Here is a 115,343-nt window from a genome sequence, read left to right as displayed (position 1 = left end):
CAAATGCTATCTTCTGTGGGTATGAGAATAAATTATACTTATTTGATTTAGTAAAAATTTAATCTCTATAGTATTTTGATCGTTTATTAAGATAAATGGCTATGGATTAGCTTTAGAGAGTTAGAAATATAAATATATTTTTATGTGTTTCGTTGGTTTATGTATATTACTTGACTTATTTGCCAATATTTTATTAGCTTGAAAAATTACTAAATTTATTAATTGTAGACTTGCAAGATTTTAAGATTCTAGGATTTTGAACTTTGAGATTTTAAGCCCTCGAAAATCTCTGCTAATGAAAATATCCAGTTCGAGAACAAGAAAAGCGCAGTTGGTAACACTACGATTAGTAGTGGGAAAGCTTTCTCTTGTTCTTTTAAGTAACCCCTTTGCAGTCAAATCTAATTTTTCAAGCACTTGTTACTTACTCATTCGTAACAATTTAAGAATGAACGCATGTTTTGAACTACTGAGAATCTGGGCAGATTTGAGTAATTTTTACGAAACCCTAGCTGCAGGCCAAGCACTGTGGATGCACTTTTATGCTGTTTCACATACACAAATTAGCAGATTAGTATCCACAAAAACGTAATGAAAACACCATTTCTTGTAGTTTACCTAACTAACTTAGATTTATTAATTTATTAACTAACAAATTTAATTAATAAATCAAAGATAAAACGATGACAAACAAATTATTCGCAATTACTGCTGTAAGTTTATTGAGCTTAGCTTCCCTAAGTCTTTCAATAATGCCCTCTGAAGCTAACACAACGACTGCTCAATTGAAAAATAAAAGGTTTAATCTAACAAAAAAGTGTCGTGCAGCAATCACTACTGCGACAAATCGATTGGAGAAAAACCCTTCACTTAAGGTTGTCCAATCCCCAACAGATAGAGTTCCTTACGATTACTATCCCCAAGGTCGTCCTCACAGACAATCATTTTACCTGCAAGGAGCAGGAGTAAAACCAATAATGAATTCTTCTGTATTAATGGCTTCTATTGCTAAACCAGTTATCAATAATTGTAATTCCGTCAGTTTAGTTAGTTTTGGCACCTTTGGAACTGATTGGATCGAAGATTTTGGTTTAATGTCCAACGGGAAAGTACAACAGTTCAATTGTCCATCTGGTTTTGCACCCCCATTCTATCCAAGACCTCTTCGATGGGGAGAATCCTGCAATCCGTGACAAGCTTAAATTGTCATGAATGGTTACTTACTAGACCTATCGGATATGTCTACTTTACTTCCTGCTATACTTTGCTAAGATTTAATCTCTAAAAAGTAAAAATCAGTTTTTTAAGTTACAAAGCAGAAAAAAATACTTTTTGTTTAAGGGTTAGCAAATAAAAGGTTAAAGATTGACCTGAATACATCAGAAGAGCGTGAATATAACTATAAACTTACTAGTACAAAGCACTGGTGTGATAGGAGTACAAATAAATGTTAAGTCGCGAACAAGGTAATGACGTTGGTTCTCATCAAAATTGCGACACTTATGCCTGGTTTTCTCAACGCGCTTGGGTAGAAATCGATTTAGAAGCACTGTCTCATAACGTACAACAATTACGCCAATTAATTTCCGAACATACCGACCTAATGGCGGTAGTTAAAGCCGATGCTTACGGACATGGAGCAGTTACAGTTGCTCAAACAGCATTAAAGTCTGGAGCTAATTGGTTGGGAGTAGCAACTGTCCCTGAAGGTATTGAATTACGGGAAGCAGGAATTAATGCACCAATTCTAATTTTGGGAGCGACCCACACTCTCGAACAAATTCACGCGATCGCCCATTGGAAACTTCAGCCAACAATTTGTTCCCCAAAACAGGCTTTAGTATTTTCAGAAACCCTGGGTTCGATAGATTATTCTTCCTCTATCCCCGTACATATTAAGTTAGATACGGGAATGTCTCGGTTAGGAACCAACTGCGAGTTAGCAGGAAATTTTGTTCAGCTAGTACAAAGTTTACCCCATTTAGAAATTGCTAGTGTTTATTCCCATTTGGCGACTGCAGATAGTGCAGATCCTACAGTCATGCACCTACAACATCAGAGATACGAAAGAGCGATCGCTCAAATAAAAGAAATAGGAATAGAACCATCCTACTTGCACTTAGCTAATTCAGCTGGTACCCTGCGCGATCAAAATTTGCACTATGATATGGTTCGCGTGGGTATAGCAATCTATGGGCTTTATCCTGCTACTTATTTACGGGAGAAAATCGACCTGCGACCGGTTTTACAAGTAAAAGCTAGGGTGACACAAGTTAAAACCATTTCTGAAGGAACTGGAGTTAGTTACGGTTATCAGTTCATTGCGCCAAGAGAATTGCGCATAGCAGTAGTTGGTATTGGTTATGCAGATGGCGTTCCGCGCAATCTAAGCAACAAAATGCAAGTATTAGTACGTGGTAAACGCGTGGAGCAAATTGGTGCAATTACCATGGATCAGTTAATTCTTGATATTACTGATGTTCCCCACATACAAGAAGGAGAAATTGTCACCTTACTAGGACAACAGGGGAAAGAAAAAATTTCTGCTGATGAATGGGCGAATCAACTGAACACTATCTCTTGGGAAATTGTTTGTGGCTTTAAGCATCGTTTACCAAGGGTTGCTGTAATGTGATTGAACCCTGGAAAAAGTTTGCAATAAAAAAACTTTCAATTAAAAATGAAAAATATGCACTTTTTTATCAGTTTAGTGTTATCATGCTCTAGACACAAACTTATGCGGATGTGGCGGAATTGGCAGACGCGCTAGATTTAGGTTCTAGTGCCGCAAGGCGTGAAGGTTCAAGTCCTTTCATCCGCATTTATGTTCGATAGTGAACAACTTCAAATTTAATAATATTTTTTTACTAGAAATCTGTAACCTAAAGATTATCTAGTATTTTTTGTATGTTGCAAGCACACAGTATTGCAGGCTTGTAAAACATTTATAGTAGCAAGTAATTCTCTTAAGATTCGCTTAATAAGCGTAACTAGTTACTTAGTGGTTTTTACTTGACCCCTAAAAATAATCTTTAGGAACAATAATTTAACAACCTGCTATTCTGAATTTTGGAATGGCGCGTTACGCAATAACTAGAGCCTTCGGCGTCGGCGGATTCGTTTGGAACGTAGCGCAGCGATAGGTAACGTCTCCGGATCCGTAGGTAACGCAGCGATAGGTAGTGAACTATAGTTATAGCCTCTAGCCTCTAGCTGCCCTACCTAATCTGTTACGCTTAGAACGCGGCAAAGCTGTATGACTAAAGTCACGCTGTCGCTAATATCGTAGGTGCTTCTAACGCTAACCCCTAACCTCTAGCTAGCGACGCTAACAGCACCCGACCTTTCCAGTTTATTTAATCCATATTACTTAGGAAATCGAGTACTTGCAGAATAAAGACTCTATTTCAATCGCAATATAAATATGATTCTTGCAATCGCCACCACCATAGACTAAAAATCAAATTCTTTCCCCTTTAACCAAGAAAAATAATTTCTCCACAAATAATCTAAAGTAAACTAATAGAATCGAAAAAGTTTTTTGAATACAAAATTATCTTTATAAAGACTCAGCCCGAAGATAGCTTTAGTAGAAATTTTCCGGAAGAGCATTGGGTCTTAGCGGATAGAGTCGTAATTATTGCACCACGGGAAATTCTAAACACTCATATTTTCGGCGAAAATAGCATAAATTATAGAAATCAAAAATGTAATCAGCTTTTTAGAGGTGTGTTATAAGCTACAAATGCTTCAATGTAAGTATAATTTATGTACGGTGTATTAAAAGGAAATTACTAATATTTACCTCTAAAGCATAGGAAAAATAAACATTAATCTTTTTACTTGTTTACTCTACCAAAACCTATCAATAGCAGAAATATAATCATACCTGTCATCAAATAAAAATCTTAAAATTGTTAATACTAATTGAAATCATAAGTAAAAATCTATTGTTGTGAATAAATATTTATTTATGTGTTTTAGTCAAATAATTAAATCACATAAATTTATATATGTAATTTATTATTTCTCGAGCCAAAAATATCTTATCAATATTGAATACAAGTTAAAATTTCTCATAGTTGAAATTTTATGTCACTAACAACAAATCATATAGTCATTGAATAAAAATGTATAAAAAGAATAGTCTTTTTTTTAACTGATACTTGACTGTAATAGATTTATTATCCATAATCATCTATCAAAAGAATACAAGCTACAATCATTGATTATTCGTTAATAAAATAAATTCTTCCACAGTTTAAACTTGTTTTGCTCTAGACATTTACATTGCAGAATATGTCAGTATTATCACCATGAAGACTTTTATTTAATTTTAGAAAATATGGTAAAAATACTGTATGAATTAAATGTACTTTGCTATAAAGTTAGCTGCTTAATGTAGTTTTTACATTTTTTTTACTCCTTATCCAAAAATGTCTGGTAATCTCAATACAAGTAAGCAAAATCACCGCGACTTACAATCTAATTGAGATTTGATTGTCCTAAAATAAGGCTAGCAAGCTCAAGTTTACGTTCAAAGAATATATAAAAATTCGTATTACAAACTACATTTCATCTACTTTTAGGAAGAAATGGTAGTTGATGCCAAAGCAAAATAAGAGCTTGCTCGTATTAAAGTAGTCAGCATAAAAAGTAAAATGAGCACAACTCCTACAGGTGGCTACAAGTTTTTCCAGAAACTACACCCGCTATCTCTGCTGGCACAACTTACTAGCAGAAGAGTTACAGGCTGCTTAAGTGTTTTCACGCAAAATGATTTTTGGTCAATTTATTTAGAAGAGGGCAAGTTAACTTATGCATCCTGTTCCAATAAGTTGTTTGATAGACTCGACACACACTTACAACATTTGAGCCAAAATATTCCCAGCCTTCACAGCACCACAAGGACGCAAGTGAGGTTAATGTTTGAATCAAAACAAGAAAAAAAAGGTGCAATCACAGATTATGAGGCTATCTGCTGGTTAGTCGACAGGAGGTGCATTGCTCCTAGCCAAGCAGCAATGCTGATTGAAGAGCTAGCAAAAGAAGTAATGCAATCTTTTCTGAGTCTTAAAGAAGGAGGATATGAATTCAGTACTCAAACACCTTTGGATGAATTACCAAAGTTTTGTTATTTAGATTTGCGGCTGATAGTTGAGCATTGTCAAAAGGAACTGCGAAGTCAGAAAAGTATTGCGGTTTCATCAAATTCTCAACAAAAATCTTTGCCAGATTCCCAACAAAAATCTTTGCCAAAAACCTCCAGTGAAACGCAAATACCAACACAATTAATACAGCAAAGGGTGCAACCAAGGACAGAAATTGCACCAACACCAACAAATAATCATATTCAGGAAAGTGTTAACTCTGAAGAGCAAAATATTAATGGCAACAATCATCCAAAGCTGCTGCAAAAAAACCTGTACACAATTGCTTGTATTGACGACAGCGTAACTGTCTTAAATTCCATTAAACACTTTCTGGATAAAAACACATTTTCAGTTGTCACAATTAACGATCCGGTAAAAGCCTTGATGTTGATTCTGCGTAGCAAGCCAGATCTGATTTTGCTTGATGTTGAAATGCCTAATTTAGATGGCTATGAGCTATGTTCATTGCTGCGAAAACATTCAAGTTTTAAAGAATTACCAATTGTGATGGTAACGGGAAGGACTGGATTTATTGATAGAGCAAAAGCAAAAATGGTTCGTGCATCTGGGTATTTGACCAAACCTTTTACCCAATCAGACCTACTAAAAGCAATTTTCAAGCATATTAGTTAGTCAGAATTACGAAACGGGTTTAAAAATGTTTGACGTAATTGATTTATAAATTCAGGAGTTAAAGGAGTGAATGCTACTTCAGTGGGGACAATTTTAGTTGTTGAGGATTCTCCAAGTGAGTTGGAACTAATGAGCCATTATCTTCAAGAAAGTGGCTACAAAGTTCTCAAAGCTACCGGAGCGAAAGAAGCAATTGAAAAAATTAAAGTGGAAGAGCCAACTGTAATTATTACAGACCTGGTCATGCCGGATATGAGTGGTTTTGAATTGTGTCGTTACTTAAAGAAAAATCCCGATACCCAGGAAGTCCCAATAGTAGTCTGCAGCTCTAAAAATAAAGAAATTGACCGTTTATGGGCAATGAGACAGGGTGCAAAAGCCTATGTAACAAAGCCCTATACACGGGATCAACTTCTTCGTGCTATTAAGTCAGTAACAAATTAATAAATCCGCTCAAAACATGAATAGTTCCAAAATAACCGTTGCCAACGAACAGATACAAAACCATTCTGGCGACGGATATCTTAAGTTTAAGCTTAACCGTCAAACATTGGGTATTTTGTCCATGAAATATACCCAGGAAGCCATTGTTATTCCTGTGGAATCAATCACCTCAATGCCAAACATGCCTCCATGTATTCTGGGTTTAATGAATTGGAGAAGTCGGATAATTTGGTCTATAGATTTGCCAGAGATGTTAAATCTAGAATCCTTAGATACCAGATTGCACCAATACAATGCGATAATTATTCGCGTCGAATCAGTATTATTGGGTTTAATAGTCCAAGAAATTATTGGTACGGTTAGATTTATGCCCGATCTAATTCGTTCTCCAGTAGGACAAGTTGCATCTAGTTTAGTTCCTTATTTACGTGGATGCGTCATGCAAGAAAAAGAAATCTTACTATTGCTAGATGCGCGGGCAATTGTTCAGTCTTCTATTCTTCACAATGACTAGGGTGTATTGCTAAAAAGTAATTTTTTAGTATCTTGATTCATCAGTGCAGGGAAATACTGTTTATGTTTAATAAAGCTGACGATCTTAAGAATGGCAATACAGGTCGGGAAGTGTCATCTACTTCATCCGGAAAACTGACGAAGGCTCAAGCAAAATTGAACGCCATATCTTCCAATAGTAATGTTGAGAATAGATCTTCCTTAAATCGCCCAGGAAAAATTTTTCAGGGAATAAGCTGGGGACGCAAAGCAACTATATTAGCAGTTGCTTTTGGTACTTTGCCAATCTTAGGTATGGGAGTTTTTGCCTATAAACTTACAGACAAAGGAATTAGAGATAAAATTCATAAAATTCAAGAAACAAAAGCAACTGGATTAGCGGATAAAGTTAATCTTTTTATGTCAGAACGAGTTCGAGAAGTTCAACTTTGGTCAACTCTGCCAACTTTTAGAAATCCAAACAACGCCAGTAGTTTACTAAATAAATTTGGGGAAAACAGTCGTTTTTATAGTAATATCGCTATTTTCAATCTCAAAGGAAATGTAATTGCCCAATCTCAAAAAAATAAATTAAGCAACGAAAGTAATTTTGAATATTTTAAATACATTACTAAAACTGGCAAAACCCAGATATCTCAACCAGAAAAATCTAAAGATAATAGCACTTACAATATCTACATTGGCGCACCAATCAAAGATGCAGCTACAGGAAAAGTTCTCTATATTATCCGTGCTCAAATGCCCGTTGCATCTATTGATGACGAAATCGTTAAAGATTATGCCGGTCAAGGGCAGGAATATAATTTAGTAGATAGCTCTCAAACTATTTTCTTAAGTGCAGAGAAACAATATATTGGAAAAAAACTGATAACAGAATATAAAGAAATACCATCACTACTAAATCCTGATAGGGTTGAAACCTTCATCACTGATAGAGCAAGCAACAATCGCAAAGAACTTGTTAGCTATATACCATCAAGTAAACTATCGGGTTTAGAATGGAGCATATTGCTATCTCGGGATAAGGAAGCAGCATTTGAACCCCAAAGAAGTCTATGGTTGCAAATGCTCCTCGGGACCATACTCATGTCAACAGCTGTAATGATTCTATCCACTTTGTTGGTTAAGCGTGCTACCCGACCAATTGTCAGTGCAGCAGCAGCAGTAGCAAAACTCGGGGAAGGCAAACTCGATACTCGCTTGGAAGTAAGTGGAGAAGATGAAATAGGAGTACTGGGTGCCAATATTAATTTAATGGCAAAACAATTGCAGACACTAATTCAAGAAAAAGAACTTGACAGTACGACAGCTAAGTTACTAGCAGATATAGTCCTACAAACTCGTAAAAGTCTTACAACCGAAGATATTTTAAAAACAATAGTTGAAGAAACTCGTCAAGCATTAAAGACAGATCGGGTAGTTGTTTATATTTTCAATCCGGAAACTTGGGATGGAACCGTAGCCTCTGAGTCAGTGAATCCGAAATTTGTGCCGATCGCCGGACAAAAAATTGATGACCCCTGTTTTCGGGAACGCCAAATCAAAAACTATCAACAAGGTCGAGTCAGAGCAATTGAAGATATTTATGAAGATCCCGCTCTGAAGAAAGCAGATTGTTACGTGCAAACCTTGGAAAGATTTGCTGTTCGAGCAAATTTAGTTGCTCCTATCATTACCGAAAGTAAATTGTTAGGATTATTAATTGCTCACCATTGTCAAAGCCCGCGCCCTTGGGAAAAATCAGAAATTGATTTGTTTGAGCAAATTGCAGTTCAAACCGGTTATGCTCTCGAACAAGCAAAACTACTAGAAAAATTAGAAAGAAGCCAAATCAGTGCTGAGTCACAGTCCCACGAAGAACGGCGACAGAAAGAAAAACTGGAATTACAATTAGTAGAATTACTCAGCGAAGTTGAAGGTGCTGCTAGTGGAGATTTGACAGTACGTGCAGACGTGACCCCTGGAGACATTGGTACGGTTGCTGACTTCTTCAACTCAATTGTGGAAAGTTTGCGAGAAATTGTTACCCAAGTCAAAGATACTGCAACCCAAGTAAATACAGCTATTGGTTCCAATGAAGGTGCTATTCGAGAATTAGCAGAGGAAGCACTTTCCCAAACAACAGAGATTAACAACACTCTAGACGCTGTGGATAACATGAATCAATCCATGCAACAGGTCGCTCAGAGTGCCCAAGAAGCCGCATCGGTGGCAAAAAATGCTTCCCAAACAGCGACACAAAGTGGCGAAGCAATGGACTTAACAGTACAAAGCATAGTACATTTGCGCCAAACTGTTGGCGATACAGCAAAAAAAGTCAAGCGTTTGGGTGAATCAATGCAACAAATTACCCGCGTGGTAGCATTGATTAACCAAATTTCTATGCAAACTAATTTACTTGCAATCAATGCCGGAATCGAAGCCGCAAGAGCCGGAGAGGAAGGTCAAGGATTTGCAGTTGTCGCGGAGGAAGTAGGTGAACTTGCTGCTAGAAGCGCCGGTGCCACCAAAGAAATAGAGCAAATTGTCGAAAATATCCAACGCGAGACTAGTGATCTAGCAGAAGCAATGGAATTAGGGACTGCCCAAGTAGTAGAAGGTACCCGCGTGGTTGAACATGCAAAATACAGCTTAAATCAGATTTTGACAGTATCCCAACAAATTGACTCTTTAGTAAACTCCATTTCTCAAGCAACTACATCACAGGTAGAAATTTCTCAAACTGTGAGTCAGTTGATGAAACAAATTGCTAGTGTTTCAGAACGCACTAGTACTTCTTCAAATCAAGTAAGGCAATCTTTACAGCAAACTGTGAAAATTTCCCAAAAATTACAAAAAACTGTTGGTACGTTCAAGGTCAATTAAATTGCTGTCTTGCTGCATGCTCCCAGTCCGTTGTCTCGATGTATGTCTACAGTCAATGTTGAATTAATGCTTGACTAATGACTGATGACTACCAATTAATAAATAATGACTAAGGACAACAACGATGTCACAGGATAAAGAACTCGAAATCCAGATGCAATTTCTGGAGGAAGCTACCGATTATCTTAATACTCTGGAGGCTGTATTACTTGAAATAGACCCCAGTAGTAACATTCCTCTAGAAAAAATTAACGCTGCGCTGCGTGCTGCTCACTCTATTAAGGGTGGTGCAGCAATGATGGGATTCCGCGCTTTGAGCGATTTGGCTCATCGTCTTGAAGATTGTTTCAAAGTATTAAAAACACGGAAGAGTTCCCTAGATATAGATACTGAGTTGCAAAGTCTACTTATATCTGGCGTTGATTGGTTGCGTCAAATCGTAGATTTACACTCGGAAGGTCATGCGATTGAGGAGCAGTGGTTGGCAAATTTTTGCTATCCAGTATTTGAAGAACTCCACGAACGTTTGGGCGACCCAGCACCGGAAGATGTTTCAACCATGCTGTCGCCTGAAGAAGGGCAAAATATCATACCTTTGCTATTTCAAACTGAAGTTGAGGGTAGCTTGGAACGTCTGGAATCAATTGTGAGTCAAGACCAGCAAGCCGGCTTAAAAGAAGAACTAACAGTAATGGCTGCTGAATTAGGCGGTTTGGGAGAAATGCTGGAACTAACAGCTTTTACCCAACTATGTCAATCAATTGCTAATCGGGTTCAAATAACTGATCGAGATGGAGAGTTAAGCAAGTTAGCTAGAGCAGCATTGGAAGTATGGCGGCGATCGCAAGCCTTAGTTTTAACAAATCAAATTGATAATTTGCCAGTCGATATTGATTTAGAAGGTATTAGTTCTGAGAGTATTAGTTCTGAGGGCGTCAATTATGATGTTATTAGCCCAGAGAATATTGATTCAGCTGTTGAAACACCTCCAGTTGATAGCTCAGTATCGACAAACGATAATAAATTAGATAACACAGCAATAGATCTTAATATTGAAGACTTATTAACAAATTCTGAAGCAGAAACACAGGAAGAAGAAAATTTTGTTGTCAATTCATCAAGTCAACAAGCAGACGCTACATGGCTAGAAGATGAGGTTATTTCTACTGATTTTGAAGCACTAGAAGCAGCTTTTGCTCGGGAAGCTGCAGAAGAAGTGGTGGAAGAAACACAATCAGCAGCTGCGAATCGTGAAGAAATTTCCACTACAGACTATAAACTGATCGAACATAAAGCAGAAAATAATTTTGCTGGAAATAAAAGTGATACTCCAGAAAACACTGTTCGCGTTCCTAGCAAGCAATTAGAACAAATAAATGATTTATTTGGGGAACTCGTCATTCAACGTAATGGGCTTAATTTGCAATTAGAAAGATTGCGTAAGCTAATTCGCAGTTTGAATAAACGAGTCCAAACTTTGGATCGGGAGAATCACCAATTACGTACTGCATATGACAAAATAGCAACCGGGTCTTCTACATCTTTGGGTGTTTCACCACTAACTTTACCTGGTAGTAAAGCACCTGATAATAGTCATTCATCTGATGATGAAGTTACTCACAATGGTAATGGAGAGGATAATAAGCTTGACTTAGGTGATGATGCGATCGCCCAAAGCATTAACAGCAGTTTTGATGCTTTAGAAATGGATCGTTACAACGAACTAAATTTCCTTTCCCAGGAAGTAATGGAAACTATTGTTCAGGTGCAGGAAGTTGCTACTGACATTGAGCTAAGTATTGAAGATACCGATCAAATTTCCCGCAAACTAAATAAAACTTCCAAACAGCTACAAAGAAAATTAACTCAAATCAGAATGCGTCCCTTGGGAGATGTTGTTGATCGCTTCCCCAGAGCGGTGCGCGATATGAGTGTAGAACATGGCAAAAATGTTCAACTGAAAGTTGAAGGTGCAAATACTTTAATTGAACGTAGCATTTTAGAATCCTTGGGCGAACCACTAATGCATTTGATGCGAAATGCTTTCGACCATGGAATTGAAGATCCGGTTACCCGTACTGCACATAATAAGCCAGAGTCAGGCTTAATTGAAATCAAAGCTTGTCATCGCCGCAATCGTACAGTCATTACCATGCGAGATGATGGACGTGGCATTGACTTGGGTAAAATTCGCCAAAAAGCCCTAGAAATGGGTTTAGACAAATCTTTATTAGACCAAGCTACAGAAGAAGAACTTCTATCACTAATATTTGAACCAGGATTTAGTACCAGTGAAAAAGTCACCTCACTATCTGGTCGGGGTGTTGGTATGGATGTTGTTCGGAACAACCTCAAACAAATCCGCGGAGATATTACCGTTAATACTGAACCCGGACAGGGTACAACTTTCACTCTTTCTGTACCATTTACCCTTTCTGTTGCAAGGGTACTATTGGTGGAAAGTAATCGCATGTTGTTAGCGTTCCCAACAGACATAGTCGAAGAAATCTTCTTGTTGGAAGACAAACAAGTTAATGTGATCGGTACGAATGAATTCTTAAATTGGCAAGATAAAGATTTAACATTGATTCGTTTAAGTAAATATTTGCGATTTAACTGCGTACGCTACGATAATCCAGACTTAGAAGCCCCAGCAGCAATCAACGCTAGCAGCGTGTTAATCGTTAAAGGTGGAAATCAACAACTTGCAATGCAAGTGGATCGCACATGGGGAGAAATGGAAGTTGCTGTTCGTCAAGTGGAAGGAGATATTCACTTACCAGAGGGCTTTAGTAACTGTACAATTCTTGGTGATGGTCGAGTAGTGCCATTAGTTAATATCAATGAACTGCTTTATGGAGTTGTTAATAAAGATCGCAGTTCTAGGAGTAACAAATTACCTTCAGCCAAGCTAAAAACAGCATTTCTACTTTCTGGTGAAAGTAAACCGCCTGAATCATCTCGAAACCGTAAGGGTAAAATTTTGATTGTTGATGACTCTATTAATGTTCGCCGGTTTTTAGCTCTGACACTAGAAAAAGCTGGGTACAGTGTAGAGCAGGCTAAAGACGGTCAAGATGGTTTAGAAAAGTTGGATTCTGGATTGGAAGTGCAAGCTGTAATTTGTGATATTGAAATGCCAAGAATTGATGGTTATGGCTTTCTAGGACGAATTAAGGCTAATGCTAAAACAAGAGATATCCCAGTCGCAATGCTCACTTCTCGTAGTAGCAACAAACATAAACTTCTTGCAATGCAACTTGGTGCAGTGGCTTATTTTTCCAAGCCTTACAACGAACAAGATTTACTCAAGACATTAGAAGAAATAATTTATCCTGTCGCAGGCACAACTGCAAAGTAATGAATAATGAATAAATTAGTTAGGAAGTAGGGAAAAGAGGGAATTGTTTTCTCTTTTTCCTTTTATCTTAATTTTTAAGTTTATTTATTATTAAGCTTTACTGTTTAGATTTTATAGTTTTGCTTTTTTATAATTATACTGCTTCGTAAATCTGGCTTTTATTCGTTGTTAAGCAATATTTCACTTTAAAAATTGAACTTTCAAATTTTGATTTAATATCTGAAATTTTGATTTGATGCTTGGATTCTTACTGTATTTAATTTGGATATTTCGTACTCAATTGATATCAATCAGTTACCAGTATAGCACGCCATTGGTAAGTATTTCTATATTTTTCTGCTGAATTTTATTACAAAAAATTATCTAACTAACTAATTATAAATCGGCTACGAAAAAAAAGACTTTGTGAGTAAGTTTCAGCTTTATTTATTATTTTCAAGCCAGGGAAATATGCCGAGTCAATTAATAACTATAGTTAGTTGATATACATATATTTCTGCAGAATTATTGTAAATTTATAGAGCAACGTATAATCTTTTATTTTTCACTAATCATCATTACATGCTTAGAAATACTTTCAGGCTTTGAAACTTTCAGGCTTTGAAACTTAGATACAGCAACATCTAACAAAGTTTATATCGAAAATTTGCTTGGAGTCATTTCAGAATCACAGTAATCATTGATTCTATGTGCAGTGATTATTTAGTGCTCTTAATTTTTAGTTTGATTGACTGCCTGCTTGTATTTTTTTACCTTGTCATGATAAACATACAAAAAACAAAAACAAAATATTTTAATAAATTGATTTTTTTTTACGAAATATCTCTAATATACTTTCCCGAAGGTGAGATGTATTGATTACTCTAAATATATAAAATATATAAAAATATAATTATTTTTCATTCTTAAATCGACAACTTTGAGTTGGAAAATTTGAATAATATTTAGTTTTATTTTAAGAGAAATAATGGGGGAATATATATTAACTGTGATGTAAAAGTAGTAATTTTTATTAGTTAATGAAGAAGTAATTAATTACTGTCAAGTAGTTTTGCATAATGGGAATAATGTAATCCCATCGCTTTCGATAGACTGCATATATTGATAATATCAAAAAACACTAGAAATTTTGTTTAGTTTTAATAACAATAAAAATCAAAGGCTTAAGATAACTTGAGCTTTAATTAGTCAAAAATCATTGTGCAACATCATACATCTAATTTTAGTGGTCAAAAAATGTCAATTTTACAGCGATTTTATAACCTCTCAATTGGTCGCAAACAACTAGTTGCATTAGTTGCTTCAGAATTAGTTTCTGTTATTGGTATTGGTGTTGTCGGAACTTCGATTATTAGTAATAGTTTAAGGAATCAACTTTCCGAGCAAGCAAAGTCAGAAATTACCGTCACCGATACTAATTACAATATTAAAATTAACCAAATGGGTTTTGGATTTCGGGGACAGTCAGATAATGCAGCAATTATTAATGCAGCATCAATACATGAATCAGGAAGGAGTATCACTGGTGGTTTAAGAGCGCAAGTAAAACAAATTCTTCGTAATGAGATCAAAGCCAGAGAAATAGAATATGCAACTTTGGTTGGTAGAGATTTAAGAATAGTTCTTAATGCAAATAGTGAACGTAGTGGGGAGAAATTTAACCCAGATAATTTAGTTAGTGATGCTATCAAAACCGGCCAACAAATTAAAGCTACTGGTATTGTGAGCTTATCTGAGTTAACTAAAGAATCACCACCTTCTCTCAAGGCAGTAAAAGATTATTTTAATGAAGGTAAAGCCTTGATTAGATATACTGCAACACCAGTAAAAAATAGAGCTACAAGGGCAATTATTGGTGTTCTAATTTCTGGAGATGTTGTTAATGGGAAAGAGAATATTGTTAAGAAAACTTTAGAAGCAACTGGGGGAGGCTATAGTGCTATTTATCAACTCCAACCGACAGGAGAATTTGTTTTAGCTTCCTCTTTAAATCAAGGCAAATCGGAAAATATCAATCGAGCCATAGCTAATTTAAAATTATCCTCAAAAGGTGAATCTTTATTAATAAAAGCTGCACAAAATCCTAATGGTGAAACTGTCACCGACCGCATCAAACTAGGGGACCAAACCTACACAATGGCAGCCACTGCTATTCCTAATAGAATCATCCAAGGAGCTAGTAGACCGCAGAAAAGTTTTGGAGTAGAACCACCAGTAGGTATTTTAGTCAGGGGAACCCCAGAAAATGCTCTGAATCAGGCAATTGGTAAAGCAGTAATAATAGAATTATTAACAGTTCTTTTTGCTTTAACTCTAATTGCTATTTGGGCAATTATTTTACGGCGGTCAATTGTTACACCGATCAGAAATCTACAGGAAACTGCAAAGAAATATGCAAATGGCGATCGCACTTCTCGTGCTCAGGTATTTGCAACTGATGAAGTAGGAGAATTAGCTGTTAACTTTAATAGAATGGCTGATAAAATCACCCGACAAGTTATTCATCAGGAAAAAGAAACAAAATTAGCACTTCAACTAAATAATGTTGCTGCGAATATTCGCGAAACTTTGAATGTTGACCAAATTTTAAAAGCAACGGTATCTAATACTAGAGAAGCATTGCAATTAGATAGAGTGATTTTCTATCATTGCGACAACTATAATATTCCTCAATTAATTGCGGAGTCTGTAAGTTACGAATGGGAAGCAGCTTCGGAAAGTCAATTTACTCAAATTCAAGTTACAGCAGAAGCTAAAGTTGGTAGCGTACAAGTAGTCGAGAACATTGAATCCAGCGACTTTTCTCCAGAGTATCTCCAGCAACTGCACAAACTGAATGTCAAATCCCATTTAATTGCACCAATATTTGTTAATAAACAACTTTATGGATGGTTAGCAGCTCACCAATGCTCTGATTATCGTCAGTGGGAAGAAATTGAAATTAATTTATTTTCCCAAGTCGCAATTCAAGTTGGTTACGCGTTGGAACAAGCAGAATTACTCCAACAGATAGAACAAGGGATGAAAAATGCTGAGATAACTTCTGAAGAAGAACGCAAGCAGAAAGAAGCCTTGCAAATGCAATTATTAGAACTTCTTGACAATATTGAAGGTGCAGCAGGTGGTGATTTAACCGTGCGAGCAGATGTTGGTGATGGAGAAATTGGAACTGTTGCTGACTTCTTTAACTCCATTGTGGAAAGTCTACGCTCAATTGTGACTCAGGTTAAAACATCAGCAAGTCAAGTAAATACAGCTATTGGTTCTAATGAAAATGCTATTCGTCAACTAGCAGAAGAAGCACTGACCCAAGCAACAGAAATCAGCCATACTCTCGATGCAGTTGACAGCATGAGTCAATCAATGCAAAAAATTGCCATCAGTGCTCGAGAAGCAGCTTCAGTGGCTGGAAATGCTAAGACTACTGCAACGGAAAGTAGTAAAGCAATGGATTTAACCGTACAGAATATCTTGCGTTTGCGCACAACCGTAGCTGAAACAGCCAAAAAAGTAAAACGTTTAGGGGAATCTACTCAGGAAATTAATCGTGCGGTAGCACTAATTAATCAAATTTCTATGCAAACCAATTTACTAGCGATAAATGCTGGGATTGAAGCATCCCGTGCTGGTGGAGAAGGTCAAGGTTTTGCTGTCGTTGCTGAAGAAGTAGGCGAACTTGCTGCTAAAAGTGCAAATGCAACTAAAGAAATTGAAAAAATAGTTGAAAATATCCAACGCGAAACTAGCGAACTTGCACAAGCAATGGAACTGGGTACAGCACAGGTTGTAGAAGGAACAAAAATTGTTGAAGGTGCCAAATACAGTTTGACTCAAATTCTAACAGTTTCTCAACAAATTGATTCTTTAGTGCGGTCAATCTCTGGTGCTACAACTTCCCAAGCAGAAACATCACAAAATGTCAGTGAATTAATGAAACAAATTGCCGGCGTTTCAGAACGTACTAGTACATCTTCTCGCCAGGTAAGTAAATCGCTACAAGAAACTGTAGAAATTTCCCAGGAATTACAGGAAATTGTAGAAACCTTTAAAGTTAGTTGAGGGATTAGGGATAGCACTGCGTCCCACCTTGCAGCATAGAGCCTGCGGCGTCGGCAGATCTGTTCGGAACGGAACCTAGCGCACCGATAGGTAACGGCTCCGGATCCGTAGGTAGCGCAGCTATAGTTATAGCCTCTGGCGACTGGGGATTGGGGTTAGCAAAATGTGGCGTGATAACCTCATATGGCGATTGGTATTAGCTGTTATTCGTGAGACTTTAAGTCCTAGTTCTATAAATTTCCACACACTTCTCATCCTCCCACACCTCCCACACCTTGGAAATCATCCCCACAATCTTCTACCCTCTTTGCCTTTCAAGCGGTTGTGACTATCTTCCAATAATTTAGGAATATCTAATTTTTCTGGACACCGGGGTAAACAATCTCCACATTCGGTGCAACGATTTGCTTTCATTCCGGGAAACCAATGACCGGCATTTTCAAACATACGATAGCGATATTTCCCATATTCAGCCATATCATAAGCTATTGCCAAATTACGAAGTCGTAAGACCTCAGGAATATTAATATTTTCCGGACAGGGTAAACAGTCATAACACTGACTGCACTTCTCAGTACCTAAAACTGAATCTCTGTGATTTTCTAAACTATTAAATATAGTGATTTCTTCTATAGTTAACTTTTCGGTACGATCGGCAAAATTTAATGGTTCTTCCAACTCTTTGGGAATTGCTGGTCCGACGCTCAAAGTGCTAATTCTAGGGTCACTAAGTAAAAATCTATAATTTAATTCTAAAGGTGAAAAGGGCTGGCAAAGACTCTTTAATGCTGGGGGTGGTGTATAAAGGCGTCCTCCTTTGTCCGCAGGAGAAATAATGAATATCCCCATACCCTTAAGTGAAGCTAGCTTGATCGCTGGATAATTCCTTTGGAAAAAGTAATAATAATGCAAATTTACAAATTCAAATAAACCTGTATTTATTGTCGCAATAATTACTTCTAGGGAGCCATGGCTAGAGAAACCAATATGTTTTACACGACCATCAGCCATGGCTTCTTCCACAGCTTGCATACACCCATTTTTCTGCTTGATAAAATCAAAATGTTCCCAGGTATTCAACCCATGAATCCCAAGGCAATCTATATAATCTAATTTGAGGCGTTTGAGAGACTCATCAATCCACCAACGCATTTTATCAGCATCCGCAGTCGGTGGTATTTTTGTTGTGATATGGATTTGGGAGCGGGATACGGGAAGCTCTGAGTTAATAATTTCACCAAGATACTCCTCACTTTTACCATAGCTAGAGGCAGTTTCTATGTGATTAATCCCTAATTCTACTGCTTGTATTAGGGTCTGCCGTACATTTTTCGGCGAACTTAAACAGCGCATTGTTCCCAAGGAAAACACTGAAAAATTTAAATTGGTTTTCCCAAAACGTCGATATTGCATTTACTCTTAAAGTTATAAGTTAAATAGCCAGGAGTTATTGATAAGAGTACTCACGTCACGATTTTTATGATTCATGATTTTTATGATTCATGATTTTTATGACTCATGATTTTTGTGATTCATAATTTTTGTGATTCATAATTTTTGTGACTTATGATTTTCTTATTTCATAATTTTTTTCGTTCGCAGTCAATAACCGTGTTCTATAGCGCGTAGCAGAGCGCGCTATAGCTACACATTCTCCTTTTCGGCTAGTGCAAAGCATTGATCGCTCCGCGCATGCACTGAGCTGCACCTGCAGTGTTTGTTGACGCGGCTTAGCCGTTTGTTGACGCGCTATGCGAACGCCGGAAGGCGCGTACTAACACGGAGTGCGTCCAAACGTGCTTATCGCAACTAGAAAATTTTCCAGTCCGCTCGTCATTGTCCTCAGCAAACTTATAACTTTTTAGAATCTATCAAGATTCATTTTTTCCAAAACGCTTAATCAAATCCTCCGGACGTAGTTCAGATACAAACTCACGGAAAGCTTCTTGTTCGGCTTCATCTGCGTCTCTATCCACAGGTATGGAAGCATCAGCAATCACTTCTTCCATTACCCAGATTGGGGAATTGGTACGCAGTGCAATTGCGATCGCATCACTAGGACGAGCGTCAATCTCTTTTTTGGTTTCTCCTTGTTGCAAAATTAAAGATGCATAAAAAGTATCATTTTGCAAAGAGTGGATGATTATCCGTTCTAAGGTGAGGTCAAAAGCTTTGAGAATACCCACCATTAAATCGTGAGTTAAAGGTCTAGGCGGTTTATGGTCTTCTAATGGACCCATAATAGCCCTTGCTTGCTCCTGACCAATAAAAATTGGTAAGGCACGGCGTTCGGATGCATCTTTTAGTAGCACTATAGGGCTACGAGTAATGGCATCCAATGCTATACCAGCGACTTTCATTTCAATCATTGGCTAAGCCTCTAAGATCTTTTGAGCATTAACAGAAAAGTAATAAATGATACGTATAACCTGGAAATTTTCGTAAAACTGTAAACATAGGTCATTAATAGGTGATGATTTTTTATAATTGCTTCTATTAAACTCCCAAATTGTTGCGAATACCAGAGTAAATTACATTCATCTGTTTTAATAATTATCTCCTTAACCAAGTATGCCTTGATTTGAGAGTAAATGTGTTGACGTCTTCATATAATCAGAAGTTAAAAATTATACTTTTGTTTGCAAAATTTTAAAATAAATATCAGCTATTTCAGTCAAAATTAAGAGATAAATAAACTTAGTGTTGCAATTTAGCCGTGTTCACTGGATTGATTCAAGCATTGGGAACCATAAGACCTCTAGAAGGAAATTATTGGCAAATTAATTGTATTGATGGTGCCTCTGCTCCCATTATGCAAGATTTAGCTTTTGGCGATAGTGTAGCAGTCAATGGAGTTTGTTTGAGTGTAGAAACAATTTTGCCGGATGGTTTTATCGTTACAGCTTCACCAGAAACCTTGCAACGCACAACCCTAGGTAAAGAAGAAACATTACAAATTTCCGTGAATTTAGAAACTTCTTTGCGTGTTGGTAGCAAGATTGGCGGACATTTCGTCATGGGACATGTAGATGGTATTGGTCGATTAGTCCAAGCTTCGAAAACAGCAACTTCGTGGGAAATGACCTTTAGTGTTCCCCATGCGATCGCACATTATCTGGTTCCGAAAGGTAGTATTGCTATAAATGGGATAAGTCTCACAGTTGCCCAATACCAACCTGATGATGCACTGTTGAAAGTCGCAGTTATTCCTATCACCTATGTTGAAACAAATCTGTGCCATTTGGTCCCCGGAAGCTGGGTAAATTTGGAAGGGGATATTCTAGGCAAATATGTGGAGAAATTTATTACCAACGGGAAAGTGGATTATCCCACGACTTCTGACTCTGAAGAAAAACAAATAACACCAGTGTTTCTCGCAGAGCATGGGTATTTATAGCATGTATAAATTAGTTGATTTTAAGAGGAGACGGTCGCCGACTGACTACTTTATTGGTAATTGGTGTTAGCGGTTAGCAAGCTTACTATGGAAGTTTTTCCCGTAAGACATATTACTCAAACATAAGGAAGAATATTCTCCAGAGCAGTTTAGACCTAAATGGCAGGGCAAAATTTGACAAAAGCTCTGCCGTTTAGGCTCAACTTAGGCGCTTGCACCCATTACCAAAATTCACAAATATTATTCTACGGAAATGACAGGTGTTTAGACTTGTATCAGATTGGTCTCAAATAGTCGGTAATTGAACTATTTTTCTGGTTGATATACTTGGGCTGTTTGTAAGCTCCGAGTTAGCTGTGCGAGGGAAGAATTTAACTCCATACCAGGATCCACAGCAACCCAACCAGAACTGGTTAGCTGGCGAACCTCGAAATGTAGGTGAGGACCAGTAGAGTTACCAGTACTACCAACTCTTCCAATTACAGCTCCTTTTTCTACCACTTGACCAGGTTGAACCAATATCTCAGACATGTGACCGTAAAGGGTTTTTTGGCGATCATTGTGCTTCAATACAGCAGTTAAACCATAACCACCAAGCCAGTTAGCAGTTTCTACCCGACCGGATTCTACTGCAATAATTGGCGTACCCATAGCTGCAGCTAGGTCAATCCCCGAGTGGAAGCGTTGAACGCCTGCAATTGGATGCTGTCGCCAACCAAACATGGAAGAAATTCGTGCCGGAATTGTTAAAGGAAATGCCATTCCATTACCGCCATAAGCAATTGCAGGGCGATAACCAATTCGTGGTAGTACGGAAGCCAGAGGAATGTTGTAAGCAAGTGTTGTTGCTCGGGGTACCTGCTTTAATGCTGTTAATGGTGATGGTAAAGCTCCACCAGAAGGTGCAATGGGACTGGAACTTACAATTGTATTCTGCCCACTTGGTAGAAAATTGTTAGGGCTGGGAATAAAACGATTTGGGTTGAGAATATTTTTTGTGGTGCTGCTAACCCGTCTAGCATTCAAATTGACTCCAGCTAATCGTTGAGAAAATCGGCGACTTGCTGACGATCTATTTTTTCTCAAACCTTTCCCAGAACGTCGAATGGATGAAATATTTGCTAAATTTAGGGTTTGACCTTTTTTCATCCAGCTTGGAACAGGTTTGCGCGGATTCTTACTTTTAGAATTCCCAGCTATTCTGACTAATTGCTGACAGTAATTACTTGCAAGCTTTTTACTTCTTGACAATACTGCTTCACAACCAGTTCGGCGTTCTTTAAGAACTACGGAGCTAGGTGCTTTATACTTAGAGGTTATTTGAGAATTGTAATCTGTCGGATCGATATAGGCGTTGTTGTAATCCCTTGCTTTGGGAACAGAGTTTCTTACAGTATTGTTAGCTGCGGCGGAATTAGTAAGTTTTTTGATTGTTTTAGGAGCAACAGAAGAGTTTAAGTTGGTTGCTTTAGGTTTTTTCTGACTGGCAGAAATTTGAGGTTGAGATTTTTGATTTTTGGATTCTCGAGTTTTAATTATGACGGGATTATTAGTGCTGTTGTTAGCCGTCACTTTTACTTTTGGTTTTGCTTGACGCGCACCTAAAGCTGATGCACCCGATTTTTTCTGTGATTGAATTTTACTTGCAGGTTTTGCATTACTAGCTTTTGCTTTTCTGAGCCGTTCTCTGAGCGAAGCTCGCTGCTGTGATAACCCAACCTGTAGCTGAGATTTTGTTTTTTGAGATGTGGGTTGGGAAGATGCGACTGTAGGTACTATGTTGTCAATAGAAGACTCAGTCTGTGCAAATACCAAACCACTACTAAGAAGACTAAAGCTTCCCAACCAACATAAACCACGAGCAGGTAGTGTTGTTACCAAACGTTTCATATTACCGTTTTGGTTGACGTTTTGGCTTTCCTGGGATGGTTTATGTAATTTTTCATCGGCAGAGTTATGGCGCTGCGTCATATTTTTCACTGTAATTGTCTGAAGGTTTACTTAATCAGATGTTCTCGGTTTATTCTCTAATCAAAATTTTAAAATTTTTGATTAACAATCTTGAATTAAAAATTTTGAATTAGAGGATTCAATTAATAAGAATAATTAAGAGGTTTTACGGTAGCCCAAACTGATTGTACCGGGCTGAAGGTCAATATAGGGTGTTGTTACTGATTCAGAATTAGAAGATTCCATGCGAACATGAAGGCTGCCAGATGGATTTACACCAATAATTGTTCCAGGATTATTATTTACATATACTTTCTCACCTATATTTACCAGTAGCCGAACATAGCGAGACAATAATATATCTACTCCTTCTTGTTCAAGGCAACGTATGCCGAATTCTATCCCCTGGATAATTTTCGCGGCTAATTCTTCCAGGCTGACAAAACTTGAATTATTTAAACTTGAGTTGTTTTGATTTGTCTGCCAAGTTTTGAGATTAATTCCAGTTTCAGGAGTTGGATTTTCCCAGTTAATCCCAACCCCGATTACCGCTTGAGTTATTAATGCTTTTTTTACTTTAGTTTCAGTTAGGATCCCACCGAGCTTATATCCATCTAAAACTAAATCATTAGGCCACTTAATCTCCACAAAAATGCCACAATCTTGTAGCTCTTGGGCGATCCCCCAAGCACTAGCAAGGGTCAATTGATAGCCATGATTAACTTCTAAATGGGAATTTAAAGCTGCTGAAAGATACAACCCACCTTTCGGGGAATTCCATTGACGTCCCCATTGTCCTCGCCCGCTAGTTTGAGTTGTAGCGATAACTGCAAATCCTGGTTTTATACCTTGTTTGAGTAATTCCCAGGCAGTGGTATTAGTAGAAGATACGGTATCAAAAATATGTATAGAAGAAAATATATTAGTATAATTTCGCCTTTCTTCCAGGGCTAATTCTAGCTTTTGCCGATTAAATTCCACAGCAATTTACCCAAAATAACTTGTTCGAGTTAGCATAAATTGGCTATTTTTATTTTTCTTTAGGTTTGGTTAAAATGCACACTTGGCACTGGCGCGATTGGGAAGGGTTGCCTTATTTGACTTGTAGTTTGCTCGAGCCCATAGCAGCACATGGCTTTTTGACTCAACATTTTTGGTCTCGCCCGCTATCGGAAATGACAAAGGCACTAACGCCAGGTACATCAGTCTATCGCTTAAAACAGGTACATGGCAATACTGTTTTGTCGCCAACAGAAATCGAACATCGCTTGAAAACTGGCAAAGAAATTGATGAGCAAGCAAATACAGTCTTAGCAATGGGAGATGGACTCCTTAGTGACAACTCTCAACAGGCACTTTGGGTAGCCTCAGCTGATTGTACCCCTGTACTGATAGCAGACCAAAAGACCGGTCAAGTGGCTGCTGCTCATGCCGGATGGCGCGGTACTGCACAAAAAATTGTTCCCCAAGCAATCGCCCGCATGCAAGAAAAGGGTAGTAAGATTTCCGACCTACGAATTGCAATGGGACCAGCGATCGCAGGTGAGGTTTATCAAGTTTCCCTGGATGTTGCAGCGCGAGTGGGAGCCAGTATAGCACCCCTATCTTTAGAATCCCAAGTTTCAGGATCGCAAAAAATATTATCCCAAGAACAAGAAAGTGCGATCGTTCGTGCTGTGCAAAAAATCCCAAATTCTCCCTTACTTCCCGATCCAGAAGCAGGTAAAATTCGATTAGATGTGCGCCGAGTTAACGCACTACAGATGGAACAATTGGGCATAGGTACGGAACAAATCGCCATTGCACCGTACTGTACTTATCAAACCCCCAAGCATTTCTTTTCCTATCGTCGAGCTAAAGAAAAAAAAGTTCAGTGGTCGGGAATTATTAGTCCTTGAGAATTAGTGCATAATTATTAATATATGACTTTTATTGGTTGACGGTTAACTGTATCAATGTTGGCTGCCAACCATGATTTTGTCTGACAATAAATAATTTATTTCTACGATTTTTTGATTATTTTGTAGTTTGTAATTTAATATCAGTTTTTGAGTGTGGAAAAATTGCCCCAATTAAGTTCTGAAACAATTGACCGTATTATTGAAATGGCGTGGGAAGACAGAACCCCATTTGAAGCTATTGAAACCCAGTACGGTTTAAAAGAAAAAGATGTAATTAGCATTATGCGTCGTGAGATGAAAGCATCTAGTTTTCGGATGTGGCGCAAGCGGGTTAGTGGACGTAAAACAAAACATTTAGACAAGCGCGGTTTTATAGAAGGTAGATTTAAGTCTGATAATCAAAAGACATAAGTGGTAACTGGAAACTGGTAATTATTAATTTGTAAATATTAACTGATAACTGTAGCCGTTAAGAGTGTGGTGTTAACCACAAACTAAATTGTTAGTAAAAAATGTTATTCCACATCGCACCGCAAAATGAAGTTACATTACTCTTTTGGTTGTAAAGATTGACCATAAATAATTTATTATTCGCGATTTTACCTGTTTTCAAAGCTTCTAAAGCAACCTCTGCAGATGGCGTTCGCCTTTTTAAATTAGTTTCAGTCATCCATTGCAACCAATTAACTAAGCCAGAACTAAGTTTAACGAAATGCTCAAATTCTATTCGCATTTTTTGCCGAGGTAATTTAGTTGGTTGAATACCTGTGGATAATGTAATTAATGTTGCTCCTAAACTGTAAAGGTCAGAAGCTGTGGTTGCTGCACCATTTAATTGTTCTGGAGACATATAACCACAAGTTCCTACTATCGGAAGTATATCGTCGTATCTAGTTTGCAGGGTCTGGGCGCAACCAAAATCAATTAGGTACGGACGGTCTGCCAAAATAATGTTACTGGGTTTTATATCTCGGTGAATTATAGATGGCAGTTGTTCATGTAGATAAATTAGTATTTCTAATAATGATTTGGCGATTATTTTAATTTCTTTTTCTGTAAATTTTCCTTTCCATTGTAAATATTCTGCTAGCGACCTACCTGGCATGTAGCTTTGAACTAGGGCATAGCCTTTCCCGTCATCATAAGAAAATTCAAAACGATCAATATAATGAGGAATTCCTGGATGTTTGAGTTCTTTCAAGACTTGAACTTCGCTTTCAAATAATCTTAAATCTTCACCAATAAACTCATCATTCAATGTTAATAACTTAATAACTACTAGCTTTCTTATTTTTATATCGTAGGCTAGTAATGTCTTTCTTTGAGGTTTCCTACCCAATACCTGTAAAATCTCGTAGCGTTTTTGCAGAATTTCTCGATAAAAGTTGTTATGATATACGTCGATCATGATTCTAGCCCTGTCATGTTTCTTTTTTAGTTGCTACAAGCTTTTTTTTGACAATAACTACACATTTTCAAACTGAATCCAATACAGATCGAACTGGTGACGTATCTAATTCCTAGGTTCTTGTTTTGCTTTTGGTAGCTATCACCTCAGATATTTTTCCCGTTTCGAAATACGATCCTTTTATGGAAAGATGTGTCACCAGACTTGAAAAACTGCTCTTATTGTTGCGAGTTTTCCCAAAAGCAAAGAATACAGAATTGTGTGTAAGTAGTATTTTTAGATAGCTACAAGGATATAAATACTGATTCAGCAAAATTGAAACTTATATTGACATATGCCTTTAGATTGATTATTACCTGATACACTCCAGTGTTTGACTCAAGATATTAAGTTATCGACTTGTGACATACTCACAGTTGTAACGACTACGCTTTATCCTTCTTAAAGAGAGAGAACTATGGATTTATCGAATTCCAATACTGTCAAAAATTTAGAGGAAGCTTTTGGTGGTGAGTCGATGGCAAACCGGAAGTATTTATTTTTTGCCGAAGTCACCCGTAAGTTAGGAATGAAGGAACTTTCCAAGCTATTTAAGGAAACAGCTAATCAAGAAACAGAGCATGCCTTCGCTCACTTTCGTTTGATGCACCCAGAATTAGTAGTAGATAATTTGGATTCGTTAAGTGAAGAAGACAAGAAAAAAATTGCAGCTCGCTGTCTAGAATTGGCGATCGAAGGTGAAACCTACGAATATGCAACTATGTACCCAGGTTTTACCGAACAGGCTCGTAGCGATCGCGATGCTGGAGCTGTGGAAGAATTTAAAGCACAAGAAGCTGAGTCGAAAGAGCACGCTCAAATATTCAGTAAAGCAGTACATAACTTTGGTCTATTAACGCACATTGAAAATCATCATGCCCGTCAATACACGGAAGCACTTAATACACTTAATGGTGAGTCGCCAGTAGAGAAAAAAGCTGATGAAGATCCAGCAACTCAAAAATGGATTTGTCGTCAGTGTTCGATGATATATAACCCTGTTGAGGGCGATCCAGATTCAGGAATTGCACTAGGAACACCCTTTGAGGATATTCCGGAGGATTGGCATTGTCCTATTTGTGGCGCACAAAAGAAAATGTTTGTGCCTTATGAAGAAGCAGCTGCAGCGTCCGCAGCATAAGGCGATCGAGCATATTAGCGTGACTTGAGGTTACGCTAATTAGTTTGATTGAAATTAGCTTGATTGAAATCGGAGGATTTTTAAAGATTTAATTTAATTAGTATTAAAATTTTTCTCAAAATCAAGGGGCTCTGGTGCATAGTAGGGACAAAATCTATCCTCTGGACCTTTAGCGAGAACGAGACAAAAAGAAAAAGGGTTGCCTGTATAGAACCGACAACGATTACATTGTGGTAGTTTGCGTCTAACTCTTGGTTTGATCATGGGAGTATTCTCCACTTTAGGCGCATGAGGGAACGCTAGCATCTTTATTTTAAATACTCAACAGATTAAGCTGTCCAGAGAAAGTACTAGATTTTTATTAAAACTAACAATAATTAACAGTTTACTTAATGCTTGATTTACTTGGTACTTAATTATACGTACTTCGTTCGACTAGATTCATCTTACTGTTGTATATGGCGTACTTAGCTTTTCCTTCTCTTTTTGCCTGATACATGGCAATATCAGCATCTCGCAATAAATTTTCTGGTTGTTGGTAGTGGCTGCTACTAATTGCAATTCCAATGCTAGCTGTTGCAATTACTGTGCGTCCATTCAAATAAAGTGGTGTTTTTAAGGTTTTTTGGATGCGCTGAGTAATATTAGTTGCATCGCTAATGTCTTTTATCTCTTCTAGTAGCACTACGAACTCGTCACCTCCCAATCGTGCTACTGTATCTCCACTACGCAAGCATGATTCTAAACGACGAGCGATCGCAATTAGAAAAGTATCTCCCATCGCATGTCCAAAATCATCGTTAATATCTTTAAAACCATCTAAGTCTAAAAATAAAATTGCAAAGAAGTAGTCATTATGACGCTTGCTACGTTCAAATGCTTGACTGAGTCTGTCGGAAAATAATACTCGATTAGGTAATCCTGTAAGTGAGTCATAAAAAGCATTGCGGGTAAGTTGCGCTTCAGTATCTTTGCGCTCAGTAATGTCTTGAAAAGCTAAAACTGTTCCCGTAATCTTTCCCTTATCTTCACTCTTAGACGATATATTCTGAAGATAAATCGGTGAAATACTATCAGCTACAAATATCTTTTTCCCATCTTTGGCGATCAAAGTACAGTTTTCAGGTAAGTTGACGACTTCGCCTTCAGATACTACTTGTGCGACCAGATTTGTAATAATTTTTTCGTTATCTTCATTTACTAAATTTAAAACTTTTCCTATATATTCACCTACTACTTCTTCGATTTTATAACCACTTAGCTTTTGTGCTAATGGGTTCATAATTTGAATACAGCCATTAATATCTGTAACTACTACAGCAGAATTTATACTATTAATAATTGCTGTCAACCATTGCTTTTCTTGTTCTAATTTCTGTTCAAATTGATGCTTGTATAGTGCCATTTCTACAGCAATGTGTAGGTCTTTATCTGCAAAAGGCTTGGTAATGTAAGTGAAAGGTTCTTTCAATTTGCTCTCATTTGGTAATATGTATTCGGAATAATCTGTTAAATATAAAACTGGTGTTTGGTAATTTTCCTGAATAATTCCTGCTGTTTTTAATGCATCGATATTTTCCTTCCAGCAGATATCAATTAATACTAAGTTCGGATTAATTTCTGCTACTTTTCTGATTGCTTTTTCTCCCGAATCATTAATCCCATGCACTATATATCCTAGCTTTTGCAAACTTTCTCTAATGCCAATAGATAGAACTTTTTTGTCCTCAACAATGAGAATTTTGGGGGATTTCATGCTAAGAATATTGATTTGATAAGGTTCAGATCTTACTATTATTACTAAGTAGATACTTGAATGAGTAATTAGACACTTGTCAATCTCAACATCACCCTGATAAGTTAGTTGATTTTTCAACTATTCAAATCATATCATTAGACATATAGTATTAATTTTATTTCATTTTTGCTTTGCAATTTATTTTTTGAGCAAGGTCGTTATCAGGTTACTCAATTCAAAAAAATAATAGTTAGAATGACTTTCTTGTGTAAGATTTTTCTTAGTTTGTTATTAATATTCTGAAAATCAGCATTATATTCTTGGTGATTTAATATAGAACTCAACAGGTATAAATTAATAAATACTTCAGCTAATATAAAGTTAAGATTATTGATATCCAATACTTAGGAAATATTTACTCAAAAGTCATTGTGCAATTAGCAATGAATAAATATTTCTTATGAAAAAGATGCTGAAAACCCTGTGTTTTTAAACCAGGGATGTTCACGTTCGCTGCTAAGCGCGGCTCAGTGAGTGGTTAGACTAAAGCTGATTGCAGGATTTATCCTGCCATGAAATGATATAATTACTTAAACAGGAACGGTAATCAACCTGTATAAAAACCCAACTGCCTAACGGCAATCTGTACCTTGACAATTGAAGATATGGGGTTCTATTCCATAGTTCTAGTTTCTGTCCAGGAATAGGTAAAATCTTCATGGAATCTAGACGACACAGAATTTAAGTAAAACAAATTTTTGGAGTAATCCAACTACCGAGGGGCACTCGGAAAGCAGCCCTTTCAACGCGAACAAATGAACTGTTAGTTATTTTTGATAGGTCAAGCTGGGAATCACGAAAAAAATTTGTTTTTTAGCGATTTTTTTCTGTGTAAAATGTTGAGATTTGCGGATATATTTAGCATATCCATCAAGAGAAGGTTCACCTCATGAAAAAATGGTAATGAATAAGCTAAAAGTGTGATATTTATCAAAAAATGAACATGAGATTAAAAGCTATTTCAGTGATTAATAAATAGCCAGCTTGCTGCTTAATATATATTGTGGTTTATCACTCAAATTATTGTTTATTTTTATGATAATTATTTAAAAGGCGCGCGGTTGAAACATGGCGATGTTTACTGTCAACAATTAAAGGTGGTCGCGGTTTCTTTGGTCCTCTTTTTGCCTTTAGAAAACGTTTGAGTTTAACACTATAGGCTAGTTGTTGTAGAAGTTGTGCTATTTGTTCAAGAGAAAATGTTACAAGTGGCTCCCACTCGGTCGATGGAATCGCAATCATCATCCCCCGATATGTACCTTGAATTTCATCAACTAAGGGAGAACCAAATAATAAAATCTCCAACCGTATTAAAGGTATGTTGGGTAAAACCAATGACTGCTGCGCCTTTCTCCATTCGGAGAAAGGCGACGGTTGGAGATTTTATTTATTGGAAGGCCCTAAGTAGAAATCTGATAAACCAGCTTCTATTTTATCAACTCCATGTACACTTCCTAAGGCTCCTCTTAAAGTTGCAAGTATATTATATGTAACTAAGGCCATTGAAAACGAAAATAAAGCAGCTTTTGGGTATGCTAAAGTCTGGATTTCACCATTAAAATTTTCAGTTACTGTTTGAAAAAGATTTTCTAAACTCCAGCGATTGCGATATATTTGAGTAATTTTATTTGCTGGTACAGCATATGGTAAGTTAGTCAAAATAGCTATTTCCCACTCTTTATCCCGCGTTGCTACAAATAACTTTAGAACTACTCGTCTAACTTCTATAGTTTTCCCATCATAGGAAAATTCTACTTTCTGTTCAAATAGCTCTCCCGTTTGTGTTGACCCCAAATGCTTTAATTCGCTTAGTTCTCGAAATCCTAAGCCTCCATGTTGCCTTATAACAAAAAATGCTTTTTTCTCCTTGATTGTAAATAAAAACTTGGCTGTACAAAAATTCCTGTCTCCACACCATAAATCTTGTGATTTAACTTGCTCAAGCACCGAGTCAAACAATGAACGTTCTTGGGAATGACCATCTTCAATGGGAAAAATATCTGTTACTAATTTTGAACATTGTTCTAGCACTACTATTGCTTTACCTGGTAGTGCTGACGCTGCAAAATTTCTAATTGCATTTAATCGATGGTCAGTACCTGCAAGACATGTACCATCCACTATTTTTAATCGATAACCTGGCAATAAACTTGCTTGTTCTCCACCCATTAATTGAACTAACTCAATTAAATCTCTAGCTGTTTCTCTCAATAATCCTTGACTTACACCTAACTCAATACCACAAAGCTTTTTATATAATGCTGTTGTACTTACACTTAAGTCCACAGCTTTTGCCTTGTAAGCTGAATGAACTGATTTTTGAATTCCACATACAACTAAACTCATTAAATCTACTTGACTTGAAAATAATAAGTCTTGTTGATATTGAACTGTTGCATATTTTGTAAATAAGCTATCTATTCGTTCTGGAGCAAATATACGTGACATTAAAACTTGTGCCATCACGGTTACAGGACTTTCTTTGCCAAACTGCTCAAAAACGGAGGATAGCATTTTTAACCACCTTGATCTTGATATTGTCAAGGATACATTCAATTAGTCACCAATAACCTATACTGGGAGCAGTTTTCAACATCTGATTTATTGGTTCATTTGTTCGCGTTGAAAGGGCTGGCACTCGGAAAGTTAACGCTTGAGGAGAGAACCACCTCTGGCTTGGATACCGCAAGGGGTCTAATCTAAGTGGACTCGTTGAATCGAGAATCTCCGTGTCTTTAGACCGGGTGCGACCCGTTCGCCAGAAATGAGCAATAATACTCAAGAATTGGTGGCAATTCGTACACAAGGAATGTTTTACATTCCATCTGTACCTTGACAACTTGTTATTCATGTAGGTGTAATTCCTACCTCTTGTGGTGACAAGATAACAGTGTATCCCCCATCTGAGCGACTGATTATCAAACGGATGAAGCGGGGATAAATGACGGTAACTGGAAGTCTCGTCCAGAACTCCATCTAACAAAGTTGGTCACGGATAGCGCAAGCAAAGTCACATCAATCCGTCGTAAAAGACAACTGGCTAAATGAGACTGATAAGCCAGACCAAAATGGTAGAGATTATCCGAGGTTGCCTATAACGGTCGTAACAACATTCACCCTCATCGCATAATCCGGTGGATAGTGGCATCCTAACATCAACGTCAAATGAATAACAGGAACGGGATAACCCTCTACTTTGCTCTCAAAACAACGGTCGATTATTTTGAGTAGGTATCAACCGGATGCAATTAGAGGAAAGGATTGATTAAGAAGCAAATGCCTTGAGTAATTTCAAGGATAAGCCGACGTAATCACTGCAAGTTGAAAGATAGAGTCAATGATTAGAGCTAAATGTCATGTGCCAATCGCTAACGATTAGGTATGAATGGAAGAATTTACCCTGGAAGAAAATTCAGGTTAAAGTATTCAAACTCCAAAAAAGAATCTATCAAGCTTCACTGAGTGGAAATATTAAAAAAGTCCACCGCTTGCAAAGACTTCTGGCGAAATCCTGGTATGCAAAGTGTCTTGCGGTTAGGCGAGTGACTCAAGAAAACCAAGGGAAGAAGACAGCCGGAGTAGATGGAGTGAAATCACTCACTGCCAAGAAACGGTTAAAAATGGTTAAAGAACTGGAAATCAAATCCAGTGGTTTTCCCACCAGACGGGTTTGGATACCTAAACCCGGCAAAGAGGAAAAACGTCCCTTAGGAATTCCAGTCATGAAAGATAGGGCAACTCAAACGCTCCTAAAACTGGCTTTAGAACCAGAATGGGAAGCTAAGTTTGAACCCCGTTCTTTTGGCTTTCGCCCCGGTCGTTCTTGTCAAGATGCTATCGAAGCAATTTTTACAGCAATCTGTAAAAAAGCCAAATATGTTTTAGACGCAGATATTGCAAAATGTTTTGATAAAATCAATCACCAAAAGTTACTTGAGAAGCTAAACACATTTCCCACATTTGAACGAGTTATTCGTAACTGGCTTAAATCTGGAGTAGTAGACCAAGGAAATCTCTTTCCTACAGAAGAGGGAACGCCGCAAGGCGGATGTATTTCGCCTTTATTGGCGAATATTGCACTTCATGGTTTAGAAACCACAATATCTAATGCATTTCCTGCCAAGATGAAAATCGACGGCAAATGGCATCTGTGGAAACCCCAAGTCATAAGGTATGCCGACGATTTTGTGATTTTGCACCCCAATAAACAAGCCTTAGAAAGATGTAAGGAAATAGCTTCCCAATGGCTAGCACAGTTAGACCTAGAATTAAAACCTAGCAAGACCCGAATCACTCACACTCTCAACAAAACTGAAAGTAACTGTGAACCAGGATTTGACTTCCTCGGATTCAACATTCGTTCTTACCCAGTTGGAAAAAACAATTGTGGAAGAAACAATGGAGTCAAAACAGGTTTTAAAACCATCGTCAGACCATCCAAAGATAAAGTGAAAATTCATTATCGCAATTTGGCAAAGAAAATTACTCAATGCCGCAGTGCTACTCAAGATGAATTAATTTCACAACTTATTCCAATAATAACTGGCTGGTGTAATTACTACTCCCGTGTATGTAGTAAGGAAATATTCTCACAGCTAGACCATAAATTATTTTGGAAATTATTTCTAGGATGGGCAAAGTTCAGACATCCCAAAAAATCGGGTAAATGGATTGCCAGAAAATATTGGCACATCCAAAAACACAATAATTGGACTTTTGGTAATGAACTTATTCTACCCAAACACTCCAACACAAAAATTACTCGACACATTAAAGTCAAAGGTGAAGCATCACCCTTTGATGGAAACTGGACTTATTGGAGCAAGCGTAAAGGTGAATACCCCGGAATTTCTAAAAAGGTGACCATAACCATTAAGAAACTTCATGGGAAATGCGCCGAATGTGGACTACATTTTCATCCGGAAGACCTAATAGAAATCCATCACTTGAATGGTAATCACAGGGACAACCGATTGAAAAATCTAACAGCTGTTCACCTACATTGTCACGACCAGATACATGGTGGTACAGGAAATCTTTCTACTAAGCTTAGTACTCATGGCAAGGGTCAACTTGGAGAGGAGCCGGATGATGCGAAAGTATCAAGTCCGGTTTTGAAGCCGAGTCGGAAGGGTGACCTTCCGGCTTAGGTTAACAGAGTGTCAAAAACATACTTCTTGAATTGTGGCGAGATTGGCTAAAGTTTTATCTACTGCTTTTAATTCCTCTGTTTCAATAACAGAATCGCGCTCGCAACGGTGAGCGTACTGACATTTTTCGCAAACTTTACGTTGTCCTTCTGAAACCTGGGGAAATGCTTCGCCTTGCTGATATTTTTCCAGCCATTTGCTCAAGCGCGATAGTAATCTAGTTAATTTTTTTGTAGTTTGTTGGTGCCGAACTGTGTTGTAATCAATCCTGATACTTCGCAGCTTACCTTCTCCTTGGAAAAACCAGTAAGTCATAGATATATTTTCTGGGAGATAATCGCTGGTTTCTGCCAGGATATACAAGTAAAGTCTGGTTTGCCAGTTTGATTGCAGACTACGCTTATTAGGTGGTTTACGATAGGTTTTCCAGTCAATAATTTGTGCTTGTTGCTCGTCTGCAATTAATAAATCGTAAATTGCTGTAAGTACATAATTTTGAACTTGCAAACTACGATAATGTTCGCTATCTCGGAAAAATCGACTATTAGTGTTAGTTAAAATCTCTGGTGCATCCTTTGCAAAAGCATTCATCCAAGCTTCTAGTTGGCTATCTGCTTTGACAAATTTATCTATCGGTAAACCGATTTCTCGCTGTTGCATCAGTAAGTGAAAGCGACTTCCCAAAGTTTGTCTTGCTTCAGTGTCCGGATCTGCTGGCGAAAAAAGTTGTTCTAAATAAGTATGTTGAAACTGTCGAGGACAACGCTCTAAGACATTTAGTTGTCCCTGGGAAAGTCTAATTAACTGAGTTGAAGATGACAACATTTTTTATTTGTCATTGATGATTTGTGTGACTCTATCTGAGCAGGGTTTGTTTCCTTGATTGCAGAATTACTGACAAGGACGATAAATATTTGCACTTAATAACAAAATAGGTTGTTTTATTTCCGTTTATATACTCACTCTAATTTCTAGATTAGCCCAAAATCAGCGGATAAATTAAGATTTACGCCTTTTAATTGTTTATTTAGCGTTGAATAAACATAGAAAATAAAGACCAATAAGAATATGCTTCTTTGATTAATTTTGGGCTTATTGTTATTTTTAGTCACATTTACACTCAACCCTAAATATGAAACTCCACAAATGAAAATCCCCGACTAAATAGCCGGGGGACATTGAGGAATCCAAATGTCGATGGGAGATACCGATGCCAAAATCTAATTTTTTGTTGTTAACTGTCACTGACATACATAGCTCATAGTTTCCTGAAAAGAATCTTAGAGCATTTGTTATTTTGCCATGACCTTGTTAACTTATGTAAATAATCATAAGTCAAATATTACAATTAGTCAACATATATTGACTACTAAGTCTTTTTGGTATAAAAATTGATGACTTCAATAAGGTAATTACATACCTAGTTCTTAAAATTTTTGGATTAAGTTGTCACAGCGAAGGAAGAGGGAAGAGGGAAGAAGGAAGAAGGTTTTATGTTGCCGAAGTTGCTTGTACTCCTCCCTTAGCGGATCCGTAGGTAGCGAAGCTATAGCGTGACGTTAGTCAGAGGCTTCGCCGACGCCGTAGGCTCTAACCTTCTGGGTCCTGGAAGGACGGGGCTTGCATCCTTTCGGGGTCGGTTAGCGTAGCGTTGCGTCAGCAATGCTTGATGGAAGATTTTTTGGCTACGCCAGCACTGCGTTTATGGAAAACGCGCTTATTGACATCTTCCCTCTTCCGTCTTCCTTCTTCCTTCCGACGAAGTCGGTCATTGTTTCTCAACAAAATTCTTGATAATTCCCTTTGCATCCGATGGGATTTCTGTAATTAATCGAAAAGGAAAAGCTTTAGTTGAAGCAAAATGGGCGTAGTCGGAAGTCAGGAAAAGTTTGTATTGTTCAGCTTCTGGGGTAAGTTGGAAAGCAAAAGCTAAAGCGATCGCTTGAAAATACTTGCGAATATCCTTAGCTTGTTCCCCGACTACTTCTCCACCGGATAAAGCAGTAATCGGTTTTCGATTTTGGTCCATCGTAGTACTGGGATCTTTCAGACTTAAATGGGTACCTCCAATAATTCCAACTAACCACTTTGGAGTCGGGATTTCAGTAAAACTAGCAATTTGCTCTGTTAAAGCAGGAGTTGTTTTATCTGCAGAAGCTGCTAATACTAAAGTTGGGACTTTAATTTTTGACAAACCAGTACCACCAAAAATTAGAGAACTTATAGGATTGAGAGCAATTACACTTTTTACTCGTTCGTCGTGCAGTTGATAGCGGTTTTTGGGTAGTTCTTGAGCTACACATTGAATTCCTTCACCCAAACTTAATGTAGTCAATTTCTCTTGACAGCGTTCCTTAAGTTTTTCTAACTGTAACTCTCCCCCGGCGATCGCTAATGCTGTTCCACCACCAAAGGAATATCCCAGTACCATTACTTTATTCGTTGCAAATCGACCTTGGAATGGGTTTTGATTTACAGTTTGGTTTAATTGCTTATTTATTAGTTGTTGATTTACCGGTCGTTTATTTAACTTGGTTAACTCATCAAGCACAAAACTAATATCTCGGGGACGTTCCAGAAATTCTTTGGGTTGAATGATGCGGTTTTGACCTTGAATTGCTGAGTTAGTATTCGCTTCGTTGCTACCGGGATGTTCTAATGCTGCGACTACATAACCATGAGATGCTAAATGTTTTGCTAAGTAAGTTAACTCTGTTCGAACTGAACCCAAACCATGGCTAAATACTATTAAAGGTTTTTCAGTATTTACCCTTGTCCCCTGGTAGATATCAACTGGGATGTTGCGATTTCGCTTTTGGTCTGTAAGCTTTAACTCCAAGATTTGAACTTGATCGTTACCTTTTTGAGAAGGGTCAAAGGGAAAAGAAAGTCGTGGATTTTTAGCTTTGAGTCGAGGAGAAATTGCAATCATAAACTCCTGAGTGCGCCAAAATGCCAAATTCAGCTTTTGAGTAAACTTAAAAGCTTGTAGCAAATCAATTTCTAAGCGCTTGCTCGGATAAGCTGCAATAAAGTTCAGTATGGAAAATCCTTCTGGTGCTGTAGCTCCTAATACCGCACCAGCTCTAATTGCTTGGACTCCTGCTTTATCTTTACGACGAATAACTGCATTGAGATCTTTGAGGATTGTTGTACCAATGCGTGTATTCAGTAATTTACTAGCAGCAACTACATTTATTGGTATTTTGGTTTTTAAAGCTTCAACAAATAAACGACCTTCTTCTGATGACAACTTTTTGGTATAAATTTTAAAATTTTTAGGTACTTCTCCCTGATTTGCAATACTTTGTAGTTCAATCAAAGAGATAGATTCTGTAAAAGGTCCAAAACGTAACACGACCTTTTCCGCTGCTCTTACGGGAGTAACTTTGAGTTGTGAAATAGATAATATACTCAATAAGCTAACAGCAATTTTCCAAAGTCTTGCCATAATTATTTTGCTACTTTTATTTAGTGTAGTTAGTTAAAAACACGTAGCCGATGGCAAGAAATTATATAGCTGATGTCAATTCAACGTCCAGTGAGATAAGTATCAAGTCACAAAATATAAATACCTATATAAGTATTTAGTTAATATGTTTTCGAGGTGAAAAGGATATTTTATGGGCGTCTATCATTTTTATGGAGACTTACTCGCAAAGCATTTCTGTGGTGAAGTCGCATCTAATACATATCTAGCATCACGGGAAGATATGTTTAAAAAAGTAATGGTTCTATTTTTGCTTGCACTTCCTCAAGCAAATCTTCTGGTACAGATTCAATAAACTGAGCATTGCGAGTTTTCCAATCCAAGCACTTAATTTGGTCTGTAAGAATAACTCCGTAGGTCTTTAAATCAGAAGGTAAAAGTACTTCAAAAGGATATCCTTTTTGCTGCTTTGTAATGGGCATAAATAAAGCCAGGGAGGTCTTCTGATTATAAACAGAAGGGGAAATTACAAAAGCAGGTCTACGACATTTTTGCTCGTGTCCTTTTGTTGGATCGAAGTCTAAATAAACAATATCTCCCCGGCTAGGAATATAAAAATTTGCTTGTGCTACCAAACTTCGTTCCCCACTTCAACTCCAGTATCAACTTCTGAATGAAGATTTTCTGGGGTAATTCCTTTAATCATTTCATCAAGCGAATATCGCTTACGAATTTTAGGCTTCACCACCAAACTTCCATCTACCACGGTAATGTTTACTTCGGAGCCTTCAGATATATCAATTTCTGTGTTCTCCGTAATCTCTCAAAGTTTGAGTTGACATTTAAGTAAATGCTTAAATATATTAGAGATAGTTAAGCATTTACTTAATTATTTGTTCTACACCTGAAAAATACTCACCTGCTCAGAAGGTGATTGAAATATTCTTGCACTGTGGAGTGTTGATTCTATCGATAACAAGGAAAATAACAACTAATGACAAGCAACAAATGATAACTGACCAAACTTGATATGAGTAGACCATGCGCCAGTGCAGATATATTTCAAGTTATTGCCGATCCAACGCGTAGAGCATTATTAGATCGGTTGCGTACTGGGGAACAAGCAGTAAAACAATTAGCCGAACCTTTTGCGATGAGTCTACCAGCAATTTCTCAACACCTACAGATTCTGTGTGAAGCAGGCTTAGTGCAAATGCGAAAATCGGGACGAAAACGCTTGTATCGACTCAACCCAGAACCCTTGAAACAAGTATCTGATTGGATTTCCTGTTACGAACAATTTTGGCAAAACAAACTTGATGCTCTTGGTAATTATTTGGAGGAGGATTGATGCTCAAAACTTTAAATTTAGATGTTGTTTATCCCCATCAGCCACAACGGGTTTGGGAAGTGCTTACAGATAGTCGTGCTTTAGCTGCATGGTTAATGGAAAATAACTTCGAGCCAAAGGTTGGACATAGATTCCAATTTAAGCACACTACATTACCGGGAACTAATGTAACTATTGACTGTGAAGTGATTGAGCTTGATGAACCCAAGCGAATTTCTTACACCTGGAAAGATAGTTTAATGTGTCAGCCTTCTATTGTTACTTGGACTTTAGAGCCAGTTGAAGATGGTACTCGCTTGCGTTTACAACATAAAAGTTTAGGAACAGTTTCCTTTGAAGTGCAGCAACCAAGATATTCTCAGCCATTGCAGAATCACTTTATGTATGATTCACAGCAGATTACTCAGACTTTAACGCCAGTGACTTATAATATCTCATTGCAGTCAACTCCCGTTCGCAAATACGAAAGATTAAACTATCTCGTTCTCAATTTCTTTCTTAATGGTGAGTGGGACTACAAACTAAATAAAAAGTTACCACAAGTCTTAGTTAGTTATGTAGAAGAATCGTAGAGACGGGACATGTCGCGTCTCCTAAGGAATGTGGATTAAATAAAGTACAAAAGGTTCTGTGAGCATCGCGTAATGCACCATTCCAAATTTCAAAATTACAAGTTATTAAATTCTCATTCCTAAGTCTCCTAAGAAATTTTTTATTAATAAATAAAACATAATTGCAAAATGAATGAAGCCAATAAAATACGGCTTGCTTTAGCGCATCAAAATGCAACTTCATACATGGTGATTCCCCAGGTTAAAGCAATTGGAATTGCTGGTTCTGTCGCTCGTGGAGAAGCTGATACTTACTCAGATATTGATATGAGTATTTATTGCGAGGAACTACCAACAGAGGAGGAACTGAAACTAGCTTATAAACAAAATCAAGGGACGGATTACAGAGTTTACGCTGATGAACATGAAGACGGAGCATTAGTTGAACAATATTTTGTTCAGCGCATTAAATGCGATTTTGGTCATGTTACGATTGAGCGTTTTGAGGATGACATAAAAAAGCTGCTCGAAGAATATGACCCCGATAATATCATGCTAAAAGTACTTGAGGGCATTGTTGATATGGTGCCATTATATGGCGATCAACTAATTGAAGAATGGAAAGCAAAGATAGCAAACTATCCTGATATATTAGCCCAAGCAATGGTGAGAAAAAATCTGCAATTTTGTCCTTTATCGGTGCTTAATAACTATGGTGTAAAGCGAGGTGATGTATTGTTTTTAACGGATGAATTGCAGCAAGCAGTCAAGAAAATTATTGGGGTTCTATTGGGTTTAAATCGCTCCTATCATCCTGTTAATTCTGCGCCATTTAAGGGGATAGATAATCTAATTAACAAGATGACAATTGTCCCACCCAATCTTTCATTCCGTTTGAAGCAGGTTTTGCGAGAAGAACCCCAAACAGGGGTAAATCAACTGGGCGAATTGATTGAAGAGATATTCGCCTTAGTAGAAAAACATATGTCACAAGTAGACACGACGGAAGCTAGGGATAAGTACCAGCTTTGGTCAGACAAGTTTCGATATTGAGTAATTATTATGAGTCTTTTTTGTTTAGTCCATGGTGCTTGTTTGGGTGCTTGGGGTTGGAAATATCTAATTGATGAATTAGAAGCACGAGGAAGTCAAGCAATTGCTATGGATTTACCAATTGAAAACCCCGAAACGAATTTATCTGCATTCGCACAAGCTGTACTCGATCCACTCCAAGAGAGTGAAGAAGATATAGTATTGGTCGGTCATTCGATGGCTGGTACTGTAATTCCCATAGTTGCTAGTCAACGTCCTATTCGTCGTTTAGTATTTCTTAGTGCACTTATCCCATACCCTGGAATGAGTACACTCGAACAGTGCGAATTTCAAGCTACTTCAAATCTTTTTAAAGCAGAAGAATACAATCCAGTAAAAAGTAAATTCGAGCATTTGCGCTACGAACCCCATATGTTGAATTCTGCTTTACGAGGAAAAGACCCCGTACAAGACCGAGCAATAGCAATGGAATTTCACTTCCACGACTGTCAACCGGATATAGCCGATTGGGCTATTTCTAACCTACGAACTCATCGATCGCCAGCACATTTAACTGAAGTTTTTACCCTCCAAACATTACCCGATGTAGAGTACAGCTATATCGTCAGTAGTGAAGACAGAATACTTTATCCTGCATGGTCGCGATATGCTGCACGCAAACGTTTGGGAATCGATCCGATAGAAATAACAGGGGGACACTATCTACAATTATCTCGTCCCGCTCAACTCGCTGATGTTCTGGTAAATATGCTATGAATTCACCAACTAAAGCAAATATTCCGTATGTAATTCAGCCTTCTGCTCAAGGCGATCGCATCCTAGATATTTATTCTCGGTTACTAGCACAGAGAATTATTTTTTTTCAAGGAGAAGTAACTGATGAAACTGCAAATTTAATAGTTGCACAAATGTTATTTCTCGATGCTGACGACTCAGAAAAAGATATTACCCTCTACATCAACAGTCCTGGAGGTTCAGTAACTGCAGGAATGGCTATTTACGACACAATGAATCAAATTCGCACTGATGTATCTACAGTTTGCGCCGGAATTGCTGCATCGATGGGTGCATTTTTGTTATCTTCTGGAACTCCAGGAAAAAGATATGCTCTTCCTAACGCCCGAATTATGATTCATCAACCTTCGGGAGGTGCACAAGGAAAAGCCAGTGATATTGAAATTGCAGCCAAAGAAATTTTGTATTTCAGAGAAAGAATAAATCAAATACTTGCAGCGAATACAGGGAAATCTCAAGCACAAATAGAAACTGACTCGGAACGGGATTTCTTTATGAGTGCTGAAGAAGCGAAAACCTATGGTTTGATTGATTCCATTGTTAGAAAGTGAAAAAGTAAAAAGTTTTGATTCGTAAATATTTTCAATGAAGCTTCAGTAAACAAATACCAAGAGAACTTTACTATGAATATTCTCATAATTGGTGGGACTAACTTTATCGGTCCACCTGTAATTCGTCATCTCATAAATATGGGTCATGAAGTAACTGTTTTCCATCGTGGAAAAACTCAGACAGAATTACCCGAACAAGTACATCATCTATTAGGCGATCGCAGAGATTTAAATGATTTCAAAAGCACATTTGAACAGCTTGCTCCTGAAGTTGTTCTGGATATGTTCGCTTATACCAAAGATGATGCTCAAATATTAATGAAAAGCTTTAGAGGTATAGCTCGACGTGTAGTTGTTATTAGTAGCATCGATGTTTATCGTGTTTATGATGTTTTATGGGGTAGAGAATCAAATATTATCCCAGTACCACTAACAGAAGATTCGCCTTTACGTTCTTCGCTTTACCCATTTCGAGAAATACCATATCGTCCCTTAAATGCTCCTGCTGATTACGAGAAAATTTTAGTCGAACAGGTGGTAATGTCAGATCCCGAACTACCTGGGACAATTGTGAGATTACCAATGGTTTATGGTACTAACGATCCTCTGCGTCGTCTATTCCCATACCTACAAAGAATCAAGGAACAACGTCCCGTCATAGTTTTGGAAGAGAGCATTGCTAGTTGGCGCGGTTCCTATGGATATGTAGAAAATGTTGCGTTTGCGATCGCATTAGCTGTTACAAATGAAAAAGCCAAAAATCGTGTTTATCATGTTGCAGAAAAAGAGGCGCTTTCTGAAAGCGAACGTATAGCTAAAATTGGAGATTTAGCAGGATGGAAAGGTAAAATTTCTACTTTATCAAAAGAGAAAATGCCCAGTGACTGGAAATTAGTGTTAAATACCAAACAAGACTGGTTAGTAGACTCCAGTCGAATCAGAGAGGAACTGGGATATCAAGAAATTATTCCAATGAACAAAGCTTTAAAATCGACTCTTGAATGGGAAAGAAATTGTCCACCTGAAAAACCAGAAAATTTTGTAACGCCTTGGTTGCTAGATTATGTAACAGAAGATAAGCTTGCAACAAAAAGTCTAGATTAATCAAATTAGGATTTGTAATAGAAGAGCAATTTTCTCTGTAGAAACGTAAAATAATCACCTTACGACCGCTTTTGCTCGTACGTTTCTACACACATATGCTGAGTTTATAAGAAGTTTGTTAATCACAAATATCAAATAAAATTGAAATATTTTGCACTCCCAGTTTTATAAATTTATCTTACAGTAATTTAGTGAACTGAAATTACACTTTATATTTTACAGATGAATGTATTTGAATAAACACAATTAACCAAAACTTAAATTACGTAATTTTATATTTTAAAATAGATATTTTATTATAAAATTACATCAAATATAGCCTCTTCAGTAATTGAGTAAAGTTGAGAATTTTAATTTAGTAAATATTAAAATAGTCATCCGAAACTTACATGTTTCAGACTGTAATTAAAATTAGCAACAAAACACGAAAAACTTATTCTAAAAGAGGTGTTTTGATGGAAATATTTGCACTGTTAATTATTGTTACCTTACTTGCTATTCTATTTCCAGCAGAAGATAAATCAGATAAACAGCCAGATGAAGAATATGAAGTTAAAATTTATAAGAAGAAAAAGAAAGGTTGAATAGATAAGTTAAAACGCTAATTTGATATCTACAATCAACTTATGGGTAAAGAATACTGAAAATTTAAGTTCGTTAGTTTTTCTTTTTCTTAACACTCAAGTTTTGTACTTAAATTCAATTTATTTAAAGTCTCTACCACTTCAATAATAATTGAATTGTATGTCGTAATCATCTGATGTCTTTTTGTATTCTAATATATAGCGCTACGCGTAAGTAAAAAGTAAAAAGCTTAATACATATGGCTTAGGCGGGTTAATATCAGGACTTACGCAACGTTAGCACAGCGTGTCCGTAGGACATAGATTTGTCATTGCGACCGGAACGCAGTGTAGGGTTAGCGTAGCGTCTCCGTTTAGGAGATAGCAATCTTAGAGTTTTTGGCGATTGATTACTGAGAACGCGCTTTGCGAACGCTGTCGCTCGTAATGACGGAAATACGTTCATTTTGCGTAAGTCCTAAATATATGTCCTAACGTAGCTTCGTAGTACTATATCTGAGAATTATATATACATTAGAAGACTTTAACACCATCTGCTGAAATACTCAGCAAATGGAGAAGGGTTAAAGTCTTTTTTATTTTATTAGATTCGAAAAATCCCCAATCTTTTATCCCTAATTCCTAACAGCCATCAAAATTGGACAGTTATTTGTGAAACTCGAATATTTAAATTTTTCCAATTAGGGTTAGCTGAGGAAAGTATTTGATCGCCAATAACTTGTTGATATTGTTTAGGAAATTTATTATAAGCATTCTCAGCAGCATCAACGTTAATAGAAAGTTTACCCTGATACTTTGATAACTTGGTATTTTCTAGTTTCACATAACCAGCATTGTCCCATTGCAGACCAGTCAGTTTAAATTCTCCAAGTATCTGTTGCAATTCTTCAAATGAAGTTCCGACATTAATCCCTTCCGGTGTTTTCCATTCGGGACCTAAGTTGTTGATATATTTGATTTTCTGACGATTTTCATCCCAATTCACAGTAAACGAGCGTCCCTTTCCTAAATTAACTTTAGTGATGGGAATTTTTCCTATACCTTCTGGTCCAGAAATCGTTTTATCACTCAACTGCGATTCTCCGAAAATTTTCACTAAATCGTCACGAGTGGTTTGTTGTGTTACTGAACCAACTCGTTCTCCAGGAATAATTAAAGTGTCTTTGAGCGAACTATTTTCAGTTTCTGCTTTAGATGTTGTTGTGACAATTTCTTCAGGAATTGATTTTTTTGTTGAGTCTATCTCTGATGCTGAATTACTGTTAGAGCAACCTACAAATAAGCTCAAAAGTAGGACTAAGACTAATTTTCTGCCAATAAACATCAATTTTACTCATAGATAAAAATTCTTTTTTGATTCTATAGTACTTAAATATACAAAAATGTCATCGTGTTTCAAATTCTCGAAAACGCGATCTAGAAACCCAGCATGCTATTCGTATGCACACCGATTAATTAAAATCCAACTAGAGTTAATAAAGCGTTCATAAGTACATAAAAATCAAATCCCAATATTTGCGTTGTTGCGTACAACCTAAATAATGAGAGCATGTCCTAAAATTATTATTTGTATTCAGAACCCATTCCTAGAAATTGATTTATGGATTCAAATTCAGAAGTCTCAAATTCAAAACTATCAAATTCAGAATTGCTAGCAGAAATTACTAACCGCATTACAACAAACCCCCGTAACCGAATTACTTTTGCTGAATATATGGACTTAGTGCTGTATCATCCCCAGCATGGTTATTACTCCCAAAAAGCAGAGAACTTAGGTAAAAAAGGTGATTTCTTCACCTCCGTGCACCTTGGTTCCGACTTTGGTGAGATGCTAGCGGTACAATTTACACAAATGTGGGAAATCTTAGGAAAACCCAAACCCTTTTCCCTTGTAGAATTGGGAGCGGGACAAGGATACCTAGCAGCAGATATTCTTAAGTACCTCCAACAACACCACCCAGATTTTTTTGCTGTATTAGAGTATTCAATAGTTGAAAAATCGCCAGGATTAAGACAAAATCAACAGCAACGCTTGCAGGAATTTGCTGTACGGTGGTGTCAATTAGAAGATTTACTCCCTAATACAATTACTGGCTGCTTTTTTTCTAATGAATTATTTGATGCTCTACCCGTCCATCAATTTACAGTCAGTGAGGGCGAAATCAAAGAGATCTACGTTACCACCGCAGTGCCAGAAAGTTACAATCGATCGCAAAATCAATTAGACAACCAATTTAATAATCCACTCCAAGAAATAACAGATACACTTTCTACCCCTCAAATCAAAGAATATTTTCAAATGCTGGATGTAGATATGACAACTTATCCAGATGAATATCGCAGTGAAGTCAACTTGAATGCTTTACATGTATTAAGTGCGATCGCAGATAAATTACATCGAGGATATTTGCTAACAATTGATTACGGTTATCCAGAAAATCGTTATTACAACCCCAGGCGATCGCAGGGAACCCTACAATGTTATTGGCAACATCAGCGCCATAATAACCCTTACATAAATATTGGCAAACAAGATATTACCGCCCATATTGACTTTACAGCCTTAGAAATTTGGGGCGATCGCTGTGGATTAAACAAAACTGGCTTCACTCAACAAGGTCTATTCCTCATGGCTTTGGGTTTGGGAAAACGGATCTCAGAACTTTCTTACACGTACAAATCTGTACCGGAACTAATTAAAAGACGGGATTCATTACAGCAACTTTTAGATCCTTTAGGATTAGGTGGTTTCGGCGTTCTGATTCAAAATAAAGGACTCTCAGAAACAGAAAAAAACCAACCTCTTCAAGGATTTTATGAACCCCAACTAGCTTAAACCTTATATTTTCACTCTAACAAAATTAAAAATCTATTTAACCAATCCTATGTTTAAAAAGATTGGTTTAAGATAAGCAATGATTCGAGAAAATATCTAGAAGTAGGTAATTATTATGAGTAGTCATGAATTGTTGATGTTAGCTGTATTACTTGTTCCCGGAATTTTACTTTCGGTTGCAATTATGGTTAGTTTTGCCGCAGGTGGTTAGAAACAATAAATATTTTTCCTGGGAGAGTGCTTAAAGTATTCCCCAGGGTTAATTAACATAACCAAAGTCCTTACAAACTTAGAAAAAATCCGTAAGCTTAGCAATAACCGATTTATTTTCTCCACCGCCATACAATCGATTTGATTGCTTATTGCTATGCCGAAGGAAGAAAAAGTATGAAGGTGGCATTTCTGGGGACTGGGTTAATGGGACTGCCGATGGCAACCCGATTATTGGAAAATAATATTGATTTAATAGCCTACAATCGCACCCCAGAAAAATTAAAACCACTTAAATTTGCAGGCGCACAAGTGACAACCGAACCACGGGAAGCAATTCTTGCGGCAGATTGTATCATTCTGATGCTGACTAATGCAGCTGCAATTTATAGTGTTTTACTTTCGGATATGTGTTGGCGCACCTTAAGCGAACGTACAGTAATTCAAATGGGAACTATTACTCCTACTGAAAGTAAACAAATTAGAGATACTGTAATTTCAGCTGGTGGAGAGTATTTAGAAGCACCTGTACTTGGTAGTGTTAGAGAAGCCGAAACAGGGGAATTAATTGCTATGGTTGGCTCCCAAAGACAAGAGTTTCAACGTCATTTAAAATTACTTAAAAATTTTAGTTCTGAACCAGTGCATATTGGTCCTGTTGGTACTGCTGCAGCTTTGAAGCTAGCATTAAATCAACTTACTGCTTCACTTACTAGTGCTTTTGCCTTAAGTCTAAGTTTTGTCAAAAGCTACGATGTGGACGTAGAAGTGCTAATGCAAATTCTCCGTGCAAGTCCTCTCTACGCCCCAATATTTGATCGAAAACTATCAAGAATGGAAAATCAGAATTTTGGCAATCCGAATTTCCGGACCAAACATCTCCTAAAAGATACTGATTTGTTCATTGATGAAGCTAAAAATATTGGTTTAAATGTTAGTAGCGTAGAAGGAGTAAGAAAAATTATAGAAAAAGCAATAAAAATATCCTTTGCGAATGCAGATTATTCATCATTATTTGCTGCTATTAATTCCATTAGTGAAGTGCAATAAAGTTTATTATTATTTGTGCTTTAAATTTTTAAACGTATAAAAAGTTTCTAAGAAAGATTAGTAGGGCTCTATCTGCTTTTGCGAAAAGTCATCAGGCGTAAATGAATATTTAAATATCAAACTTGACATCTCTTACATTGGAGAGATATGATTTATGTAAGAGATGTCAAGTTGTAGCTGCTAACCTTATTTAGATAAAGCCCCGATCGAGGTTCCACCATGACCGCATTCGCAATCCCAGAACGACGAAATCACAAAAAAAGTAACAGAAAATCGCCCAAACAAGTTTTAAGCTTAATTGCATCTTGTGATGATTCTTCTGCTAAACCAATAGAAACTAAAATTACTCTTCCAGGACAACCATTAACCCAAAAAACGCTGAAAGATATTGGGAAAATACTAAAAATTCTGGCTTGGTTAGATCCTAAAGAAATTAAAGATTTAGCGTATGGCTTAAAGTCAGACTCTACAAGTACGGATGAAAAAGATAATTTACATCCTCTTGCAGCAAAATTAGGAGCGGGTCGAATCAGCAGCGAAGAGAATTACAGTTTAGAAAAAACTGCACTATTCAACTTTTTCAAATGGAGACAGGAGTTACTTCAAGATTCTTTGAGTGCTCCAGAAGTTGCTGTGCTATTGAATACAAGCCGTCAAACACCTCACGATCGCTTGAAAAAAAATACTTTAATTGCAGTTCAGGATGAAGGGAAATGGAAGTTTCCTAAATGGCAATTTGACCACTTAGGACCTGATGGAGTAATTGATGGATTACCCGATGTACTAAAAGCTCTCAACGTTCCAGGTTTATCAAAAATAAGTTGGTTGACTAAAACAAATCAAGAATTGGGAGGGATAACTCCGATTGCTGCTTTGCAAAAAGGTGAAAAATATCGGGTTATTGCTGAAGCTAAATGTGTGGGAATGATCTAAATCTACATTAATATTATAAGTATTTTTTATATTTTTCCCACTACCATTACTTCTTATTTTTTTCTTGGAGCTAATTGATTGACTGAAATAAGTATGGAAGATAACTTCGTCGCCGGATGTGAAATTCCGGAATTAACTTGATATTTAAAGTATATATCTTTGTAGTCTTGTCATATCTCAAACTCAAGACTAAAAGCTATGAATACTGAATTGATAATCCAAGTTAATTCTTACCAGCTTTTTCAGTCAATCAGTTGAGAAATTTTGAAGATGGTAAAAATAGCATCTCCCTCGCCTGAAAATTTGTTTCGAGCTAAACCACTGCATTATACTCTTAGCCAAGGTGAAAGTATTTGCAGAATTTTTCGTCCCCACCCAGAATACTATCCAAAACCTCTAACATTTCGTTACTGGGGACCTTGCGGAAGATTTGATCACCACTGTGGTGGTTTATGTTTTCCTTGTCACAAAGAGTTGGAAATCAAACAGGATTACGATCCACATAGAGGTATACTATACGCTGCACTTAAATTTTCATGTTGTTTGGTAGAAGTATTCAGTCAAACATTACCTTTGATAGAAATAACTGACCACCAGGTTGTTTTATTGACTGCTAAGCGCGATTTAATGCTTCTAGATATTAGAGACCAAGGTGCAATGCGGGCTGGAGCAAATGAAGCTAGTCTAGCAAAAACAGATAGAAGAAATATCACTCAGGCTTGGTCGCGATGCTTTTACCAAGAGAAAGCGATATATTCAGAAATTGATGGCATTATTTACAGAAGTGCCCACAATAATGAAGACTCTATCGTATTTTACGAGCGTGCAAAAGATTACCTTACTTACGATCCAAATACAGATGTCTTATCTTTACAAGATAAGCAGTTGAGAGGATTAATATATAAGGCTGCAGAAGAAAATAATCTGATAGTAAAGTTTACAACTAATGAGCGACTGCAAATAAGTAATTAAAAAGGAATGACTATAAAAAACGGCTAACGATTAGCATCCATAGATTATTAATTATTCAGAACTAAAATTTCCCGTAATTAATATCTGTAAAAGTATAGTTATCCTAATTTTTCACTCTAATTTTATATATAAAAATAATATTGGCTTAGCATCACTACTAGGATTTAATATTGAGTGCGGTCGGTAGTTATTCAACTAGTATCAAGTATCAAATTACTAAATTATATCCTTTGAATTTATTGAATAAATCCATAGGATAAATCTATTTTTCTATTGATTAGAACCTGTTTAATGAAATAACGGGTCTGGAATAATGAACAGTAAAGTTAAAGACAGAATTATTAATAATCAGATTTCAAAAGAAGCAGTAGAGTGGTTGTTACGTCAAATCATTGTTCTGCCAAAAAGCTGGTTAATTATCAATCTGATTTTTATTATTTTGAGTACGATTGAGATTAGTTGGGGTAAAGATTTTTCTTACAAGTTTGCAATCAAAAATACAACTGCTATTTTCCTAACCCTAATGTGGTTACCTGCAGTACTAAAAATTTTTGCTTTGAGTGGTGGAGTTCTAAAAACACCTGCAGGAGAGTTTGATAGCTCGGGAATGATAAATATGTTGCAATCCCTGAGTGCAGATTCTCTGGGATTCTTAATTGAGCAAACAAAATTAGCAGAAGAAGTTGCTCCACCAGAACAACAGCAGGAAATGCGGCAAATCCGTCAGGAATGGCAAAGATATTATTCTTCAAAGATTCCTGTATCTGATGCTAAGCAATTGTTAGAAGGTTTAGCCCAACGCTACAAAGATATTAGAAAATCTATGCCTTCTGGCGCACAGAGGACATTCGAGATGGAATCGATTGCTGGTAGAATGCGCGCTCTTGCAGAAATAGTCAATTTTCCTGTATCGGAAGTCGATAAATTTTTGCAATCAGAAGACCAAGGTCACAGACTATTAGGACTCTCCATTGCTGAGTGGTCTGGTAAAGCGATCTATTTTGATTTAGTACTGGACCTAATTAGTAATTCAAAAAGTGCATTTGAGCAGACAGTTGGGTTAAGAGCAATGGAAAGTATGCTTTATCGGTTAGAACTCCAACAAAAAAGTAAGTTAAAATCAGTTTTAATCGAACAGCGTGACTTCAACGAAAAAGAAAAACGTTGGATTAAAAAAGATTCAAACCGTTGGTTAATTAGCGAACGGTTGTTATCAGCGATGAAAATATAAGTGAACTGTGAGTAATAAACTTCTGACTCCTGATTTCTGATTTCTGACTTCTGACTTCTGATTTCTGACTTCTGACTTCTGATTTCTGATTTCTGACTTCTGATTTCTGATTTCTGACTCCTGACTCCTGATTTCTGACTTCTGATTTCTGATTTCTGACTTCTGACTTCTGATTTCTGATTTCTGACTCCTGACTCCTGATTTCTGATTTCTGACTTCTGATTTCTGATTTCTGACTTCTGATTTCTGATTTCTGACTTCTGACTCCTGATTTCTGACTTCTGACTTCTGAATTCTAAAAATCAAAGCCTAGGTAATATTTCTGGCAATAATTGACCTGGAACTTTTGATAAAGCTAAATTTTGTCCTTGTAAGCCCAATTCATTGTGGAATGCACGAATTGTTTTAACTACATAAGCTAGAGTTGTTTGATAAGCGTCGGGTTGTTTGTTTAATCCATTCAAAGCTTTCAAATGATTCTCCAATGAAGTTTCTAGATGCTCAGAACGAATATTTTTATTCCCCTTGAAATAAGAATCTGTCACTAGTTGATAGTGAGCTAATCCCAAATTATTGTGAGTTGCATAAACATCAAAACTTAGAGGTGCACCTTTAATTGAATGAGCCAAAGCAAGACATTCTTTATATGCATTGATACACAAATTCAAAAATTTTGTTCGGAACTCTTTTGGTGTTTGTGTTTGATTTGCTAAATGCCAATAAGCAGTTCCAAGATTATTTTGAGTTGCAGCACAAGCGACCGGAAGGTTTGCAGAAGTTCGATATTTCAAAGCCTCTTGGTAAGCATCAATTGCAAACTGTAAATTTTGCGTTGGTTGCTCGTATTGTGCCAAATTCCAGAAAGCTGTACCAATGTTATTTTGAATCATGCCATATTTGAGCGGTTCCTCCTCTGGTGTATAGTGTTCCAGGGCTAACTGATAAGAATTAATCGCCTTTTTCAAATGTTCTACAGGTTGGTTATACTGTGCTAAATGCCAATAAGCAGTACCTAAATTATTTTGACAAGCAGCATATTTCAATGGCTCCATTTCTGCAGTGCGGAAATATAGCGCTTCACAATAAGCAGAAACGGCTTGTTGCCAATTTTCCGATGGGTTAGTAAACCGTGCTAAATCACCGTAAGCAGTTCCTAAATTGTTTTGAATGCGAGCATAGGTTTCTTGATGAGTTTGTGGCGAAATCATTTTTAACGCCAACTGATAAAACTCAATTCCTTGTTCGATATAAGCTTGACCTTCTTCTGAATTAGGTGGAGTGCGATAAAGCATCCAATAAAGCGTACCCAAATCATTTAAGATATCTGGCACGTGAGGCGAGTTATCATCATAGGTAATCGACTCTTGATAAGCAAGAATCGCCACCATCAAACTTTCTAAATTTGAATCTCCTTGTTCGATTCGCTGACGATACAAGTTTCCCAAACGGTGATAGGCGAGAGCTAAAGTTGTTTTTTCTGCTTCTTTTGAGTGTAATTCCTCAATTTCTGCTAAAATCTGCTGCGGTTGCCATTTTTCTTCTGATTCAAGATCAATTTTGCTGTTAATTGTTGCTACTACTAACTCGCTTAATTCTTTACTTATATGGGACAAAGCCAGAGAAGAAGATGCTTGATTCGTCTCACGAATACTCAAATGACTTTCCTCCTGTGGAGGATTGGGTATAAATAATTCTGATTTGGAAAGAGAACTATCTTGTAATCGGCTGCTACTCTTTATAGGTGCTTCAATCTGAAAATCAAAATCTTCTTTTGCTAGCCCAACCGATTCTTCCAATATAGATTTTTCTAGATGATCTACATTCATATTCCGAGAACTAGAAAGACGTTCTGGGGAAGCTTGATTTTTAGCTGTTGGCGTAGGTTCGCCAGAAAAAGTAAATACACCTGTTCGAGAGCGCCAAAATTGAGGTGCAGACTGCTGAACTGCATATAACCAAGGGCGTGACAACCACATTAGTAAACTCGACTCTTGGCCAGATAGTTGTTGTTCAATTAATCTGAGGTTATGCAAAAATAGGCGCTGCGTTGCTACCGGTTGTCTCGTAAGTTGTTCAATTCCCACAATCTGAAACGCCGGTATTGGTAATGCTTTACCCGGACTATCTTTTGAACCTCCTACCACAGGTGGTGGATAATTGTTTAACCATTGGTCGATCTGCACTATCGGATTTGGTTGGACTAAATCTAATCTCAATGTAACCAGCCTTGGATAAGCTGGGGTGCTAGTTTCTTGGGAATTAGATAAAACTTGTCCGACTGGATACGCTAAGTTAGAGTGTAAGCGCGCTGCAACCTGATTTCTCAGGTTTAAATCATCGCATACCGCTATAAAAATTTGACGTCGCAAACCGAGACCAAGGGCTAGTTTGAGACGTTGGTATACTTGTCGATTCCAAGCAGTGTTATCGGAATGTGGTGTTTCGTTTGCACTCATGGCTGCTGGGAGCAGTATTATAGCAATTATAAAGATTTACGTTTATTAACGGTGCTTTAGTAATTGACTCTATGGGATTCATGGTAGACCCAAAGGACATTTACCAATCAAGGGGTTTCACAAGACAGTGACTTACTCAGAAAAGCATCTGCCTGAGAACATTGTTTATTTTTTTCTAATTACTTTGCGAAATTAATTTCTTTTATAAGAAATTATGTGGCGAAAGAAACAAGATGACCCACTAAAAATTAAGGGCTTTTACAGGTATCTTTCTCTTCAAAAATTGATAAAACTAGTTTTAAATACTAATTATGAATATGATTTTCCCCTACCCGGGAGTCTTTTCAGGATAAATCAAATTTCCAATAAATCAATTTAAACAAAGTAACTCATTATACTAATTGTTTTAATGTCTTTAAAAAAACATAAATCAGGTCCCGAAAAAAAATATCCGGAACCTTAAATAATGTGAATTTATTTTAAGTTAGGTTAATTAACTATGTTTTTGAATTAACTAAGGTTGGATATGGAGAAGGTGAGAAAAATCAAGCCAGCGACCAACATTAAACCGGAGACTCCAAAAATGATATAATTGCGTTTCTGCTTAGATGATGGGGGTTCTGCTTGATAAACTTGTGGTTCACGAGCAAAATTATTTAAGCGACCGCCTTCTTCGGTGGTGTAAGGCATAGAATAACTCCCTTCTTCTTTTAGAGAACTTTACACACAGAGTATATATACTCTCACCATTATATAAGAATCTTTACATTGGCGCTGGTCAATCTAGCATAAGAACACTATTGAGTGAGATTGTAAATAATTTTTGCCCGCAGTAAATTTGTAATGCCAGTACTAAGCAATTACCTGATTTGCTATTATTCGTTAATCCTTCCGCTTACAGGCGATGATGCAATAGCATGGCTTTGAATTGGCATTCTCCCTGCTAGATATGCAATTCGACCAGAATTTGCAGCTAATTTCATCGCTTGTGCCATCGCAGGAGAATTTTGGGCTAAAGCGATCGCACTATTAATCAATAATGCATCGGCTCCCAATTCCATCGCTTGGGCAGCTTCAGATGGTAAACCGATCCCAGCATCAACCACAATCGGGACTTGAGCATTTTCAATAATAATTTTGATATTGGCAATTGTTTGCAATCCTTGTCCAGAACCGATGGGTGCAGCTAAAGGCATAACTGTGGCACAGCCGGCTTCTTCTAAATGCTTGGCTAGCATTGGGTCAGCATTAATGTAAGGTAAAACAGCAAAACCTTCCTTAACTAATTGTTCTGCAGCTTGAAGAGTACCGATTGGGTCGGGAAGTAAATATTTAGGATCGGGAATTACTTCTAATTTGACGAAATTATTATCTTCTTGTCCGAGTAATTTAGCCATTTCTCGTCCTAAGCGTGCCACGCGTACCGCTTCTTCTGCTGTCTTACAGCCTGCAGTATTGGGCAACATCCAGATTTTACCCCAGTCCAAAGCTTCGGCTAAACCTTCATGTCCGGGAGCATTGGTTTGTACTCTGCGCACCGCCACGGTGACGATTTCACAACCGCTAGCAATAACGCTTTGTTGCATTTCTTCTATACTGCGATACTTACCCGTTCCAGTCATTAAGCGAGATTGAAATGTTTTTCCGGCAATTTTGAGGAGTGAGTCCTCCAAATATTGGATATTTTGCCGATCTGCGACCGCTGAATTGGGGGAAAAGTTAGCCGGATGAGTAAGCATGGGAATATTAGTAGATGACCTTTCAAGAAAACGAGAAAAGTGAAAATCACTTAGGAGGGGGTCAGATTTTTCCTCCCAGATGGAATCAGCGATCAATTTTGCCGTTATTGGCGCAAGTAAAATACCATTGCGATGATGACCTGTAGCTAAAGTTAGGTTTTTACAGGGACTGCTACCCAAAATTGGGAGTTCATCGGGGGTGGTAGGACGAAATCCCCACCATAATTCTTGAATGGGATAATCTTTTAATTCAGGATAAAGTCGAATTGCTTGTTGTAATAAGTTTTGAATTCCAACAGGAGTGTTTCCAGGAGTAAAACCTACATCTTCGCTGGTTGCTCCCAAGATAATTCGTCTGTCCCGTCGGGGAACAATATAAATATTTTCACCAAATAGAACTCTGTTTAAAGGTAATTCTGTTATGGATTCCGGTACTCGCAGGCTTAACATTTGACCTTTGCGCGGATTTACTGGTAAGGGAAGTATTTGATTCGACCAAGCACCTGCAGCTAAAACATAATGTTCGGCGGACAAAGTACCAATATTTGTCTGAACCCCAATAACTTCACCTTGGCGTTGCTGAATGCCTTCTACTATGACACCTTCTTTAATATCTATTCCCAATGAGTGGGAATAAGTTAATAGTGCTTTTGCTAAAGCACGATTATCTACCTGTCCATCTTCTGGATACCACCAACCACCTATTACTTCTGTACTTAATCCAGGCTGATATTGGTGAATTGCTTCTTTATTTAACCAGTAACCGGAATCATCACTTTGCTTCCCAGCCTCTAAAGTTTGAGACGTACCGCGGTACGTCTCTACAAATTTAGTATTTTGTTTACTATTTTCTAATTCTTTAAAAACAGGTGCTAAGATGCCACAACACCAATAGCCAGAATTTTCTCCAGTTGATTCTTCTATTTTACGCGTCCATTCGGGATACAAATAGAGTGAACGCCGACACAAATCTTGCATTGAACCGGCAGGAATTTGTTCGGCACCGGGTGCTAACATACCTGCAGCAGCATTTGTGGCAGCACCGTTAATATCACGACCTACCAATGTGACTTGGGCACCGCGTAACTGTAGTTCTACCGCGATCGCTAAACCGATTACGCCGCTACCGAGAATTAAAATTTTGCTGCTCATGAGTCATTAATAATTAATTATTAGCCATGAGCTATTAGTACGTTTGTAAAATAACTCATAACTAATTCATAATTAATAACTTATAACTAATAAGCGGTAACTACCACAAGGCACGAATTGGTTCGCTATTATCGCTACCATCAGTTACTTCACCATTTCCTTCGCTGCTACCACCATCAGTTCCCTGACCACTTCCTTGAGCAGTTCCATCTTGAATAGTTCTTTGATTGCTCTCTTGGTTTTGTTGGGTACCAGAATTATTATTCTGGCTTACTTCAACAGAAGGATCTGTACTAGAGGGCTTTTGAGCTACAGTACTACCACCGTTAGTATTTGCAGGTGATTGCTTTGCCGTTGTGCTATTAACATTAATATTAGCTGGGAGAACGCTGGATTCTTTATCAGACGTTTTCGGACCTTGAGCGTTACGTCCATCCATTGGAAAACTTATTCCCAATAGGGTTCCGAGTAAAATTGCTAATCCTCCAGCCATTAAAACCAGTGGTGTCCATCTACCCATTTTCTGTTTTTCCTTTTCTAGCCAAAGATTGTACAAACATTCTTTTGGGAACCTCGTCCCCAGAATTTATCAATTTGTGTTGCAATTAATTGAATTAATTTTCGCCTTAGTTTGAAATACACAAACACAAGTCTGATTCAGGAGAATGGGGAGGTGGGAAAATCCGCCTGTGGCACTTCACCTGTTGGTTTTACTATACGGGTTCCGCAGATAATAGCATACTCATAGTTTATTACTTTAGCGTTTTTATTGTAAAGTTCAATGCTGTTTTGCACCAAAATTTTACGGAGAGTATCTACAATTGTATGCCACCAGCTAAAATCCTTCGAAGTACCCCATTCGATATGCTGTTCCTGAGTTATTACAGGTAGCATTTGGGAGTTTTGAAAAAGTTTTTTGTTGTATTGCTTTTTATGTACCTACACATTCCTTTTTAACTTTTGTTATCATCCATCCTTGACTTTACCCATATTTTTACTCTTCACCCATCTTTTAACTTATGAGTGCAAATTCCGAGCGCCAAATTTGGATCTATGACACCACCCTTCGGGATGGTATGCAGTGTGAAGGTCTATCAGTTTCCATAGAAGATAAATTACGTATTGCTCGCTGCCTAGACCGTTTAGGGGTTCCTTTCATTGAAGGCGGTTGGCCTGGAGCAAATCCTAAAGATGTACAGTTTTTTTGGGAGTTACAAGAAGAACCGCTCGAACAGGCAGAAATTGTTCCTTTCTGCTTTACTCGGCGTCCCAATATCACTGCTGCCAAAGATCCAATGTTACAAGCAATTATTGCTGCTGGTACTCGTTGGGTGACAATTGTCGGTAAGTCTTGGGACTTACATGTCAAAGAAGGTCTTAAGACTACTTTAGCAGAAAACCTAGGGATGGTAGATGATACAATAAAATACTTAATTTCTCAAAGACGTCGTGTAATATACGATGCGGAGCATTGGTTTGATGGCTACAAGCATAATCGAGATTATGCACTCCAGACTTTAACAGCAGCTCTTAATGCCGGAGCAGAATGGCTAGTATTATGCGACACAAATGGTGGAACATTGCCAAATGAAATAACTCAAATAGTTACGGATGTTATTAAATCCCTTCCTACTGGAATTCAGCTTGGCATTCATACCCACAATGATTCTGATACTGCGGTAGCTAATGCTTTGGCTGCGGTGATGGCAGGAGCAAGCATGGTACAGGGTACTATTAATGGTTATGGCGAACGCTGCGGTAATGCTAATCTTTGCTCTGTGATTCCCAACTTACAAGTTAAATTAGGATACAACTGTATAGAAAATACCCAGCTCTCCAAGCTAACGGAAACCAGTAGATTTGTAAGTGAAGTTGTAAACCTGGCTCCTAATGTACATGCTCCTTTTGTTGGTAATTCAGCTTTTGCCCATAAAGGGGGAATGCATGTTAGCGCAGTGGAACGCAATCCCCTTACTTACGAACATATTGAACCCGAACAAATTGGTAATTCTCGTCGGATTGTAGTTTCCGAGCAATCAGGAGCAAGTAATATTTTGGCAAAAGCTCGTAGCTTCGGGATTAAGTTGGAAAAAGATAATCCTGCGACCAAGCAAATCTTGAATAATCTCAAGCAACTCGAACATGAAGGTTATCAATTTGAGGCTGCTGAGGCAAGTTTTGAACTGCTCGTACGCGGTGCTTTGGGAGAACGGCAACAATTTTTTCAGATCAAAGGCTTTAAAGTTCATTGTGACCTAGTTCAACACCTAGAAAGTAATTTAGGAAATGGGGATGCATTAGCAACTGTCAAAATCACTGTGAACGGTCAAGATATTTTAGAAGCAGCGGAAGGTATAGGACCAGTAGCAGCTCTCGACGCTGCTCTACGCAAAGCTTTGACAAACTTCTATCCCCAAATCGCAATGTTCGAATTGACGGATTATAAAGTCAGAATCCTCAATGGACATACGGGAACTGCAGCGAAAACCCGGGTATTAGTCGGATCCGGTAATGGTCGTCAGCGTTGGACAACTGTTGGAGTTTCAAGCAATATTTTATCTGCTTCCTACCAAGCAGTGGTTGATGGATTGGAATACGGTTTAATGCTCCATTCTCAAGCTCAAACAGAAATAAGCACATCCAGTTAATTATCAAGCTTAAAAGTGAGTATTAAGTACAGACTTGAAACAAGTGCTCTAAGCGTGTAATTAATTTTCTGTTCGTTTCCAGTTCAAAATCAAACCTAATTCAAAATCAAACCTAATTCAACACTTTGTTAACGCCATAGGCGCGGTCTGTTATCTCCAACGGACATGCGCTTAGCCTGCGGCGTCGGCACTTGGCGCTTACGATGAACGGCTACGCCGCGTACAAACACCACAGGTGTGGCTCAGCCTTTAGCTGCGCTACCTACGGTTCGGATCTGCTAATGACTTTTGATTTGTCAAACATACTTGTTTGGTAAATTTATCTACGCGTCAGACAAATTGCCAATCCCAGACAGATTAACTTTTCTCACTCCCACACCCAAACAGGTGATCGGCAATCTGTTTTTACTGACAGTTGATAGTCACTTGAAACGTTTATAACGCTTTCACATTAATCAAAAGGGCTCAATTTAGTTTTACATTAAGCAAAGCTTTGTTTTTATTTAAGCAAAGCTGTCCCATGCTTGTGTAACTACTTGACTTAACCAGCGTCTTTGTTGCTTGCTCAGTAAAGGGTCATCGGCGAGCACTTGAGCCGTTAATTCATCTAAGGATTGACCTTGGGAACTGACGATTTTGATGACTCCTGCAATTGCAGCAGCAACCATTTCTTCGTCAACTACTGGCTTTTGTTGCCAATTCATTATTTCTTGCGTACTGTCTGGGATGGGATAATTCATGGCGCGAGTTTACAAAAACACCTGATGAATAATTTAGTGAATGATAGATTTGATGAAATCTTAATATTTGTTTACTAAATCTTTATTCTACTAATAGGGCGGAGTGTAGCGTAATTCATAGCTGGGTAAAATCTGCCTTAATGAGTATCTTGAGAGAACAAAACAAAAATGAAAGAAATACTTTATTTGGAGATTCCAACACCAGATATAAATGCAGTGTGTGCTTGGCTACAAGCAGATTTCCAACCAAAAATTGGCAAGAAAGTTATCACTGCCCAAGGCTTTTGCCTTAAAGTAAATGACACTACAGCGGAAACAGTAAGTGTTCCGGAAAATTTGCCAGCTGAACTCTCAATTTTTATTTGGTCGTTACAACGGACTACATATTTAAAAGTATTTCGTTGGTCAGAAAAAGCTGTTCCTAAAGAACATAAATTCCTCAAACATTTAACGGTTAGTATCAGGAAACGCTTTCCCCACAATTACCCAGAACCACCTGCTATTGACCTATCAAAACAGTCAATTTTTACCGCCTTAGAGCAAGATTATCCTCTGACTGTAAAATATTTTCAAAAAATGCCTAATGGTGAGTACGATTTGAAACGAGTCTACTGGTGGGAGAAGCGTTGGCGTGAAGGGGTGCGCAATCCGCAACAACCGAAGCAAGTAGTGTTTTCTCACACAAAATCCAGTAATGAATTTAATCTCGATGTAGAAGAAAAAAAATCTTTTTACGATTTAATTTATGTTGGTGGCGCTCTGGGTGTAATTCATGCTGCGGCAATGGCAAAACTGGGTTATAAAGTATTACTAATTGAAAGATTGCCCTTTGGAAGAATGAACAGAGAATGGAATATTTCTCGCGATGAAATCCAAAGTTTAATTAATATTGGTTTGATTACTCCTGCAGAGTTAGAAACAATTATTGCCAGTGAATATAAAGATGGCTTCAATAAGTTTTTCGATGGGAATAATTCACCCGGCTTAAAAGCTGACATACTACATACACCCACGGTATTAAATATAGCTTTAGATTCTGAAAAATGGCTGCAAATGTGCGGAGAGAAATTATTAGCAGCTGGAGGAGAAATTTTTGATGAAACAGAATTTGTTCGTGCCGATATTTTTCCAAAATATGGCGAAAAACAAAATGGACAGAAGCTTATTGTAACACTGCAAGACTTAAAAACGCAAGTTGAAAAACAAGTTAGCGGTAGACTATTAGTAGATGCGATGGGAACAGCATCACCGATCGCGTGGCAGTTAAACGGCGGTCGTACCTTTGATAGTGTTTGTCCTACGGTTGGAGCAGTAGTGGAGAGTGGTTTTGAACCGGGAGTCTGGGATTCCCAATATGGAGATGTACTCAATTCCCATGGCGATATCTCTCGAGGAAGACAGTTAATTTGGGAATTATTTCCTGGAGCAGATGAAGAGTTGACTATTTACTTATTTCACTATCACCAGGTTAATAGTAAAAATCCGGGTTCTTTATTAGAAATGTATGAAGATTTCTTTACTATTTTGCCAGAATATCGCCGTTGTGACCTAGACAAATTGGTGTGGAAAAAACCAACATTCGGTTATATTCCGGGACATTTTAGTGTGAATAGTCGCGATCGCACTGTAGCTTATGACCGAATTATTGCGATCGGTGATGCTGCATCACTCCAGTCTCCTTTAGTGTTTACTGGTTTTGGCTCCCTAGTTCGGAATTTAGAACGCCTAACAACTTTATTAGATACAGCTCTAAAATATGACTTGCTTTCTTGGCAACATCTTAACCAAATTCGTGCATTTCAAAGTAACATTGCTGTGACTTGGATGTTTTCCAAGGGAATGATGGTTCCCACCGGTAAATTTATTCCTCCGGAAAGAATTAATGCAATGCTCAATACTTTCTTCGGATTATTAGCTGCAGAACCCCAAGAAGTAGCAGATAACTTTATTAAAGACAGATTTGATTGGTTGACCTTCAATCGGTTAGCCCTGAAAGCAGCTCGTAAAAACCCCGCATTACTACCCTGGATTTGGGAATTAGCTGGCTCCAAAGATTTAATTAGATGGGTGGGTAATTACATAAACTTTTCTCGCCATGCACTCACAGTTGCTTTACTTAACTGGTGGTTACCTCAATCTCTCCACCTGATTCAACCTTGGTTAGAAAAGCATCATCCAGGTTTGTGGCTGCGCTTGTTATCTCTTGCCTATGCTTTAACCGCAGGTACAATACGAAAGCAAAACCTTACTTATCAGTTAAAAATTAAACGTAGTGAAATGAAAGTTACTGGGTGATTGGTGTTAGCGTAAGCATGACGCATTAGCAAAGCAGGATGCAAGCACAGACACCAAATGTCTACAGCATTATAGGTACTTGGTAATTGGTAATTAGATTTGATATCTACAAACCTAATTCCAACACCCAATACCTGACATTTATTATTCTGAGGTTGAATGGGAACGGAAATCTGGTAATTCCACAGAAGCTAAAGACTTCTTTGGATTTCGACGACGTTCTGGGTAAACTACTGGTGACGGAGAATTGTCATTATTGTAGTGGGTAAATTGTTCTGAATTAAGATCGCTTTCAAAACTACCCTCAGACCAGGTTGAACCATCTGAAAAAATATCTCCTGAAAAGGTATCTGTTAAAGAAGTATCTCCTGAAGAATCTTTTCGATTCCCAAATTCATCATCAGGGTGTTTGCTGTCATGTGATTTGACAACAGGCTCCGAAACAGTTTTTTGAGGATTATGAGCATCATCTACATCTGCAGATTGAGATGCTTGAGATATTCCTTGACTGCGGAAAAACGTCTCAATTACGCTATCCAATTTTTCTTTTAAATCAGATTCTTTAAGCTCAGATTCTTTGAATTCAGATTCTTTGGATTTGTCTTCTTCTACGTCAGATTTTTCTAAATCATATTCGTCATCATATTCGTCCAAATCGGAAGATTCGTGGTAAGAAATAGTTTCTGGCGTAATTTTTCGATCTATAGTTTCTTTTGCAATATCTTCATTTATAAATTCTTGCTCTATACTTTCTGAAGAGAAATTAGTTGTTGTTTGTTGTGGGGAAATATCTTCCTCACTTGCTTCAACATCCCAAATAGATACTTCACTGTCAGCTTCGTGGGGAACTGAAAAATTCGAACTTTCCTCCGTGCTCGTATCCCAAATGTAAGCTTGTGCTGAATCATCACAATCTATTTTTTCAGATTGAGAATGACCGATAAAAGATCCGTTCCCAGTAAATATATTTTCTTTAACTGTAGAGTCCCAACCAGAAAACTCATTAATGCTTTCTTGCCACATTCGAGTTTGAGGTTCACCAAAATCTTCTTCTTGAGCGTATGCTACTTCGTCATCATTAAATGTATCTGCTTGTTGTTCAGACCAGGGTCGAATTGGTTGGGCATTAGTTAGAAATGACCGAAGCTTACTATTAATAGTAGATGATTGCCGAGTAAAGTTCCTAGCCCTACTAATTGTTTCATTATCCTCTAGATCCCCCGGGACTGGTGTATCTAAACATTTACTCAAAGCAGCTTTAAACTGTAAATTCTGCCGCTGCTGACGCATTAACCTTGTACGTAATTCTCGAGAAGCATTTTCCAATTGCGATAATTTATAGGATTGTTCGTTATATCTACTGTGTAATTTGGTACATTCACGCTCTAGTTGAGCCAATCTTTGCTGACTACTTTCCAAATGAGATTTGTAACTTTCTATTAGACTTTCTTGACGCTTAATCGTTTGTGTCGAATTTTCTAACTCTTGGAATAGTGATTCAATCTTTTCTCTGTCTGCGATACTTTCCTGGGTTTGCTGACAAAGCATCGACTCTGCAATACTTGAGTGGTTCTTTTGTTTTTGTAGAGCTTTCTGGTTATCTGCAAGAGCCGATGTAAGTTCTTCTACTTGTTGATACAAGTCCTCATTAGCTGAACGCAACTCTTGATTTAGCTCCAACAGTTGCTGAAACTCTGAATTAACAGCAGCTTGTTTTTCGCTTTCGGGTTCTGCGACCCAATCTTTTTGGGAGTTACTTGTTAATTCATCCTCTGAAAGATCTAAATCAGGAATACTTTCCCACTGGGCGCGATTTAATTCCAAAATTCCATTCGATGATTCTGAATCAATGTTTGTTTGTTCTTCGTCATCAATGTTAGTAGTTGATTCTGGGGAAGATATTTCGTTTTCCCAATCACTACTTTCCCATTCTTGATCGTTGGAAATTGCTGAAATCGAAGAATTTGCCGGTGGTAACTTTGGAATTACTAAATTTTTATTAGAAACAATTTCACGATCTTCATTAGGTAAAAGCGAGTAAAAAGGACAATTTTCTTTTTCTAGTTGTTGGGAGTTTTCAAGATTACAGGATCCGGTCAAATTTTCGTTTTCTGGGATGTCAGCTTCATTCATTACTCTTCACCAAGCAGCGATAAATTGCAAATAGCCAACGAAAGCCTCACCTATGGCAAGTTGTTGCCAGATATATTCTTGTAAGTTATATTCTCGTCAGATATAAATTTACTCTGGAGAACAAGAATAACTTGTTTATCCATAAGTTTACAAACATTTCTGTAATATTCCGGTGATGGATTGCATTTGCAGCTAATCCGAAATAGTTCCTTTGTATAAACTTCCAGTATTTAGCTTTTTCCAGGTTCAGATAGTTTTCTATGATTCACAAATATATTTTTGCAATCCTATTGAAGTTATAACATTTGAATTTTGGATCGTGTATATGGAGAGAGTAATCTCCATATACTCAAAATCAGCATATTAGACAGGCCCAAAAGTACAAATACAAACTTTATTTTGTTATTTTCTAACAGACTTATTGCAAAATTATTGCTTTAAAAACAGTTAAATCTAGGCTTTTTATACATTTAGGTTATAAATTTGCAGTTAAGTGTTATACAAAATAACTGTTAGTTGCCTAACAAAGTATACTTTACTAATGCTTAGAACTTTTGTCACTACCCTTAAGGGTATAATTTTTGTAATACAAGTAGCTTAAGTTACTCAGTATCAGCAATGCTATTAAACAAAGTATTTGTTTGCTCTGAATTTATGCTAATAATTATTGATTTATCATTACTAAATATATTTAATAGTTTTACGCAGCAAAAATTGGATATATGTATATTAATGAGTGAAGTATTGTGCACTCACTTATAGTCAATATTAGGTGTGAATTTATATATTTAAAATAAGTAAAAAGTATAGTAAGAAAATTGCCAATATTGTTTGTGTAAAACTCAAAAAATACTAACCTATAATTATTCTATTTATATTAATCCAGTTAGCGCCTATCGTTTTAAACGTTAACTAATATACCTTCGCAGTAATTTAGAATAATGGAATAAGTTTAGAATTAAGTTCTCGCCAATACAAGTGAGTAAATTTTCCTTATCTTTCATTTTTAAATATATATATTAAATGTAGGTGGAAAATTTTATTAAACTGAAATTTTGATTGTTGAATCTCTAAAAAAATATGTTTTATATTCACAATATAGTACTGAAAATAAAATTTTATTTTTAAATTACTATCTTATTACTGTGTAAACTACAAACATGAACTTACTTACTACCCGTGAATGATTTATTGTAATTTAGTTTGTTTTTCGCTGTTTATTTATATACTAAAACTTATAAGCTTTTTTATACATGCAAATAAGTGTTTTACAGCAAATAATTCGCTGGTGCAAATACTTAATTTTGAACTTGCTATGCAATTTTATTTTAGTGTAATCACTGAAGCTATAATTAGTTTAACAAGCGCAATATAATATACATCACCTGAGATAATGAATAGACTTATTGATGGGTAATATTAGGACCTGCAAATACTTAAATATGCATTTATAAAATGACTTAAATATGTAAATAGTCTGGTAATATAACACTGATATAAATTTCAAAAGTGCTAATATTGCTGAGCAACAAAATAAAGTCGACTTGTGATCGTAACTGTATTTAATTAGTTATTAAATATTAAGATATATGTATTACTTGTCATTTACTTAAATTTTGTAGAAATGCATGTCACATTTGAAACTGAGATAATATTGATTATCATTTGATTCAAGTTGAACTTGTAAATCAAATGATTTTTCTCGAGGGCAGAATAACTGTGATTCAAATATTTAGCAAGTTTCTAGAAAATTTATTTAATCAGGAACAGATTGAAAAAGCACATGTGTTTGGTTGCTTTGTAGATAAGCCATCTAACCAAGATCATTTAACTTTAAGTTTTGCTCCATCTGCAATTCCGCTTCAAAAACGCTGGCGGAATAATGGTTTATCAGCTGACTTTGTTGCTAATTACTTGTGTACTTTTTTCCCAAATAATGACGACATTAGTACCTCTGAGAATCATCATTTGGAAGTTAAAAGTGCTGTAAGTTATGTTGCCAATGAATTATTTGAGAATGCGATGAAGTATTGTGATGAAAAAGCTTCTTATCCCATTACTTTTCACGTCCGGTTAGAGACTGACAAAATCCTTCTTTTTATAGATAATAGTGTGATTCCTGCACAGGCTGAAAAATTTAAGGAATTTATCAGAGAACTCTTAGATTCCGATCCAAATGAATTATACATTGAGCAGTTGGAAAAAAATGCTGAGCAGGATGATAATACTAGTTCTGGATTAGGTTTTATTACTATGATGACTGATTATTCTGCTAAATTAGCTTGGAAATTCCAAACTATTGAGCAAGCTTCACCGGTAATGGCAGTAACTACTATGGTGGAATTACCAGTTTGAAATAGCAGTAAATACGTTAATGAAACTAACTTGACAAAGGAGAATTTGAAATATGGAAATCAAAGGCGAAAACTACAATGTATCTTATGATGAAAATACCTGTAGTGTAAGATTTTCAGGTGCTCTAAGATTAACAGGTTTAAAAGATTATGGGCATATTTTAAATTTGCTCAATGACATTGCTGATAGAGAACCTTCAAAAATCATCTTGAATCTTCAAGAACTTGATTTTCTTAATAGTTCGGGAATTAGCATGCTTTCGAAGTTTGTTATTGGTATGAGAAAAAGAAAATCTATTGAAGTGGTGGTACTTGGTTCTAGACAAATACCTTGGCAAGGTAAATCACTGAAGAATTTACAGCGATTAATGCCTGGTTTAAGGCTGGATTTACAGTAGGTAAGTTGGGAATTATAACATCAGAATCAAAGGAATAATGCACCATGCAAACTGAAGAATTGTCAAAACAAGAACTATTGTCAGAAATTAAAAATTTAAGGCTAGATATAGAGGAACTCAAAGAAGAAAAATCTGATTTAGAAATAATGCTGGAATCGATTGCTGAACATTCTAGTGAAGTTAATAATCAGTTACATGACAAAAACCAGGAAATGGTTGTTTATATTCAGAATGTGCAGCGACTCGCTGCTGCAATCTCAGAAATAGAGAATAATTCTTTTGAGTTAGATAGTATTAAAGAATTTGTAAATAGAGAAGATGAATTAGGGAAGATGGCAAGATTTTTTATCAAAATATCATCTTCCCAATAGCACCGTAAATCTGTCTATTGTTTTTTAAATTTAATGGTAATAATGGAAGAAAATAAATAAAATTATGATGGTGAATCATATTTATTTACCTTGGATATTTTGGTAAATAAGTTTATCATAGTATCCTCAAAATATATTATTTGAACTAGGTAGCAAACTAATATTAACGGAATATTGAGTAAAGTATAAGTGGTTAATAAATATATTTTAAATGTAACCTGTTTACCTATCTTTTAGTTGTCCTTTGCTTGATAATTCCCTAAACAATGTATTAGTTTGCTATCTATTTTTTTATTATCAAATTTTACTTCTTAAAAAACTCAAAATTCTGTTTTTCATGAAAATCAATAAGAATCCTTTAAAAAAAATACTTGTCGAAAAAAAATATCGGCCAATATTGATATCAATCTTTTTTTTCTTGCTCTTTGATATTGGTATTTTAATCCCAAACTTTTTGTTTTCTACGTCATTGAAGAAAGATGCTATCAGTATTAACTTAGCAGGAAGACAAAGAACTTTGTCACAAAGAATAACAAAAGCTTTACTACAATTAAAAAATGCTAATGAAAATGGTTATAGTCTTGACAAATATAAAACAGATTTGCTCATATCATCTCAACTATTTGATGAAACTTTAAATGCTTTTCAAAAAGGAGGATATGTAAAAAATAATGATGGTGAATCTATATATTTGAAAGCTGTAGAAACGAAGAAAGCTGAAAAAATACTGAAAAAAACTTTTGTTATCTGGAATCCCTATAAAGAACAAATTCAGAATATTTTAGCAGCAAAAAAAAATATTCCATACAAACAACTGAGAAATACAGTTGGCTATGGTAATGAGAATAATTTCAAACTTTTGAGATTAATGGGTGATTTGACAAATGAACAAGAAGGAATTGCTGAACAAAAAGCTGAGTACCTACAAATAATTCAGTTAGTTGGTATGGCTTTAGCTCTAGGTAACTTCTTTGTTATTTTATTTAATATTTTGACGCGTCTACAAAAAGCAGACAAAGATATTCAAGTAGCACATGACAAGATTTCTGAATTAAACGAGCAGCTTAAAGCAGAAAATGTCCGTATGAGTAGCGAATTGGATATTACCAGACGCTTACAGCAAATGATTCTCCCAAAATCTTGGGAACTACAATCTGTAGATGGTTTGGATATCGCTGGTTTTATGGAAGCAGCAGATGAAGTAGGAGGGGATTATTACGACGTTCTAAATATAGATGGAAATGTAAAAATTGGGATTGGTGATGTAACCGGACATGGGTTAGAAAGTGGAATGCTCATGTTAATGGTACAGACTGCGGTAAGAACTCTTCAAGAAGTTGAAGAAACAGATCCGGTCAAATTCATGGATGCGCTAAATCGTACGATTTATAAAAATATCCAGCGCATGAACTCAGGAAAGAATCTTACTCTTTCATTAATTGATTATCAGCAAGGACAATTGTGTCTTACTGGACAACATGAAGAAATGATTGTGGTGCGTTCTTCTGGAAAAGTGGAATTAGTTGATACCTCAGACCTTGGTTTCCCTATCGGACTTGATGAAGAAATTGCTGATTTTGTTGACCAGCAAAGAGTTAGCTTGAATGCTGGTGACATCGCTGTACTTTTTACTGATGGTATAACCGAAGCAGAAAATATTGACAGCGAACTCTACGGTCTGGAAAAACTTTGCCATGCAATCAAGGAGAATAGACATCTAACTGCAGAGGAAATAAAAAATGCCATAGTAAATGATGTTCGCGAACATATAGGCGAACAACAAGTTTTTGATGATATTACTTTGCTTGTTTTAAAACAAAAAGATATTAGTTCTTCGTTTGGAACAGTAAACTCTCAAGCTCTTCAACCTATGAGTGTTTAATAGAAGTTTAGACAAATATCTGGATAATAATGCTCGCTAAAATTTAACGATACATTTTCCAGAATTTAGACATTTAGCAGCTAAATATTTATAAATTAGAGCTATAACACTAAGTTTTTGAAGTAGCAGATTTTTTCTTGTTCAATTTTGAGAGAATTATGATTTTCTGGATCTTATACCTAATGCTATAGAGGTTAGAAAGTTAAGAGTTTAAGATTTCACAAATTTCAAACTTCATAGATTTAAGACTTTATAAATTTAAGACTTCATAAATTTAAGACTTTTTTCACTTTCTGACTATTGAATAGTTTTAAAAGTCATTAGTTAGCTTTATGTCGCAATGATTTAATATTTTGCAAATTATAAAAATAAGGTAAATATAACCGTGGTGCAAATATTTGGTGATTTCATCGAAACTGATTTATATAGAGAAGACTTTAGTCTCGGATTTTCTCCTTCTTCTTTACCACTCCAGCAACGTTGGCGTAATAATGGAATATCTGCTGACTATATTTCAGAATTCTTAACAAGTATTTTCCCTAATTATGTTGATGATGCGGGAAAAAATCAAATACTGGAAGTCAAAAGTGCAGTTAACTATATTGCTAATGAGTTGCTAGAAAATGCAATGAAATATTGCGATATACAAGCATCTTATCCAATTACTTTTCATATTCAATTTGTCGCCGACGAAATCAGATTATTTTTAAAAAATAGTATTATTCCTTCAACTGCAAGTGAATTTCAAATTTTTATTCAAGAGTTACTAAATTCTGATCCAGAAGAACTTTATATTCAGCAACTTGAAAAGAATGCAGAAGATGAGAACTCTAGCAGTTCTGGCTTGGGATTCATTAGCATGATAACTGATTACTCAGCCAAATTAGGTTGGAAATTTCAAATCTTAGAGCAAAGCCCAGAGTTAATGACAGTAACCACTATGGTGAGGCTGGGACTCGAAGATCCAGAACAAACAGTGGTTCAATGTGCTGCTGATACAATAGAGATTAAAGGTCGAGAGTACCACATTTACTACGACCAAAATAGCAAAATAATTAATATTAATGGGAAAATTCGCCTCAGAGGAATGGAAGAATACACAAAGATAATTACATTCCTGAATAATATTGTTGACCAAGAAGATCGAATGCTTACCCTTGATATCCAGAATCTAGAACTTCTCAATAGTTCAGGAATTAATATGCTTTCTAAATTCTTTATTGGTATTCGTAAAAGGAAGAAAATTCAAATAAATATAAAAGCTTCTCAAGAGATGTTATGGCAAATGAAATTAATTAAAAATTTACAACGATTAATGCCTAATTTGAAGTTTCATGTTCAATAGTATCCAGATAAAAATGAAGTCCCTATCAAAATTTGTAGAGACGTAAAAAATCACATCTCTACAAATATTTACAAAAATTTAGTTTTGATTTGAAGTTTGAGTTCAAGAGAAAAAATATATCGATAAAATCCAAATTCAGTTGGATTTTAGCGGTTTTACACCATTCCACCAGCAGCTTGAAAACGAGCGCGGGCACGTTTATATGCTTGGTTTGCCTGAATTTGGGCTTGTCTGTCATCAGGTTGTACCTGACTTAGACGCTCTTGAGCTTCGCTGTAAGCGCTACGGGCTTCTTCTAGATCGATTACATCACCGCGCTCAGCAGCATTTACCAAAATTGTTACTTCATTTTCTTCAACTTCGGCAAAACCTCCCATTAATGCGATCGCAACCCAATCTTGGTTTGCACTAGAACGTACTCGCATCACACCTGCATCTAGAGCACTCAAAAGTGGTGCGTGACCGCTAAGAATACCTAACTGACCTGTGGTGCTGGGCAAAATAACTTCTTGTGCCTCGTCATCCCATATAGTTTTATCTGGGGAAATTACGCGAACGGTTAATGTCATTCGTCCTTTGTCCTTTGTCCTTTCTAATTTTATGGTTATAATTTGCCCTTGGTCCTTGGTTAGGGAACCAAGAACTAAGGACTCACAGAACAAGAACCAATGACTAGCTCTTTAATTTATCTGCTTTAGCCTTGGCTTCTTCGATGCTACCAACCATGTAGAAAGCTTGTTCTGGTAACTCATCTAATTCACCAGCAAGAATCATCTTGAAACCTTTGATGGTTTCTTCTAACTTCACGTATTTACCAGGAGCGCCAGTAAACACTTCCGCCACAAAGAATGGCTGGGACAAGAAACGTTCAATTTTACGAGCGCGTGCTACGGTCAGACGGTCATCTTCAGATAATTCATCTAAACCGAGAATTGCAATAATGTCTTGAAGTTCCTTATAACGCTGCAGGGTAGCTTGTACTGAGCGCGCAGTTTGATAGTGATCGTCACCAACAATATCTGGCTGCAACATAGTAGAAGTAGAGCCAAGTGGATCTACTGCAGGATAGATTCCTTTCGCTGCCAAACCACGAGACAATACTGTAGTACCATCCAAGTGGGCAAAGGTAGTAGCAGGTGCCGGGTCGGTCAAGTCATCTGCAGGTACGTAAACAGCCTGAATCGAAGTAATAGAACCCTCGTTGGTAGAGGTAATACGTTCTTGTAATGCACCTACGTCAGTACCCAATGTTGGCTGATATCCTACCGCTGAGGGCATTCTTCCTAAAAGTGCTGATACTTCCGAACCCGCTTGAACGAAGCGGAAGATGTTATCAATAAATAGTAGTACGTCCTGTTTGTTAACATCACGGAAATACTCAGCCATTGTGAGTGCTGATAAACCAACCCGCATTCTTGCACCGGGTGGCTCATTCATCTGACCGTACACTAGAGCAATTTTCGATTCGTTGAGGTTATCAGCATTGATTACCCCAGATTCGATCATCTCATTGTAAAGGTCATTACCTTCACGGGTGCGCTCACCCACGCCACCGAATACTGACACGCCACCATGTTCGGTAGCAATGTTGTTGATCAATTCCATCATAATTACGGTTTTACCCACACCTGCTCCACCGAACAGACCGATTTTTCCGCCACGTCGATAGGGGGTGAGCAAATCAACAACTTTAATCCCAGTTTCAAACACAGAAGGTTTGGTTTCTAACTCAGTGAGCTTGGGAGCTTCACGGTGAATGGGAGACTTTTCTTCTGTATTTACAGGTCCTTTATTATCTACAGGTTCGCCCAGAACGTTGAAAATTCTACCTAAAGTAGCTTTACCAACAGGGACACTGATAGGAGCACCGGTATCAATAACTTCCATACCGCGCACTAAACCATCAGTAGAACTCATTGCAACAGCTCGTACTTGGTTGTCGCCCAGCAATTGTTGCACTTCACTGGTAACAGAAACTTCCTGTCCAGCTTCGTTTGTGCATGTAATGGTCAAAGCATTGTAGATTGGTGGCATTTTTCCACCGGGGAACTTCACGTCTACAACGGGACCAATGACTTGAGTGATGTAGCCAATGTTTGTTTTTTCTGCGGTGGTGACCATGCTGAGCCTATATGTTGAAGCTATAAATTATCAGATAGGATTGTAGAGACTAAGATTAACTTATGTCATCTTCAAGATTAGCACTGAACGACGCCACTGTTCGGCTAAAATTCATTCGATTATATCGATCCCTGTAACTAAATTAGCGATTAAATTCATCAAACACGGAAATATTGATGATGATTTGATCGAACGCTAAACATAGATCTGTTTGAGAAATTTAGTTAATCTCTGCACGACAAGAGAAGAAAATTTCCGACCTTTCAATCTATTCAGTAATATTTTGTTACTGAGTTTTTGATGTATGCACGAGGGTAATACCTACGAGCAATCGACAGTTTTCCATAAGGAGCGTTTTCCTTATGTGGTGTCAAATGAACTTTCTTAGGGTTTTTCGCAAAAAGTGAAGTGAGCTTTTGTGGCGTCAAATATGGGATTATGTGACTGAAAAATGTGCACTGTAAATTTTCACATATTGTTCTCATCAGTTGTGAGTTGAATATAAAATGCCTACTTTTCCAGATTTAATCTGTATTCATCCAAAGAAAACTGTTCTTCCCGAGCAAATCAGGAAGAACAAAACCATGCCATTTGACTTAAATATCAAATTCACAAGCATTTGACGTCATTTCGTAAAATCGTGAATTTAAATGAAATTTTAGATATAAAGCAAGAGCATTGTTCATTTGATTTATCTGCACAAAAGCAAAAAATTATCAAGTATATTGGCTAATTTGCTACTAAAGTATTTCATGCAAGTCTCCTATCCCGAGTAAATGTTCGCCTGTACTAAGTAAAAATATTTCGAAGCACAAACAGTGACATAATTTTTTATTATTTTTTATGTCGTTCGTCACTAACAAAATTGAAGAACAGAATAGACTTAAAATATATCTAAGTCCGGAAAACTCTGAACTTTAAAGACTTTTGCATATCAAAATCAATTTTACCTAGAGGATATTATGTAATATTTTGTTATAACAATCGAAATAATGAAAAAAAGATAGATATTTTTCCATATGCATTTCTAAATAATAGATAAAAATATCACTATCATGATAACTATCAAGGCTATATAAAAAATACAAAATATGCGATAGAGGTGTTTTTTGATTATCAAAAACGAGACTAAGTATTAATTGATAAAGATATAATAGACATTTTATTCCTAAATATTTTCAATTATTTTACTAATAACTGACACTAAAATATATTATTAATATAATTTAAATAATTTTTGTAGACTATATTTTAGCATAAGGATTACAAAAAAAATTAAAGATTTATTGCTTTTTAGATATGCTTATGCAAACAAAAATATCTTTAATTAGTAGTAGCATAAAAATATATAGAATTAACTTGAGATTGAATATAAATCATACTTTGTAGGGGTATACAAGTCGTAGTTAATCTTTGCTGAAACTTTATTACCTAAAGAAACAAATATCTATAATATGAAATTAGGCAATCAAAAATTTGCAATCATTAAAGTAATATCAGCCATAAAATAAACTCACTATTTGCTTATGAATTTATCGTCAGTGCGGCAAAAATTTTATCAGGAGACTCAAAAGCCTGACGAAGATATAGACTTAGCTAGAGCATCTTTGTACATAGCTCAAGAAGAATATCCAGAAATCGATCCAGAAGTCTACATCCAAACTCTAGATGGGATGGCACAGGAATTATCTAAACGATTACCTGAAAATAAATACCCATTGGTCATTATTCAAAATATTAACCAATATCTTTACGATGATTTGGGTTTTAATGGGAATAATAGTGATTATTATGATACCCAGAATAGTTTCTTAAATAAAGTCATAGAACGTCGACTTGGAATTCCTATTTCTCTATCTTTAATTTACCTCGAAATTGCCCGTAGAATTAATTTTCCCATGGTTGGAGTTGGGATGCCAGGTCATTTTTTAATTCGCCCTGAAATTGAAGAAATAGAAATTTTTGTCGATACTTTTAATCGTGGTGAAGTTATATTCACACAGGATTGTCAAGACCGACTCAATCAAATTTATCAAAAAAATATCGTTTTCAAGCCAGAGTATTTAGCAGCAGTTACTAAAAAAAAGTTTCTGGCGAGAATACTAGATAATTTAAAAATTATCTACGTTCATCAACAAGAAATAGAAAAAGCCTTAGGTGCAGTAGAACGGAAGTTATTGTTATTTCCAGATGCTCATATTGAATTACGAGACCGTGGTTTACTACTGTTTCAGCTTGGTTACTTCCCACAAGCTATCAGAGATTTGGAAACTTACTTGGAAATAGAACCCAACTCTGAAGATGTCTCAACAATTCGTTCTTTACTTTCTCAACTTCGTAAGAATATTGATAATTGATGGAGATGGGGAATAGATAATGGTTAATTGGTAATTGCTAATTGGTAATTGCTAATTGGTAATGAATATTGTTTAGTTTTGAAACTAATGCCTGGGATGTAGAGTTGTTTTTTATACAATATAAACGATTTAGCTTCATTGTAAGGATTCTGCTACCTGTTTGAGGCGGTAGAGCTGACTTTCCATGTCAGATTTTGTCCACCGTGCAGCAAAAGTTTTAAATCCCCAATCAACTAAAACATTAGGGATATCAAATTCAAAACGATTAGTTAAATGTGTTCCTGTCGAGTTTGGTGTACACTCCCAGCGATCGCGTCCTCGAAAAAAACCTTCAAATTTCCAAACTACTAAACCTGCTCCCCTTTCAACTACTACGCTATTTAAAGTAGGTTTTAAAAAAGGAATTTGAATAATAAATAAACTTTCAGAACCAATATTAGTACTCCATTCACCAACAGGTTTGCAGTACAGAATGGGGTTAAGCCAACGATGCATCAGTTGTAGATTGGTAATGCACTCTTCAACTACCGTGGTTGCAGCATTTATTTGAATTGATTGTTCAAAAACTTGCATATTATACTAGTGAATCTAAAGTTCTAATTTTATCTTTTCATTAATCTATCTTTTCATTAATCGTTGCCTTGAGCGAATTGATGATAGTCTTGCATATAGACTGGGCTGGGCTGTATCAAAAAATCTCACTACTGGCTCCCTACCAATTTATTGCTTGAGTTCGTCACCTTAAGTTTATTACCTTGGATTTGTTGCTTTAAAAATATAGGTTTCACTCAAATACAGTAGTAATAACTAAATTCAACAAGCTCATTGTCAGTTCATGGTATCTCTTGATACCATGAGTTTTTGCTGGATGCAAACTTATAATCATATCGCCGAAAAAGAGTAACAGTGAGTAAAAAAGTAAAAATCACTCTTGTAATTGATTAATTGTGGGATTTTACTGGTAAATTAAAGTGCGAAACATTGGCGAAGTTATCGGGGTGTTGGATTGAATATAGCAATCTACTCCGTCAGCATCTCATGTATCGTTTTGCCATAACACTTAAGTTTATTAATGGAAAAAGATGATTACAATTTGGCAAAATATAACGCAAGTGATGGCAATGGGTTTGCCTACCAAGACAGAGAGATATTTAGCACAAATGCCTATTTCTCCTGTTTCTCAGGCAGATGGAATTCAGGATGCCGTTAACAAATCTTTTGGGCAAATTATTGAAATAGTACCAAGTTTGCTTGGAGCTGTTGCAATCTTAGTGATTGGTTGGCTAATTGCAATCCTAGCTAAAGCAATAGTTCAGGGAATTCTCAAGCGAACTAATTTAGACAACCGAATTGCTGCTGGTTTAACTGGTCGCGATGATGTACCTGAAGTAGAAAGCTTTGTATCTGGTTTAGTTTTCTGGATTATCTTGCTCATAACGGTAGTAGCCGTTTTAGATAAGCTCCAACTAAAGGTTGCTTCTCAACCACTAAATGCTTTTCTAATTCAAATTGGTGATTTTTTACCTAAGTTAATTGGGGCTGGTATCCTTTTGGGGGTAGCCTGGGTAGTAGCGACTCTAGTCAAAATGCTTGCAGTGAGAGCACTAAATGCATTCAGATTGGATGAGAAGTTAAACGCACAACCACAGGATTCTGAATCTGCACCTAGCTTAAATCAATTATCTTTGAGCGAGACAATTGGTAGCTCTTTGTACTGGTTGATTTTCTTATTATTTCTCACTCCAGTATTAGATACCCTAGGGTTACAACAAGCACTACTACCAGTACAGACTCTAATCACCGAGATTCTGGCTTTGCTACCAAATATTTTGGGAGCAGTAATTATTGCGACTGTGGGCTGGTTTGCTGCAAATATAGTGCGACGAATTGTTACTAACTTGCTTGCAACCACAGGCGCAGATAATCTGGGAAGTCGTTTTGGCTTAAGTTCAGCTTCTGGAAGACAATCTTTATCAAGTATTATCGGTACGATTGTCTATGTCCTAATTTTGATCCCCGTAGCAATTTCTGCACTGAGTACTTTACAAATCCAAGCGATTTCCGTTCCGGCGATCACAATGTTGCAACAAGTCCTCAATGCTCTACCATTAATCTTCACAGCTACGGCAATTTTACTAATTTCCTACTTCTTGGGTCGGTTTATTTCCGAATTGGTGACCAGTATTCTCACAAGTTTGGGTTTCAACAATATATTTAGCATTTTAGGTCTACCAACACCCACTAGAAGAACTGAAGTTGTCTCAGAGGTTGAAACTGCTCCTGCAGTCACAACTCGTACACCTTCAGAAATTGTAGGTGTTATCGTCCAAGTAGGTATTATGCTGTTTGCGACGGTAGCTGCACTCAATATTCTGCAAATTCCAGCACTTACAGCCCTAGTACAAGGAATTTTGGTGATTTTCGGCCAGATTTTGTCTGGTTTAGTTGTATTTGCAGTTGGTCTATTCCTAGCGAACCTAGCCTTTAGTATTATCACCAGTTCCGGAAATGCTCAAGCCAGAATTTTAGGGCAGGTAGCAAGAATTGCTATTATTGCTCTGGTATCGGCAATGGCATTGCAACAAATTGGTGTTGCTCCCAACATTGTTCAACTAGCCTTTGGTTTACTACTTGGCGCACTTGCAGTAGCTTTGGCTCTAGCCTTTGGTCTAGGAGGTCGCGACATCGCCGCTCAGCAAGTTCAAGAATGGCTTAACTCATTTAAGAGTAAATAATGAAGAGGGATTGTTATTAACTAATTAGTTTGCGACAGTCGCCTATTATTACATAAGCCCCATCACCTATCCGGTGGGGTTGTTCGCTCCCATTTTTTATTTTTAGCTTCTTGCAACAAACTTTAGTTGTAACTCCTCTTTAATCTGGTTGAGAATTGAATGTTCATCTAAGGTTCCTAAGATTTTATTGATTACGGCTTTCGGTCCATCGGGTCCCCAGGTGGCTCCATTAGCTAAGTAAGCTTTGGTCACCTGTCCCAAACCATAGGAAGAAACGCCAGCTACTCCTGCTTGTGTTAACGCTACTGATACGTAGGGACCCAAAGAAATACCTCCTGTAGCAGGTGCAGATATACCAAGTAAAGTTTTTAAAGAACTTAATCCTAAATTGGCAAGCAACTCACTGGCACTGATACCACCCATGCTGAGGGCAATTTTTTGTAATAATTTCACTGCTCCAGTTTCAGTCATAGGAATGCCATAAAGTTTAGACAATCCAAGAATCATAAAAATATCAATTACAGCACCACTAAGAATATCAATAACTGTCAGAGGATTCAGTGCTATGGCAATAGCCTTAGTCATTGTGGCTTTCCAAATCAGTTCTTCAGCACATTCGTCCCTGATGCTTAGTTTACGCTCCAGTAATTGCTCGTTGATATTATCTGCATAAACCATTGTGTTGAGAGCTACTAAAGCCTTACCTTCACGTTGAAGAATTTCTAATATTTTCAGTTTTAATTCACTAATTTTTGCTTTACCCCGAGTCAATCTTATACCCTTAGTACCATCTGGATCGCGAGTGATAGTTTTTATAAGTGGTGAAGCAGATGCCATAACAATATCATCTGGTGATAATAATTCTCTGACCCTTTCATTACGAATTTTCTGGTAAATAGCCAAACGGTCGGTTTTGGGATACTGATCTACTTTGTTCAAAACTAGCAAAATTGGTTTACCTGCTTCTCTCAGTTGAGCAAGAGCAATGTATTCTAATTTTGTTATGTCACCAGAAACAACAAATAGAATTAAATCAGCTTGTTTAGCTATTTTTTCAGCTAAAGCAGTACGGGTTTCTCCATCAACTTCATCCAATCCCGGAGTATCAATTAATTCCACCTGCGCTCCATATTTATCATTCGCAGGAAAAGTCGCTCGCAAAGCCCTTTCATTGCTGCCAATAGTTTCTTCCGTTAATGACCAATTAACTCGTTGTGCAGTCTGAGTGACACCATGCAATGGACCTGTTTCAAATACTTCCTCACCCACCAAAGCATTGAGAAGGGAAGACTTACCCCTTCCAACCATACCAAAAGCTGCAATTTGTACTACCATGCTTTCCAGCTTATCGAGCATAGTTCCTAATTCAGAAATTTCATTTTCTAACCCCTGTTTTTCCTGGGAAGTTAGATCTAGGTTTGTGACTAAACTTTGTAAGGCTTTCTTGGCTTGTTTGTAATTAAGTTCGGATTGAATTTCTTCGAAGTTAAAAATAGCACTTTCTAATTCTTTGTCCCAACTTGGCATGTTTTTACTGCCATGGGAAGAATTGCTGTCCTGTGGTTCGGGTGAAGGTAATCTCGAAGTCATACCAATTTTACTTTATATTTTAGATGAATATATTCAGATTTAGATTTTAGATTGGCTCCTCTTTCCATCGTAGTGATTTTTATCATTTCTCATTGCCGTTTTCCCCATCTCTCTAAATTCATTACTGACTATCAATTAGCAATTAACAGTTACTAATTACTCGTAATCAATGACTAATGACTCAAAAAAGTCATAAACTAAAAATGCATTGTGTAGCTAATGAGTCTTGACTAAATCACCTGTGCGAAAAATTGTTATTGCTGGCAACTGGAAAATGTTCAAAACCCAGGTAGAGTCCAAGGAATTTTTACAAGGATTTCTACCCTGCTTGGAGGAAACCGCCCAAGATAGAGAAGTAGTACTATGTGTACCTTTTACTGATTTAAGTGTCTTATCAAAGAATTTACATGGCTCTCGCGTCAATTTAGGGGCGCAAAACATCCATTGGGAAGAAGAGGGTGCATATACGGGTGAAATTTCCGGACCAATGCTAAAAGAAACTGGAGTGCGCTACGTTATTGTTGGTCATAGCGAGCGACGACAACACTTCGGAGAAACTGACGCCACCGTTAACCTGCGTCTCAAAGCTGCCCAAAAATATGGCTTAACTCCAATTTTATGCGTTGGTGAAACTAAACAACAACGAGATTTGGGAGAAACAGAGGCACTAATTGTTTCCCAATTAGAAAAAGACTTAGTAGGTGTTGACCAAGAAAATTTAGTGATCGCTTACGAGCCCATTTGGGCAATCGGTACTGGCGATACTTGTGAAGCAACTGAAGCTAACCGAGTTATTGGTTTAATTCGCAGTCAACTAAATAATCCTAAGACACCAATTCAGTACGGCGGTTCCGTCAAGCCGGGCAACGTTGATGATATCATGGCTCAACCAGAAATTGATGGGGCTTTAGTGGGTGGTGCTTCTCTAGACCCAAAAAGCTTTGCTCGGATCGTGAATTATGAATAACTGATGAGTAAAATTTAAACTCCTAAGCAATACAAAAAACTATAAGCTTTGGATTTTAACCTCCTTTTGAGGTGAAGAAATTATAGAAGGAAGAAAGAAGATACAGAAGGTGGAGAAACTGAAAGTTTCTTCCTTGTCTTCTTTTCTGTTAATTAACCCTCTGCAGATTTGCGAACAGGTCTCGATACTGAATCCTAACTCCTAACTTTTGAGTTCTAACTTTTGAGTTCTAACTTCTGACTTCTGACTTCTGACTCCTAACTTCTGACTTCTGACTCCTAATTTTTGACTCCTAACTTCTGACTTCTAATTTCTGACTCCTGACTTCTGAATAAATGCCATACCAAAAGCAAAATCTAAAAAAACTAGTCGTTCGCGATCGCTGCTTTGTCTGGGGTAAGCAAACTTACATCATGGGCGTACTAAATGTTACGCCCGATAGTTTTAGTGACGGAGGTGAATTCAATCAACCCATTACAGCTCTAGCCCAAGCCCATACTCTAGCAGCAGGAGGAGCTGACATTATCGATATTGGGGGTCAATCAACTAGACCGGGAGCGGAACAAATTTCCCTTTCTGAGGAACTTGATCGGGTAGTGAGTACCTTAGAAGCTTTACGTAAAGAAATAAATTTACCAATTTCAGTTGATACCACCAGAGCCGCAGTCGCTAAAGCAGCAATTGAGGCTGGAGCGGATATAATCAACGATATTTCTGGCGGTACCTTCGATCCAGAAATGTTACCTTTAGTTGCTCAAGCCGAAGTTCCAATTGTGTTGATGCATATTCGTGGTAAACCTACCACCATGCAACAACTGACAAATTACCAAAATTTACTACAAGAAATCTATAATTTTTTAGATAAACAAATAACATTAGCAACTACAATTGGTATTGAGCCATCAAAAATTATCATCGATCCCGGAATTGGGTTTGCTAAAAATTACCACCAAAATATAGAAATTTTCCATAAACTGCCTTTATTTGAAAAACTTAATTGCCCAATTTTAATCGGAGCATCTCGTAAAAGCTTCATTGGCAAAATTTTAAATCAACCAGACCCGAAAGCACGAGTCTGGGGAACAGCTGCGGCTTGTTGTGCGGCAATTTTTCAAGGTGCCGACATTTTACGAGTTCATGATGTTCAAAAGATGCGTGAGGTATCTTTAGTCGCTGACGCACTGATGAGAACGCGAATATAAGTTGTTTTCCGGCTAATTAAGCAGCACCATTACCATTTTCAGGTGGTTCTTTATGGAGACTTTCTTCTACTACTTCCTCAGTAATAATTTGATTGTAGACTTCACCTGATTTTATGGGATCCATAAAGACAATCTTGGCATTTTTACTTTCACTGAGTTTTTGACTCGCATCTACGTAATCTTGAGCAACAAGGTAGCGAAGAATATCTTTGGTATCTGGGTTGGTACGTAAAGCTTCAGCAATAATTTGCATAGAGGTTCTAGTAGCTTCTGCTTTTTTAATAGCCGCTTGACGTTCCCCTTCAGCTTCAGCAATCACAGCTCGTTTTTTCATCTCAGCAGCATTTTGCTCTGCCATTGATTCTTGTACGCTCTGTGGAGGTTTAATATCCTGAATATCTACCCTAATAATCTCTACTCCCCAGTCCCTAGATGTATGATTAAGTACTTCTAATAACGCTTGGTTCATCTGATTGCGGGAAGCGATTGTTTCTTCCAAAGTACGCTCAGCAATGCTCGCCCGGAACTCCACTGTTACTAAGTTTGTCAGAGCTGTTTGAATATCATCGATTTTGTAGAAGCTTTTTTCCATATCTATGATCTTCCAGAAAACAACTCCATCTACTTCTAAATAGACGTTGTCTCTAGTAATCACATTTTGGGGTTTAATATCTAAAACCTGCTCTCTGACGGTGTCCTCCATGACAATTTGGTCAAGTAGAGGAAAAATGAAGTTTATTCCTGGCTTTAGTTTTCGACGATATTTTCCAAAGCGTTCTACTAAAGCCTCGTTCCCTTCATTAATCATTTTGGTTGAACTCAAGGCATAGCCCATGAGAATTAAGACCATTACGATGATTGTATTCATCTGTTCTCCTATGAAGTTTTGAGGGGATTTTCTATCGGGACAAGGTTATTATTGCCCCAATTTAAGTCTAAATGTTTTAATGCTGTATCGTGTATTGTTATTATCACACGCTAGACAGAGCAGGCAAGGAATTATTAGTCAATCTAAAAATTGAGTGCAATCGGATGCTGGAAATATGATTATGGAAGAAATATGATTATGGAAATATATTTATAAAAAGAAATTAAGAAACAGAAAACAAGAATTAATTTTAAACTCCATTACTAAACCAGCGTGTTATTGATTAATACCCTAATATTTTCAATTTTTATAAAAAAATACACTAAAAAAATACAACACTTTTAGAAAAAAAACACTAATGGGGCTTGCCAGACATGATTTTTATTCTTACTTGTCGATAGTTTGGTGTTATCTATAGTTGATAAACAAAACCTAAAATATAGCCAATTATAAAATTAATGAATAAAATTAATTCTTGGTTCTGGATATTAATTGTCGTCTTTGGAGATTGATAAAGGTAATTCTAAAACTAAGAAAGTTTTAAGTTTGGATTGTTTTAAGTTTAGATAAGTTCAATTTCAGAGAGTTTCAGGCTCAGACAATTTCAAGTTCAGAAAATTCAAAACCGTCTGTAGCATAACATTTAAAGTTATACGCAGACGGCTGAAAAATAAAAAATGTGTTAAAAAACAGAATTAAGCTCTGGAAGGGTAAAAGAGCAAAAAGATTTAACAGGACAAACTTAGTTGCTACCGGTAAAGGCGACTTCCGGAAATTTAGCCTGTGCCTCATTCATTGGACGTCTTCTACCTTCTTCTTGCCAGTAATTAATTACTGCTGTTGCTTGGTTGAGTAACTCGACGCGATCGAGTTCAGTAATCCAGTGTTTTGACTCTAATTCTTGTTTTAACTCTTCCCAAGCATCGCTTCTGGGCCAAAAATAGTATTTGGTCAAAGGACTAGTACCTTTACCAACAACTTGATCTACCGCTAAAGCGACATTCTCATCTAACCAAAGTATTTTCAAAATAAACTTGGACAAGCACACCTCCGGGGAGTATCCGGGCTACATTAACAGCGATTGACTATTTTAACGTGACAAACACTATCTTGCACAAAAATTATTGCACAAAAATAACTTACCGTAGATATAGAATCAAAACTTGCTGAATAAAAACGTCTATAAAAACGAATTTTTGTCGATAATTGCAAATTCTATGAGATAAATTGCACAATTAGTTTTATTCAATGCTTTCAAATTATTATCAGATATGACAAACAAAAATTCACCTCTTGCTGTCGCAGTGTTTGATATTGACGGTGTGATTCGCGATGTGGGGGGCTCCTACAGACGCGCACTGGCTGATACGGTAGAAAATTTTACTGATGGAAGCTATCGCCCAACACCACACGACATTGATCGATTAAAGTCTGAAGGTTTGTGGAATAATGACTGGGAAGCATCCCAAGAATTCATTTATCGTTTCTTTGAATCTAAAGGTCATTCAAGGAATGAATTGAAACTTAATTACGATAATATTGTTGCTTTTTTTCAGTCACGCTACCGAGGAGCAGACCCCGATAACTGGAGCGGTTATATCTGCCATGAGCCTTTGCTAGTGGAGCTTAAGTATTGGGACAATTTGACAGATTCTGGGATCTCATGGGGATTTTTTAGTGGTGCGACACGGGCTTCTGCTAGTTATGTATTAGAACAACGTCTAGGTTTGCGATCGCCGACATTAGTTGCAATGGAGGATGCACCTGGAAAACCAGATCCCACTGGACTTTTTAAGACGATAGAATCCTTAGGTTTGAAAGCAAATGAGCTTGCAAGCCCAATATTTTATGCAGGGGATACGGTAGCTGACATGCATACTGTAAACAAAGCAAAATCTTTATTTCCCCAACAGACTTGGATTGCTGTTGGCGTTCTTCCACCTCATACTCAAGAAAATGTAGGGACAAGGGAAGCTTACATTCAAACATTGATTGATGCGGGAGCGTCAACAGTTTTAAGTAACATCCAAGAATTATCACCGGAAAAAATTCAATCTCTACTTGAAAGTAAAGTCTGAAAATAATACTTGAAAAATATCTTAATTTTACTAAAGATAACGGGTCTAAAGCCCTCTCCCTTTAGGACGGCTTTATTTATGTCCTTTTTATTTCAAGTACAACAAAATACGAGCAAAATATTTAGGGTTCGCGGAATAAGTCTAAAACCCTAATAAATCAACTATTGAACTTTTATTTAAAACTAATAAAGTGTAAGTAATAAGTTTTTATTCCTTCAAAACCTATACACTTTTAAAGTCTTTAGATTATTCTACTTGCCCATAAATATGGGGTTTGTTCTGTTAGCATTCGCCGCCGGTGGTTCCGTGTTTGTGACGTTAGTCATAGGCGCGTCTGAGTGGTGTGGGACTGCACACAACTTTGGCTCCTGACTCCTCAAGTTAGCTAAAAAACTTTACAGTTAATGCTGCTTGAAACGAACAGAAAATCCTATTTACTTTTTTATTTTTTATTTGAAGGCAAATGTGAGTTATATTGCCAAATGCTTAATTGATGTATTTCACTTGTTTATTAATATTTTATCTCAATAACAATTGACAAGTATTATCAAATACAATAATAATGTTTCTTATAGTTTCTATTTGTTAGAAGAATTTATTAATAATACCAACTAACAAAATAAGCTAACAAGAGATTATGCCAATGCCATGTCCAAAAATTTTGTCCTGGGTCAAGATAAACTCTGGACGCGTCGTAACCTTTTAAAGATGGGACTTATGGGTTCTGCCGTAATTATGAGCGCGGGATTATGGCAATTTGTAAATTCTCATGCTCGCTTACCAGTAAGAGTACCGCCAATTGATGCAAGTACAGCTAACAATCTCTTTAATCCCATGCATTTACTGCGGGATTTTGATTATGGAACTCTCAAACAAGAAAATGGTCGAACAATTCGAGAATTTAAAGTTACTGCAACAAATTCTCTAATTGAACTCAATAACGTTGTTAGTTTTAATGCATGGACTTTCAATAATCGTATACCAGGCCCAACCCTGAGAGCAAAACAAGGCGACCGCATCCGAATTATTTTTGAAAATAAAGGCGGACATTCCCATTCGATGCATTTTCATGGTATTCATCCGGCAAATGTGGATGGCGTTCGTCCAGTAACTAACGGCAAAAGTACAATTTATGAATTTGATGCTGAACCTTATGGCGTTCAGCTTTATCACTGTCATATCGAACCGGTAACTCGCCATATCAGTAAAGGTTTGTATGGAATGTTTATCATTGACCCCCCCCAACCGCGACCTCCAGCCGATGAGATGGTATTGGTTATGGGTGGCTACGACATCAATGATGACGATCGCAATGAATTATACGCTTTCAATGGCTATCCAGAATATTACTCAAGGAATCCGATTCGGATTTATCAAAATCAGTTGGTGCGGTTATATGTTTTGAACATGATTGAATTTGATGTTGCAGCAACCTTTCACCTCCACGCTAATTTTTTTCAGGTTTACCCCACAGGAATGACTTTGAAGCCTACCCATGAAACTGATGTTATTACTATGGGAACTGCACAGAGACATATATTGGAATTTAGCTACAAGTACACCGGCAAATATATGTTCCACCCCCATCAAGATTTCATTGCCGAACATGGTTGCATAGGTGAATTTGAAGTTTTACCCCAAAATCAATCCAATCTAAGTTCGAAAACAATTTAGCTATTAATTGCTAACCAATTACTAATAAATTCTATCTTTGTATAAATACAAATTATTAAATACAGAATTCATCATATTTGATAACAAATCTCATTAGATTGATAATATGCATGCTTAAAATATGACAGTTTGTCAAACCAGGGCTAGCACTAGTTTTAATACTTTAAAGTATGACCATCAAAAATTATATTTGAGGGAAAAATGATTAAAATCCGTTATGTTTTTTTGACTATTGTGGCTTTTGCTGTAGTTGGTTTGAGTTCTTGTAATTTTGGTAATGAAGCAGCTAATAATTCACCAACACCGAACGTTACTTCTGAGACTCAAGTTGTGGAAAAAGCAAAAAATGAGGAAGCACGAGATGTTGACTATATGACCAAATTGGCTCTGATGAAAGGTCATATGATAGTTGGGAAAGAACTACTGGATCTCAATAAACCAAAACAAGCCGAACCTCATATCGGACATCCAGTTGAAGAGATATATGCCGATGTAGAAGAGGAGCTAGAGAAACGCCAAGTAAAAGAATTTAAGACTGGGCTTGATGATTTACACAATTTAGTCAAATTAAAACCTAGCGACCCTGAGATTGCAACTAATTTTGCTTCTTCTATGAAAGCAATAGACGATGCGATCGCGGTAGTACCAGAAGACAAACGCAAAAATCCAGCATTTATTTTACAGACAATAAATGGTTTGCTTGATACAGCAAATTCGGAATATGGAGCAGCGATCGCCAAGGACAAAATCGTTGAAGATATTGAGTATCAAGATTCTCGAGGTTTTGTTCTCTATGCCCAGGAATTGTACGATGGTATCGCCGAACAAATGACTAAAAATAATCCCCAAGCGAATAAAGAAATTAAAACAGCAATGACAGATCTTATTAAAGCTTGGCCTGCTGCTATTGCTCCAGAGAAGCCAGTTAAATCACCTGATGAAGTTAACAAACTGGTTAAAAACATTGAACAAAATGTTCAAAGTACAATCAGTAGTTAAAAATAATACCTAGCATCGACAATAAAAATTATTTTAGTTACCCTTGAAAGCGAATAGTTTAAGAAGGGTTTAAAATTAGCAAAATAAGCGTTGAATAAGCTTGGAGTTAAGGTGTCAAGATACTGTGTGGTTTATAGCCGCCAAAGTCTGGTTTCCGAGATCAAACTCTTCAGTTTTCACTTCAAAGGGTAATTAAAAGCTGATGCGAGAATTAGACCAAAAACAAACTATTGAACTACTAAACGCCATTATGGAATTTGAATTGGCGGGAGTAGTTCGCTATACTCATTATTCCTTAATGGTAACCGGTCCCAATCGGATTCCTATAGTAGATTTTTTTAAAGCCCAGGCAAATGAATCTTTGCTTCATGCACAACAGGTAGGAGAGTTAATTACAGGCTTAGAAGGTCATCCCAGCCTCAAAATTGCCTCAATGGAAGAAACTTCTAAGCATTCAGTCAAAGATATTCTTTCAGAAAGTTTAGCTCATGAAAAGAACGCTTTGACAATGTACAAAAAGTTATTAGATACAGTTGAAGATGCAAGCATATATTTAGAAGAATTTGCTCGAACTATGATTGGGCAAGAAGAGTTACACAATCTCGAACTTAAGAAAATGCTACGTGATTTTGGTTGATAACATCTATCCTAAGTCATTTTGAGACTGTAAACAGAGCAAATTCTTGTAAAATATTTTGTTTTAAGCATAATTATGTGAGACATAGCAAGCAATAGATAATTCTCATGCTAAGCTATCTCATTTAATATTGTTTGAGTTAAATCCCGTATTTTTTATTTCTAAGATACGGGCATTTTTATATCCAAATTTAAGCCAAACATAGACTTCTCAATAATTTCCTCCATACTTTTATCCATGACTTGTTCCCAAGTTATATGAGGATTTAGTTCTAAGTATTGTTTAACTAACCAGTAACCTATCGCGTAACCTCCCCAGTGAGGATATTCACTTTTAGAGTTGGTGAATATATCTCTGTATCGCTGCCGATTTTGCTCTTTCAGATATGGTTCTATTTTTTTGAACCAGTACCCAGATTGATTTTTATTTAAACTTTTAATCCAGGGAGTATCATCTCCTCCTATTACATCTTCTCTGAAGTTTTCAGCTAAACCTTCAGCCACAATTCCTTCGCCGAGAGTTAACCACCTTATCTTGTTTAAAATGATAGCGTGATTATACTCGTGGGCAATTGTTGCTTCCAGCAATGATAAATCTGACTGAGGATGGACAAAAATCAGAAAGGTATTTTTGAAACTCGCAAAACCAGATATACCTTTCATATAATCCAGTGTGGAATTTGAGGAGGTAGGAAAGAAAAAGATTTGGAAAGTATCCTGAAAATCCAGGGTTTGAGTACACGCGCTGATAACTTTTTCTGCCCTTTCCAATATTTCTTGCTCCTTCTTAGCAGAAATTGCAAGAGTATCTAAATCTGCTTTTCCTGCATAGCGAGAAAGTAAATATATTAGCTTCTCTTTACTCTCATATCCAGCAAATCTATTCCAAAGTTCAGGAATACTCTGAACAATTCCTTCTAAGCTGATTTGTTTATTATCTTTGATTAAAGACAGACAAGAATAAAAATAACAATTGAGTTGAAAGTGCTTTTTTTGCTTCATCATAACTTTTATCTTTGCCATAAAAGAAATTTGAGTAAATTATTATTTGTATTTGGCTTGATTTATCTTGATTTTTCAATACCTCCCAATTATCTCCAACGGCACTAATTCGACTTTTTGCATAACCTTCGCTGCTGATATAGGGCTACGCACAAATCAGGACGGACAATGTAATGAGGCGTAAGTACAGCAAAACAAACCCTAATAATGGTAATCCTGTTTGAGGCAAAATATTTTCTAAAATAAAGTTGAAGAGTATTAATAATTATTAAAATAGCCATGGATTTTAGTGCTGCCTTACCTACCTTTGTAATTACCCTCAGGGAAGGCGTCGAAGCCGCTCTGGTCGTGGGAATTGTGCTAGCGTTACTCAACAAAGCCAAAAAATCACATCTCAATACCTGGGTATACTCCGGTGTGGGCTTTGGAATTATCGTTAGCGTTCTAATTGGTTTCCTATTTGCTGGAATTATTCAAGCTGCAGAACAAATAAATCCCCAATATGCATCAGTTGTCAAACCATTAATGGAAGGAGTATTTTGCCTGTTGGCGATTATTATGCTCAGCTGGATGCTTATTTGGATGAGCCAGCAAGCGAAAAAAATGAAAGCTCAAGTAGAAGGAGCTGTTAATACTGCCCTCGAACAAAATGCTTATGCTGGCTGGGGAATTTTCAGTTTAATTGCGATCGCAGTCATACGAGAAGGTGTTGAAACGGTACTATTTATTGCTGCTAATTTCCAGCAAGGAGTAGTTGCAACTATTGGTGCGTTCGCAGGTCTTGTAGGTGCTGTAATTGTCGGAGCACTTTTATTTAAATGGGGTATCAAGATAAATATTCGACAGTTTTTCCAATTTATGGGGGTTTTCTTAGTATTAATTGTTGCTGGCTTAGTTATTTCAGCCCTAAGAAAATTTGATGCGGCGATCGCTACTATTGCATTGGCTAATAATGCATCCCAGAGTCTTTGTTTTTACTACCAAGAATCCGCCCCAATTCATTCTTGTATTTTAGGTCCTATGGTATGGAACACCAGTGATATTTTGCCCGACAATCAATTTCCTGGCGTGATTCTCAAAGCTTTGTTTGGTTATAGACAAAATCTCTATGTTGTCCAAGCTGTAGGATACTTAACATTCTTATTAACTGTTGGTAGTTTATATTTTCGTAGCATTACTAACGCTGTGAGGATTAATTCTCAAAAACAAGCCAGCGCTCAGAAATAAATCGATTCTTATCTTAAGTACAAGCTGTGGCAAAAATAAATTTTTTGTTGACTGTTAGTAATTTATATGTTGATATTATTACTATTACTGTTAATATTAATTCTCAAAAACAGCCCAGCTTTGAAAATAAACAGATTACACAAACCAATAAATAAACAAATAATTTTTAATACTTAATATTAAATTAAATAGAAAAATATAGTAATAGCTACACACTTGAAAACACTTCTTAAAAAGACGTAAATTTATAGAAAATATTAGGCTTGTCTTAAATACTAAAAATAAGATTATTACCTATGTTGTGAATCGCAGTTATATTACAGCATATGATGTTATCTAAAAGACAAAACAATATTTGGATTTAAACTATTCTTAATGCATTCTTAAACACAAGAAGAAATGTAATATTAAACATTACTTTACCTTCGGATAATTTTAATAAAATTATCTAGTAAGAACGTTGCTCTAAAAATCGACTTTGCAAACTATAATCGTAAAGGATGTCCAAAAGTAGATACCAAAAATTAAAACAGTTTGTTATTCTGTGAAAGATGAACAACGAATTCTGTGTGATTAGTTTGCCAAAGATAATGCTTGTAGTACTTTCATAGTTTATTGCAGATAGTTTGAATCTGGCTTCTACATAGGTGAAGAAGCCAAATTTATCGTGTGTGAAAATGGATATTCTATTGAAAATTAGGGAATCACCAAAAATGAAAGAATTCGAATCAAATAATGCAATTAATCTCTTACAAACTATCTTCGAATTTGAGCTATCAGGAGCCATTAGATACACTAATTTTGCTGCACTTGTAGATAATGAGAAGTCAGATATCGTAGATTTTCTCAAGGAGCAAGCAAAAGAGTCATTAGAACATTCCCAAAAAGTAGGAGATGTTTTAGTAAGAATTAATGGTTATAATCAACCACAAATTGCACCTGTCGCTCAAGCAGAAAGCATGAACATAAAAGATATTTTGCAAGCAAGTCATGAGTTTGAGCGACAAGCTATATCTTTGTATCAAAATTTGCTTGATGCTGTTAAGGACTCCAATATTTACCTCGAAGAGTTTGCTCGTAATATGGTTACAGAAGAAGCAGAGCATAGTGAAGAACTCGAACAAATGCTCCGCGAATATTCTTGATATTGAGTATTAAGATTTTGGGTTTTTGATTTTGGGTTATTAGTTTGTTTTTACTTACAAGGTAATTTCTACTGCTTTTGTATGATTTATTCGCAGTGGTGGACGCCAGCAAAGATAAATTAGGGGACCAAATAATGGTACTAATGTTGTCAGCCAAAATATCCAGGATTTTTTAATTCCTCTGCGTGCCATATCATCTCCTAAAAGTGCACCAATTGATAAGGACAGCACACAAAAATCTAAGCTCATCACATGGATAAAGCGGCTACTTTTCCATTGTTGGAAAAAGTCACTCCATTCTCCTGCGCTAAAAGCGTAAGTTATCAAACTTACTGTGACAAGGGTTAAAACAACACCAGTAATGTGAGAATCACAAATTTTAACCAAAGTATTGTTCTGGTAGGAAATTTTTTGATTTGGGGCTTGAGAAATACCACTAAGTGGAGAACGCAAAGCTAAATAAGGTAATAAAGCAAAAGCACCCACTGCAAATGAAGCACTTACGAATAGCCAAGCCGGTATTTTTTGGTTAATACCATCGATGAACATAAAACAACCGTATATCATGGGTAAAATGCCCATAACGTTGAATAAGGCAACAATTAAAGGATTAATTCCTTGCCAATGTCCGGTTGAGAGATTCTCGATTAATTTGAATGTATCAGGGCTGTCCGGAGGGGCGAGAAAAAAAGCATAAACAATAAATCCAATCCAAACTAACCAAAATGCAACTTTTCTGGGCATATAATCAGCAGAGAAATTTGTAATATATGTTCCCAGTCTACTAACCTTATGATCAATATTATCTAGAGAAAACTGTAAAAATTTAGAGACGTAGATTTCTACGTCTCTAAACATATTTTTGGGATAAATTATTAATCTTGTATTTTTTGAAATAATTTATTTAGCTCAAAGCTTCGGAAAGATAATCAGCAGCAGCAGCAACAACTGCGACAGCACCTTCATAATCCATGCGTGTAGGACCTAAAATTCCTACACTACCGAGTGGTATTGAACCGCGACGATAATTTGAAGAAATCAAAGTGCAGGTACGAATAGGTTCAAGAGGATTTTCTGAACCAATACGAACTGTAACCCTTGGTTTATTCTCTATTTCCTCTACATCCGGTTCGTCAAATATTAAACGTGAAAGTTGGTCTTGTTCTTCTTCTAATAATTGGACAATGGTTTGTACTTGGTTAATTTCAGCAAACTCTGGTTGGCGTAAAACAGAAGCCATTCCTTTTATCATTATTTGAGTTGCAGCAGAGTGAGAAGTATGATGTTCCAACTGCATCAATGATTTTTTCAAAGATTCACCATAAAGCTGGAATTCTCGGTCCAATTCACTCCATTTAAGGTTAGCAATTTCTGATAAACTTTTCCCCCGCAAATGAGCATTCAAAAAGTTAGAAACTATCTGTAACTCACGATCTGTTGCTTCTACATCTGGTTGATTTCCTTCCTTTGAAGCCGGTAAGTCCATCAATTTAGAATGGGTTTCTAAACTATTAGTAACCACAATCAAAAGTACTTGTCCTGCTTCCATTTGTACCAGTTGCAAATGTCGCAACATTGCGGTATTATTCTTCGGCATGGTAATTAAACTTATGCATCCACTCAGAGTCGCTAGAATCTGAGCTGCACCATCTAATAATATTTCTAAATTCCTATCTTCACATCTCAAACCTCTTTGTAAAGCTAACTCCATTTGTTTTGCAGAGCTTTCAGAAGGAGTCATCAATTGGTCAACATAAATACGATAGCCAGAGTCTGAAGGAATACGTCCGGCAGATGTATGCGGTTGATAAAGCAAGCCAGATTTTTCTAGCACCACCATCACATTGCGAATAGTGGCTGAACTGACACCTAAGTCAAACTCTTCAACTAATGTCTTGGAGCCTACAGGTTCTGCCGTGGCAATATAGTGACGGATGGTTGCCCAAAGTATATGTTGTTGTCTATCGTTGAGCCGGACTTCCATAGGGTGTATTTTACCAAAAGCAAATTTTTATTTGGATATCTTAAAAAAAAATTACAAGATGAGAATTAAGAAATAATTTTTGAAAATTGAAAAAGTCTTGGTTGATAAATACTTAGTTAAATACGTAAGACCGCGAACATTTAGTTTTTAGAGAACTCCAACCAAAAATCTTGCTTTCTCATGCTAACGTGCCAAAAATGGCACATTGATTATTTACGCCAAAACTCTAGTTTGGTTAAACTCATTAACGACTTACCTACGTATTTTTTCATGTTTTTTGCTTTATGGTTGTATGTTTAGTAACTGAAAGTGATTTGTAAATACATTCTATTCTCAAGAGTAGCAAAAATTGCAGTCATTACTCTAGAGTTATTCAGTATTGATTCAAAAATAGCAAATAATGCTCGCTGCTGGGATTTTTAAAGTCGATAGCAGGCAGTGAATCGTCAAAAACAAGATTAATAGAAATTATTGTTACTTCAATATTGTGGTACGGAACGATCTATATTTTGAGAATATGCATCGATCCCGCCAACTATATTTTTTACCTCTGTAAATCCTTGAGATATTAACCATTGACACATATGAGCAGAACGGATTCCATGATGACACAGAACTAGTGTTTCCACGTGGGGATCTAAATGTTCATGGATTTGTTGTGCCCACTTATCGTGTTTGCTTAACGGGAGGTTAACAAAGCCCTCTATGCTAGCAATTTCGACTTCTTGAGGCTCGCGGACGTCTAAGAGTTGGAGGTGAGGAGTATCTTTCTTAAGACGTTGTGCCAGTTCTTCTACACTAATTTGACCAGCAGGTTGAACAAAATAATTCCCAGACATGAGGTTTTGTAAACAATCTTAGTAATTATCATATTGACAGAAAAACTTCGCTTTAGCATGGGTAGATGCATGAATAAGTTAACTAAAATTGAACAATTCGTTAATTTTAAATACGTATATTTGACTATACCCTCTGAAGATAAAGCTAATTTGGTATGTGGTTTTTGATAAAATTTGCTTGAAGTAGGATAGCAAAAGTAAACAAATACTAATTTTCACTCATTAAATTATTAGTCTACTTATATACTTAAAGTGTTATGGTGTAAATTAATTTTTAGAAGTTATACCTGAGAATTTTGATTTAACCTAGAAGCCGCTTTTCTTTGATTGGGAAGCGGTTTTATGTTGGCTGATTTTTTAGTATTTGAATTGGTATTCGGAAATGTTAACTTATCCACGGGGAAATATTTAGATATTTTTGAGATATTTGAATTTAGATATTTGAATATCTTATTTTGTAAGCGTTCGGAGTACACCGAAATTATTGTTCCTTTCACCATTTTTTAGTCGTTATTTTTTTAGTTGTTATTATTTATTCCAAAGCCATTGTCATCAAGTGCTATTTGTTTAGCATTATCCCCATAACAGAATAATTGAATTCCTATACAAATAATTATGAGTCGCAATTATGATTAAATGCTCGTTATTTAAGTTTATTGCAGCCAGCATTATGGTACTGCTATTGATTTTTAGTGGTGGTTGCAATTACTTGGAGAGTGCAAATTCTTCTAGTCCAAAGATAGAAAAAAATAACCTAGAACAACCAATATCAGCAATTTTTGTCTCCAAGCAAGCTCCAGTTATGTTGTCAATATTACTAAGTAAGGAGGGTTTACAATCTGTAAAGCGTAATCGAGAATTCTCAATAATCGAAGAAAATTTATTTACTAATACTGATATAAATTTCAAAAAGGATGTTGAACCTTGGTTAGGGGATGAAATTACCCTTGCTGTGATGACTGCGGATCTGGATCGGGAAGTCGAAAATGGTAAACAACCGGGTTATCTAATGGTCTTAACCACTAAAGAGCCGGAAAAAAGTCGTGAATTTGTAGAAATATTATTTTCTAAACGGGTTTTAGCAGGTACGACCCTGAAGGTAAAGCGATATCAAGGTGTAAAGCTAATTTACGATCAATTGCAGACAGATTCATTTTATCCTACCGGAGATCCAAATCAATCCAAACAAACAAACTCTCAATCTGAAATAAAAAGTAATTTGGCTGCAGCGCTAGTTGGCGATCGCTTTGTATTATTTTCCAATACACCAAAAATTTTGCGTCAAGCAATTAATAATGTTCAGGCTCCTAATGTTAATCTGGTGAGTTCTAAAAAATATCATCAAGCTTTAAATAAATTATCTGATGAAAAAGCTGCTATAGCTTTTTTGAATCTTTCTCAAATTGCAAATTGGCAGGATTTGGAGCTAAAAAATCTTGTCTATGATAGTCAAATTATTTCTTTAAATTTTAATTCTCAACAATTAATTGCAGAGACTAGTTTGCTTGCAAATAAAGAGACTTCGGCAACTTTATCTCCATTATCTCAACCAGTTGCAGCATTAAAATATATTCCTAAAGGCGCGGGTTTAGCCATTTCTGGTACTGATTTAAGTAATTTAAGTAACACCAATGTTGCTCAATTTTGGCAACAAACACGGGTTGCTTTTTCCCCATCGCCAGAAAATAGAATTTCTAGATTAGTTCAACCTCTGGAAAATCTGACCAACAATTGGGGATTGAATTTATCGAAGGATATATTTAGTTGGGTAACAGGTGAATTTGCTTACTGTTTGTTACCTTCGCAAGAAAAAATCGAGCCGGACTGGATTTTTGTCGCAGAAAAATCACCATCTACTTCTGAAGGAATTGCTCGCTTGGATGAAATTGCTCGCACTAATAATTTGAGCATCAATCCCTTTCTTCTCGGAGAACAAAAAATTTATGCTTGGACGCAGCTAACAGCAAATACTGAATTATCCTCCGCAGGTGCAAAAGCACAAAACTTTGCAATTGAGACAAAAGTTCGTGGAGTGCACACAACAGTAGATAATTATGAAATTTTTGCCTCATCTGTTGAAACGATCAATCAAGCATTAGCAGGGAAGGAAAGCTCTTTAATCAATAACAAAAGTTTTAAAGATAGTATTGCCCAAATTCCTGAATCAAACCAAGGTTATCTCTATATTGATTGGAGCAAAAGTCGAGAAATTTTAGAGTATCAGTTACCAATACTACGTTTAGCTGAAATTGTTGGCAAACCATTTTTCCAGAAATTACACTCACTGACTATCAGTAGTTACGGTGAAAACTCAGACACTCTTCAAAGCAAAGTGATACTCCAAATGGACGCCTCGTAAGCGGTACCAACCAACTAAAGTCTCAGCTTAATTGGGGTTTACAGTTTCTCAGAGCTAAAGTCCAACAAGATGTGCAAAATTTAATGTGACACATCTTGTTAAATTCTTATTACTTTTTTAGCTAAAATATTAGAATATAAAAAACTACATTAATTAATTTATGCAGCGGAGGTTTATGATTAGGAGTTTACGCCTTCGTTTACAGCAATACAAGGCTTTAAATTATTTTTTATTCCTCAGTGTATTTTCTGCAATATGGACTTTTAACCCAGTGTCTGCAGATACTTCCCACTTTGGTAAATTAACTTTATCACCTGATTTCAAGTCCGTTGGGAAAATGAAAGTAACAGGACACACAGGTGGTTCTTACTCCCTATCAGCTATTAGTAACCGCGATCGCGAGCGAAACTTATGTATTGGTTTTGCTGATACAAAGCCAGACCATATTTTAGTTCTAGAAAAAGATTTTTCCCGGTTGTCACTTCAAGTTGATAGTGGCGGTTATGACACCACCTTGCTGCTTCAAGGACCGGGTAAGAAAGAAGTTTTTTGTGGTGATGATACCGGGGATAGCAAAGATGCTAGTGTTGAGGTCTCTAACCTCAAATCAGGAGAATACAAGCTCTGGGTTGGGACATTTAAGTCCGGGATGCGCCGTGAATACAGCATTTCTATCGAACAAGAATTAGAGACCAAAAAATAAAAAATAAAAACAACTGTAACTACTTATTGAAGCACCTAATTCATGATTGTTTTTGTGTGTTACCATATTTTATGGTTAATGTAAACAAAATTAACCAATAAGTAGATAGCATTATTAACTTGCGACTAAAGTAATGCATTTTTTTTGATACACACCAATCAGGCGCTGCATTACCGGAAGAAAAATAAATGTATCTTATTTTTTTGTCTTTTGAGTTCTAAAGACAAGAATTAGCTTAGTGTCAATAAATAAAGTACTTCTGATTTATAATCTCAAGTTAAACGATCTAACTAGGTTGCACTTTTTATCCAATTACATCCGTTGGAGACAATCTTCGCTTGAATTGGCTAAATTCTATATCAATTCGGGAATCACTGTTAGCTATTTGCTTGCATAACATCTAGTAGTTTTATTTTGTTAACAATAGACTACAAGTACAAAAATTCTTGTTAAGAGCTTTGGGAAGTTAATTCTATCCACGGAAAAGCTTAAAGAGTTAAAAGCTGATAAATTTATAAATTTAATTTTTTTACCTTTTCTACTCTTTTCCTAATTCATCTTGGATGTAAATTAGATGTAAATCAATAATTAAAATTAAAATCATAATTATAGTTTTAATTTTTCACGACATCAAAGTCTTAATCTCAACAAACTCAATCGTTGTTAACAAAAACCGGCTACTGATTTACTGTATCAATTTATCAGCATGCTAAATAAAAAAAATAAAGTGAAGTAATAATATTTATGCCTTAAAGTACTGTAGATATTGACTTATATTAATCATTTATTATTTCCTAAATTTTAGGTGGCTGTTCTGGGTAATTATCGTCAAAAGTCAATAAGAATTCACTATTAGTTATGACACTCGATTTAAACACCCAAGGTAATATTGCGAAAATAGGGACTTGTGAAGTGCATTTACCCAACGGTGAGGTTGCTCCTCTCTCGGAGGTTATAGAAGCCTGTCCGTACACTTTAGACTTTAATTTATTGTATTTCTACAAAATCATCCAAGACTTTGTGGCGTTAGATATTTCTCATAAAGATTATCATTTCTTGCTGACCAGAAGAGTGGATGAGCTACCACAATTTCCCTCAGATAAATTGCAAAATCTGATTGTTTTTTTGTTGGGAGATGAATGGTGTAGAACACCAAGTTATGCATCCGATGTACTAGCAGTATTTAAATGTTACGGCTCAACTCCAACCCTTGAGTTTCATCAATCTAATCTTTATCTTAACTCCCTAATTTTATTGCAATATATCAGAGTTGTATTTAAGGGTCTGAAAACATGGGGAGTCAAAAGTAAAAATGTTTTTCCGTTTCCTCTTGGTTATTTTCGACAGTCTGACTTACCAACCGTTCCCATTCTGGAAAGAACTTGTGATGTGTCCTTTATCGGTAGTCTGAAAAATTCGCCGAAACAAGGATTGCTCAAAATGTTTGGGTTCTTTAAAAGTCCAAAAATTGTATCTAGACAATCAATGGTTTCATGCGTCTCAAAATGGCAGGGTGCTGATCGATATAATGTTGACGTGCGATTGACATCCAGTTTTCCCCATGCGGAAAAAACTTCGGAATTTGGAGATTATTCTGAAAGGTTGATGAATACAAAAATTTGTTTATCCCCTCGGGGAACTTCATTGGAAACCTTTCGTTACTTCGAAGCCCTGCGTTATGGATGTATCTTAGTATCTGAGCCTGTACCTAATTATTGGTTTTATAAAGATTCTCCAGCTATTTATCTGAATGATTGGAACAAACTACCTCAGCTTTTAGAATCGTTGCTAGGAGATACACAACGCTTGGAGGAACTGCATCATAAAGCTTTAAATTGGTGGCAAAATCGATGTAGTCCCTCTGCTGTTTCTTCGCAGATGTTTCACAATCTGAAGTAAAAAAATAAGTGAAATATTAGTGGGAGAATAATTTTCTCCCCACAAGTTTCGGGTAAAATTAGCGTAATTTTACCTATAACTTTACGGTTAACCGATCTAATTTATTCTGAAAATGCTTATTTGTTTGAGTAAAATTAGCCTGAAAAGTCTGATTTTTCGTTTTTTTAAATAAATGACCTCAGAGCGCTAAGATAGTCATAGCTTATTTAGCAAAATTTATCGGTACCGTATTGTGCTATCTACAATGCTTGCAGATTTTCGCATCATTTTTGAACGCGATCCCGCCGCACGGAATTGGCTAGAAATATTATTCTGCTATCCCGGTTTACAAGTTCTGCTATTCCATCGTCTAGCCCATTGGTTATATCATCTTGGCTTACCCTTTATTCCCCGATTCATTTCCCATATTGCTCGTTTACTAACTGGAATTGAAATTCATCCAGGAGCTGTAATTGGGAAAGGTGTGTTTATAGACCATGGAATGGGTGTAGTCATTGGTGAGACTGCGATCGTAGGAGATTACGCACTCATTTATCAAGGTGTAACTCTTGGTGGGACAGGTAAAGAATGTGGTAAACGTCATCCAACCTTGGGCGAATGTGTAGTTGTAGGAGCCGGAGCAAAAGTCCTAGGTAATATTCAAATAGGTAAAAATGTGCGAATTGGTGCTGGTTCCGTCGTACTACGCGATGTACCTTCTGACTGCACAGTTGTTGGGATTCCTGGAAGAATAGTTTATCGCTCTGGAGAGCGGGTAGATCCATTAGAACATGGAAGACTTCCAGATGCGGAAGCACAAGTAATTCGTGCATTAGTTGATAAAATTGAATATCTTGAGGAGCAAGTTCAGCTACTGCAAGACTCACAAACAGTCCCTTCAAAAAATTATTTTGCTACAGCTGCAACAGCTTTAAATGAATCGCATTTATCTCAAACTCATTTATTTGAAGAAGGTCATCATTTACAACACGATCGCAAAAGTTGTGATTTGGAAGATAAAGCAATAGAAGAATTTCTAGATGGTTCTGGAATTTAGGGGTAGAAACTATTTTAAATTCCAATAATTTTTCCACTGCACTTGTTTCTCTTTTTTACACAAGTGTTTTTTTTGTTTGGACAGAAATCTTTTGAAATAAAAATCTTTTGAAATAAGCATTTTAGTGAATTTGAGGAGTCAGGAGCTAAGGGTAAGATATATTGCCTTATTTTCTAGTGTTTTAGCTGTACCTGACTTAACTGAAATTTGTTATTTTTATTGTGATTGCTGATGATTATTATACTGGTGATTGTTGTACTGATGGTGGTTGAATTGAGAATAACGTTGAGCTAAATGATATTTGTGCCCAGCTAGAACCATTGCAAAGAAACCCCACATAACCATACCAGGAACTCCTAGCATTCCACTACTACCTAACAGAGTACAAACCATACCGGTACTAATACCTCTAGCAGCTGCCATGAAGGAATCAAAACGTACTTCCGTAAATTGAAATATTTTATAAATTAATAACAAAAGTCCGCCTAGGTAGAAAGTAACTCCAAACCAACCTAGGGTGAAGAATGTATCTAAAAATCCACTATCAACTACCAGCTGTTCTAGTAAACCTTTTTTGTTAATAATATATGTATTGCCAATACCGTTGCCCAATGGATCGGTCAAAGCTTTATTTAAACCTTCTTCATATATTTTTTGCCTAATTTGGGCACTATTATCATTCTCCAAATTGCCAAAAGTTTCAAAGCGATCGAATATTGGTTCAGAAAACTCTTCAACAGTCAGCAATGGGAGTACGCACAACACCATGATTAGGAAGGTTATGATTAAGCGTATTTGTAAGTTTGATTTAAGGGAACCAAAGAAAGAAACTACTGCAACAAACCATCCACCCCACAAAGTACGGACAGTGGTTAACAAAAACGCAATATAACCCGCAGCAGTTGCAGGTAAACGGAAAAAGTCCTTATTTTCATTATTGAAAAGTAAAATCAAAGCAGCCATCATTACTGATGCAAAGGGAGCTGGGGATGCCATTGTACTCCACACACGCAGACCTAAAGGTTCTGGGGTACCCATCGAATTTAGCTTAGTACTTTCAAGCCAAAATACATCCCAAGCTGGGGCAACCAAATACTGATACATCCCATAAAGCCCCATGATTAGTGCGCCCCATAGAAAAGTACGTTGAGTATTCTTGCTATATTCAGGATAACTACGCCAGTTAATGAATAAATAAAAGGCAAAACTAATCGGAGTTAACCAGTCCAAAAGTCCCCTAGTTGCAATCATGACTGAAGGAGCTTTAATTAGTCCGATTAAAAAGCCATAAAATATTGCGATAAAAGCCAATACAAATGGTAAACCACCCTCCCGAAGAGATTTCGGTAGGTATTTCAAAGCAGTATGAAGGGTGATTAAAGTAACTAAAAATTGAGAAACCAGCATAAAGCGACTGGGATCCCAACCAGCCTTTAAATCTATCATACGAGAAACAAAAGGGGTTACAAACCACAGCCACCAAGTAAAACTGATGTAGAGCATGGGGTATCGTAAATATAACAGAATACCCACAGCAAAAGAAAATAAAACATACCCCGGACGGAGAATACTTCCAACACCGGCTAAAGTACATACTGTTGTAAATAAAATAAACGAGAAAATCGCTGCCCAAGCTAAAGGTGGTTCTAAACCGAAGGAGAATTTTTTTTGGGGTTGTGAGTTTCCTGGTGTGTGGCTGTGATTCACTCTACATCTGCTCCACGACTAAATTGTTTAGCAATTAGGCTTTGTATGTCACTATCTGGATATTTTTGTTAGATATTTTTTTGGATGTATTTTTTTAGATTATATTTTTGGCTTGGGATCATTTATACCCAGGTAGAAGAAATTGTAATAATCAACGTAGTAATTGGAAATAATGCTAGCTAAAAATACCTTATCAAAATTTTGTTGCTTGCCAAGTTTGCCAACCTTCCCATCTACCTTGTAAAGATGCAAGTAATTTCTGACTCGCAAGTAAACCTTGGGTAGGTAAAAAGCGTAGCCATTGTACAAAACCCATTGAGTCGCGGGTTCCTACAAATATCGACCATAGTAAAAACACTAGTTTTCGTAGGGGCGACAAATGTTCTAACAAAGCTAACGTTTCATTATGTACAGCATTTGCTAAAGCCCTTCTATTAAAGGAATTACGCTTATCTTCATCAAAACGCTGAGCAGGATAATGATTAACCGCAATATTAGGATCGTAAATTAATTTCCAACCAGCTCTTTTTAACTTTAAGCAAAACTCAACTTCAAAATGTACTTGAGCTCCACTACCAAGCATTCGCTTGTCAAAACGCCATTCTCCCATGGCTACGCGGCGGAAACTCATATTTACCCCTTTAAGGATATCAACTTCTCGGGGCTCCCCAACGCCAATATGATGGTTTCCGACAGTTTTACCAAACCACAACAAATGACCGACCTTATTAGAAGCACCATCTTCTAGATCGTTCCCATGGTAAACCCAGTCACGTCCTCCAACACCACCAACCTTATCGTCCTTTAAGTAGTGAGTTTCTATTTTGGCTAACCATTCGCTGTGTGGTTCTGCATCGTCATCTGTAAAAGCAATAATTTCAGATGAAGCATTATCAATTCCAGCATTCATCGCTGCAACCACCCCAGGTACAGTAACTTTTACAATCTGTAATTGTAAAGTGTTGGGTTTGAAGCTTTCTAAAAAAGACCAAGTATTGGCATCCGTATCTCGAACTATTACTATAACTTCATCAGGAAGTCGGGTTTGCTTTTGCAAGGCTTCCAGACACCGTGCCAAATCCTTTGGGCGGCGATAAGTAGGTACAATAACCGCAATACTCATTTAATGCTCCATCTCCTCAAATAAATCCACATAGTGTTGCGCCATCAACTTCCAGCTATGTTGTTCGGCAATTGTTCTTGCTGCTTGCCCCATTTTATTTCTTAGCTCGGGATTACTCGTTAGCATCTGCAGTGCTTCTGTCAACGCTTCAACATCTTCGGCATCTGATATTACTATTCCAGCTTCTGGTTTTACCAAGTCTGCAGCTCCTGTTGAACTGGCGGTGATTACTGGTATACCTGTAGCCATTGCTTCTATTACTACTAACCCGAAAGGTTCATAGCGGGAAGGAAATACCAAAAAGTCTGCAGTTTTCATTAATTGGGGAACATCTGATCGATAACCCAAAAAATGAACTCGTTGACTTAAATTTAAAGATGCTGCTAAATCTAAATAGGGGCTACCCTCAGTGACTCCAGCTACTGCTAAATGTAATTCAGGGACTTTTACTAAAGCGCGTAGCACCGTATCTAAATTTTTGCGTTTGATTCTGATATCCCCAGCAAATAATGCTAACGGAACTTCTTGAGGTAGATTCCACTTTTGACGATCGCAATTTCCCGGCGTAAATTCCTGCAGATCCACACCATTGGCGATTACCCTGATTGATTCTGGTAATACGCCAATTTCTAATAAATCTTCACCAACTTTATTCGAGACTGCGACTACTTTTTGCGCTTCTTGAAAAGCTTTCTTCTCCCAATTAGAGTTTAATGCGGTATAAAACCACTGATAGAAATTGTAGAAAATTTTTCGGGGGTTAACTCGTTGATTGTTGGATGAATCTTCAGTTTTTTGAGTGGTAAATTTTAACCAAGAACTATGAACGAAATGTACAGCATTAACCTCCCCTTTTGCCCAGGTGATAGCACCATTTGCTTTAACTAAATCTATCTCAGAACGATGTTTTTGAAGCCAATTACTACTGCGCCAAGCAAATAAGAGGTTACGAAATAATTCCGTAGGTAAGCCTTTAACAGAAATTGGGATCCAATTAACTAGATTATTGTCTTGTAATTCTGGTGCAACTCGGGAGGCGAGCAAAGTAACCTGATGCCCGCGTGCGAGTGCTTCTTGAGTAACTTCATAATTTACTCTACCCTGGCCATCGCCTTTGACAACACTATGGGTAACAATACACAGCTTCACGCTTAATCTATCCTGAATATTTTTTATTTACTATTGCAAAATACAGATATATAGCAAGGAAAATATATTTTTAAGGCCCAAATCTTTTGAATATCCAACAACCTTTAATCATTAAATACTTATTGGTACGAACTTAAACAGAAGATGGATTCCATAGTTTACCAATATCTGCACGACGAATAATTTCTGGCCAAGCTTGAATAGCACCTTTCTTTAACAAGTAACCAGTCATATGTATGAAATAAAATACAACAAATGCTATTAGCTTAAAAGGATTAGGGGATAAGTTTTTATATCGCTTAATACCAACATAAAGTCTAGCGGCTTCTATATGTAATTCATAATTGCTTACAGCACCAATTCCAGGACTATAAAGAGTACTAGATTCTTCAATAGTGCTGTTCACTATTAGCGTGGAACAAGGTAATATTTTATAGCCACCTTTAATAGCTCGCAAACATAGTTCTGCATCTTCATAACCAAAATATATATTTTCATCCCACTGTTCTTCAACAAAAAAATGTCTGGGGAATATTGCTGCATGAATGACAACAGTTTCTGGAATATCGCTAGCTTGAAAATATCCTTGAAAATTTAGTCTGGATGGTAAAAGCGCTCCATCATTGTCACCAAACTTACTAATTCCAGAGAGTATAGTATATTTTCTTTGAGTTTCTGGAAGTTTTTCGTACTCCTTAATCGCAGAACCAATAAAGTCAGGTTCTACACAAATATCATCATCAACAAAAGCAACAAAATCAGCTTCAGATTCTCCAACAGCATTCACAGCATTATTGCGGTTTGCACACACACCGCGACGGGGACCAATAATATAGGTTGTGCCTGGGTATTTCTCAACTATTTTTTGATTTTGCTTCTGAACTTCAAGGGTAGGAGAATCGTCGGAAACAACTATCGATTTGGGCTTAACACTACAATTCCACAATGCTTTAAGACAATCATCTAACTTGTGGGTACGATTTCTTGTTGTAATACAGGCTGATATTTGCATTATATTTACCTCGTCAAAATAAATGAAAGCTATATAAATTATTCGCGTCTAAGTCTTAATTTATAAAGATTAAGATTTCATTGACAAATTCAATAGGATTGATATTATTTAACTCTACATAATTATTTAATTTTTTATCATATTATTCCTCAAAATACTAAGCATTTAACTTATTCTTTCAGTTTTCATTAGGAATAATGTGGTAACAATGAAACCTCAAAATTATATATTGTTGTTCAATTGACCCAACTCCTCCCCACCGTCTATCAAAAAACATTAATAAATAGTCAGTAAACCTAAAATTTTGTAGCTATTTTCGTGTTAGTAAAGCTCAGAATTAAAGCAACTATAGTCCGCCAATGAAGTTTTTGCTTTAACGAGCGCCAAAAATAAGGACGTGCAGCCTCAAGTTCTTGGGAACGCATTAAACCAATGCCCAAATTGGTGCTTACTTGTGCCCATTGCTGTTGAAAATAAGGTTTAAATTCTTGGAGACGCTCATCAGCCATAAATTGTTCGTAGCAAAAAATATCAGCTTTTGCTTTACGAATTTTGGCTTTAAAGTTAAGTTTGCCACTTTGCATTGTGTCTGTTTGCTCGTGCTCGCGATAAAAAGTTAGTTTTTCCGGACAGTAATAAGCACCATTACCGGAGCGACAAAACAAATAGTTTAAATAAACATCCCAAGAACCCCCCACTTCTGCAGGGATGAGATCCCAGTCAATAAAATCTCGGCGCATTAATGCAGCAGTTGCAGTAGAAACTGAGCGATCCAATAAACCTTGTCGGTAAAAAGGTTGATAAATCCCTTCAGCAAGATTGTTACGTTTATAAGAATTAGAACATTTTCTAGTTGCAGCAATATCAACCTCACCATTTGCATCAATGATGTAGTGGTCGCAAAAAGCTAATGATAAATTGGGATTTGCTTCCAGTGGAGGGATAAGCTTTGCCAGAAAGTCTTCCGCCCACATATCATCATCTAGAAGACTTGCAACATATTTTCCCCGAGCCATTTTAAAGGCTTTCATTGTATTAGCGAACATACCCAAGTTTTTTTCATTACGGGAGAAACGAATTCTTGGATCTTGAAAGGAATCAATAATTTTTTGGGGATTCTCTGGACTGCAGTTATCAGAAACAATAATTTCAATATTTTGGTATGTTTGACTAACTGCACTTTTTAAAGCAACCAGCAAATAATCTGGTCGGTTATAAGTAGGAGTAACAATACTTACTAGTGGTTGTGATGATTTGATATCCTTAGTCATATTGAACTCGAAGTTTGTAAGTTCCCTGCTCGCAGCAAAGTTAATCTTGATCGATCTTAAATTAAGTTTGGTGAAAATTCTCTGATGGTGTATATGTAATTCTTCCTTTCTTAAATCTGATATTCCGAATTTTTGTGATTTTTTATATCAGACTAGTACTTTAAGGGATAATGTAATTATCCAAAAAGCAAGAATACATCAGGGAAAAAATACGGACATTTGGAGTTCATAGGTGCTTTAGGAGTAAACCCAAAAGGAAAACTACTTTGCAAACTGTTTTGTATTCTTTTGACGAGAAAGAAAACTGTTCTGAAAATATATCTTGAAATTTTTTGCCCAAAAACGCGTCAAATAATAAATTCTTTCATACCAACTATAGAATTTCCATCCAAGTATTAAGCCTGAAATAGAGCAACTTTCACCGAAATTCCATATTTTTTGTTCGTAATATTGCTCTCGCCGCAACTGAAGATTACGGGATAAGTCTACTCTGTGGGGACAATTTATATTTTCCAAAAATTCATTAATATATTTATTTGTCATTTCTATACCCAATAGAGCTTTAGTTGTTTGTTCTTTTGTGACCTCTGCAGAAGCGTGATTATTTGCACCATGAATGCGATAACCTCCAAGAACTAAATTGATTGTTTTAATTTTCCCCAAAAAAGCAGTGCTATATATCAAACAGCCATCTGCCCATATCCTCCATCTGATGGGATCGATAGGAAATACCTGCTCGAGAATACTACGACGATAACTTAGAGCCGAAGTAGGAGGAAAATTCCAAGCGTTTCCTGTTTGTATCACAACCTTTGCTAAGTCTTCGCCCAGCTTATATCTTTTGGGAGATTTAGTTGTAAGCAGATTTCCATCAGAATCAACTTCCTCTAATAAATGCATTACTCCTACAATTTCAGGTTGTTGAAAAATTTCTACAATCTGCTGTAATTTATTTGGCTTCCAAACATCATCTGCATCTAAAAAAGCTATTATTTCACCATTGGAAGCTTGGAAACCTGTATTGAATGCACCACCTTGTCCTTGATTTTCTTGAAAAATCGCCTTGATTTTGTTTGGGTATTTTTCTTGTAGTTCGAGAATAACTTCTCGGCTGTTATCCTTAGACCCATCATCTACTACTATAATTTCAAATTTTTGATAGTTTTGGGCAATCACCGATTCAATAGCAGTATTTAGATACCGAGCATAATTGTAATTAGAAATAATTATGGAAACCTTCATTTTTCCCAAATCCTTGGAACAATAATTGTTAGTAATTTTGATTTCAGGAAATTTGGTTTGAGTACACTTATTTACTATTTTTTTATTGAGTCTATAAATTCCTTGTACTTTCTTAATTCAAGCACTCAAAACCAAATTATGAATTATATATTTTTAAATCTTGATCAAAAGACAACTCATTACAGGATTTTTTCAAAAGTAACTACACAAGCAAAGTACTGTTAGTGCTTCCTATTTATAACTTTTGAAGAAATAATTTAAAGAAACCCTTTTAGGGAAATAATTCCTAGATAATCAGAGCTATAGGAGCTTATTTTATTGCTCTTAAAATATCTTCTACATATATATCAAAAGTCAAATATAAAACGGAATATATTTACTTTGTCTTTTTTAAATTAAAATTTAAAGCCCAATATTCTTGATAAAAGCTTTAACATACGAAGGATTTATTTCTATAAATATTATTCCCAAGGCAAAATTTATTTTAATAACAATTAGTATGAAAATTATGCCAATAACGGTCAGAAAAAGGATAATGTAGCACTACGCGCAAGTCAAAATATGTAGAGCCATATTCTGTAGATTGTCTGCGACCACCTTGTAACGCAAAAAAAATAATTTTGCTGACATTATATGTTGACTGCACATATGTATCGGAACTACAGCACTTTGCAAGTAGATGAGGTACATTTCCCCTGTTCCCTGCATTATTCAAAGATATGTGTGTGCCTCACTTAAATGAAATCGGCTGTATATGCTTTTCCTCTTGAACAACTACTCTATAATTCTGCTCTGAGTGCGAACAAGACACAGTAACCTTTTGGGGATGTTATACCGATTTCATTTGATGTTGCTACACTTAGAACGCCTCAAGTCGAACGTTTATAAAAAGTAACGGGAACAGATTCAAAGAATTGATGTGTAACGGTATTTTTTGAAATTGATATTAATTAAAACTTCCTGTGTTCACTTTTTGCCAATCAAAAAACCCGAACGCCAGATTGAGGGTTCGAGTTTAAAAAGTAACGATACACGTACATCAATTTTTTTTACAGGCTGGCTTGACTTAACTCATGCTGTTTACAGTGGTACTCCCATAATGCACCACGTTCCTGCAGTAGTTCTTGGTAACTACCTTGTTCGACAACACGTCCTTGCTCCAGTACGACCACTTTATCAGCTTTGGCAATTGTTGAAAGTCGGTGAGCGATCGCAATTACCGTGCGTCCAACTGCTAGTTTTTCTAACGAATCCTGAATTAAACTTTCTGAGACTGAATCCAAGGCGCTAGTGGCTTCATCTAAAATCAAAATTTCTGGATTCCTTAATAGAGCACGAGCGATGGCAATTCGCTGTTGCTGTCCCCCTGATAAGCGTGCTCCTCTATCGCCCAAAACTGTATCAAAACCATTGGGCATTTCTTCAATAAAATCAAGGGCATTGGCTAATCTCGCAGCCTCGTGAATTTGCTTTTCCGTAGCATCAAACACACCATAAGCAATATTGTCGCGGACAGAAGTATTAAAAATAAACGTATGTTGGCTAACTACAGCCATTTTACGACGTAAGGAATCAACATCAAACTGCCGTACGTCTACTCCATCAAATAATACTTGTCCTCCTGTAACGTCGTGAAATCTCGGAATTAAGCCTGCTAAAGTAGTTTTTCCACTCCCAGACTTACCAACTAAAGCAGTCATTTTTCCCCGTTCAATTACTAGAGAAATATTTTGTAATACGGGGTTACGGGGATCGTAACTAAAATCAGTACCAACTAAGTCTATTGATCGTTTTAATCCTGTGAAAGGCACTTTACCATTTTCAAAATAAATTTTATTATCACTTCTCAATAATTCTTTAATATTCTCCATCGATCCACCCAAAGTACTGATTAATGCCAGGGTTCCATTAATATCTTGGAGGGCTGGCACTGTTCTAGCCAAGATGAAGAAAAAGAGTAATAATGAAGCTGCTGGTAAAGTAAACAGAGAAATAGAAAGAACAATTAAGCTAATTAGGACTGTAGTTCCAATACTTTCAGCTATAGGCTTTACAACAGCCCAAGCTCGCACAACATTAACTGAAGCATCAAGTAATTGATGACTAATTTTATAAAAACGTTGGCGCTCATATTCTTGCGTTGCACTGGCATGAACTGTTTGTATGCCGTTAATAAACTCTAATGATGTTGAGTTTAATTTACCGTTAGCATCAGAAATACCAAAACTGGTTTCTCTAACTTTACGATTAAGAGTAGAAATTCCTACGGCTAAAAGTCCAAATATCATCATTGACAATATGGACATTTCCCAGGAAATCCTGAACATAATAATAAAGTAGACAGTCACAACTGAAGCTCTGGTAAAAACAAAAGAACTTCCACCAAAAATTTGCTTTAACCTCTCAATTTCTGTGGTCATTGTATTTACCAGTTCTCCACAACGAGCTTCGGTAAAATAACTTAGTGGTAAAGCTTGTAATTGGTCAAAAATTCTCTTTCGCAAGCGATCCGCAAGTGTCAGTTGTGCCGTTTCTGTATATATTCCACCAAAATAGTTAGCTGTAGCACGAATCCAAGTACTGAGAAGAATCAAAAAAGATATTATATATATGGGTTCGATTCCAGGAGCATAATTCTGAATTAGAATATCCAACCATGCAATACCTGTTTCTGACGCTCCATTACTAGTTAATTGCTGCAAAAAATTTAGCAGAAAACCGATACTAAAGCCTTCAAAAGTTGCCGCGATAATTGAGAAAACTATAGCTTTAATAGTAATTCTACGAAATGATTTAAATTCCCTTAGAATTAAATAATTATCTTGCCAAAAGCTGGTAGCTTTTACTAGCTTTTTTATTAAATTACGTGCTGACTTAGTAATTTTAAGAGACATAGAAGTTTTGATTGTGATTGAGGCATAAAAGCCATACAGAGCTTAAATTAAATCAATCAGCCTAAAGTTCGTGCAAAATTACTGTGAAAATTTCTGCACGAACAACTGATAAAAGCTATTGATAATAGAATTTACACACAAATACAATAATATAAATACAAAATTTGAAAGGCGATTACTTCCGTTTCCATATAGCGCTCAAGTATTAGTATAGCCGCGATTAAGTTGTTATTGATAAGTTCAACTAGCAGCAGAATAATTCCTTTCGTTAAAATAATCTGGATAGTTTAGCTGCACCACCAAAAGCAGAGGCGCGAGCATTTGAGTCGGACTAGCTAATCTGACTATCCAACTGTAACAAGCTTGATTTTGATTCCAAGTTCCAAGAGCTAATAACTCCAGGCAATCTATCTAATTTGTATTCTTCTTGGGGAGTGAGACGTACTGCTTCCTCTAATGTCACAGAGGGAAGTCCAAACAAACTCATTTCTCCTCTAATTACATTAAAAAGTTGGGGTAAATTTTCCAAACCGTATTTGTGAAGCAGTTTATTAAAATTTCCTTGACGCTTTATTGATTCAGTATTGGTATTAGAATAATTAATTTTACTGATACGAAACTTAAATATTCGGAACAATCTTCCTCGTTTGCCGATGTGCCATTCCCTTTCAAACAGGGATTGTTCGGAGTTGAAACGGATGAATGCCATAATTCCCAACATTACTGGGGCTAACAAAATTAGGAGACTCAAAGCAGTCAACCATTCAGTAACTCGTCTTAGTCTTTGCCAAACTAAAGAACTTGATTTTTTCTCCCGTCCTCGGGGAGAAACATACAAAAACATTGATTTCCTTGCTTGTTCACATGCATCAGCCCACAGTTTGAGCTTCGCTTCACCTAAAACAGGATCTATACGAACCAAATTCACTGGCGAATGTTTTAAGCACTTTACTAAATATTCTTGATTCTCTAATGGAGTCAGGAGTGGCTGCTTTAAATGACCTGGTTCTTTTACCAATAGTTGACCTTGTCGCCACTGGATGCTGCAGTATGCAGAATTATTTTGTTGCTTATCCTGGAAGGGCTTCTGAACCAAAAGACGAGTTTGCTTTGTTGAAGTAATTAATGAAACTGTCATATGTATCTACTCTTAAATAAGTTCGAATTACCACCTGGAAATATGCTTGGGAAAAACATTCCTCATTATTCCTATTAGTAGATAAGGAGGATAATCATTAAAATATTAAGAAATAAAAAATATATAAACTAATACATTAAGAATAATCTATATATTCCAAAACAGATATTCAAGAAGATTTTATACTAGCTTTATATACCCATTTCTAATCTTTAATTACGTATCACTATTTCCTTTATTGATAGCTAATATATAGGATATAAGAAAGCTAACTTTGAATAGCAATTAATATTGATTCTTTATTTACTCTTTAAATAAAAAGATATTTTACCTAAGTATTATTAAGATAGGATGAATTGCTTAGTGATTAAAATCCGTAACATCTATCAAACATAGAATTTTCTTCAGTGCTTTTAAGCATTTTTGATAGAGTTGTATTATCTCACGTACAACTGCTATTTACAATCGATAAAGCTCCAACTCTGTCTCGAAATTTTTTAGCAATAATAAGATTATATATGTACAAATAAATATTAAGTTATTTACTCACGGTGTGGATTTTATTTTTACCTTATAACCTATATCGGCAAATAAAAATCATGCTGTAAACCTATATATAGTATAGCTTTTAAAGGTAGACGACTAAAATAAAATTATTTTAAGCAGGGAACTGTGATTAATTTAAAGTCATTAATTTAAATAAGTCTGCTGACTTATAAAATTTAAATTTTAGGATAATACTAACAAATCTTCATACACTTATTTTTAAGAATTGAATTACAGCACACAAACAATTCGGTTATTATTTTTTACGATTTTTAGTTGTGACTTTACTAATTCCGCATACTTTAATTAAATCAGGAGTAAAGCATTTAATTTAACCTTTTAAAAATTTAGTAAAATATAAGAATATTTGTGATTTAAGTCACAGACTGATGAAGGTTTGTTTGGTATTATTTAGTAATAAATTAATTTTTTAATATTGTCTGTAACTTTTTCATAGAAAAATCAATATTTGATAATTTCGCAATTTTTAAACGGTTTAAATTAAATGAGTAGCTTTGTAAAATAGCACAAATATCCAAATATTTTGAAGTTATTATATATATTGATTATTCCAATCTTGAATACACCTTATAGTTGTTCTCAATAAAAATCTCTTAGAAAATATTATTAGTATTTATTCATATGGCAATACAATCTTAGTTACAATTTTTTTGATCGAGCAGTAGAAGTATTAGATAACCTTTATAATCAACAAATTATAGGTTGATATTTGTCATAGTCTTTATCATGATGTACTTGCGAAGGGATTTAGCCTTATCTAGATCGTCTTGATTTATATAAATATTTGTTACTCTGTTAATTAAAATTATCTTTTAAGTAATTGTAGATACAGTGTACAGGTAAGTTGCGTTGCATTGTTCACCAGAGAAAATGTAGTAGTTTTTAATAGTATTAACTATCTAATCTGGAATATTTGATGAGCAATTGTCAGAGAAAAATATTGAATGATTCCACTGGGAAAGCCCAAACAATAAAGTTGTCGACGTAACAATAATTCCGTAATACATTTAATCTGTGGTATCAGTACAAACATGATATACACAGATAATAGTTAAAACTAATAAGGCCAAGAAAAATTGATTTACAGCTAAAGCTAAGCGCTTTTTTATAAGTAATCTTATCGATTTTTAAGCTTAATTTTTTTGGATACGAATTTAAAATTGTTACATAATTAGATTACGCAAAACCGAGAATATATTTGCTTTTTTTTTAGAAAATTATTAATTTACTGTAAAGAATTTTTGTGACGTTATTTGAATCTTTAGAGCTAAAATTGGCGCTTTAAATAGTCGTATAATTCTCAACATAATTTAATATATGAATTTTTGTTTTGATTTTAGACGAACTTTTTTCGGTAATATTTTTGTCTGAAAATGATTGCCGGAAAATAAATTTTACCAAAGTATTATTAGACGAAAAAAGCGACTGATTGATAATCGAAGAGATATTTTTACAATCAGTCGCAAATATAAGATTTAGAAATTACTCTGGAAATAAATCCCTTAGAGTATATATTATGAATTATTTAACAAATCAGTTACGTCTGTTATACCAGTATAATCAAATTTCTGTAAGCGAACGGTATTTAAAGAATTAGAGCCATTGGAAACATAAAACTTAAACTATCCAAAATTAGGGGAATTGCTTATGAAAACATCTAGAAGACGTTACATACAATATAACGTCTCTAGACAGTAATTATTTTTGGAAAAGTTACTAAAATTCTTTTTCAAATTTGCCATTTCCTATCTTTTCTACAGCTTGCTCCAGCGCTAATTGTTGATTCTGTCGATAGGGTATGTAAGAACTGTTGGTTTTGGATACTCCATTTGCTACTAAGCCAATCAAATTTAACTTGCTTAACATTGCTGTAGCTTGGGCAAGCTGGCTTCTAGTTATTTTACCAATGCTTGTTACCATTACAGCTCCTCGACAAGACGAACCTGTTAGCAAAGCGTCAACTAATCCTAAAACTGGAGAAGAATCAACAATTACTAGATCGTAATCTTCTTCAAAAGATGCCATTAGTTGTGCCATTCTAGGAGAACTTAAAAGATTCGCCGGATCGATTGGAAGTGGTCCTGCAGTTAAAATATCGATAAATGAGGAACCAGAAGACTGAATTTTAATTTGTTCCGGTAAACTTTCATCGCTTGCAAGCAGAGTAGACAGTCCTTGCTCGTTGGGAAGATTAAGTTGTTTGTGCAAACTAGGATCCCGCAAGTTGGCATCAATCAGCAATACCCTTTTATGCAAACGTGCAGCACTCATTGCTAAACCCAAAGCCAAAGCTGATTTTCCGTCATCAGCTAAAGCTGAGGTAACCATCAAAGATTTTAAATTGGTAACCGAATTTAAAAGTTCTATGTTCTTATAAATTAAATCCAGAGATTCCCAGCGCGGAGGAGATTGAAGTACTTGGATAGTCCAAGGAGCGAGGAGTTGCGGTCTACCAAATGGTAATTTAATGACTGAATCTTTACGTCTTGCTGGGGGTAATTTCGGAGTGGTTCCTAATAATGGTAAGGCTGCTTGCTTTTCTAGTTCCGCAGTCGTGCGTACCGCATCATCGGAAGCTTCCCTTACAAAGGCAACAATACCTCCCAATATTAATCCCACTACCCCACCTAGTAAAAGATTTTGCCGGAGATTGGGCCCAACAAAATAACCCAGTTGTGGTTCCTCAACAACTTTCCAATTAAATCCACCCTTGGAAAGCTCTTGTCGTAATTCTTGTTTTGCTCTTAATAAATTTTCATATCTCTCTTGGGTCCGTTGCACCTGTGGCTGCAATAGACTGTACTTCGCGAGTAGAACAGGAAAGCGTTTAATCTCATTACGTAATTGCCGTTCTCTTTTCTCTAAACTTTGATCTCGTGCCGCTAATGCTAGTATGTTCGTCTGTGTTTGCGCTAATTTAGCAGCAAGATCTATATCTATTTGACCTAGCTGACCCTGGTCTAATATATTACCCTTTAATACGCTAATTCCTTGAGTTTGTCCCCCCAAAGCACGTCTAACCTCTTGTTGCAAAAGCTGTTTTTGGTCTCTAAGTTGATCTTTTAGCTTAACTACATCTGGGTGATTAGCTGTGAAGCGCAAGCTCAATTGAGACATTGCTAGCTCAGTTTTCTGGATCTCATTTAGCAAAGATTGATAGCGCGGGGACTGGGTTAATCGGGATGAAAATAAAGCATTCTGAGGTGTTCTATTAAGTTGCGCTTGCACTGACTTGAAACTAGCTTTTGCTTCTTCATACTGATTGCGGGTAGCACGCCGTTCAGTTTGAATATTTCTTAGTGCATTCTCTAATGCTTGTGCTTGCTCTTCGGGATTGATTAAATTTTGACTCCGACGGAAATTTTCTAAACGTTTTTGAGAGGTAGCAACTTCCCTTTCTGCTTGATTTAATTGTTCTTGAATTACTTTGAGGCCTCTTTGCAGACGTTGTCTTTGCTGCTCAATATTATAATTTTGATATACCTCTTTAACTGCAGACAGTACATCCTGGGTTTTATTACGATCAGTTGCCTGATATTCTGCTTGAATAATTTTCGTGCGAGTATTATCTTCTGCTTCTTTTAATTGCGTTAAAGATAAAGACTGTTTAATTTCTTCTACGGTTATATCGTCATATTTTGGTTTGAGTCTGTCAACAGCTTTCTGAATAAGTCCACTGCTTTGCATCAGTTTAAGCTGAGTTGCTGTATCTACTTCAATTGATGGATCACTGAACTTATTTTCGTCAGTAGGCTGTCCTTTCCCTTGATAATTAGGTTCAATTAATAGCTCCATAGAGCTTTTGTATTTAGGAGGGGTTCTTTCTGTAATCGCGCCCGCGAT

Annotated in this window: 86 protein-coding genes, 1 tRNA gene and 1 pseudogene (1 of these 88 cut by a window edge); 47 read left to right on the top strand and 41 right to left on the bottom strand. The window is 36.5% G+C overall.

Annotation, left to right across the window (positions count from 1 at the left end):
• Positions 1–683 precede the first annotated feature (683 nt).
• The 9 genes from BC008_RS21065 to BC008_RS21025 all read left to right on the top strand — a co-directional run bounded on the left by BC008_RS21065 (position 684) and on the right by BC008_RS21025 (position 17,028).
• Entirely contained in the window at positions 684–1,193 is a 510-nt protein-coding gene (locus tag BC008_RS21065) for a hypothetical protein (protein WP_058183810.1), read from the top strand.
• A gap of 254 nt (positions 1,194–1,447) precedes the next feature.
• Positions 1,448–2,635 (top strand): alanine racemase, encoded by a 1,188-nt coding sequence (alr, locus tag BC008_RS21060; RefSeq protein WP_027841517.1) that lies wholly within the window; start codon positions 1,448–1,450, stop codon positions 2,633–2,635.
• Positions 2,636–2,739: 104 nt separating this feature from the next.
• Positions 2,740–2,821: transfer RNA gene (locus BC008_RS21055), tRNA-Leu, on the top strand.
• 1,840 nt (positions 2,822–4,661) lie between these two features.
• Positions 4,662–5,786 carry a response regulator gene (locus tag BC008_RS21050; protein WP_027841516.1) on the top strand — a complete coding sequence of 375 codons (1,125 nt, stop codon included), beginning with the start codon at positions 4,662–4,664 and terminating at the stop codon, positions 5,784–5,786.
• A 66-nt stretch (positions 5,787–5,852) separates the two neighbouring features.
• Positions 5,853–6,230 (top strand): response regulator, encoded by a 378-nt coding sequence (locus tag BC008_RS21045; protein WP_027841515.1) that lies wholly within the window; start codon positions 5,853–5,855, stop codon positions 6,228–6,230.
• 16 nt (positions 6,231–6,246) lie between these two features.
• Positions 6,247–6,744 (top strand): chemotaxis protein CheW, encoded by a 498-nt coding sequence (locus BC008_RS21040; protein ID WP_027841514.1) that lies wholly within the window; start codon positions 6,247–6,249, stop codon positions 6,742–6,744.
• Positions 6,745–6,806: 62 nt separating this feature from the next.
• Entirely contained in the window at positions 6,807–9,608 is a 2,802-nt protein-coding gene (locus tag BC008_RS21035) for a methyl-accepting chemotaxis protein (protein WP_027841513.1), read from the top strand.
• Between the two features lie 124 nt (positions 9,609–9,732).
• On the top strand, positions 9,733–12,969 hold the full coding sequence (locus BC008_RS21030) for a hybrid sensor histidine kinase/response regulator (RefSeq protein WP_027841512.1): 3,237 nt from the start codon (positions 9,733–9,735) through the stop codon (positions 12,967–12,969).
• 1,236 nt (positions 12,970–14,205) lie between these two features.
• The gene (locus tag BC008_RS21025; RefSeq protein ID WP_036264798.1) at positions 14,206–17,028 is read left to right on the top strand and encodes a methyl-accepting chemotaxis protein; all 2,823 of its coding nucleotides are present in this window, start codon (positions 14,206–14,208) and stop codon (positions 17,026–17,028) included.
• Between the two features lie 282 nt (positions 17,029–17,310).
• Here BC008_RS21025 and BC008_RS21020 read toward each other — a convergent pair whose 3' ends face one another.
• The gene (locus BC008_RS21020; RefSeq protein WP_027841510.1) at positions 17,311–18,441 is read right to left on the bottom strand and encodes an aldo/keto reductase; all 1,131 of its coding nucleotides are present in this window, start codon (positions 18,439–18,441) and stop codon (positions 17,311–17,313) included.
• 458 nt (positions 18,442–18,899) lie between these two features.
• Entirely contained in the window at positions 18,900–19,397 is a 498-nt protein-coding gene (locus tag BC008_RS21015; RefSeq protein WP_027841509.1) for a bifunctional nuclease family protein, read from the bottom strand.
• 347 nt (positions 19,398–19,744) lie between these two features.
• Between BC008_RS21015 and BC008_RS21010 the strand changes: the two genes are divergently transcribed.
• On the top strand, positions 19,745–20,425 hold the full coding sequence (locus BC008_RS21010) for a riboflavin synthase (RefSeq protein WP_027841508.1): 681 nt from the start codon (positions 19,745–19,747) through the stop codon (positions 20,423–20,425).
• A 306-nt stretch (positions 20,426–20,731) separates the two neighbouring features.
• Here the strand turns inward: BC008_RS21010 and BC008_RS21005 are convergent, their stop codons facing one another.
• Both BC008_RS21005 and BC008_RS21000 read right to left on the bottom strand, forming a co-directional pair.
• Positions 20,732–22,396: a M23 family metallopeptidase gene (locus tag BC008_RS21005; protein ID WP_027841507.1), complete on the bottom strand. Its 1,665-nt coding sequence runs from the start codon at positions 22,394–22,396 to the stop codon at positions 20,732–20,734.
• A 135-nt stretch (positions 22,397–22,531) separates the two neighbouring features.
• The gene (locus BC008_RS21000) at positions 22,532–23,356 is read right to left on the bottom strand and encodes a biotin--[acetyl-CoA-carboxylase] ligase (protein ID WP_027841506.1); all 825 of its coding nucleotides are present in this window, start codon (positions 23,354–23,356) and stop codon (positions 22,532–22,534) included.
• A gap of 74 nt (positions 23,357–23,430) precedes the next feature.
• Here BC008_RS21000 and pgeF point away from each other — a divergent pair, with 74 nt between their 5' ends.
• Positions 23,431–24,273, top strand: a complete 843-nt coding sequence (gene pgeF, locus BC008_RS20995; protein WP_027841505.1) for a peptidoglycan editing factor PgeF — start codon at positions 23,431–23,433, stop codon at positions 24,271–24,273.
• Between the two features lie 150 nt (positions 24,274–24,423).
• Complete coding sequence (locus tag BC008_RS20990) at positions 24,424–24,687, top strand: TIGR03643 family protein (protein ID WP_268768241.1); 264 nt, start codon at positions 24,424–24,426, stop codon at positions 24,685–24,687.
• 91 nt (positions 24,688–24,778) lie between these two features.
• Here the strand turns inward: BC008_RS20990 and BC008_RS20985 are convergent, their stop codons facing one another.
• The gene (locus BC008_RS20985; protein ID WP_058183809.1) at positions 24,779–25,684 is read right to left on the bottom strand and encodes a serine/threonine protein kinase; all 906 of its coding nucleotides are present in this window, start codon (positions 25,682–25,684) and stop codon (positions 24,779–24,781) included.
• 457 nt (positions 25,685–26,141) lie between these two features.
• Here BC008_RS20985 and BC008_RS20980 point away from each other — a divergent pair, with 457 nt between their 5' ends.
• Positions 26,142–26,864 (top strand): rubrerythrin family protein, encoded by a 723-nt coding sequence (locus tag BC008_RS20980; RefSeq protein ID WP_027841503.1) that lies wholly within the window; start codon positions 26,142–26,144, stop codon positions 26,862–26,864.
• Between the two features lie 412 nt (positions 26,865–27,276).
• Here BC008_RS20980 and BC008_RS20975 read toward each other — a convergent pair whose 3' ends face one another.
• The 3 genes from BC008_RS20975 to BC008_RS20970 all read right to left on the bottom strand — a co-directional run bounded on the left by BC008_RS20975 (position 27,277) and on the right by BC008_RS20970 (position 31,176).
• Positions 27,277–28,620, bottom strand: coding sequence for a diguanylate cyclase domain-containing protein (locus BC008_RS20975; RefSeq protein ID WP_058183808.1), 1,344 nt, complete (start codon positions 28,618–28,620; stop codon positions 27,277–27,279).
• A gap of 1,062 nt (positions 28,621–29,682) precedes the next feature.
• Positions 29,683–29,997, bottom strand: a complete 315-nt coding sequence (locus BC008_RS45765; RefSeq protein ID WP_063800792.1) for a hypothetical protein — start codon at positions 29,995–29,997, stop codon at positions 29,683–29,685.
• Between the two features lie 48 nt (positions 29,998–30,045).
• Positions 30,046–31,176, bottom strand: a complete 1,131-nt coding sequence (locus BC008_RS20970; RefSeq protein ID WP_235595902.1) for an IS4 family transposase — start codon at positions 31,174–31,176, stop codon at positions 30,046–30,048.
• A gap of 842 nt (positions 31,177–32,018) precedes the next feature.
• On the opposite strand from BC008_RS20970, the gene ltrA reads away from it, so the two are divergent.
• A complete protein-coding gene (gene ltrA, locus BC008_RS20965) occupies positions 32,019–33,812 on the top strand; it encodes a group II intron reverse transcriptase/maturase (protein ID WP_027841501.1) in 1,794 nt (597 codons plus the stop codon).
• A 12-nt stretch (positions 33,813–33,824) separates the two neighbouring features.
• Here ltrA and BC008_RS20960 read toward each other — a convergent pair whose 3' ends face one another.
• The 4 genes from BC008_RS20960 to BC008_RS20945 all read right to left on the bottom strand — a co-directional run bounded on the left by BC008_RS20960 (position 33,825) and on the right by BC008_RS20945 (position 38,008).
• Positions 33,825–34,637: a PD-(D/E)XK nuclease family protein gene (locus BC008_RS20960; RefSeq protein WP_027841500.1), complete on the bottom strand. Its 813-nt coding sequence runs from the start codon at positions 34,635–34,637 to the stop codon at positions 33,825–33,827.
• Between the two features lie 943 nt (positions 34,638–35,580).
• Positions 35,581–37,263 (bottom strand): alpha/beta hydrolase, encoded by a 1,683-nt coding sequence (locus tag BC008_RS20955; protein ID WP_027844580.1) that lies wholly within the window; start codon positions 37,261–37,263, stop codon positions 35,581–35,583.
• Between the two features lie 266 nt (positions 37,264–37,529).
• On the bottom strand, positions 37,530–37,877 hold the full coding sequence (mazF, locus tag BC008_RS20950) for an endoribonuclease MazF (RefSeq protein ID WP_027844579.1): 348 nt from the start codon (positions 37,875–37,877) through the stop codon (positions 37,530–37,532).
• Positions 37,871–38,008 (bottom strand): AbrB/MazE/SpoVT family DNA-binding domain-containing protein, encoded by a 138-nt coding sequence (locus BC008_RS20945; protein WP_201026151.1) that lies wholly within the window; start codon positions 38,006–38,008, stop codon positions 37,871–37,873. The genes mazF and BC008_RS20945 overlap by 7 nt, the downstream gene beginning before the upstream one ends.
• A 264-nt stretch (positions 38,009–38,272) precedes the next feature.
• On the opposite strand from BC008_RS20945, the gene BC008_RS20940 reads away from it, so the two are divergent.
• The 7 genes from BC008_RS20940 to BC008_RS20910 all read left to right on the top strand — a co-directional run bounded on the left by BC008_RS20940 (position 38,273) and on the right by BC008_RS20910 (position 43,231).
• Positions 38,273–38,593 carry an ArsR/SmtB family transcription factor gene (locus BC008_RS20940; protein ID WP_027844578.1) on the top strand — a complete coding sequence of 107 codons (321 nt, stop codon included), beginning with the start codon at positions 38,273–38,275 and terminating at the stop codon, positions 38,591–38,593.
• Positions 38,593–39,165 carry an SRPBCC family protein gene (locus BC008_RS20935; RefSeq protein ID WP_027844577.1) on the top strand — a complete coding sequence of 191 codons (573 nt, stop codon included), beginning with the start codon at positions 38,593–38,595 and terminating at the stop codon, positions 39,163–39,165. The genes BC008_RS20940 and BC008_RS20935 overlap by 1 nt, the downstream gene beginning before the upstream one ends.
• Before the next feature lie 168 nt (positions 39,166–39,333).
• Positions 39,334–40,197, top strand: a complete 864-nt coding sequence (locus BC008_RS20930) for a nucleotidyltransferase domain-containing protein (RefSeq protein WP_027844576.1) — start codon at positions 39,334–39,336, stop codon at positions 40,195–40,197.
• Positions 40,198–40,206: 9 nt separating this feature from the next.
• A complete protein-coding gene (locus BC008_RS20925; protein WP_027844575.1) occupies positions 40,207–40,953 on the top strand; it encodes an alpha/beta fold hydrolase in 747 nt (248 codons plus the stop codon).
• The gene (gene clpP / locus BC008_RS20920; protein ID WP_027844574.1) at positions 40,950–41,543 is read left to right on the top strand and encodes an ATP-dependent Clp endopeptidase proteolytic subunit ClpP; all 594 of its coding nucleotides are present in this window, start codon (positions 40,950–40,952) and stop codon (positions 41,541–41,543) included. Before BC008_RS20925 ends, clpP begins: the two co-directional genes overlap by 4 nt.
• Before the next feature lie 72 nt (positions 41,544–41,615).
• Entirely contained in the window at positions 41,616–42,647 is a 1,032-nt protein-coding gene (locus BC008_RS20915; protein ID WP_027844573.1) for an NAD-dependent epimerase/dehydratase family protein, read from the top strand.
• Between the two features lie 389 nt (positions 42,648–43,036).
• Entirely contained in the window at positions 43,037–43,231 is a 195-nt protein-coding gene (locus tag BC008_RS20910) for a hypothetical protein (RefSeq protein ID WP_027844572.1), read from the top strand.
• 259 nt (positions 43,232–43,490) lie between these two features.
• Here BC008_RS20910 and BC008_RS51450 read toward each other — a convergent pair whose 3' ends face one another.
• Both BC008_RS51450 and BC008_RS20905 read right to left on the bottom strand, forming a co-directional pair.
• Positions 43,491–43,676: a hypothetical protein gene (locus BC008_RS51450; protein WP_235595901.1), complete on the bottom strand. Its 186-nt coding sequence runs from the start codon at positions 43,674–43,676 to the stop codon at positions 43,491–43,493.
• Between the two features lie 186 nt (positions 43,677–43,862).
• On the bottom strand, positions 43,863–44,555 hold the full coding sequence (locus BC008_RS20905) for a hypothetical protein (protein ID WP_027844571.1): 693 nt from the start codon (positions 44,553–44,555) through the stop codon (positions 43,863–43,865).
• 276 nt (positions 44,556–44,831) lie between these two features.
• Here BC008_RS20905 and BC008_RS20900 point away from each other — a divergent pair, with 276 nt between their 5' ends.
• The 5 genes from BC008_RS20900 to BC008_RS20880 all read left to right on the top strand — a co-directional run bounded on the left by BC008_RS20900 (position 44,832) and on the right by BC008_RS20880 (position 50,463).
• On the top strand, positions 44,832–46,067 hold the full coding sequence (locus BC008_RS20900; RefSeq protein WP_058183807.1) for a class I SAM-dependent methyltransferase: 1,236 nt from the start codon (positions 44,832–44,834) through the stop codon (positions 46,065–46,067).
• 387 nt (positions 46,068–46,454) lie between these two features.
• On the top strand, positions 46,455–47,327 hold the full coding sequence (locus BC008_RS20895; RefSeq protein WP_027844569.1) for an NAD(P)-dependent oxidoreductase: 873 nt from the start codon (positions 46,455–46,457) through the stop codon (positions 47,325–47,327).
• A 219-nt stretch (positions 47,328–47,546) separates the two neighbouring features.
• Complete coding sequence (locus tag BC008_RS20890; protein WP_235595900.1) at positions 47,547–48,260, top strand: MerR family transcriptional regulator; 714 nt, start codon at positions 47,547–47,549, stop codon at positions 48,258–48,260.
• A 270-nt stretch (positions 48,261–48,530) separates the two neighbouring features.
• Complete coding sequence (locus BC008_RS20885) at positions 48,531–49,232, top strand: RES family NAD+ phosphorylase (protein WP_036266464.1); 702 nt, start codon at positions 48,531–48,533, stop codon at positions 49,230–49,232.
• Positions 49,233–49,545: 313 nt separating this feature from the next.
• Positions 49,546–50,463, top strand: coding sequence for a hypothetical protein (locus tag BC008_RS20880; protein WP_027844567.1), 918 nt, complete (start codon positions 49,546–49,548; stop codon positions 50,461–50,463).
• Here the strand turns inward: BC008_RS20880 and BC008_RS50650 are convergent.
• The 6 genes and pseudogenes from BC008_RS50650 to BC008_RS45760 form a co-directional block, all read right to left on the bottom strand.
• Positions 50,446–50,769 (bottom strand): hypothetical protein, encoded by a 324-nt coding sequence (locus BC008_RS50650; RefSeq protein ID WP_153009632.1) that lies wholly within the window; start codon positions 50,767–50,769, stop codon positions 50,446–50,448. The two genes, BC008_RS20880 and BC008_RS50650, sit on opposite strands and share 18 nt — an antisense overlap.
• The gene (locus tag BC008_RS20870; protein ID WP_027842831.1) at positions 50,766–52,919 is read right to left on the bottom strand and encodes a tetratricopeptide repeat protein; all 2,154 of its coding nucleotides are present in this window, start codon (positions 52,917–52,919) and stop codon (positions 50,766–50,768) included. Before BC008_RS20870 ends, BC008_RS50650 begins: the two co-directional genes overlap by 4 nt.
• Positions 52,920–53,429: 510 nt before the next feature.
• Positions 53,430–53,609, bottom strand: a complete 180-nt coding sequence (gene psb34 / locus BC008_RS20865) for a photosystem II assembly protein Psb34 (protein WP_058183806.1) — start codon at positions 53,607–53,609, stop codon at positions 53,430–53,432.
• Between the two features lie 185 nt (positions 53,610–53,794).
• Positions 53,795–54,658, bottom strand: coding sequence for a thiazole synthase (locus tag BC008_RS52745; RefSeq protein WP_407657071.1), 864 nt, complete (start codon positions 54,656–54,658; stop codon positions 53,795–53,797).
• Positions 54,637–55,810: pseudogene (thiO, locus tag BC008_RS52740) on the bottom strand (glycine oxidase ThiO); the annotation flags it as partial. The gene BC008_RS52745 and the pseudogene thiO, both read right to left, overlap by 22 nt.
• Positions 55,811–55,910: 100 nt before the next feature.
• Positions 55,911–56,330: a hypothetical protein gene (locus BC008_RS45760; RefSeq protein ID WP_027842829.1), complete on the bottom strand. Its 420-nt coding sequence runs from the start codon at positions 56,328–56,330 to the stop codon at positions 55,911–55,913.
• A 499-nt stretch (positions 56,331–56,829) separates the two neighbouring features.
• On the opposite strand from BC008_RS45760, the gene cimA reads away from it, so the two are divergent.
• On the top strand, positions 56,830–58,458 hold the full coding sequence (gene cimA, locus BC008_RS20845; RefSeq protein WP_027842827.1) for a citramalate synthase: 1,629 nt from the start codon (positions 56,830–56,832) through the stop codon (positions 58,456–58,458).
• Positions 58,459–58,961: 503 nt separating this feature from the next.
• Here the strand turns inward: cimA and BC008_RS20840 are convergent.
• The gene (locus tag BC008_RS20840) at positions 58,962–59,198 is read right to left on the bottom strand and encodes a hypothetical protein (RefSeq protein WP_027842826.1); all 237 of its coding nucleotides are present in this window, start codon (positions 59,196–59,198) and stop codon (positions 58,962–58,964) included.
• A 168-nt stretch (positions 59,199–59,366) separates the two neighbouring features.
• Between BC008_RS20840 and BC008_RS20835 the strand changes: the two genes are divergently transcribed.
• Positions 59,367–61,493 (top strand): NAD(P)/FAD-dependent oxidoreductase, encoded by a 2,127-nt coding sequence (locus BC008_RS20835; protein WP_027842825.1) that lies wholly within the window; start codon positions 59,367–59,369, stop codon positions 61,491–61,493.
• A 144-nt stretch (positions 61,494–61,637) separates the two neighbouring features.
• Here BC008_RS20835 and BC008_RS50645 read toward each other — a convergent pair whose 3' ends face one another.
• Positions 61,638–63,626, bottom strand: coding sequence for a hypothetical protein (locus BC008_RS50645; RefSeq protein ID WP_058183805.1), 1,989 nt, complete (start codon positions 63,624–63,626; stop codon positions 61,638–61,640).
• Positions 63,627–65,345: 1,719 nt separating this feature from the next.
• On the opposite strand from BC008_RS50645, the gene BC008_RS20825 reads away from it, so the two are divergent.
• From BC008_RS20825 to BC008_RS51445, 5 genes are all read left to right on the top strand, one after another.
• Positions 65,346–65,981: a DUF6272 family protein gene (locus BC008_RS20825; RefSeq protein ID WP_082650592.1), complete on the top strand. Its 636-nt coding sequence runs from the start codon at positions 65,346–65,348 to the stop codon at positions 65,979–65,981.
• A 52-nt stretch (positions 65,982–66,033) separates the two neighbouring features.
• Positions 66,034–66,378, top strand: coding sequence for a slr1659 superfamily regulator (locus BC008_RS20820; RefSeq protein ID WP_027842823.1), 345 nt, complete (start codon positions 66,034–66,036; stop codon positions 66,376–66,378).
• Between the two features lie 44 nt (positions 66,379–66,422).
• Positions 66,423–66,749 carry a hypothetical protein gene (locus tag BC008_RS20815; RefSeq protein WP_058183804.1) on the top strand — a complete coding sequence of 109 codons (327 nt, stop codon included), beginning with the start codon at positions 66,423–66,425 and terminating at the stop codon, positions 66,747–66,749.
• A gap of 244 nt (positions 66,750–66,993) precedes the next feature.
• Positions 66,994–68,631, top strand: a complete 1,638-nt coding sequence (locus BC008_RS20810) for a SpoIIE family protein phosphatase (RefSeq protein ID WP_235595899.1) — start codon at positions 66,994–66,996, stop codon at positions 68,629–68,631.
• Between the two features lie 385 nt (positions 68,632–69,016).
• A complete protein-coding gene (locus tag BC008_RS51445) occupies positions 69,017–69,976 on the top strand; it encodes a DUF6272 family protein (protein ID WP_235595898.1) in 960 nt (319 codons plus the stop codon).
• A 155-nt stretch (positions 69,977–70,131) separates the two neighbouring features.
• Here BC008_RS51445 and atpC read toward each other — a convergent pair whose 3' ends face one another.
• Positions 70,132–70,545, bottom strand: coding sequence for an ATP synthase F1 subunit epsilon (gene atpC, locus BC008_RS20800; protein ID WP_027842821.1), 414 nt, complete (start codon positions 70,543–70,545; stop codon positions 70,132–70,134).
• A gap of 103 nt (positions 70,546–70,648) precedes the next feature.
• On the bottom strand, positions 70,649–72,097 hold the full coding sequence (gene atpD / locus BC008_RS20795; RefSeq protein ID WP_027842820.1) for a F0F1 ATP synthase subunit beta: 1,449 nt from the start codon (positions 72,095–72,097) through the stop codon (positions 70,649–70,651).
• Positions 72,098–73,623: 1,526 nt separating this feature from the next.
• On the opposite strand from atpD, the gene BC008_RS20790 reads away from it, so the two are divergent.
• Complete coding sequence (locus BC008_RS20790; protein WP_027842819.1) at positions 73,624–74,454, top strand: SirB1 family protein; 831 nt, start codon at positions 73,624–73,626, stop codon at positions 74,452–74,454.
• Between the two features lie 135 nt (positions 74,455–74,589).
• Here BC008_RS20790 and BC008_RS20785 read toward each other — a convergent pair whose 3' ends face one another.
• A complete protein-coding gene (locus tag BC008_RS20785; RefSeq protein ID WP_027842818.1) occupies positions 74,590–75,027 on the bottom strand; it encodes an SRPBCC family protein in 438 nt (145 codons plus the stop codon).
• 509 nt (positions 75,028–75,536) lie between these two features.
• Between BC008_RS20785 and BC008_RS20780 the strand changes: the two genes are divergently transcribed.
• On the top strand, positions 75,537–77,189 hold the full coding sequence (locus BC008_RS20780; protein ID WP_027842817.1) for a mechanosensitive ion channel: 1,653 nt from the start codon (positions 75,537–75,539) through the stop codon (positions 77,187–77,189).
• A gap of 102 nt (positions 77,190–77,291) precedes the next feature.
• Here the strand turns inward: BC008_RS20780 and BC008_RS20775 are convergent, their stop codons facing one another.
• Positions 77,292–78,779 carry a GTP-binding protein gene (locus tag BC008_RS20775; protein WP_027842816.1) on the bottom strand — a complete coding sequence of 496 codons (1,488 nt, stop codon included), beginning with the start codon at positions 78,777–78,779 and terminating at the stop codon, positions 77,292–77,294.
• Between the two features lie 241 nt (positions 78,780–79,020).
• Here BC008_RS20775 and tpiA point away from each other — a divergent pair, with 241 nt between their 5' ends.
• Together tpiA and folP are read left to right on the top strand one after the other, a co-directional pair.
• Complete coding sequence (tpiA, locus tag BC008_RS20770) at positions 79,021–79,746, top strand: triose-phosphate isomerase (protein WP_058183803.1); 726 nt, start codon at positions 79,021–79,023, stop codon at positions 79,744–79,746.
• Between the two features lie 335 nt (positions 79,747–80,081).
• Positions 80,082–80,948, top strand: coding sequence for a dihydropteroate synthase (gene folP, locus BC008_RS20765; RefSeq protein ID WP_027840302.1), 867 nt, complete (start codon positions 80,082–80,084; stop codon positions 80,946–80,948).
• Between the two features lie 16 nt (positions 80,949–80,964).
• Here folP and BC008_RS20760 read toward each other — a convergent pair whose 3' ends face one another.
• On the bottom strand, positions 80,965–81,816 hold the full coding sequence (locus tag BC008_RS20760) for an SPFH domain-containing protein (protein WP_027840301.1): 852 nt from the start codon (positions 81,814–81,816) through the stop codon (positions 80,965–80,967).
• 742 nt (positions 81,817–82,558) lie between these two features.
• On the bottom strand, positions 82,559–82,864 hold the full coding sequence (locus tag BC008_RS20755) for a 30S ribosomal protein PSRP-3 (protein ID WP_268768240.1): 306 nt from the start codon (positions 82,862–82,864) through the stop codon (positions 82,559–82,561).
• Positions 82,865–83,087: 223 nt separating this feature from the next.
• On the opposite strand from BC008_RS20755, the gene BC008_RS20750 reads away from it, so the two are divergent.
• The 4 genes from BC008_RS20750 (at position 83,088) to BC008_RS20735 (ending at position 87,204) form a co-directional block, all read left to right on the top strand.
• Complete coding sequence (locus BC008_RS20750; protein WP_027840299.1) at positions 83,088–83,894, top strand: TIGR01548 family HAD-type hydrolase; 807 nt, start codon at positions 83,088–83,090, stop codon at positions 83,892–83,894.
• Between the two features lie 648 nt (positions 83,895–84,542).
• Positions 84,543–85,568 carry a multicopper oxidase domain-containing protein gene (locus BC008_RS20745; RefSeq protein ID WP_027840298.1) on the top strand — a complete coding sequence of 342 codons (1,026 nt, stop codon included), beginning with the start codon at positions 84,543–84,545 and terminating at the stop codon, positions 85,566–85,568.
• Between the two features lie 201 nt (positions 85,569–85,769).
• Complete coding sequence (locus BC008_RS20740; RefSeq protein ID WP_027840297.1) at positions 85,770–86,567, top strand: hypothetical protein; 798 nt, start codon at positions 85,770–85,772, stop codon at positions 86,565–86,567.
• 202 nt (positions 86,568–86,769) lie between these two features.
• A complete protein-coding gene (locus BC008_RS20735) occupies positions 86,770–87,204 on the top strand; it encodes a ferritin-like domain-containing protein (protein ID WP_027840296.1) in 435 nt (144 codons plus the stop codon).
• A 161-nt stretch (positions 87,205–87,365) separates the two neighbouring features.
• Here BC008_RS20735 and BC008_RS20730 read toward each other — a convergent pair whose 3' ends face one another.
• Complete coding sequence (locus BC008_RS20730; RefSeq protein ID WP_161938139.1) at positions 87,366–88,208, bottom strand: DUF2268 domain-containing putative Zn-dependent protease; 843 nt, start codon at positions 88,206–88,208, stop codon at positions 87,366–87,368.
• A gap of 276 nt (positions 88,209–88,484) precedes the next feature.
• Here BC008_RS20730 and BC008_RS20725 point away from each other — a divergent pair, with 276 nt between their 5' ends.
• Positions 88,485–89,432, top strand: a complete 948-nt coding sequence (locus BC008_RS20725) for an FTR1 family iron permease (protein WP_027840294.1) — start codon at positions 88,485–88,487, stop codon at positions 89,430–89,432.
• 713 nt (positions 89,433–90,145) lie between these two features.
• Positions 90,146–90,577 (top strand): ferritin-like domain-containing protein, encoded by a 432-nt coding sequence (locus tag BC008_RS20720; protein ID WP_027840293.1) that lies wholly within the window; start codon positions 90,146–90,148, stop codon positions 90,575–90,577.
• Between the two features lie 54 nt (positions 90,578–90,631).
• Here BC008_RS20720 and BC008_RS20715 read toward each other — a convergent pair whose 3' ends face one another.
• From BC008_RS20715 to BC008_RS20705, 3 genes are all read right to left on the bottom strand, one after another.
• Positions 90,632–91,321 carry a DUF2834 domain-containing protein gene (locus BC008_RS20715; RefSeq protein WP_027840292.1) on the bottom strand — a complete coding sequence of 230 codons (690 nt, stop codon included), beginning with the start codon at positions 91,319–91,321 and terminating at the stop codon, positions 90,632–90,634.
• Positions 91,322–91,481: 160 nt separating this feature from the next.
• Positions 91,482–92,561: a heat-inducible transcriptional repressor HrcA gene (gene hrcA, locus BC008_RS20710; protein WP_027840291.1), complete on the bottom strand. Its 1,080-nt coding sequence runs from the start codon at positions 92,559–92,561 to the stop codon at positions 91,482–91,484.
• Between the two features lie 479 nt (positions 92,562–93,040).
• A complete protein-coding gene (locus BC008_RS20705) occupies positions 93,041–93,400 on the bottom strand; it encodes a rhodanese-like domain-containing protein (RefSeq protein ID WP_027840290.1) in 360 nt (119 codons plus the stop codon).
• 628 nt (positions 93,401–94,028) lie between these two features.
• Between BC008_RS20705 and BC008_RS20700 the strand changes: the two genes are divergently transcribed.
• From BC008_RS20700 to cysE, 4 genes are all read left to right on the top strand, one after another.
• Positions 94,029–95,759, top strand: coding sequence for a DUF3352 domain-containing protein (locus tag BC008_RS20700; protein ID WP_027840289.1), 1,731 nt, complete (start codon positions 94,029–94,031; stop codon positions 95,757–95,759).
• A gap of 175 nt (positions 95,760–95,934) precedes the next feature.
• The gene (locus BC008_RS20695; protein ID WP_058183802.1) at positions 95,935–96,462 is read left to right on the top strand and encodes a hypothetical protein; all 528 of its coding nucleotides are present in this window, start codon (positions 95,935–95,937) and stop codon (positions 96,460–96,462) included.
• A gap of 858 nt (positions 96,463–97,320) precedes the next feature.
• Positions 97,321–98,361 (top strand): glycosyltransferase family 47 protein, encoded by a 1,041-nt coding sequence (locus BC008_RS20690; protein ID WP_027840288.1) that lies wholly within the window; start codon positions 97,321–97,323, stop codon positions 98,359–98,361.
• 232 nt (positions 98,362–98,593) lie between these two features.
• Positions 98,594–99,397 carry a serine O-acetyltransferase gene (gene cysE, locus BC008_RS20685; protein WP_027840287.1) on the top strand — a complete coding sequence of 268 codons (804 nt, stop codon included), beginning with the start codon at positions 98,594–98,596 and terminating at the stop codon, positions 99,395–99,397.
• 216 nt (positions 99,398–99,613) lie between these two features.
• Here cysE and BC008_RS20680 read toward each other — a convergent pair whose 3' ends face one another.
• The 9 genes from BC008_RS20680 to BC008_RS20640 form a co-directional block, all read right to left on the bottom strand.
• Positions 99,614–101,104: an O-antigen ligase family protein gene (locus BC008_RS20680; protein ID WP_027840286.1), complete on the bottom strand. Its 1,491-nt coding sequence runs from the start codon at positions 101,102–101,104 to the stop codon at positions 99,614–99,616.
• A gap of 193 nt (positions 101,105–101,297) precedes the next feature.
• Positions 101,298–102,227: a glycosyltransferase family 2 protein gene (locus BC008_RS20675; RefSeq protein WP_027840285.1), complete on the bottom strand. Its 930-nt coding sequence runs from the start codon at positions 102,225–102,227 to the stop codon at positions 101,298–101,300.
• Positions 102,228–103,376 carry a glycosyltransferase family 4 protein gene (locus BC008_RS20670; RefSeq protein WP_027840284.1) on the bottom strand — a complete coding sequence of 383 codons (1,149 nt, stop codon included), beginning with the start codon at positions 103,374–103,376 and terminating at the stop codon, positions 102,228–102,230.
• Between the two features lie 133 nt (positions 103,377–103,509).
• Positions 103,510–104,388 (bottom strand): glycosyltransferase family 2 protein, encoded by an 879-nt coding sequence (locus BC008_RS20665; RefSeq protein ID WP_027840283.1) that lies wholly within the window; start codon positions 104,386–104,388, stop codon positions 103,510–103,512.
• A gap of 296 nt (positions 104,389–104,684) precedes the next feature.
• Positions 104,685–105,659: a glycosyltransferase family 2 protein gene (locus BC008_RS20660; RefSeq protein WP_027840282.1), complete on the bottom strand. Its 975-nt coding sequence runs from the start codon at positions 105,657–105,659 to the stop codon at positions 104,685–104,687.
• 261 nt (positions 105,660–105,920) lie between these two features.
• The gene (locus tag BC008_RS20655) at positions 105,921–106,901 is read right to left on the bottom strand and encodes a glycosyltransferase family 2 protein (RefSeq protein WP_027840281.1); all 981 of its coding nucleotides are present in this window, start codon (positions 106,899–106,901) and stop codon (positions 105,921–105,923) included.
• 1,049 nt (positions 106,902–107,950) lie between these two features.
• Positions 107,951–109,795, bottom strand: coding sequence for a heterocyst formation ABC transporter subunit HepA (gene hepA / locus BC008_RS20650; RefSeq protein ID WP_027840280.1), 1,845 nt, complete (start codon positions 109,793–109,795; stop codon positions 107,951–107,953).
• A gap of 331 nt (positions 109,796–110,126) precedes the next feature.
• Positions 110,127–110,933, bottom strand: coding sequence for a heterocyst development glycosyltransferase HepC (gene hepC, locus BC008_RS20645; protein WP_027840279.1), 807 nt, complete (start codon positions 110,931–110,933; stop codon positions 110,127–110,129).
• A 2,283-nt stretch (positions 110,934–113,216) separates the two neighbouring features.
• Positions 113,217–115,343, bottom strand: partial view of a GumC family protein gene (locus BC008_RS20640; protein ID WP_027840278.1) — the 3' portion only. 129 nt of this gene lie beyond the right edge of the window; 2,127 of the gene's 2,256 nt are visible here — the last part of the coding sequence; its start codon lies off the right edge, out of view — the gene reads right to left on this strand; the stop codon is at positions 113,217–113,219.

This window comes from Mastigocoleus testarum BC008 (genome assembly GCF_001456025.1).
Lineage (GTDB): Bacteria > Cyanobacteriota > Cyanobacteriia > Cyanobacteriales > Nostocaceae > Mastigocoleus > Mastigocoleus testarum.
This window is presented reverse-complemented; position numbering and strand designations above follow the sequence as displayed.

Coding starts and splice junctions, on each gene's coding strand:
- BC008_RS21065 (WP_058183810.1), top strand. CDS start 684: ATGACAAACAAATTATTCGCAATTACTGCTGTAAGTTTATTGAGCTTA.
- alr (WP_027841517.1), top strand. CDS start 1,448: ATGTTAAGTCGCGAACAAGGTAATGACGTTGGTTCTCATCAAAATTGC.
- BC008_RS21050 (WP_027841516.1), top strand. CDS start 4,662: ATGAGCACAACTCCTACAGGTGGCTACAAGTTTTTCCAGAAACTACAC.
- BC008_RS21040 (WP_027841514.1), top strand. CDS start 6,247: ATGAATAGTTCCAAAATAACCGTTGCCAACGAACAGATACAAAACCAT.
- BC008_RS21035 (WP_027841513.1), top strand. CDS start 6,807: ATGTTTAATAAAGCTGACGATCTTAAGAATGGCAATACAGGTCGGGAA.
- BC008_RS21030 (WP_027841512.1), top strand. CDS start 9,733: ATGTCACAGGATAAAGAACTCGAAATCCAGATGCAATTTCTGGAGGAA.
- BC008_RS21025 (WP_036264798.1), top strand. CDS start 14,206: ATGTCAATTTTACAGCGATTTTATAACCTCTCAATTGGTCGCAAACAA.
- BC008_RS21020 (WP_027841510.1), bottom strand. CDS start 18,441: ATGCAATATCGACGTTTTGGGAAAACCAATTTAAATTTTTCAGTGTTT.
- BC008_RS21015 (WP_027841509.1), bottom strand. CDS start 19,397: ATGATTGAAATGAAAGTCGCTGGTATAGCATTGGATGCCATTACTCGT.
- BC008_RS21005 (WP_027841507.1), bottom strand. CDS start 22,396: ATGACGCAGCGCCATAACTCTGCCGATGAAAAATTACATAAACCATCC.
- pgeF (WP_027841505.1), top strand. CDS start 23,431: ATGCACACTTGGCACTGGCGCGATTGGGAAGGGTTGCCTTATTTGACT.
- BC008_RS20985 (WP_058183809.1), bottom strand. CDS start 25,684: ATGATCGACGTATATCATAACAACTTTTATCGAGAAATTCTGCAAAAA.
- BC008_RS20980 (WP_027841503.1), top strand. CDS start 26,142: ATGGATTTATCGAATTCCAATACTGTCAAAAATTTAGAGGAAGCTTTT.
- BC008_RS20975 (WP_058183808.1), bottom strand. CDS start 28,620: ATGAAATCCCCCAAAATTCTCATTGTTGAGGACAAAAAAGTTCTATCT.
- BC008_RS20970 (WP_235595902.1), bottom strand. CDS start 31,176: ATGCTATCCTCCGTTTTTGAGCAGTTTGGCAAAGAAAGTCCTGTAACC.
- ltrA (WP_027841501.1), top strand. CDS start 32,019: ATGTGCCAATCGCTAACGATTAGGTATGAATGGAAGAATTTACCCTGG.
- BC008_RS20960 (WP_027841500.1), bottom strand. CDS start 34,637: ATGTTGTCATCTTCAACTCAGTTAATTAGACTTTCCCAGGGACAACTA.
- BC008_RS20955 (WP_027844580.1), bottom strand. CDS start 37,263: ATGGCAAGACTTTGGAAAATTGCTGTTAGCTTATTGAGTATATTATCT.
- BC008_RS20940 (WP_027844578.1), top strand. CDS start 38,273: ATGAGTAGACCATGCGCCAGTGCAGATATATTTCAAGTTATTGCCGAT.
- BC008_RS20935 (WP_027844577.1), top strand. CDS start 38,593: ATGCTCAAAACTTTAAATTTAGATGTTGTTTATCCCCATCAGCCACAA.
- BC008_RS20930 (WP_027844576.1), top strand. CDS start 39,334: ATGAATGAAGCCAATAAAATACGGCTTGCTTTAGCGCATCAAAATGCA.
- BC008_RS20925 (WP_027844575.1), top strand. CDS start 40,207: ATGAGTCTTTTTTGTTTAGTCCATGGTGCTTGTTTGGGTGCTTGGGGT.
- clpP (WP_027844574.1), top strand. CDS start 40,950: ATGAATTCACCAACTAAAGCAAATATTCCGTATGTAATTCAGCCTTCT.
- BC008_RS20915 (WP_027844573.1), top strand. CDS start 41,616: ATGAATATTCTCATAATTGGTGGGACTAACTTTATCGGTCCACCTGTA.
- BC008_RS20910 (WP_027844572.1), top strand. CDS start 43,037: ATGTTTCAGACTGTAATTAAAATTAGCAACAAAACACGAAAAACTTAT.
- BC008_RS51450 (WP_235595901.1), bottom strand. CDS start 43,676: ATGAACGTATTTCCGTCATTACGAGCGACAGCGTTCGCAAAGCGCGTT.
- BC008_RS20905 (WP_027844571.1), bottom strand. CDS start 44,555: ATGTTTATTGGCAGAAAATTAGTCTTAGTCCTACTTTTGAGCTTATTT.
- BC008_RS20900 (WP_058183807.1), top strand. CDS start 44,832: ATGGATTCAAATTCAGAAGTCTCAAATTCAAAACTATCAAATTCAGAA.
- BC008_RS20895 (WP_027844569.1), top strand. CDS start 46,455: ATGAAGGTGGCATTTCTGGGGACTGGGTTAATGGGACTGCCGATGGCA.
- BC008_RS20890 (WP_235595900.1), top strand. CDS start 47,547: ATGACCGCATTCGCAATCCCAGAACGACGAAATCACAAAAAAAGTAAC.
- BC008_RS20885 (WP_036266464.1), top strand. CDS start 48,531: ATGGTAAAAATAGCATCTCCCTCGCCTGAAAATTTGTTTCGAGCTAAA.
- BC008_RS20880 (WP_027844567.1), top strand. CDS start 49,546: ATGAACAGTAAAGTTAAAGACAGAATTATTAATAATCAGATTTCAAAA.
- BC008_RS20870 (WP_027842831.1), bottom strand. CDS start 52,919: ATGAGTGCAAACGAAACACCACATTCCGATAACACTGCTTGGAATCGA.
- psb34 (WP_058183806.1), bottom strand. CDS start 53,609: ATGCCTTACACCACCGAAGAAGGCGGTCGCTTAAATAATTTTGCTCGT.
- BC008_RS52745 (WP_407657071.1), bottom strand. CDS start 54,658: ATGCTTACTCATCCGGCTAACTTTTCCCCCAATTCAGCGGTCGCAGAT.
- BC008_RS45760 (WP_027842829.1), bottom strand. CDS start 56,330: ATGGGTAGATGGACACCACTGGTTTTAATGGCTGGAGGATTAGCAATT.
- cimA (WP_027842827.1), top strand. CDS start 56,830: ATGAGTGCAAATTCCGAGCGCCAAATTTGGATCTATGACACCACCCTT.
- BC008_RS20840 (WP_027842826.1), bottom strand. CDS start 59,198: ATGAATTATCCCATCCCAGACAGTACGCAAGAAATAATGAATTGGCAA.
- BC008_RS20835 (WP_027842825.1), top strand. CDS start 59,367: ATGAAAGAAATACTTTATTTGGAGATTCCAACACCAGATATAAATGCA.
- BC008_RS50645 (WP_058183805.1), bottom strand. CDS start 63,626: ATGAATGAAGCTGACATCCCAGAAAACGAAAATTTGACCGGATCCTGT.
- BC008_RS20820 (WP_027842823.1), top strand. CDS start 66,034: ATGGAAATCAAAGGCGAAAACTACAATGTATCTTATGATGAAAATACC.
- BC008_RS20815 (WP_058183804.1), top strand. CDS start 66,423: ATGCAAACTGAAGAATTGTCAAAACAAGAACTATTGTCAGAAATTAAA.
- atpC (WP_027842821.1), bottom strand. CDS start 70,545: ATGACATTAACCGTTCGCGTAATTTCCCCAGATAAAACTATATGGGAT.
- atpD (WP_027842820.1), bottom strand. CDS start 72,097: ATGGTCACCACCGCAGAAAAAACAAACATTGGCTACATCACTCAAGTC.
- BC008_RS20790 (WP_027842819.1), top strand. CDS start 73,624: ATGAATTTATCGTCAGTGCGGCAAAAATTTTATCAGGAGACTCAAAAG.
- BC008_RS20785 (WP_027842818.1), bottom strand. CDS start 75,027: ATGCAAGTTTTTGAACAATCAATTCAAATAAATGCTGCAACCACGGTA.
- BC008_RS20780 (WP_027842817.1), top strand. CDS start 75,537: ATGATTACAATTTGGCAAAATATAACGCAAGTGATGGCAATGGGTTTG.
- BC008_RS20775 (WP_027842816.1), bottom strand. CDS start 78,779: ATGACTTCGAGATTACCTTCACCCGAACCACAGGACAGCAATTCTTCC.
- folP (WP_027840302.1), top strand. CDS start 80,082: ATGCCATACCAAAAGCAAAATCTAAAAAAACTAGTCGTTCGCGATCGC.
- BC008_RS20760 (WP_027840301.1), bottom strand. CDS start 81,816: ATGAATACAATCATCGTAATGGTCTTAATTCTCATGGGCTATGCCTTG.
- BC008_RS20750 (WP_027840299.1), top strand. CDS start 83,088: ATGACAAACAAAAATTCACCTCTTGCTGTCGCAGTGTTTGATATTGAC.
- BC008_RS20745 (WP_027840298.1), top strand. CDS start 84,543: ATGTCCAAAAATTTTGTCCTGGGTCAAGATAAACTCTGGACGCGTCGT.
- BC008_RS20740 (WP_027840297.1), top strand. CDS start 85,770: ATGATTAAAATCCGTTATGTTTTTTTGACTATTGTGGCTTTTGCTGTA.
- BC008_RS20735 (WP_027840296.1), top strand. CDS start 86,770: ATGCGAGAATTAGACCAAAAACAAACTATTGAACTACTAAACGCCATT.
- BC008_RS20730 (WP_161938139.1), bottom strand. CDS start 88,208: ATGATGAAGCAAAAAAAGCACTTTCAACTCAATTGTTATTTTTATTCT.
- BC008_RS20725 (WP_027840294.1), top strand. CDS start 88,485: ATGGATTTTAGTGCTGCCTTACCTACCTTTGTAATTACCCTCAGGGAA.
- BC008_RS20720 (WP_027840293.1), top strand. CDS start 90,146: ATGAAAGAATTCGAATCAAATAATGCAATTAATCTCTTACAAACTATC.
- BC008_RS20715 (WP_027840292.1), bottom strand. CDS start 91,321: ATGCCCAGAAAAGTTGCATTTTGGTTAGTTTGGATTGGATTTATTGTT.
- hrcA (WP_027840291.1), bottom strand. CDS start 92,561: ATGGAAGTCCGGCTCAACGATAGACAACAACATATACTTTGGGCAACC.
- BC008_RS20705 (WP_027840290.1), bottom strand. CDS start 93,400: ATGTCTGGGAATTATTTTGTTCAACCTGCTGGTCAAATTAGTGTAGAA.
- BC008_RS20700 (WP_027840289.1), top strand. CDS start 94,029: ATGATTAAATGCTCGTTATTTAAGTTTATTGCAGCCAGCATTATGGTA.
- BC008_RS20695 (WP_058183802.1), top strand. CDS start 95,935: ATGATTAGGAGTTTACGCCTTCGTTTACAGCAATACAAGGCTTTAAAT.
- BC008_RS20690 (WP_027840288.1), top strand. CDS start 97,321: ATGACACTCGATTTAAACACCCAAGGTAATATTGCGAAAATAGGGACT.
- BC008_RS20675 (WP_027840285.1), bottom strand. CDS start 102,227: ATGAGTATTGCGGTTATTGTACCTACTTATCGCCGCCCAAAGGATTTG.
- BC008_RS20665 (WP_027840283.1), bottom strand. CDS start 104,388: ATGCAAATATCAGCCTGTATTACAACAAGAAATCGTACCCACAAGTTA.
- BC008_RS20660 (WP_027840282.1), bottom strand. CDS start 105,659: ATGACTAAGGATATCAAATCATCACAACCACTAGTAAGTATTGTTACT.
- BC008_RS20655 (WP_027840281.1), bottom strand. CDS start 106,901: ATGAAGGTTTCCATAATTATTTCTAATTACAATTATGCTCGGTATCTA.
- hepA (WP_027840280.1), bottom strand. CDS start 109,795: ATGTCTCTTAAAATTACTAAGTCAGCACGTAATTTAATAAAAAAGCTA.
- hepC (WP_027840279.1), bottom strand. CDS start 110,933: ATGACAGTTTCATTAATTACTTCAACAAAGCAAACTCGTCTTTTGGTT.